The sequence below is a fragment of the Micromonospora marina genome, from assembly GCF_900091565.1.
GTDB classification, from domain to species: domain Bacteria; phylum Actinomycetota; class Actinomycetes; order Mycobacteriales; family Micromonosporaceae; genus Micromonospora; species Micromonospora marina.
Map to the genome: position 1 here is coordinate 57,672 of NZ_FMCV01000016.1, position 86,108 is coordinate 143,779.

An 86,108-nucleotide genomic window follows, 5' to 3' on the forward strand; every position below is an offset into this window, starting at 1 on the left:
GGACTGGTCCGCCCTCTACGCCGGTACCGGCGCCCAGCGGGTCGAGCTGCCCACCTACGCGTTCGACCGGCAGCGCTACTGGCCGGAGCCGCCGCCCTGGGCCGCCCTCGTGGCCGCCGACGAGGCCACCGAGGTCGAGCGCCGCTTCTGGGCCGCGGTCGAGGCCGAGGACCTGGAGTCGCTGGCCCGCGACCTCGACGTGCACCGCGACCAGCCGTTCGGCACCGTGCTGCCCGCCCTGTCGGCGTGGCGCCGGCGCGGCCGGGAGCAGGCCCTGGTCGATGGCACCCGATATCGGGCGGTCTGGGAGCCCGTCGCGGAGACCTCGCAGGAGCAGGACCCCGGCCGGTGGCTGGTGCTGCTACCCGCCGACCGGGCGGACGACCCCGACCTGCAATCCTGCACCTGGGCCCTGGGTGCCGAGGTGAGCATCGTGCCCGTGGACACCGCCGCCGACTCCGAGGAGCTGTGCGGCGGGTTCGCCGACGTGCTCACCGAGGCGTTCGGCGCGGGCGACGGGCCGCTGTCGATCCTGTCCTTCCTCGGCCTGGACGACGCCCCGCACGCCGAGCACCCGGCGCTGCCGCGCGGCCTCGCCGCGACCGTGCACCTGATCCAGCAGCTCGTCGACCTCGACACCTCGGTCCGGCTCTGGTGCGTCACCCAGGGCGCGGTCGGCCTCGGCGACGGCGACGCCCCGGCCAACCCGCGGCAGGCGATGCTGTGGGGCCTGGGCCGGGTGGCCGCGCTGGAGCAGCCCGCCCGCTGGGCCGGGCTGGTCGACCTGCCCACTGACCTGGAGCCGTGGACGGCGATGCGTCTCGGCGGCATCCTCACCGGCGGCGGCGTGGAGGACCAGATCGCCGTCCGCGAGTCCGGGGTGCTGGTGCGGCGGCTCGTACCGGCCACCACCACCGACTGGGAGCCCACGCCGTGGCAGCCCCGGGACACGGTGCTGATCACCGGAGGCGCCGGTGCGCTCGGTGGGCACGTGGCCCGCTGGGTGGCCGCCGAGGGCGCGCAACGGGTGGTGCTGACCAGCCGGCGGGGGACCGGCACCCCGGGCGCCGCCGAGCTGATCTCCGAGCTGGCCGGGCTCGGCGTGGACTGCCGGGTGGTCCGCTGTGACGCCGCCGACCGCGCCGCCGTGACCGACCTCCTGGCCGATCTCCGGCGGGAGGGGCCGCCGCTGCGCGCGGTGGTGCACGCCGCGGGGGTCAGCGAGGTGGTGCCGCTGGCCGACACCACCCTGGAGGACCTGGCGTACGTCATCGCCCCGAAGGTCTGCGGCGCCGAACACCTCGACGAGCTGCTCGGCGACGCCGAACTGGACGCGTTCGTGCTCTTCTCGTCCATCTCGGCGGTGTGGGGCAGCGGCGGACAGGGCGCGTACGCGGCCGGTAACGCCTACCTGGACGCGCTCGCCGAGCGGCGACGCGGCCGGGGCCGGGCGGCCACCTCCATCGCCTGGGGACCGTGGACCGAATCGGGCATGTACACCGAGGGTGCGGCGGAGCAACTGCGTCGCCGCGGCCTCCGGGTGATGCCGCCCGGCGTGGCGATGGCCGGGCTGCGGCACGCCCTGGCGGTCGGCGACAGCTGTGTCACCGTCGCCGACGTCGACTGGGCCACCTTCCAGCCGCTGTTCACCTCGCTGCGGCCCAGTCCGCTGCTGGCCGACCTGCCGGCCGTACGCGGGCTGGCCGCCGCCCCCGCCGAGGCGCCGGAGGCGGTCGCGCCCGGTGCCCGGGACCTGCTCGCCGGGCTGCGGGCGCTGCCGGACGACGAGCGGCGGGCCGCACTGCTGGAGATGGTGCGGGTCGACGCGGCGAAGGTGCTCGGCCACACCTCCGCTGACGCGATCGAGACCGACCGGGGTTTCCTGGACCTCGGCTTCGACTCGCTCACTGCCGTGGAGCTGCGCAACCTGCTCGCCGCGGCGACCGGGCACGACCTGCCCACCACAGTCGTCTTCGACTACCCGACCCCGGACGGCCTGGCCGGCCACCTGTACGAGCAGCTCTTCGCGGACGGTGCGGGGGACGGCGACGGCGACGAGGAGTCCGTGCGCCGGGCCCTCGCCGCGATCCCGCTCGACGAGCTGCGGCAGGCGGGCCTGCTCGACCCGCTGCTCGAGCTGGCCCGCACGAGTGCCGGCGCGCCGGCCGTGGCGTCCGCCGTCCCGGTCACGTCGCCCGCATCCGAGAACCAGATCCGCGAACTCGACGTCGCCGGCCTGGTCCGGATGGCCCTGGAAGGCTCCGACTCGTGACCCGGCCGGCCCTGAGGAGCGCCCGATGAATGTTTCCCTGGACGAGGTCGTCGGCGCGCTGCGTGCGTCCCTGCTCGACAACCAGAAGCTCAAGCAGCAGAACCAGCAGCTCACCGCCGCGCTCGGTGAACCGGTAGCGATCATCGGCATGAGCTGCCGGTTCCCCGGCGGTGTCGGGTCACCCGAGCAACTGTGGGACCTGGTGGCCGCCGGCGGCGACGCGATGTCGGCGTTCCCGGACGACCGGGGCTGGAACCTGGGCGCGCTCTACGATCCGGACCCCGACCCCGGCAGCCGGGGCACGTCGTACGTGCGCGAGGGTGGGTTCCTCTACTCCGCCGGGGACTTCGACCCGGCGTTCTTCGGCATCAGCCCCCGCGAGGCCCTCGCCATGGACCCGCAGCAGCGGCTGCTGCTGGAGACCGCCTGGGAGGCGTTCGAGCGGGCCGGCATCGACGCCACCCGGCTGCGCGGCACGCCCACCGGCGTCTACGCGGCCACCAGCAGCCAGGGTGACTACGCGGCCCTGCTCACCGGGGTCACCGGCGGCGTCGAGGGCTACCTCGGCACCGGCAGCGCCGCAGCCGTGGCGAGCGGCCGGATCTCGTACGCTCTCGGGCTGGAGGGCCCGGCGGTCACCGTGGACACCGCGTGCAGCTCGTCGCTGGTCGCGCTGCACCTCGCCTGCCAGGCGCTGCGGCTGGGCGAGTGCACGATGGCGCTGGTCGGCGGGGTGTCGGTGATGGCCACCCCGACCGTATTCGTGGAGTTCTCCCGGCAGCGGGGCCTGTCCACCGACGGCCGGTGCAAGTCGTTCGCCGCCGCCGCCGACGGCACCGGCTGGTCCGAGGGGGCCGGCATGCTGCTCGTCGAGCGGCTCTCCGACGCCCGCCGCAACGGCCACCCGGTCCTCGCCGTGCTGCGCGGCAGCGCCGTCAACCAGGACGGCGCGAGCAGCGGGCTGACCGCTCCGAACGGCCCGTCGCAGCGCCGGGTGATCCGGCAGGCTCTGGCGAACGCGGGGCTGGGTGCCGACCAGGTGGATGCCGTCGAGGCGCACGGTACGGGCACCACGTTGGGTGATCCGATCGAGGCGCAGGCGCTGATTGCGACGTATGGGCAGGGCCGGTCCGCCGACCGGCCGTTGTGGCTCGGCTCGGTGAAGTCGAACATCGGGCACACGCAGGCGGCGGCGGGTGTGGCCGGGGTGATGAAGATGGTGCTGGCGATGCGGCACGGGGTGCTGCCGCCCACGCTGCACGTGGACGAGCCCACCCCGCACGTCGACTGGTCGGCCGGGGCGGTGTCCCTGCTGACCGGCGCGCAGCCATGGCCGGAGACCGGGCAGCCACGCCGGGCGGGGGTCTCCGCGTTCGGCATCAGCGGCACCAACGCACACGTCGTCATCGAGCAGGCCGCCGCGACGGACACCGGCGACGTGCGGCCGGCCGGCACGCCCGCCCCGCCGGTACCGTGGATCGTCTCGGCCCGCTCCGCACCGGCCCTGGCCGGGCAGGCGCGGCGGCTGCTGGCGCATCTGGCCGATCACCCCGACCTGACCCCCGCCGACGTGGCGTACTCGCTGGTCACCACCCGGGCGGCCCTGCCGTACCGGGCAGCGGTGATCGGCGGTGACCGCGACGCGCTGCGGGCCGGCCTGCACGCGGTCGCCGAGGAGCGCGACACCCCCGGCGTGGTGCGAGGCGTGGCCCGCCCGGCCGGCAAGGTCGCGTTCCTCTTCACCGGGCAGGGCGCCCAGCGCCTCGGCATGGGCGCCGAGCTGTGCCGCCGGTTCCCGGTCTTCGCCGCCGCCTTCGACGAGGTGGCCGGGGAGCTGAACCGGCACCTGAGCCGGCCGCTGCGGGAGGTGGTCTTCGCCGCGGCCGGCTCGCCCGGCGCGGATCTGCTGGACCGTACCGAGTTCACCCAGCCGGCGCTGTTCGCCTACGAGGTCGCCGCATACCGGCTGGTCACCGCCTGGGGGCTACGCCCGCAGTTCCTGCTCGGCCACTCGGTCGGCGAGCTGGCCGCGGCACACGTCGCCGGAGTGTTGTCGCTGGCCGACGCGGCGACCCTGGTGGCCGCCCGGGCCCGGCTCATGCAACAGTTGCCGCCCGGCGGGGCGATGCTGGCGGTGCAGGCGTCCGAGGCGGAGGTGGTCCCGCTACTCGACGAGCGGGTGTCCCTGGCCGCCGTGAACGGCCCCCGGTCGGTGGTGCTCTCCGGCGACGAGGAGGCCGTGCTCGCGGTGGGGCGGCGGCTGTCCGCCGAGGACCGGCGGTCCCGTCGGCTGCGGGTCAGCCACGCCTTCCACTCCGCCCGGATGGACGCCATGCTGGCCGACTTCCGGATCGTCGCGGAGAAGGCCGCGTGGCACCCGCCGAGCCTTCCGATCGTCTCCGACCGCACCGGCGAGCCGCTCACCGCCGCCCAGGCCACGGACCCGGGCTACTGGGTCGACCACGTCCGGGACACCGTCCGTTTCCACGCGGGCGTCGCCACCCTCGCCGCCGGCGGCGTCGGAACCTTCGTGGAACTCGGCCCCGACAGCGCCCTGACCGTGCTGGCCCGGGAGTGCCTGCCCGACATGGAACCGGCGGCCTTCGTGCCGCTCGCCCGCCGGGACCAGCCGGAGGCGACCACGCTGCTCGCCGCGCTGGCCGCGGTCGACCTGCGCGGTGCCGGGGTCGACTGGGCGGCTCCCTTCGGCGGCAGCGACGCCGCGCGCGTCGAACTGCCCACCTACGCCTTCCACCGCGAGCGTTTCTGGCCGGACCAGCCGACAGTGGATCTCGTTCCGCCCGCCGCGACCGGAGCGGACGAGGAGTTCTGGGCGGCCGTGGCGCAGGGACGACCGGCCGAGCTGGCCGCCGCGCTCGACCTGCCCGCCGACCGGCAGGACGCGCTCGCCGACGTGCTGCCCGCCCTCGCCTCCTACCGGGACCGGCGGCGTCGCGGATCGGAGCTGGACGGGCTGCGCTACCGCGCCGACTGGGAACGCGTCGACCTGTCCTCCGCCCGTGCCACGCCGGCCGGCCGATGCCTGCTGGTGGCCGGGGCCGGCACCGACGCCACCGCGGTGCTCACCGTGCTGCGCGCCGAGGGCCTGGACCCGACGCTGGTCACGGTGGGAGACGACCTGGACGCTGTCGCCCGGGCCGCGCTCGCCGACGGCACCTGGTCGGTCGTGGTCTCGCTGCTGGCGGCGGAGGAACCGGCGGCCGGCGCGGGAACCGGCGCGCTCGCCGGGACAGCCGCGCTGGTGCGGGCCCTCGCCGCTGCGGGGAACGGCACGCCGCTGTGGACCGTGACCCGGGGTGCGGTCGCCGTCGACGCGCACGACGCCGCTCCCGGCGTGGCCGGGGCGTACCTCTGGGGCCTGGGCCGGGTGCTGGCGCTGGAGCAGCCGCGCCTGTGGGGCGGGCTGGTCGACCTGCCGGCGGAGCCGGACGACGTCGCGCTCGCCGCGCTCGCCCAGGTCGTCGCGTCCGGCGGCGACGAGGACCAGGTGGCGGTACGCACCGGCGGGGTGTATGCCCGGCGGCTCCGCCGGGCCCCGGCCGGCGGAGCCGATACGGACTGGCGGCCCCGCGGCGCGGTCCTGGTGCACGGGTCCGCGCCGGTGCGTACCCCGCACCTGCTGCGCTGGCTCGCCGAGCGCGGCGCGTCGCACCTCGTCCTCGTGGGGCCGGTGGCGGATGCCGCCCCGCCCGGCCCGGACGTCACAGTCACCGCCGTCGACGACCTGGACGGGCTGCCCGAGGTGCTGGACCGGCTGGCCGCCACCGGCAGCGAGATCCGCACCGTCCTGCACGTCGCCGACTCCGACGGGGCCGGCGACCCGGTGGCGGTGCTGGATCCGCACGGTCTGGTCGACGCCGTGGCCGCCCGTACCGCCGCCGTGGAACTGCTCGGGCGGGCCTGCGCCGGCCTACCGGTCGACGAGTTCGTCGTCTTCACCTCGACGGCCGCCGTCTGGGGCAGCGGGGGAGCGGCGGTCGCCGCCGCCGTGGGCGCCGGGCTGGCGGCGCTGGCCGCCGGCTGGCGTGCCGCCGGCCGCCCGGCCACCGTCGTCGCGTGGGTGCCCTGGGCGGACGAGATCACCGATGCGGCGCAGTTGCGCCGCCGGGGGGTCCGGCCGCTGCCCGCCGACATGGCCCTGTCCGCGCTGGGGCAGGCTCTGGTCCGCGGTGACGACCACCTGGCCGTGGCCGACCTCGACTGGCCCGCGTTCGTGCCGGCCTTCACCGTCGTACGGCCCAGCGCGCTGCTGCGCGGCGTGCCCGAGGCGACGGCCGGCGCGGAGCCGGAGGCCGGCGATGCCGCGACCGATCCCGCCCGCGCGCTGCGCGAGCGGCTGGCCGGCGTTTCGGCCGGCGACCGGCACCGGATCCTGCTGGACCTGGTCCGGGCACGGGTGGCCACCGTCCTCGGGCACGCCTCGCCCAACGCGGTCGAGGCCGACCGGGACTTCCTGGAACTCGGCTTCGACTCGCTGACCGCACTGGAACTACGCGACGCGCTGCGCCAGGAGACCGGGGCGGAGCTGTCGGCGACCCTGCTCTTCGACCACCCCACCCCTACGGCGCTGGCCGTTCACCTGCTCGGCCGGCTCCTCGGCGCGGTGGCGGCCGGGGACGGCGCGGACGACGCCGGCGGACCTGCCGGGGAGAGTGCCGGCGGCGGACTGCTCGGCGGGTTGTTCAACCAGCCGAAGGCGCGCGAGGACCCGGCCGGGTATGCCGAACTGCTGGTCAAGCTCGCCCAGTTCCGCCCCAGCTTCCGCGAGCCGGCGCAGCTCACCCGCCCGGCCGGTATCCTCCGGCTCGCCGAGGGCGGGGCCCGGGCGCAGTTGGTGTGCTGCTGCACGATGTCGCTGCTCTCCGGCGCGCACGAGTACGCCCGGCTGGCCGCCGGCTTCCGGGGCGTACGTGACGTGTGGGCCCTGCCCAACCCCGGGTTCGGCGTGGGCGAGGAGCTTCCCGCCGACCTCGACGCGCTGCTGCGGGTGCACGCCGACACGGTGCTGCGCACCGTCGGCGCCGGCCCGTTCGTGCTGGCCGGTCACTCCGGTGGTGCGATGGTGGCCAACCTGCTCGCCGGGGAGCTGGAACGCCAGGGCCGCCCGCCGGACGCGGTGGTGCTCATGGACACCTACCCGGCCGACAGCGAGGTGCTCGGCGGGTGGGTGCCGCAGCTTCTCGACGGGATGATCGACCGGGACACCGCGTACACGCCGATGGACGACTGGCGGACGACGGCGTGGGCGGGCTACCTGCCGCTGTTCCTGGACTGGCAGCCGACCGAGATGGCGGCGGCGACCCTGCTGGTGCGGGCCACCGAGCCGCTGGGGGAGTGGGACGGCGAACCGGACGGCTGGCGGTCGCGCTGGCCCTACCCGCACGAGGCTGTCGACGCGGCTGGCGACCACTTCAGCATGGTCGCCGACCGGGGGCCGGAGCTCGCCGGCACGGTCCAGCGTTGGCTGGCTGCGCGGGGCCTGTGACCGGTTCCGCCCCTGGCATGCCCCTAGCGCCCCCTATCAGCGCACATACATCTATCGGACCGACGTTCCAGGACGGAGCATGACGACGTGGACGAGGCAGTGGTGGTCACGGAGCTGGTCAAGCGGTACCAGCCCAACATGCCACCGGCGGTGGACGGGCTGAGTTTCTCCGTCGCCGCCGGTGAGGTCTTCGGCCTGCTCGGGCCGAACGGTGCGGGCAAGACGACGACGATCGGGGTGCTGACCACGCGGGTGCGGGCCACCTCGGGCCGGGCCCGCGTGTGCGGGGCAGACGTGATCGGCTCGCCCGCCGCCGCCCGGCAGTTGCTGGCGGTCGTACCGCAGCGGGTGAACCTGGACCGGGCGCTGACCGTCCGGCAGAACCTGCTGTTCCACGCGGCCTACCACCGGGTGCCCCGGGCGCAGCGCATCCGGCGGGCGGACGAGTTGCTGGACCAGATGGGGCTCAAGGACTTCGCGAACCACCGCACGGACTTCCTGTCGGGCGGCCTCGCCCAGCGGACGATGATCGCCCGCGCGCTGATGCACTCGCCCCGGGTGCTCTTCCTCGACGAGCCGTCTGCGGGCCTCGACCCGCAGTCCCGGCTCTTCGTGCACGACCGGATCGCCGAGCTGAAACAGGACGGCGTGACAGTGGTGGTCACCACACACGACATGGACGAGGCGGAGAAGCTCTGCGACCGGGTCGGCATCGTCGACCACGGCAAGCTGCTCACCATGGACACGCCGTCCGCGCTGACCCGTACGCTGCCGGGCAGCAGCACCCTGACCCTCGTGGTGACCCCCGGCGCCTCCGCCGAGGAGGTGCGGGCCGCGCTCGATGCGATCCCCGACGTGGAGCAGGTGGAACACTTCAAGATGACCGCCAAGGTGCCCGTCGCCGCGCCGGCGTTTCCCGGCATGCCGCCGATGCCGATGCCCGCTCCGGTCCCGGATGCCCCCGCCGACTCGGACGCCCCCCTGTCCTTCCGGGTCTACACCAGCGGTCAGCCGGCCAATGCCATCCCGATGGCGATGAAGATCCTCGCCGACCTGGGTTGCGAGGTTCGTGACCTCAACATCGGCCAGCCCAGCCTGGAAGATGTCTTCATCCACCTGACCGGAAGGGAACTTCGGTGAGTGTCACCGCCCCCGCCCCCCCGTCCGCGCCGTCACCGGCTGCGGCGCCGCCGCCGGTGCGCGCGCTGGACCAGCTTGCCACCTTCCGCGCGGTGCTCTCGCGGGACCTGTTCGTCACCGGCCGGGAGCTGGTCGGCTTCCTGCTCCAGGTCTTCATCCAGCCGCTGTTCATGCTGCTGATCTTCGGCAAGGTGCTCAGCGACCTGGGCTACGCCAGCGACGACTTCTCCAACGTGCTGCTGCCCGGCGTCATCGCGCTGAACGCCTTCCTGATCGGCCTGGAGAACACCGCGCTGCCGATGATGATGGACTTCTCCTTCACCCGGGAGATCGAGGACCGCCTCCTGGCGCCCATGGCGACCCCGCTGGTGGCGCTGGAGAAGATCATCTTCGGGGGTATCCGTGGCCTGATCGCCGGTGTGGTGCTGATCCCGGTCGGCATGCTCATGCTCGGCGTCACCTGGCCCTGGGCGGTGGTGCTCAAGGTGGTCGGGGTGTTGGCGATCGGCGCGCTGGTCGGTGCGGCGGTCGGTCTCGCCTTCGGCACCCTGGTGCCCACGCAGCACATCCAGATCATGTTCACCGTGGTGATGACGCCGATCATGTTCACCGGTGCCACCCAGTTCCCGCTGCTCGGCCTGGACTCGCTGCGCTGGTATCAGGTGATCTGTTCGCTGAACCCGCTGACCTACATCAGCGAGGCGACCCGGTCGCTCGTCGGCCCGCCGGGGGTCGAGTCGCTGCCGCTCTGGCTGTGCATGTGCGTCCTCACCGGGGTCTTCGTGGTGTTCTCGGCGATCGGCATGCGTGGCTTCATGCGTCGCGCCATGGACTGACCACTGACCGCCCGGGATACGGTCCGCCGAGGGCCCGAATCGCTCCTGCGGTTCGGGCCCTCGTGTGTCGCAAGGGGCCGGCCCCTGGGGACGGCCGTCAGGACGTGGCGCTCTGTGTCTCGTCGGCCACCGTCTCGGCGTACACGGCGAGCCGGGACGGCAGGTCGGTCCGGCGCTTCACGTCGAGCTTGCGGTAGACCCGGGTCAGGTGCTGCTCGACAGTGCTCACCGTGATGAAGAGCTTGCTGGAGATCTGGCGGTTGGTGTGGCCCTGTGCGGCCAGCGCGGCAACACGCCGCTCGGCGTCGCTCAGCCCGTCGTCCGGTTCCTGGAGTTCGGCGGCGGCCGGGTACGCCGGCAGCCCACTGCCCGGCTCCCGGCGGATCAGCCGCTGAGCCAGCACCGACGCCCCGCAGTCCTGCGCGAGCTGGTAGGCGCGGCGGACGAGCAGCCGGGCGCGGGCGGAGTCTCCGGCGCGCTGGAGCGTCTGACCGGTGTCGCCGAGGGCGCGGACGAGCTCCAACCGGTCGCCGCTGGACTGGAGCAGGTTGACCGCCTCGCAGAGCAGCTTGCGCCGGTGGTCCTGGGCGGCGGTGGTGGCGAGCAGGCGCAGCGTACGGCCCCGGGTCCGGTCGTCGACCCCGTGCGGCACCCGCAGTTGCTCCTGCAGGAGCTGCATGGCCTGCGTCTTGTTGCCGACGCTGAGCTGCACCCGGGCCAGCTCCAGCCGCCACGGCACCAGTCCGGCCGCGTCTATCCCCCACGTGCGCATCAGCTCGCCGCAGCGCCGCAGGTCGGTGGTGGCGGCGTGCGGCCGGCGTACGGCCAGGTGGTGCCGGCCGCGTGCGGCCAGGTAGTGCACGCCCAACGGGGTGCGGAGCATGCCGGGCGGGGTCGGGTGGGCCAGCCACCGGTCGGCCTCGGCGAACCGGCCCGACTCCGTCGCGGATGCGATCAGGGTGGACAGCGGTCCGGCGATCGCCACTCCCCAGGCGGGGGCGGGCATGTCCGCAAGGGCCGCGCGGGCGTGGTGCTCGGCACCGGGCAGATCGCCGACGCGCAGGGCCGCCTCCGCCCGGATCGCCCGGATCACCGCACGCCAGCCCGGCGCGTGCTGAACCACCGGCCGGTCGAGCAGCATGTCGCCCCAGACCGCGGCCCGGTCCGACCGGCCGGCCCAGAGCAGCGCCAGCAGGGGCGCGGTCAGCAGGCCGAGGGCGCCGTCGTCCGTGTGGTGGCGCTGCAGGATCTGCTCGGCGGTCGGCACCGTGTCGTTGTCGGCGGTCGGCGTCAGCGCGGTGCCGAGCACCGTGACCGCCTGCAGGAGCGGGCTGACGGTGGTCGGGGCGCTGGCCGCGCGGCTCCAGGCGGCCGGGTTCTGCCGTACGCTCGCCAGGTGGTCCGGGTGGGAGAGGGAGACCAGAAGCTGCATGATCCGCAGGCGGCCGGGCGGGGCGTCCGGAGCCTGCTCCTCGTCCGCCGAGAAGCCGCTGACGGCCTCGGCAGCCTCGTCGGCACGGCCCTGCCAGAGCAGGTACGGCACGGCGGAGAGGCTCGCATCGGTGGACCAGCCGGCGGCCCGCGCCGTCTGCACCAGCTCCGTCAGCTGCCCGTTCACCGTCAACGGGTTGAGCTGCCAGCGGGCATTCACCAGCATCTCGGTGGTGGCGGTGCGTTGCCGCTCGTCCACCGGCGCGCCGGCGAGCAGCCGCAGGCAGGCAGCCGCCACGTCGGGCCGGCCGGACGAGAGCGCGTCGCCGGCGGCGTCCTGGAGCACCGGCACCCGCCAGCCGGCCACCGTCGCACCGGCGGCCACGAGGTGCTCGGCGACCACGCTCGCCTCGGCGCCGCGGTCGTGCAACACCTCGGCGGCCCGCTGGTGCAGGCCGCGCCGCTCGTCGGCCGACATGTCAGCGAGGATCGGGTGCAGGATGCGCGAGTGGCGTAGCTGGTCGCACTCCATCAGACCCGAGGTACGCAACACCCGCACCGCCGGGACCGTGGTCGCGGGCATCACGTCGAGGAGGTGGCCGAGCAGTTCGGTCGACGCGGGCCGGTCGAGCACGGCGAGCGCCTGGGCCACCCGGCGCACCCCGGGCTCGTGGCGGTAGAGGCACCCGAGCACGGCCTGGTCGAACGCGTCACCGACGGACGGAACGTCGTGGTCGCTGCCCTCGCCGCCGGCCCGTTCGTCGAGCAGCGCCCGGGTGAGCAGGGGATTGCCCCCGGTCATCCGTACGTAGTGTTCCGCCGTCCTGCGGGCGTCGGCGTCCTCGACGGCGTCCTCGATCAGCCGGGCGACAGCGTCGACGGTCAGTGGTGGCAGGCCGATCCGGGAGAAGTGCGGCTGGCTGAGCAGCTCGGCACGGAACAGCGGGTGCGGCGGGCGCAGCGTCGACGCCTCCGCGAGCACGACCATGATCCGGGCGTGGCGCAGCCGCCGGGTCACGTAGAGCAGGCAGTGCAGCGAGGCCGGGTCCGCGTGGTGCACGTCGTCGACGAGGAGGATCAGGGGACCCTTGGCCGTCAGGTCGACCAGGGTGGTGAAGAGGCCGTGCAGCAGGGGTGCCCAGGCCCGGTCTCCGGCGGACGCCTCGCCGCCGACTTCGGGCAGCGGCACCGTGGAGGTGGCGTCGCGCAGCAGCTTCTCGACGTGGGCGGCGGTCTCCGGGGCGAGCCGTGCACTGTGGAAGAGCTGCCCGACCACTCCCAGGTGGAGACCGCGCTCCGCTCGTGAGCCGGTCGCGCTCATCACCTGCCCGCGGGAGCCGGCCGTCCACTCGCCGAACGACTCCAGCAGGCTGGTCTTGCCGCTGCCCACGGCACCGGTGACCAGCGCGACGTGTCCGCGCTGCTGTTCCTCACAGGCGTGGAACACGCGCCGCAGACGGGTGATCTGTTCCTCTTGCTGAACCAGCACCTGCGCGTCAGCCCTCCTTGTACGCGGCGCGGGCCTGGTAACGCCGGTACGGCCCGACACCGCCACCCCTGCCGGAGACAGCCGCCCCTTTCGCCCGCGTCTCGCCGGGTAGGGGTGGAGCGCGCCGGGCGGCCACGCCGGGTGGACCTGAACTCCTTCGTCGGACCGGTCTTCTAGCCGTACGGTCCGCGTGATGAGGCGAGTCTGGCACCGGCATGATGGTGCGACAATGGGCGTGAGACCCCACCGTTTCGCACACAAACCTGCGGCCCCGAAAGGCGTTTAGGGGTTGCGCGATCCGGGGTGGGGGTGTCGGAGCCCACCGGTCAGGGGGGAGGCCACACGTCAGTGAACGGCCGGTGGCGGGCGTACAGCTTGATGGTGTCACACCGCGACTCCCGGCGGTGCCCACGGTGATGGGTGGCGGACTCTGGGTGACGGAGGCGGTCGCGTGACGCCCGACGGCTCTTCCGTGCGGAACCCCGACCGGGATCAGCGTGGCCGCCGGGCGGACGGACGGCCGCCCGGCGGGTCGGTGCCCCGCGTCAGCGGATCCAGCACCGTCGTACCGGGGCGGTCGAACCGCAGCCGTCCGGCGAGTTCGCTGCGCGAGTTGACGTCCAGCTTGCGGTAGATGCGCGTCATCCGCTGCTCGATCGCGCTGACCGTCAGGAAGAGCTTCTCGGCGATCTCACGATTGGTGTGACCCTGGGCGGCCAGGATGGCCATCCTGGATTCGGTGTCCGTCAGGCCCTGGACCACGACCGCCGCACCCGCCGCCCGGCTGCCGGTGGCACCGCCCCTGGCGGACAGGGCGCTGGGCCACAATGTCGGGATGCCGCACTCCTCCGCGAGCGACCGGGCCGACCGGATCGCGGCGCGCGCCTGCCGCCGGTCGCCGGCCTGCTCGTAGGCGTGACCGAGGTCGGCGAGGTTGTGCGCCAGCTCCATCCGGTCGCCGCACTGCCGCAGCAGCCGTACGGCGCTGCGCAGGTGCGGGATCCGTTCCGGTCCCTCCTCGGTCGCGGCCAGAACCCGCAGGGCCGCGGCCCGGTACCGGACGTGGAGGGGCCGCAGCCGGGTCAACTCGTCGCGCACCAGCTTGCGCGCCTGCTGGCGGCGGCCCATCCGGAGCAGTGCCCGAGCCGATTCGGTGCGCCACGGCACGAGACCCGAGAAGTCCAACTGCCACCGTTGCATGAGTTGCCCGCAGAGCTGGAAGTCGGCCAGCGCGGCCTCGGGGCTTCCCGCGGCGAGGGCGTGCGTCCCGCGGGCGTGCAGATAGTGCAGCCCGAGCGGGGTCTCGAAGGTCGCCGGCGGCACCGGCACCTGGAGGCAGGCGGCCGCCGTGTCGAGCTGGTCCATAAGGGTCAAGGCCCGTATCCGGACGGCGAGAGGTATCCCGATCACCACCCCCCAGCCCTTCGGCGAGAGCTGCCCCAGTGCCTCGTCGGCCAGCTTGCCGGCGCGGGGAAGGTCGCCGAGCCGGCCGGCGACGGCGGCCCGCAGGGCGGTGAGCGTGGCCGAGGGGGTGGGGTGGTGCGGGGTGGCGAGGTGGCGGCCCAGCCGGTCGCACCAGTCGTCGGCCAGGTCGAGCTGATCGGCGTAGATCATGGCGATGAGGGCGCAGATGACCCTGAACATGTGCGGTTCGTCATCCGGCCCGGTGGTCGACAGCGTCCGCTCGGCCTCCTCGACCACGCCGGCATCACCCCGGGCCAGTACGCCGGACAGCAGGAGGGCCCCGTTGAGCCCGTGCTTGACCCGGGCCAGCGTGAGCGGATCCCGCGCGGCCACGGCGGGGGCGGGCCGGTTGACCACGACCCCGGGATAGAGCGTCGAGATCCAGCCGGTGATGATGAGCAGCTCGGCCATGGACTGCGGATCGGCGGCATCCGCCCGCTCGCTCAGGTGCCTGACCAGGTCGACAGCCTTGTCGATCTCACCGTGCCAGAGGAGGTACTGGATGGGACCGGCGGCCTGTTGGCTGCCGAGGTGCCCGGCCCGGATGGCGGTGGCGACGCTGACCAGGTGCGGGATCGTGGCCTGCGGGTCGAGCCGCCACTCGGCGCGCGCCAGCGCGGAGCGGATCCGCGCCCGCAGGCACTCACCGACACCACTGCGGTGCGCCCGGCGCAGGTACCGCAGGGCGGTCTCCACCTCGCCGTCGAGAAGCGCCTGCTCGCCGGCGTCCAGCAGGGTCGGCGCCATCCAGGGCTCGGCCAGCTCGCCGATGCCCACCAGGTGCGGCGCGATCCGCGCCGGGGGTGCGCCGTCGTCGTGCAGCAGGCGGGCCGCTCCCAGATGCAGCCGTACGCGTTCCTCGGCGGTCATCCCGTCGATCACGGCCTGGGTCACCGCCGGATGGCGCAACCCCTGTTCGTCGATCAGCCCCGCGCTGGTCGACTTGTCGACAGCGCCCAGCGCGGGGTGTGACCGGGCGTCGAGGAGGTGCGGCAGCAGGCTGCCGTGCAGCGGCTCGCCGGTGACGGCGAGCACCCGGGCGGCGTTGAGCACCAGGTGGTCGCAGCGGTAGAGGCAGCTCAGCACGGCCTCCCGGAACGACTCGCCGACCGCCGGGGCGTCGGCGGACCGTGGCGCGGCCGCCTGGTCGTCGGCGAGCGCGTGCACCAGGAGCGGATTCCCGCCGCTGATCCGGTGGCTCGCCTCGGCGATGCTGCGGGCGAGCGGGATGTCGAGCCGTTGGGCGAGGAGCTGGAACGTCCCCTCGGCGGTGAGCAGCGGCAGGCGGATGCGGTGCAGCCTCGCGGGTTGCAGCATCTCGGCGCGCACGTCCGCCCGCCACGGCCGGGTGCGTGGCGCCTCCGTCAGGACGATCAGTACGGGTAGGCCGGTGAGCCGCCGGGCCACGTAATCGAGGCAGCGCAGCGACGGCGCGTCCGCGTGATGGATGTCGTCCACCACGATGACCAGCGGCCCCCGGGAGGCCAGTTCGAGCAGGGCGCGCCCGATGGCGGCGGTGAGCCGCGCGTTCTCCGCGTCCGCCGGATCGGCGTCGTTCCATGCGAGGGCGCCCGCGTCCAGCAGACTGGCGAGGCGGGTTCGGATGTCGGGGGCGTCCGCGGCACACAACGGCACCGCGCGGACGAGCTGCCGGACGACCTCCAGCGGTACGCTGCGCTCCGCGCGGGAGGCGCTCGCGCCGACGACCCGTGCTCCGGCGTCGCAGGCGCGCCGGGCGAAGGTCTGTGCGAGCGCGGTCTTGCCGGAACCGACCGGGCCGGTCAGCACGGTCACCGGCCGGTCGGTCGGCGCGGCGCCGCCGCGGAGCAGGTCTGCGAGTCGGCGCTCCAGCAGGGCGAGCTGGCTTGAACGCTCGGTCAGCTCCATCACCACCCCCTCCGGGGGAGGGCCGCTTGCCCTGTGCGGCCCGACAGCTCGACCAATCTGGAGACCGGCAATTCTTGACCCACTCCACTATCGGCAAGTATCGACGGGCGTCGAGCTTCGTCAGTGAGCCATCGACCGACGTGACCGGTTGGCCGCTGCGAGCCGTGTTCCCGTATGTGTCGGCGATAATTCCCCAGCTCCTTCGGGTCGACACTTCCTATCGACCTCTGTGGTGGTGGGAGTATGGCAGTTGGGCAAATGGGCGGCAAGCCGAGCTGTGTAAAGGATGAGCAAACATGGGTTTCTCGCCTCGGTGGCCCGGCCGGGGGTGGCGACGGAAAGTCGCCGGCTGGCCCCGTACCGTGACAGAGTGCTTCCATGGGCCGATGGTTCCGCTTATCCGGCCCGCCTGCTGATTGGCGTGTGGGCTTTTTCGTGCTAACCGGGTGTCCGGGTGTCGCCGGTCGCTCTTGCCGAGGGTCGACGCCGCCCGCGGTTGCGTCGTGCGGAGACGCCGAACTGAGTGTCATCGTGGTTGAACTCGGCATTCGTGACTCCGCCCGGGCCGATCCGGCGCGGGCGGAGTGGTGCCCGAAGCTGGCGTGGACGTGTCGTCCCGGCCTCCGGCGTGGGGCCGTGGGGTCTGGACGGCTGTCTCGGCAATTGCCGGAGGCGCTCGGTTGTTGCGGGGTGAGGCGTCGATGCCGGAACTGCGACCGATGTCTGTCCGATACTGCTGGCGGTCGTTGCTTGATGTGCGTCGTCGAGCCACGATTCGGACGTTTGGGAGATTCTGCGATTATGTTGTTAAAGACAGAATTATGCATCCGAGTGCCTGTTGGTCACGGAGGTCGCCGAATTTCATTCGGCCCGGCGGCTGATCTAATGCGGAACACGTCAAGGCGATAAATTCTCAATGCGAGCTGCCGCGCATCAATAGAGACACTTCCGGTCGATGTTCGATCGCCGAGGACGAATGCGGTTGCCGCATTGTTCGCCGAGCCGGCGTGAGCGCTCGGGCCGACCGCTGGATCAGGACGGACGGGATCCGGTCCTAGCTGGCCAGTAGGCTCCGGCAGGGGATCCGGACTCGGTGGCTAGGGGTTGTGCCCGACGATAGCCCGGCCCTAATTTCGGGGCACCCGGTCTTTACCGTCGGGACAGCCGGACATAGGGCCGTACAGGCCCGAGACCTGGAAGGTTCTGTGGTCGTCGTGATGTCCCAGCTGCCGCCGCGACTCGTTGCGGCCCCGCGCAGGGGATAGCGGAGATGACACTGCTGCCGGTGCTGCGGGGATCCGGTGCGGATCGGGCCGACGCGGTCACGGTGGCCGGAGAAGCCCTCTCCAGCGAGGCCCTGCTGGGCTGCGTCACCGCGGTCGCCGATCGGATCAGGGGCGCGACGGCGGTCGCGGTCGACGGCACACCGACGCTGGAAGCGGTGGTCGGAATGCTCGGCGCCGTCCTCGCGGGGGCGCCGCTCGTACCGCTGCCTCCCGGCGCCGACGAACGCGAACGCAGCCGCATCCTGCGGCAGTCCGGGGCGACGGTGATCCTCGGCCGTGCCCTGTCCGGGGCCGACGGTCTGCCCACGATCCCGGTCGACCTGCGAGAACACGCCTCGACGCGGCATCCCGAGCCCGCCCCGGGCAGCGACGCCGTCATCCTCTACACCGGTGGCGTATCAGGGCCGCCGCGAGGGGTACGCATCTCGCGCCGCGCCATCGCCGCCGACCTCGACCTACTGGCCCGTGCGTGGCACTGGAGCGAGGAGGACGTGGTCGTCCAGGGCACCCCGCTGTTCCGGGCGTACGGTCTGGTCGTCGGCCTGCTCGGCGCACTGCGGGCCGGTAGCCGTTTCGTCCACCTCGACCACACCGGCACCGGGCCGGTCGGCTCCATGCACCTGGCCTCGCCCGACCAGTGGGCGAGGATGGCGCTGGACGGCCATCGGGCCCGGCCGCTGTCCGCGGCGCGGATGCTCGTCTCCGCGGACGGCCCGCTGGCCCGCGCCGTGGCCGAGCGGCTCCGGCTGCTCACCTCGCACCGGCCGGTGCAGGCCTACGGCACCACCGAGACGCTCGTCGCGCTGACCGGGCTGGGCGGCGACCCTACGGTTCCGGGCGCTGTCGGCACCCCTCTGCCCGGCGTCGAGACGCGCGTGCTGGACCGCGAGGACCGGCCGGTGCCGGCCGACGGCGAGTCGGTGGGGGAGCTGAGCGTCTGCGGGCCGACGCTGTTCAGCGGGTACGTCGGCGGGCGGAGCCTCGCCGCCGGTCGCTGGCACGCCACCGGGGACCTGGTCAGCGTGACCCCCGACGGCACGTACCGGATCATCGGGCGGTGCGGGTTCGACGTGGTGCACAGCCGGGGCCGGCGGATGCCCGCCAGGCAGATCGAGGAGGTGTTGCTGAGCCACCCCGGCGTTCGCGACGCCTCCGTCGTCGGCACACCACACCACGCGCTCGGCGAGCAGGTCACCGCCTACGTCGTCGCCGAGGGGGTGACCGCGCAGGTGCTCATCGACCACGTCGGCCGGTACCTCTCGGCGGGCCAGCGCCCCCGGCGGGTGCACTTCGTCGACGAGCTGCCGCGCAGCGCCCTCGGACGGATCAGGAAGTCCCTGCTGATCGCCGGCGGCTGAGCCGACCGGGCGGCGGGCGGCGGTGACCCGCCACCACCACGGTCAGCCCTCCACCCAGCCGTGCCGCCGGGCCAGCTCCAGCATCCTCGTACGTACCGCCACGACCTGCGCTCCGGTCAGGTCCGGCACGGAGGTCAAGAGCGCCTCGGTCGCCTCCACAGAGAAGGCCCGCTCGGAGAGGACGTCGCACAGGCCCTCGTCGTCCTCCGCGCTGCCCGTGACCTGCCCGCTGTCCCTGCTGCGCCCGCCGCCGACCGTGACGCCGGCCCGGGCGGACAGCCCGGCACCGGCCGTCGGGGCGCGATCCGCACCGGGGGCGACACCGACCACCCGCACCAGCACGGCCTTGGGCCCGCGCTCGGTCTCCACCGCGTCGTACTCGACCGGGACGCCGGGCGTCAGTGCCCACTTGTCGCCGTCGAGCATGTTCGCGTGCACGAACACGTCGTCGCTGCCGTCGTCCGGGGCGATGAACCCGTAGCCCCGCACCTCGTCGAACCGCACCACTTTGCCAGTAAGCATCGCCATTCCCGCGTCCATCCGCTCCCGCGTCCATCCGCCCAAGACCAGGTGTGCCCGCCCGCAGGACCGGGCCGGCGCCCAGAGTGGCACCTGTCCCGGGCGGGCCGGCACCCGTACCCGACCCCTATGGTGCACCTATCGCCGAGGCCGCTGCGGCACCGGGTGCCGCAGCGCCTACCATCGGCCAACGTGATCGAGCAGATCCTGCCCTCCACCGTGGCGGTGGCCGAGTCCTTCACCGATCCCGCCGGCGTAACCCTGTTCCCCGAGGAAGAGGCGCTGGTGGCACGGTCGGTGGAGAAACGCCGCCAGGAGTTCGCCACCGTGCGGCACTGCGCCCGGCTGGCCCTCGGCGAATTGGGCCTCGCCCCGGCGCCGATCGTCTCCGGCGCGCGCGGTGCCCCGCTCTGGCCGGCCGGCGTGGTCGGCAGCATGACGCACTGCGATGGCTACCGGGCGGCGGTGGTCGGCCGCACGACAGGGTTCGCCAGCCTCGGGGTGGACGCCGAGCCGCACGCCCCGCTGCCCGACGGGGTGCTGGGCGCCATCGCCCTGTCGGCCGAACGGTCGCGCACCGCCACGCTTGGCGCGGTCCGCCCCGCCGTCTGCTGGGACCGACTGCTGTTCAGCGCCAAGGAGGCGGTGTACAAGGCGTGGTTCCCGCTCACCGGCCGGTGGCTGGACTTCTCCGAGGCGGACATCGTGTTCGACCCGGCCGGCACGTTCGAGGCCCGGCTGCTGGTGCCCGGTCCGGTGCTCGGCGGGGCCGAGGTGCGGGCGTTCGCGGGCAGGTTCCTGGTCGAGCGGGGGCTGGTGGTCACCGCGATCAGCATCCCGGCAGTGGCGTCCTAACCGGCCGCGCTCAGCCGCGTCTTCTGCACCTTGCCCAGGGCGTTGCGGGGCAGGGCGTCGACCAGGCGCACCTCGCGGGGTCGCTTGTGCGCCGAGAGGTGCCGGGCCACGAAGTCGATGAGTTCGGCCCCGTCCACCCCGTCGCCCACCACGTACGCGGTGACCTGCTGGCCGAGGTCGGGGTGCGGGGTTCCCACCACGGCCGCCTCACGGACCCCCGGGTGCGTCAGCAGGGCGTCCTCCACCTCCCCGGCGCCGATCCGGTAGCCACCGCTCTTGATCAGGTCGGTTGACGCCCGGCCGACGATCCGGTGCCAGCCGTCCGGGTCGACGGTGGCGACGTCCCCGGTGCGGAACCAACCGTCCGGGGTGCGGCTCGCCGCGTCGGCGTCCGGGTGGTTGAGGTAGCCGTCGAACAGCGTGGGGCCGGTGACCTGAAGCTCGCCCATCGTCGCCCCGTCGGCCGGGAGCGGGGCGCCGTCGTCGTCGACCAGCCGCGTCCGGACCTCGGGCAGCGCCAGCCCGACGGTGCCGGGCCGGCGTGGGCGGTCCGTCCGGGCGCTCACGGTGATCAGGGTCTCGGTCATCCCGTACCGCTCGACGATCCGGTGACCGGTGAGGGTGGCGAGGTCGGCGAAGACCGCTGCCGGCAGCGCCGCGCTGCCCGAGACCAGCAGCCGCGCCGGACGCAGCGCCCGGGCCGCGTCCGGGTCGGCGGCGATTCTGGACCACACGGTCGGCACCCCGAAGTACATCGTGCCGTTCGCGGCGGCGTACCGGTCGGGGCGGGGACGGCCCACGTGGTGCAGCCGGCTGCCCAGCCGCAGTGGTCCGAGCACGCCGAGCACCAGCCCGTGCACGTGGAACAGCGGCAGGCCGTGCACCAGCAGGTCGTCCGGTGTCCATGCCCAGGCGTCGGCCAGCCCGTCGAGGCAGGCGGCGATCGCGCGGCGGGAGATCACGGCGCCCTTCGGGGCGCCGGTGGTGCCGCTGGTGTAGAGGATCAACGCGGTGCGGGCCGGATCCGGCTCGGGGTGGACGGTGTCCGACCGCCGGGTCAGGTCGACGGGCACGACGGGCCGGCGGTCGTCACCGACGGTGGGTTCCGCGCCGGCCGGGGCCAGCAGCGCCGTCGCGCCCGAGTCGCGCAGGATGTGCTCGCGCTCCATCGGCCCGGCGTCCGGCGGGATCGGCACGACCGCCGTCCCGGCCGTCAGCGCGCCCACCACGCCGACCACCGTCTCCAGGGTGGCGGTGGCCTCGATCGCCACCCGGTCGACGCCGCGCAGCTCGTCGGCCAGCGCCGTGGCCAGGCGGCGAAGCTCCACCCAGGACGCCGCCCGGCCGTCGACCCGGATCGCGTCCGGGTGCTCGTCGGTGCTCTTCGTCAGCCAGCCCAGCAGCGGCATGGTGCGATCCTCTCAGCGGCCCGGTCCGAGCCCTGCCGGGGGCCGCGACGCCGGTAGGGTGGCGGGATGCCGCCGGATCCGGGTGGGCGAGTGCGTCGCGCCGGTGGGCCGGGAGAACGGTCCTGACCGTAGTCGGGGGTTTCCGCAACCGGCCACCCCTACCGGCCGGGGCGGGTCGTGCGGACGGGAGGTGACATCGGTGGTCGCGAGGGCGGCGGCACCCGACGGTGTCCGCGCGGTGGTGTTCGACCTCGACGGGGTGCTGGTCGACAGTCTCGCCGTGGCCAGAGAGGCGTTCGCCCTCGCCTACGCCGAGGTGGTCGGCGACGGCATGGCCCCGGTCGAGGAGTACTGCCGTCACCCGGGCCGGTACCTGCCGGAGGTGCTGGAGCTGATGGGCCTGCCGGCGGCGCTCGCCGAGCCGTTCGTGCGGCAGAGCAACCGCCTCGCACACCGGGTCAGCCCGGTCGACGGCGCGGCGGAACTGCTGCGCACCCTGCGTCGGCGGGGGATCGGGCTCGCCGTGGCCACCGGCCGCAGCGGCGTACGCGCCCGGGAACTGCTCGGCCGGCTCGACCTGTTGCCGCTCGTCGACCACGTGGTGGGCTCGGACGAGGTGCCCCGTCCGAAGCCCGCGCCCGACATCGTGCGGCGGGCACTGCACCTGCTCGGGGCCCACCCGGCGGAGGCGTTGATGGTCGGCGACGCGCCCAGTGACCTGGCCAGTGCGCGGGCGGCCGGGGTGACGGCGGTGGCCGCGCTGTGGGGCGAGTCCGAGGAAGAGACGCTGCGCACGGCCGGGCCGGACGTCGTCCTGACCCGGCTCGACGAGTTGCTGCCGCTGTGCCCGGCCCGGCGGTGACGAGCCACACCGGATCCGTGGGCGGGAAGCCGCCCGGAGCCGCCGCCCGGCCGGACGGACGCCCGGACACTCAGCGTGACCGGGCGACACCCCTGTCGCGGGGCGGCACCCCTGTGGAGGGCCGTTCCCCGCATCGACACCCCCGATTCATCACCTGATCAGTTGATCCGCGCATCGGTTGCGCGGATGATGTCGGGCGTCGGTCGGCCCGGGTCCGGCCCGTTCCCGCGGACCGACGCCGCGATCAGCCGAGGGGTCCGCCCTTCCCGGCGGCAAACCGCACGTGAAGGAGGACCATCCCGGATGCCGGTCATCGAGGTCGATCATCTGCAGAAGCGGTACGGCGAGAAGGTCGCGGTCGACGACGTCTCCTTCACTGTCGAGCAGGGCGAGGTCTTCGGCGTCCTCGGCCCGAACGGAGCCGGCAAGACGACCACTGTCGAGTGCGTGCAGGGGTTGCGCCGCCCCGACGGCGGCAGCGTCCGGGTGTTCGGGCTGGACCCGGTGCGCGACCGCACCGAGGTGCGCCAGCGCGTCGGCGCCCAGCTCCAGGAGAGCCAGTTGCCGGACAAGGTGCGGGTGCGGGAGGCGCTGGACCTGTACCGGTCCTTCTACCGCAACCGGGCCGACATCGACGAGCTGCTGACCGACCTCGGCCTGGCCGAGCAGCGCAACACGTACTTCCAGAAGCTCTCCGGCGGGCAGAAGCAGCGACTGTCGGTGGCCCTGGCACTGGTGGGCAGGCCGGAGGTCGCGATCCTCGACGAGCTGACCACGGGCCTCGACCCGCAGGGCCGCCGGGACACCTGGGATCTCGTCGAGCGGATTCGCGACCGCGGCGTCACCGTCGTGCTGGTCACCCACTTCATGGAAGAGGCGCAACGACTCTGTGACCGGATCGCGATCATCGACCAGGGGCGGATGGTGGCCATCGACAGCCCCGCTGGCCTGCTCGCCCGGGTCGGCAGCGAGCACCGGGTGCACTTCCGCCCGGCAGAGCCGGTCGAGGACGCCCTCCTGCTCGCCGCGCCCGACGTGACCGGGGTCAGCCGCTACGGGGCGGAGGTGACGGTGACCGGCACGAAGGACGTGCTCCAGTCGGTCCTGGCAGTGCTCAACGGGCGCGGGACGACCTACACGGACCTGCGGGTCGAGCAGCCCACCCTCGACGACGCCTTCGTCGCCCTGACCGGCCGCGGCGGCCGGGCCGCCGCGCAGTCCCCGACCGACGGGAGGTCGTCGTGAGCGCCCTGTCCAAGCTGATCGCCGTCGAGACGAAGCTGTTCCTCCGGGAACCCGTGTCGTTGTTCTTCGTCTTCGCCCTGCCGATCGGCCTGATGCTCGTCTTCGGCCTGCCGCAGCGTGCCGGTACCGCCGCCGACACCGGCCAGCACGCCGAGCAGACGTTCCTGCCGTCGCTCGCGCTGGCTCTCACCATCGGCATGCTCGCGCTCTTCACCCTGCCGATGGCACTGGGCATCTACCGGGAGCGCCGGATCCTGCGTCGTCTGGCGACCACCCCGGTGCGGCCCGCGCTGCTGCTGGTCGCCCAGGTCGTGGTCAACCTCGTGATGGGCGTGCTCGGCGCGGTGGTCACCTCGATCGCCGTGCGGTTCCTGCTGGACCAGCCGGCACCGGCCAACCTGCCCGGGTTCGTGCTGGCCTTCCTCCTCGGGGTCGCGTGCCTGTTCGCCGTCGGCCTGCTGATCGCGGCGCTGGCGCCGTCGGCCAGGGCGGCTCAGTCGATCGGCCCCGCGCTGTTCTTTCCGCTGCTCTTCCTGGCCGGCGCCTGGCTGCCCCGCGACCGGATGCCGAGTGCCCTGGCGGCCGTGGCCGACTACTCGCCGCTCGGCGCGACTGTCGACACCATCGGCGCGGCGTGGGCGGGGGCCGACCCCGAGCTGCCGCAGCTGATCGCCCTGGCCGTCACGGCCGCCGTCGCCGCCCTGGGGGCGACGCGGTTCTTCCGCTGGGAGTAAGCCCGCCTCCCGACCGGGTGGTCCGGGCATCGTCGCTGCCCAGGACCGATTCTAGGGGTGCGCTAAGGGTGCTCACGAAATGTGATCTGCACTACTTTCGGCGCTGAACGGGTGGCCGCTCACCGGACAAGGACGTTCGACCGCGGAGCGTCCGTCCACCCGGCAACGGGTGTCGTTGGGCCTGTGTGGACACAGCCGCCGTCGCCCCTGCGGCGGCTCGTGACGTGTGCGGAATGCGACGGAGGTCGTGCCATGAAGGACGTTTCGCAAGCTGATCCGGTCGCCCGGGACGCCGCTGGCGTCATCGATGTCGTCCTGGAGGGTGGCCCGGTCGGTCTGCCGGCCGATCTGCGCAGCCGTCGGGTGCCCAGGGCAGAGAAGAAGATCAAGATTCTGTACTACGGCGGGTACGAGCACTTCGAGCGGGGCGCCGCCGTCACGACGGTCGAGCCGGTGGTCTTCCGCTGGACCGGCCGGACCCGGATCGCCGAGTAGCGAAGGGACGCAGCAGTCTCATGCGGGCACACGACCAGCGGACGGCACCGCACCTGACGGTCAGCGACACGAGCGAGGCGATCGCCTTCTACACGGACGTCTTCGACGCCGTGGCCATCCAACGGGAGTGCCTGCTCGACGGGCATGTCGTGCACGCCGAACTGGCCGTCGGCGGTCATCGCCTGATCGTGAGCGAGTGGTGGGAGGCGGGCGACCTGTCGGTGGCCGCGAACCGTGACGAGGTGCTGACCATCGAGCGGACGGACCCCGAGTCGGTGCTGCGGCGGGCGGTGGCCGCGGGCGCCCACGTCGAGCCGCCGGCCGGCCCGTCGCACCAGGTCACGTTGCGCGACCCGGCCGGCCTCTGCTGGAGCGTCGTCGGCCCGCAGCGGACGGGGTAGGGCGAGTCCCGGCGGACCCGGGACAGCTCGCGGGCGCCCGCGCGTACGGTGCGGGTTCCCGCCCGTCCGGCGTTTCCCCAGCGCCTCCGCCACCAGCGTACGGAGCCGTCCGGCATCCGGAACCCAACCGGCGGCCGGCACCAGGTAGGCGTGCACCAGGCTGGCGTGCACGACGTCCCTGAGCGCGATCACCAGGAACTGCCGGTTGCGATTGCCGAGGTGCCGTCGCCGGTGGCCCAGGCCGTTGCCCGGCCCCGCCCGAACCCCGGGAGCGGCACCCGAGCCGCGCCGAGGTCGAGAAGGGCGGTCAGCCGAACGATGCCGACGGCCCGCGCGGTGGCCGCGGCATCGGTGCGTGGGGGACAGGACCGCAGTGTATCGAATCACCGTGACGCCTTCTGTGGTCGCCGAGGTTGAGCCGCTCGAGTACCACACGCCTGATGATGAAACATAAACCTCCGCGCTTCCGTTAGTGTATCGATGTACCACACGCACCCCTCAAGTTCAGGAGCTGCCATGAACCCACGAAGTACCAGTCTGAGAGGCCCCCGGCTCAGCGAGCAGGTTGTCGCCGGCGCCGCAGGTGGCGTAGCGCAGGCGCTGGGGCTTCACGCATGAGGCTGATGCGTGTCGGTCCGAGAGGTGGTGAACGGCCGGTCCTGCTCGCCGAGGACGGCCGTCACCTTGATCTGGCCGGGCTGACCGGGGACATCGATGGCGCGTTCCTGGCCGGTGACGGCATCCAGCGGGCACGGGCCGCGCTGGACGCCGGCGGGCTACCGGAGATCGACGTCTCCGGCATGCGGGTCGGTGCGCCGATCGCCCGGCCGGGCACGGTGGCGTGCATCGGGCTGAACTACGCCCGGCACGCCGCCGAGTCCGGTGTGGAGCCACCCGCCGAGCCGGTCGTCTTCCTCAAGGCGACAAATACCGTGGTCGGCCCGTACGACGACATCGTGCTTCCGAGGAGGGCGACGAGGACGGACTGGGAGGTCGAACTCGCGGTCGTCATCGGTCGCAGCGCCCACTACCTCGATTCACCCGCCGACGCCGCTGACGTCATCGCCGGGTACACCGTCTCCAACGACCTGTCGGAGCGGGAGTTCCAGATGAGTGACAGCGGCGGGCAGTGGGCCAAGGGCAAGAGCTGTGAGTCGTTCAACCCGTTGGGGCCGTGGCTGGTTACCGCGGACGAGGTGGACGACCCGCAGAACCTCGCGCTGAGCAGCCGGGTCAACGGCGAGCAACGGCAGGCGTCCAGCACCTCGGACATGGTTTTCGACGTGTATTACCTGGTCTGGTACCTGAGTCAGTACCTGGCGCTGGAGCCGGGCGACGTGGTGAACACCGGTACACCCGAGGGCGTTGCGATGTCCGGCAGATTCCCCTACCTGACCGAGGGGGACGTGATGAGTGCGCGGATCGAAGGGCTGGGCGAGCAGCGGCAGACCTGCCGCGCCGCGCGGCCCTGACCGGACCACGACGGTGACCGGCCGCCACACCCGCGGGTGTGGCGGCCGGTCTTCCGCAGGTCGGTCAGGGGGCGCCGACGCCGACGTCGGCCGGCAGCAACGGCTTGTTCGTCACCGGAGCGGTCGACCGCTCGTCGGCACCGACGTCGGCGCTGCCGCTTCGGGGCTGCCGGTCCATGTCCTCGGTGACGAAGGCGTAGCCGCCGACGGCCGCGTCGACAGCCGGGCTTCCCGCGCCGATCCGGGTCACCTCGCCCTGCGCCACCAGCAGCGGGTTGGCGATGGTGGCGCTGCCGGGCACGCCGACGACGGCAGCACCCGTCGGCCACGCGATGTTGCCGGTGTAGGTCATGTTGTTCGGTGTCTTGAGTTCGTTGATGAGCTTGCCCGTGGAGCCGACCACGATGTTGTCGGCCACCACGCTGTCCACCGGGGCGAGACTGTAGTTCGCCCCGATCTCGATGTTCGAGACGTTGTTGACGAAGGTGTTGTTGACAGCCATCGCCCGGTACACCCGCCAGTGCGAGGAGAGCGCACCGGACGTGTCCACGTCACCGCCGTCGAGCTGGAGCGCCGCGTCGTACCCGGTCCCGGTCAGGCCCTCGAAGTAGTTGTTGTAGATCTTGTGGTCCTGTCCGTAGACCCGGACCCCGCCGGTGCCGGCCTTGCCGCCGCCCAGGAAGAAGTTCCCGTACACCTGGCTGCGGTTGCCGTGGCGCAGCGACAGCGTCCCCTGCGACGTACGGAAGGTGTTGTACCGCACCGTGTTGTCGTTGCTCTTCACGGAGACGATCTCCGGGTCGCCGTCGCAGTTCTCGAACAGGTTGTGCTCGATGGTGGTGAACCCGTTCGACTGGGAGATCGCGCTCCAGCCGACCCGGATCGCCTCCATCTCGTTCGTGGCCCGCGGCCCGATGTTGCGGAAGTGGTTGTGGTCGATGAGGTCGTACTGGGACTGCTGGCTGGACGATCCGTCGATGGTGATGAAGTTGCCGAGCTGGTGCTTCTCCTCGAACAGGTTGTGGTCGATCCGGTTGTGATGGCTGCCGGCCCCCTGGATGATGATCCACTTCAGCGAACTCGACTCGGTCAGTCGGAAGTGGCTGCGGGTCAGCCGGATGTGGTGTGAGCTGGTGACCTTGAGCGTGTTGGCGTTCGTCCACTTCAGCCCGGAGAACGTCACGTACGACGAGTTGAGCACCTCGAGCTGGCCGCCCGTGATGACGGCCCGGCCCTGATTGGCTGCCGTGATCGTGATGGGTGCGGCAGCGGTGCCGTTCCTCGCGTTGAGTTTGCCGATCGAGTAGTTGCCGTCGGCGAGCACGATCGTGTGTCCTGCGGCGGCGTTCGCCATCGCGGTGGTGAGCTGCGCGGTCGAGGAGACGTTCACGACGGTGCCGCCGGGAGGCGGCGTGGTGGGGCTCGGGGCCGGAGACGTGGTGGGGCTCGGGGCCGGGGACGTGGTGGGGGTCGTCGTCGGGCTCGTGGTGGGGCTGGCGCCCGCTGCGCGAACGGCGGTCTCCGTGATCGAGGTCCAACCGTTGGCGCTGTTGCCGTACCCCAGAATTCTCAGGTACCGGGCGGCGACGGCTGTGGTGTCGTAGGTCTCCGGTTGCAGCGTCGATCCCGAGCTCTTCCGGGTGGGCACCACTGTCGTCCAGGTCGAGCCGTTGGTCGAGGTCTGGACCGAGAAAGTCGTCTGGCGCTGGTCGCCCCGGTACCAGGCGATGTTCACGGCGCCGACGGTGACTGTCGAGCACAGGTCGTAGCGGATCCAGGAGGCGGTGCCCTCGGCGGACCACCGGGTGCCGAGGTCGCCGTCGATGGTGTTCGCCGGCACGTTACCGTCGTGGCTGCTGGCGCTGGCTGCGCAGATGGGCAACGGACCGGCAACCGCCGCCTGCAGGCCGGACCGGGGGATGTCGGCCGATGAAACACGGTGGCTGGTGGCGGCGAGAGCGGGCAGCGCCACGAGGGCGCTACCGGTGAGCGTCGCGATCAGGACGGTGCCGCGCATGCTGACTCTTGTACTGCTCATGTGGCTCTCCAAGCGGGGGAAGCGGAGACTCCGCCCGGGGGTCGGACCCCCGGGCGGAGAATGCCTCAGGAGTGGGTGACGGTGAGGCCGTAGATCTTGACCTCGCCGTAGTTGGAGCTGGAGCAGGGCGACGAGTTCGAGCAGTTGGCCTGGGTGTAGCCGCCGGCCTTGAAGTAGCCGCCGGAGAAGCTCTTCGTGATGGTGGTCTGCAGGACGCCGTTGTAGTACGCCTTGATCTGGCCGCCACTGACCACGAACTTGGCCTCGAAGCGGGTGCCGAGCTGGTAGTTGCTGGTCACCAGCTTGTAGTGCGTGTCGTTGTCGTTGGTGATGTAGAGGCTGGTGCCCTCGAGCCGGAACACGGTGACGTCATCGTCGGCGTCGTGGATCTGGGCCCCGACCACGTGCGGCTTGGTGGAGGGCAGCGCGGTGAACATCTCGTCCACGATCAGCGTGTGGGTGCCGGAGGTCGACGACCAGCTCGCGTTGCTCGTGCCGTTGTTGGCCATCTCCCGCAGCTCGGAACGGGGGTAGCTCGACCCGCTGGTGGTGACGCCGTTGACCGGGGCGCGGAACTGGACCGCCTTGCACGAGTCCGTGGTCACGAAGTAGGGGGACACCTGGTAGCTGTCCAGGGCCGGCTGCTTGATCTCGGTCGGGCTGCCGGACGAGCCGGTCGGCAGCGTGACCTTCCAGTTGGTCAGGTTGAGCACGTCGGCCGGCACGGCGCAGGTCGGGCTGCTACCGCCGTCGGCTCCGTAGACCTTGACTTCGGTGATGCTGTTCCACGTGTTGACGGTGTTGCCGTAGCCGAGCACCCGTACGTAGCGCGCGGATCGGTCGGTGAAGTCGTACGTCTCGAGCTGAAGGGTGCTGCCGCTGCTCTGGCGCTGGCTGACGGCAGTGGTCCACGTGCTGGCGTTGGTCGACGTCTGCACGGCGAAGCTACTCGCGCGCTGGTTGCCCTGGTACCAGGCGATCGCCACCGAACCCACCTGGACGCTCGACCCGAGGTCGAAACGGATCCAGGACCCGTCACCCTGGGCGGACCACCGGGTGCCGAGGTTGTTGTCGATGGTGTTCGCCGGCACGTTTCCGTCGTTCGAGCTGGCGGTCACCGCCGTGACCGGCAGTGCCGTGGCGGCTTGGGCCGGGGTGGCGAGCAGGCCGGCGCTGACACCGGCGAGTAGGACGGGTAGGGCGAGGATTCCGATTCGTCGCATTACTTGATCCTTCTGGTGGTAGTTCGCATATGTGAACTATGCGGCACTAGTGCCGCGTGACCATAGAAGGTTGTGACTGGAACGTCAACGGGAGATTTCGAATCGGTTACCGGTCGGCGCTCTGCCGGTCAGTGCTGCGGTGATCGCCGAGTTGATGGCTACCGCGATCCGGTTCGCCTGTCCCTCGGTCAGCCGGCTACCCGCCACGCACACGCCGATGGCGTCGTACGGGCCGAGTTTCGGTGGGGCCGCCACCGCGACGCAGGAGCAGGCCGGCGCTCCGTCCGGGTGCCAGTCGACGGCGTAACCGCGCTTCGCGGTACGGACGAGGTCGTCGAGGTGGTGGCTGTTCCCCGGGGCGTTCGTGGGACGGGAGGGGGTGGGGACGGTGAGTCGGGCCAGCACCGCGCGGCCCAGCGCGGTGGTGTGGGCCGGTGCGTGCCGGCCCGCCGCGATCGCCGGTGGTGCGCCGGGCCTCTCCCTGCTGACCAGGCAGACCACTTGACCTCCGGTGACCCGGCCGAGCTGCACGGTGGCGTCGAGCTCGCGATGCAGCCGGTCCACCACCGGGGTCAGGCGTCGGATCGACCGGTCGGTGCGCAGGTAGGCGGATCCGGTCCGAAGAGCCTGCACGCCGAGGCCGTATCGCAGGCCGGCGGAGTCGGTCTCCACCCAGCCGCGCTGCACGAGGGTGCGAAGCAGCCCGTGCATGCTGCTCTTCGGGATGCCGAGATCCCGGGCCAGGTCCACGAGCGTGCGTCGATCGGGCGATGCGGCAAGCAGTTCCAGCAGTTCCACTGTCCGGTCCGCCGACTTGACCCGCGCGACGCCGCCGCCTGTCGTCATGGTCGTTCCTCACTCCAGGGGGTCGGGCGCGGGCCCGGTGGAAGCGCGGACGACCAGTTCCGGGCGCAGCAGCAGGGACTGGCTCGGTCCGCCGTCCGGGTCCTCGATGCGCGCGAGGAGGTGCCGGAACGCCGCCGTCGCCATGTCCGCGATGGGCTGACGGACGGTTGTCAGCGGCGGCGCGGCGAGGTCGGCGAGCACGATGTCGTCGAAGCCGACGACCGAGACGTCCCGACCGACCCGCAGGCCGGCGTCGCGGACCCCGGCGCTGACCCCGAGCGCGCACATGTCGTTTATCGCCACGATGGCGGTCGGCCGGTCCGGTCCGTGCAGCAGGTCGCGGGCCGCGGACCGGCCGAGGCCGGCGGCGTCGAGGTCGCCGTACGGCTCGTCTTCGGCGTTGCCCGACCAGATGATCGCCTCAGCCGGATCGAGGCCGGCCTGCTCGAAGGCGTTCGTGAACCCGCGGAAGCGTTCCCGACGGTTGATGCTGCGCAGCGAGCCGGACACGAAGGCGATCCGTCGGTGCCCGAGTTGTAGTAGGTGGGCCGTGGCGAGGTGGGCGCCGACCACGTTGTCGACGCTGATGTTCACCAGCGCCGGGGGATCGCCGGCCTGGGCGGTGCGGTCGAACGCGACCAGGCCGAGGCCGCGCTCGACCAGGGGCAGGACATGCTCCAGCGAGGGCAGCGAGGAGCAGAGCACGACTCCGCGGATGCCGTCGCCCCACAGTTCTTCGAGGTAACGCAGCTCCCGGTCGGGCTCCCGCTCGCTGTTGCAGAGCAGGACGTGGTAGCCGTCGGCCAGGGCTGCCCGCTCCAGGTAGCGGGCGAAGTTGCCCCAGAAGGGGTTGGCCACCGACGGGACCACCAGACCGATCACCTGGATCCGGCCGGTACGGAGCTGGCGGGCGGCCCGGTTCGGCCGGTATCCCAACTGGTCGATGGCCGCCTCCACCCGTGCGCGGGTTTGTGGGAGCATGCGTCCGGGGCGTCCGTTGAGGAAGTTCGACACGGTGCTGGGGGACACCCCAGCCTCCCTTGCGACCTGGTAGATCGTCACACCAGCCATACCGGGGCTCTCCTGTGCTACGCGGGGGAAACGGAACGCAAGGAGTGTATGGGTTTACCGTCTCATGGCGGATATTGACCCGCTCAGTTAACCCCGTGTTGCTGGCCTGTGTCCAGCCATTGACATACCTGCGCCTCGCTCCTAGCCTTGCTGCATCGTTCCACCAGTAAATCGATGCATTGAGCGGTAGCCAAGTTCGTGACGTAGCGGTGACCCAGGGCGGCGGCGCTTCCGCCGCGGAAGGGACGAGATGATGACAGAGACGAGGCGGAGCCGACTGCGCCCGCTGGCGGCGGTGCTGACGGCGGCACTGCTCACCACCGGATGCGGCGGACCGGCCCCCAGCGGGGACGGCGACGACGGCAAGGTCAGCGGCACCGTTCGCCTGCTGACGCCGATCTTCGAGGGCGCCGACGGAAAGACCGTGCTGGAGAAGCAGCTCGCCGACTTCAAGAGCAAGCACCCCGACGTCGCGGTCGAGGTCGACTACACCACGTACGCCAAGCTCAACGAGAAGCTCACCACCTCCATCGCCGGCGGCCGGCCGTACGACGTGATGCTGATGGGAGTCGGGTGGATCCCGCCGTTCGCGGCCAAGGGCGCCCTGGCCGAGCTGGACGAGAACAAGCAGGACCTGACCAAGCGGTACAACGAGCGGGTGGTCCAGCCGGGTATCTACCAGGACAAGGTCTACGGCCTGCCGATCATGTTGGACACCCGCTTCGGGATATATCGCAAGGACATCTTCGCCCAGGCGGGCATCACCGCGCCGCCGAGCAACTTCACCGAGTTGCGGGAGATGGCCCGCAAGCTGACCGTACGTGACGGTAGCGGCAAGCTCACCCGTGCCGGAGTGGACATCCTCTCCAACGACCTGCGGCAGACGTTCCTCCCGCTGATGTGGGCCAACGGTGGTGAGCTGTTCACCCCCGACGGGAAGCCGGCCTTCAACAGCCCGCAGGCGGTGGGCGCGTTGCAGTTGATGACCGACATCATCCGTACCGACAAGTCCGAGGACTTCGGCTTCACCCAGCCCGGTGCCACCAGTCTCCCGCTGGCCCAGGGCCGGGCGGCGATGATGGTGGGGCACAACAACCACCTGCTGGCGATCGAGGAGCAGGCGCCGGAGCTGGTCAAGGAAGACAAGATCGGCTTCTTCATGATCAATAACGAGCGGCCGGCGATGTTCCAGGGTGGCACCCTCGCCACCGTCTCCGCCAAGTCCCAGCATCCGGCCGCGGCCAAGGCGCTGGTCCGCTTCCTCACCGACGAGCAGGCCTCGCTCGCCGCCAACGAGCAGCGGGGCAACGTCCCGGCGCTAAACGGCCTCGCCGACTCCGACTACGTGAAGAGCAACAAGGCCGCGCAGTTCGCGATGGAGAACCTCGACGCCGCGTTCTCCGAGGGCGGCGTACCGGCCTGGCTGGAGATCCGGGGTGACTTCAAGGCGGCCATCGAGGCCGCGCTGCTGGGCCAGAAGACCCCGCAGCAGGCGCTCGACGAGCTGGCGGCCAAGGCGCAGGCAGCGATCGCCAAGGGCTGACATGACCACCACCCTTGAATCCGTGAGCGTGGCGTCCGCGAACCGGGCGCCACGCCCGCCCCGCCGTCGACGGCTGGGCGCCGACCGCCGCCGCGCGGCCTATCTGATGCTGGCCCCATCGGTGATCCACCTGGTCTGGTGGATCGGCCTGCCCGTGGTGGCTACCTTTGGCCTGGCATTCACCCACTACGACGTGATCGCCGGCACCATCCAGTGGGCCGGCCTGGACAACTTCCGGGAGATCTTCGCCGACGACATCTGGAACCGGTCGATCTGGCACACGATCATCTTCACCTTCTTCACGGTGCCGGTGGCGATGGCGATCGCGGTGTTCATCGCGGTGCTGCTGAACCAACAGATCCGGGCGCGGGCCTGGTACCGCGCGGCGTTCTTCATGCCGCACATCACCGCCACCGTCGCGATCGCGCTGGTCTGGATGTGGATGTTCGAGCCCACCCTCGGGTTGTTCAACCTGCTGTTGGACCGCGTCGGGGTGAACGGGCCGGCCTGGTTGTCCGACCCCGACTGGGCGATGCCGGCCGTGATCCTGGTCAGCATCTGGAAGGGCATCGGCCTCAAGATGCTGATCTACCTGGCGGCCCTGCAGAACATCCCGCACGACCTCTACGAGGCGGCGGACCTCGACGGTGCCTCGGGCCTCCGCCGGTTCTTCGCGATCACCCTGCCCCTGCTGAAGCCCGCAACGTTCTTCGTCTTCATCGTCTCGATGATCGACGCGTTCCAGGTCTTCGACCAGGTGTACGTGCTGACCCCCGACGGCGGTCCGGCGAACTCGACAACCGTGATGACGTACGAGATCTACCGGACCGCATTCAGCGAGTTCAACATCTCGGTCGCCTGTGCGCAGAGCCTGGTGCTCTTCGCCTTCCTGCTCGTCCTGACGGTGATCGGCCGCCGGCTGACCGGGAAGGACGCCGATGAAGCCTAGACTCGCTCCCCGCCTGGCACTGCACCTCATGCTCGGCGGGGGTGCCCTGGTCATGGTCGTGCCATTCTTCTGGATGATCCTGACGTCGCTCAAGAGCCGTGCCGACATCGCCGCCTACCCGCCCAACCTGCTGCCCGACGAGTGGGTGTGGAGCAACTACCAGGCCGCGCTGGACTACGCACCGTTCGGGACGTACTTCCGCAACAGCCTGTTCATCGCCATCGGGCACACGGTGATCAACCTGATGCTGGCGACGATGGCCGGGTACGCCCTCGCCCGGGTGCCGTTCCGGGGCCGGACCGTCGTCTTCATGGCCGTACTGGCGATGATGATGATCCCGACCTACACGAAGATCGTCCCGCAGTATCTGATCGCCAAGGGCATGCCGTTCTTCGGCGGTAACGACTACCTCGGGCGGGGCGGCTACGGCTGGCTCGACTCGTGGTGGGTCCTGATCGTTCCGGGGGCGCTGACCCCGTTCGCGATCTTCCTGTTCCGGCAGTTCTACCTCTCGCTGCCGCGAGAGCTGGAGGAGGCGGCACGCATCGACGGGATGGGCGAGTTCGGGATCTTCGCCCGGGTGATGACTCCGCTGGTGAAACCCGCGATCGCCACCGTCGCCCTGGTCACCTTCGAGGGCAGCTGGAACAACTTCCTCTGGCCGCTGCTGGTCACCACCCGCGACGATCTTCGGGTGATCCAGGTTGGCCTGGCCGCCTTCCAGTTGGCCGAGCGGACCGAGTGGTCCTACCTGATGGCCGGCTCGACGCTGGCCACCGTGCCGATGATCGTGCTGTTCCTGTTCGCCCAGCGTTACTTCGTGCAGGGCTTCGCCACTGCCGGAATCAAGTAAGAAGGAGCACCTTGATGACTTTCGACCTGACCGGACGCCGGGCTCTCGTCACCGGCGCCGGCCACGGGATCGGCGCGGCCATCGCCGTGGGGCTGGCCAAGGCCGGGGCGGACGTCGCCGTACACCACGGGCACTCGGCCGGCCCGGCCGGTGAGGTGGCGTCCGCCATCGAGTCCCTGGGCCGCAAGACCGTCGTCCGGCAGGCCGACCTCACCAGAACCGGCGAGGTCGGTGACCTCGTCGACGAGGTCACCAGCTTCCTCGGCGGCCTGGAGATCCTGGTCTGCAACGCCGGTGGCATGGTCGGCCGCAGCCCGGTGGCGGAGATGACCGACGAACACTACGCCGAGGTCGTCGACCTCAACCTGGGCAGCACGTTCCGCACCGTCCGGGCGGCGATCCCGCACCTGCGGTCGGCCGGCGCCCGGGGACGGGTGATCACCATGTCCTCGCTGGCGGCGCAAAACGGTGGGGGCGCCGGCTCGGCCGTCTACGCGGCGGCGAAGGCGGGAGTGCGGGGACTGACCAAGGGCCTGGCCAAGGAGCTGGCCACCAGCGGAGCGACCGTCAACGCGGTTGCCCCGGGCTTCATCGGTGGCACCAACTTCCACGACACCTTCACCGCCCCGGCCACTCAGGAGGCGATCATCAGCGGGGTGCCGCTCGGGCGGGGCGGCACCCCGGACGACGTGGCCGGCGCGATCGTCTGGCTCGCCTCCGACGCCGCCTCCTACGTCACCGGTGCCACCATCGACATCGACGGTGGCGCGTGGTTCCGGTGACCGACACCACCGTTGCACCGTCCACCAGCCGCCCCGCGCCGCCAGCGGCGCGGGGCGGCTGGTGGCACGCCTACGTCTGCCCGGCGCACGGGGTGGAACTCGAACACGAGGGGCTGCTCTCCGGCGCCTTCCCCGACGGCGGTGCCCGCTGCCGGCACGGCTGCCGGGTCGACGAACCCGCGGTACGGGGGGCCTGGACCGTGCTGGCCCACCAGGCGTGCGCCCGGCAGATCCGGGCGCTCGCCCGGTCCCCGCACGCCGCCGACCGCTACACCGCCGTCGACCTGCTGACCGGGTACGCCCGGCAGTACGCGGCGCTCGGCGCGGCCCCGCACGAGGGAGCCGCCGACTGGATGCTGCGTGGCCGACTGTTCCACCAGGCGCTCACCGAGGCCATCTGGGCGGTGACCGTCGGGCAGGCCGCTCGTGCGCTGCGCGAGGCCGGCCACCCACTGCCCGCCGAGGTGACGGAGTTGCTGCGTGCGCTCGCCACGGCGGCCGGGCAGGCACGCGACGCACTGATCGGTGCCGGCCGGTTCGACTCGAACTACACCGCCTGGCTCATCGCCGCCGGGGCGGTCTGCTCCGGCCGGCCGGAGTGGCTGACCGGACCGCACGGCCTGTGCGCCCACGTCCCGGCAGCGGTTCGGCCGGACGGATGGGAGTGGGAGGGGTCGACCTACTACCACGGCTTCGTGCTGCGCGCGTACCTGCTGGCGCTGCACGCGATGCCCCACGTCGACGTGCCCGGCGAGGTGCGGGACCGACTCACCGCGATGGTCGGGGTGCTGGAATCCCTCACCACCTCCGGCGGTCTGCTGCCCGCCCTGCACGACGGCCCGTACGACCGTCCGCCGGCGGCGTACGAGCTGGCCGAGCTGAGGGAACTGCTACCACTGCTCGGTGTGCCGCCGACCCCGACGGAGCCGGTCACGCTGCATTCGAGCGCCGGCTACGCGGTGCTGCGCGGAGCGGGGCTGCACGCCGTGGTGGACTTCGGCCCGCACGGCGGCTCGCACGGACACCTGGACAAGCTGGCCCTCTATCTCTACGGCGCGGACACCCCCTGGCAGCCGGACCCCGGCCAGGTACCGTACGCGCACCGGGGATGGCGTCGCCACTACGCCTCGACCGCCGCGCACCCGACGTTCAGCGTCGACGGGTCGGACCAGGCCGAGTGCGCCGGATACCTGATCGGGCACGACAACCGGTCGGTCGCTGTTGGCTGCGACACGGCCTACCCGGGGGTGACGGCCCGCCGGGAGCTGGCCCTTCGGGACGGCGCGCTCGTCGATGAACTGACCGTCGAGACGGACCGGCCCCGCCTGGTCGTCGCCCACCTGCGTCCGGACGTCGACCTCACCGTCTGGCCCGGCGCCGGTGGCGCGCTGGAGACGGCCTGGGCCGGCCGGCAGAAGCTGCGCGGGTCGCACACCGCATCCGTACCGGCCGACGTGCTCTGCCGGCCGGGTCCCGGCCCCGCCGACGACCCGCAGCGCGTCCGGACCTGGGTCGACTGGACCGTGCCGGACGCCACCGCTGTGACCTTCCGCTCCGTCTACCGGATGGGAACCTGATGCAACCCCTGCTGATCGGTGATCGGCTCGACGAGCTGCGGGCCGCGCTCACCACCACCCACACCGCCCAGTGGCGGCGACTGTACGAGCAGTGCGAGTGGTACCGCGGGCAGAGCCCGCCCACCGAGCACCCGACCGCCAGCATCACCTACTTCGGTCCGGCCGCGATGAACCTCGCCCTGGCCTACCGCCTCACCGGGCAGCCCGGCTACCTGGCCGAGGCCCGACGGTGGATCAGCATCGCCGTGTCCTTCCCGCACTGGGGCAAGGCGAAGCTGCCCGACCACGACCTCGACGCCGGCTGGCTGCTGCACGGGCTGTCCCTGGCGTACTCCTGGCTCCGCGACGACCTGCCCGGCGACGAGGCCGACGCGCTGCGCGCCAAGCTGCTGCTCCAGGGCGAGCGGATGTACGACTTCGCGGTGCAGACCGAGGGAACCTGGTGGTCGTCGAGCTACTGGCAGAACCACAACTGGATCTGCTACACGGGGCTGGCCGCCGCCGGCTACGTCCTCGACCAGCCGCAGTGGAGTGACCGGGCCCGCGACAACCTCGGCACCGTGCTGGACCTGATGCCCGCGGACGGGTCGGACTCCGAGGGCGTCGTCTACTGGCGGTACGGTGTGCCGTGGCTGGCCATCCACCTCGACCTGCTCCAGCACGCCGAGGGCATCGACTGGTGGGAGCGTGGCGGCTTCCTGCGCCACACCTTCGAATGGCGGCTGCACCAGTGCGCTCCCGGGTTCGAGGAGAACGTCGACCACGGTGACTGCCACGACCGCCGATCCGGGCACAGCGTGGCGCTCTACCACAAGCTCGCCGCCGCCTACCGGGACGGCCGGGCCCGCTGGCTCGCCGACCACGTCGCCGAACGGCACTACTGGCGGGAGGCATACGCCTCCGGAGTGCGGCCGGGGGTGATGCCCGAGGCCGGCTACGAACTGCTCTGGTACGACCCGCAGGTACCCGTCGTCGACCCGGCGGACACGGTGCCGACCACCGCACACTTCCCCGACCTAGGCCAGGTGACCGCCCGTACCGGTTGGCACGACGGCGCGGCCTTCGTCAGCTTCAAGTCGGCACCCGGCGGCGGGCACACCGCATGGGAGACCGCCGACCGGTTCCGCCGCGACAAGGGCTGGGAAACCCTCAACGCCGGGCACCACCACCCCGACGCCGGATCGTTCGTGTTCGGTGTCCACGGCGCGTTCCTCGCCGTGGACGACGGCTACTGCAACCGTAAGCGGGCCGCCCACCACAACCTCGTCCTCGTCGACGGGCAGGGCTGGGCCGGCGAGGACCGCTACCACGTCTACAAGGACCTGCCGTACGAGCGGCAGGCCCGGCTGCGCGACGTGCTCGCCGACGGTGGCCTGGTGCACGCGACAGCCGAGTCGGGCGCGATGTTCGATCCGGCCCTCGGCGTCCGGCGCGTCGACCGGACACTGGTCTTCACCCCGTCCGGCCGGCTGGTGATCCTCGACGACCTCGCCGCCGAGCAGCCGCGGGAGTGGACGTTCCTGCTGCACTCGGACTGGCCGGCCGAGTTCGTCGACGGCGACGTCGTGTTGCGCTCCGGCCCGGCGCAGGCCCAGGTGCGCCGGTTCGCCCCGGACGACGCCACGGTCAGCCAGGGCACGACCGAGATCGAGGCCAACCCCACCGCCAGCACCCCGAGCCTGCGGATCGTCCGTACGCTGCACACCGTCCGCGTCCGGGTCGCACCCACGCCGCGCAGCCAGATCCTGACCACCATCGAGCCGACCTCCGCGCTGGCCCCGACACCGGCCACCGCCGAGACCGCCGACTGCGCCGCGGGGACCGGGATCCGGTTCGGTGGCGGTGAGACGGTCCTGCTCGCCCCGACGACACGACGGATCGAGGGCGAGGGCGTACGGGCCGACGCCGCTGCCGTGATCCTGGTGCCGGCGACCGACGATCACCCCGCGCGGGTGGGCGTGGTCGGTGCCACCCACGTCGAACTGGCCGGCCGGGTCCTGCTGGACGGCGCGGAGCCGGTGACCCGGGTGCTGCCGTGGCCAGCCTGACCGCCGGAACGCGCATCAGCCGGTCCGCCCCGGACCGGCGTCATCCGGTCGGAGAACGGCAGACCGGCTGGGAGGGCGCCGCCCTGCGGATGCTGGAGTTCGTCGCGTACCCGGCGCTGGCCGGCTGCGCCCTTCTCCTGCTCTGCCTGGGCGTGGTGACCTGGCTGCCGGCGCTGGCCGCCGCCGCGTACGCCCTGCGACAGTGGCGCGACGACGGGCGGCCCCGGCCCTTCCTCGACACGCTGGAAGCCTTCGGACGCTACTGGCGGCGGCTGTGGCGACACGCGCTGCTGTCGACCGTCGCCGGACTTGTGCTGGTGGCCAACGTCGTCTTCCTCACCACCCGCCCCGGCGTCGCCGCCCTCGCCCTGCTGGCCCTCCAGATCGGGCTCGTGCTGGCGTCGGTGCCGTACCACCTGGCGCTGGCGGTGACCGCCGCCCGCGACCCGGGCGGCGACGTGCGGCGCTGGTGCCGGGGCGCTCTGCTGTTCGCCTTCGCCGCGCCCCGCCGGGGCCTGGCGCTGCTCGCCGTGGCGATCGCAGCGCCGGTGCTGACCGCCCCGCTGGCGGTCGGCCCGCTGCTCCTCGGCGGCACCCTCCCACTGCTGGTCGGCCTGTGGCTCGCCGACCGTCCACACCCCTGCACCCCGCCCGACCGGAAGAGGAAGCCATGACGACACCACCTACCAGCACCGCCCTCGCGCCGGCCGCTTCGTGCGGGAGCAGGTGATGGCGGGGCCCGTGACCGCGGCGGCGGGCACCACCGTCCTGGACGTCGTCGCCGGAGACCGTCTCCTGCCGGTGGTCGTGCTCGACGACGTCGAGGCCGCACCGCCGCTCGGCGCGGCCCTGAAGGCGGGCGGCCTCCGCACGGTCGAGGTGACCCTGCGCACCCGGACGGCCGTCGCCGCGATCCGAGCGCTGGCCGACCACACCGACCTGGTGGTCGGCGCGGGTACGGTCACCACCGTCGACCAGGTCGAGCAGGTGATCGACGCCGGCGCCCGGTTCGTCGTCTGCCCCGGCTTCTCCGCAGCCGTGGTGCGGCGATGTCAGGAACACGGCGTGCCGGTCATTCCCGGCGTCGCCACCCCCACCGAGATCCAGACGGCCCTCGACGCCGGACTCTCGGTGCTAAAGTTCTTCCCCGCCGAGCAACTCGGCGGCCTTCCGATGCTCAAGGCGCTGGCCGCACCGTACCCCGGCCTGCGTTTCGTCCCCACCGGCGGAATCACCACCGCCAACCTCCGCGGCTACCTCGACCATCCCTCGGTGCTCGCTGTCGGGGGCACCTGGATGGTCGCCGCCGGGCTGCTCGCCGCCGGCCGGTGGGACGACGTGACGACGCTGACCGCCGCGGCCCTGGCCGCCGCCCGAGAAGGTGACCGATGAAGCTGAACGTCCGCCCCGCCGCAGAGTGCCGCTACGACCTGGTGTCCCTCGGTGAGGTGATGCTGCGCCTCGACCCCGGGGAGGGCCGGGTACGCACCGCCCGTACCTTCCGGGTCTGGGAGGGCGGCGGCGAGTACAACGTCGCGCGCGGGTTGCGCCGCTGCTTCGGCCTGCGCACCGCTGTCGTCACCGCCCTGGCCGACAACGAGGTCGGCCGGCTCGTCGAGGACCTGATGCTCCAGGGCGGAGTGGACACGTCCCTGGTGCGGTGGACGCCCTACGACGGGATCGGTCGCACCACCCGAAACGGGCTCAACTTCACCGAACGCGGCCACGGGGTACGCGGGGCGGTCGGCACGTCCGACCGGGGGCACACCGCCGCCAGCCAGCTCAGCCCGGACGCTGTCGACTGGGAGCACCTGTTCGGCACCCTCGGCGTGCGTTGGCTGCACACCGGCGGCATCTACGCCGGCCTGTCCGAGGTGGCCGCGGAGACCGCCGCGGTGGCGATGGCCGCCGCCCGCCGGCACGGAACGGTGATCTCGTACGACCTCAACTACCGGCCGAGCCTGTGGCGTGATGTCGGTGGGCAGGAGCGCGCACGACACGTCAACCAGCGGCTGGCCCGGATGGTCGACGTCATGATCGGCAATGAGGAGGACTTCACCGCCGCCCTCGGCTTCGAGGTGCCGGACACCGACGCGGACCTGTCCCACCTGGAGGTGGACAACTTCCAAAAGATGATCGACCAGGTCACCCGGGCGTACCCCAACTTCGCGGTGGTGGCGACCACGCTGCGCACCGTGCGGACCGCCACGGTCAACGACTGGGGAGCCATCGGCTGGTCCGCCGACACCGGCTTCGTGACCGCCCGGCACCGGCCGGGTCTGGAGATCCTCGACCGGGTCGGCGGCGGCGACAGCTTCGCCTCCGGCCTCATCTACGGGCTCATGGCACGCGGTGACCTGCGGGTGGGCGTCGAGTTCGGTGCCGCACACGGCGCGCTGGCGATGACCACACCGGGGGACACGTCGATGGCCAGTCTGCCGGAGGTCGAAGCACTGGCGGCCGGCTCCGGCGCCCGGGTACGCCGCTGAGCGTGACCCGCCGCACCGGCACCGACCCCCGGCGTGCGGAGCCGACTCCCGCGCCGGGGGATGGCCGGCGTACGTGGTGGTCACCCGGTCTGCGGATCATGGTGGCCGACACCTTCCTCATGGGCCTCGGCTTCTACGCCCTGGTGCCGCTGCTGGCATACCACCTCCTGCACGACCTCGGCCTCAGCATCGCACTCACCGGGCTGCTCGCCGGCGTACGGTCGGCCAGCCAGCAGGGCATGATGCTCTGGTCCGGCATGCTCGCCGACCGGTTCGGTCACCGGCGCGCGATCTGCCTGGGCGTGCTTCTGCGCGCCGCCGGGTTCGCCGCGTTCGGCGTCGTCGACGCCGTGCCCGGGCTCGTGGTGGCCTCGGTCCTGGCCGGCCTCGGCGGCTCACTGTTCCACCCGGCCAGCTACGCCCTGTACGCCGAACTGACACCCGCGCCACACCGCACCCGCGCCTACGCCGTGCGGGAGATGGCCAGCAACGCCGCCTTCGTTCTCGGACCGGCCCTCGGCGGCGTCCTGGCCGCCACAAACTTTCCCGCCCTGTGCTTCGTCGCGGCCGGCCTGTTCGTGCTCGCCGGGGCGATCACCTGGCTGGGGCTGCGCCCGGACCGCGCCAACGCCGGCACCTCGGACCGGATGTCGTCCCTGCACCGGCTGCGTACGGTCGCCCGGGACCGCCAGTTCCGCCGGTTCGTCCTGGTCAGCGCCGCCGCGTGGGCGCTGTTCAGCCAGCTCTACCTGGCGGTGCCGGTCCGCGTGGGGCAGGTCCTACCGGGAACGACGTCACTGGGACTCGTCTACAGCGTCGCGGCGATCGTCATGGTCGTGGCGACCGTTCCGCTGACCCGGCTCGCCGAACGGTATCTCCGTACCGGTCAGACGCTCGCCGCGGGCACGGGCGCGCTCGCCGTCGGCCTGTGGCTGCTGGGCGTGCTGCCGGGGCCGGCCGGGGTGGTCACCGGTGTCGTCGTGTTCACCCTGGGACAGGTCCTGCTACTGCCCACCCTGAACGGCACCGTCTCGCGACTTGCCCCGGCGGGTGCGGTGGCGTCGTACTTCGGTGCCAACGGTCTGGTGCTGTCGCTCGGTGGGCTGGTCGGCAACCTCGGCGGCGGGTGGCTGCTCGACCTCGGCGGCGGTCTCGCGCAGTGGGTGCCGTGGACTGTCTTCGCCGCGTGGGGCCTGGCAACCGCAGGCGTGTACCTGCTCGTGCTGCGCGCGCCCGAACCCGTCGAGGCAGCCGCGTCGCCGGTCGGACGCACCGCTGAGGCGGCTTCAGACCAACGCGGGTGACAGTCTGCTCGTCGGGTTCGGGCCGCGGGCGGTGCCCCGCCGCCCCGGCCTGTCGATCAGTCTGAGGCGAGGATCGCGTACAGGTCCGAGTCACGCCAACCGTCGCGAACGAACGCGGTGCCGCGCATCCGTCCCTCGTAGCGCATGCCGATCTTGAGGAGCACGGCGGCCGAGGCCACGTTGCGTGGATCGCAGGTGGCGAAGACGCGGTGGCGCCCGTGGTCCTCGAAGCCCATCCGCACCAGCTCCCGCGCCGCGGCGGTAGCTATTCCCTGCCCCCACCGTCGTGGATGCACCACGTACGCGATCTCACCGGTGCTGCGGCCGCGCAGCCTGAGTTCGGCGCTGCCCACCAGTTCACCGTCGACGAGCACCCCGAAGACCAGCCGCTCGGGCCGCGCCGCCACCGCTTCCCGCACGTATGCCTGCGTCTGCTCGTACGTGTTGGGACCCCACACCTGGTAGCGGCACGCCTCCGGCAGACACGCCCAGCGGTGCACGGCGGCGGTGTCGTCGAGCGTGAGCGGGCGAAGGGCGAGCGTCACGGCACCATGATAGACCCGGACGGTGTTCATGATCTCGTGGTCGGGACGCCGAGGACCGTCTGGCGTCGTACTGTGTGCGGATGGCAGGGCAGACGCCTCTGGTGGGCCGCCGGTCGGAACTGCGGAAACTGCTCGACCTCGTGCGGGCGGCTCCGGCGGTGGTGCGCGTCGAGGGAGAAGCCGGGGTGGGGAAGACGCGGCTGTTGCAGGAACTGCGTACGCAGCCGGGCTTGCACGGTCGCACCTGGCTCACCGGGTCCGGGCAGCCGCTGCGGGAGCCGCTTCCGCTGGCACCGGTGATCGATGCCGTCCTGTCCGGCGACGGTGCGCCGTGGAGCACCGATCCGGTGCTCGGGGCGCTGGTCCCGATGCTGCCCGAACTGGGGGCGCGGTTGCCGCCCGCGCTGCCGCCACTCGGTGACCTGCGGGCTGAACGCCACCGGGTGTACCGGGCGTTGCGCCATGCGTTGGCCGCCGCGGGTTCCGTCGTGCTGGTGCTGGACGACCTGCACTGGGTGGACGACGTGACCGCCGACTTTCTGCGCTTCCTCGCCGGGCATCTGCCCGCCGGGCTGTCGGTGGTGCTCGCCCGCCGGCCGGCGGCGGCCGATCTGCCGGGGGGCCGGCTCCGGCTCGAGCCGCTGGATCTCGACGAGACGGTCGAGATGGTCCGCGCGATGGTCCGTGACCGGCCGCCCGCACGCGCCGCGGCGACGCTGCTGCGCCGCACCGGGGGAGTGCCGTTCGCGATCGAGGAGGTCGTCCGGGCGGCGGTGGAGCACGGCGCGTTGTGGGAAGGGCTCGACGGCGGACTGGTGCCGGACGGGTACGCCGAGGCGATCGCCCGGCGGTTGGAGCGCCTCGACGAGGTCTCCCGGCAGGTCATGTTCGCCGCCTGTGTGCTGGGTGCCCCGGTAGGCGGGGTCGACCTGCTCACCGTCGCCGGAGTGCCGCTCACCGACGGTGAGGGCGCGTTGGACAGGTTGATCGCTGCGGAGCTGCTGCGCGAGAGCGGTGGGAGGTACCACTGCCGCCACGAACTGGCAGAGCGGGCGGTGCTGCGGGCGATGGGCCCGGCCCGGGCTCAGCGGCTGCACCGGCGCGCGGCGGAGGTACTGCTCACAGCGGCCACGCCGCCGCACCGCCGGGTGGCCGACCATCTGCGCGCGGCCGGCGACACGACGGGCTGGCGGAAGTACGCGGAACTGGCGGCGGACCGGGCCGTCGAGGTCGGTGACACGGGCGGCGCGGTCGACCTGCTGAGCGATCTTCTCGCCGCCGCCGACGACCCGCGGGAACGGCACCGCCTCGCGGTGAAGCTGGGCCGGGTCGCGCTCGACGGCGTGGACGTGACCGCGACCGTGGCCCTGCTGCGTGACCTGCTCACCATCGCCGATCTGCCCCAGTCGATCCGCGGTGAACTGCGGTCGGAGCTGGGTCTGCTCCTGCTCAACCAGACGGGCAGTCCGACCGAGGGTTACCTCGAGCTCGCGCGGGCCGCGGCGGAGCTGCGCGGACCGCGGCCCGACCTGGCCGCGCGGGTGATGTCGTCACTGGCCAACGTGCACGCCGGGCAACAGCACATCGACGTCCACCTGCGATGGTTGGCCGAGGCGGAGGGGCTGTCCGGCGCGATCACCGACGAACGGGCGCGGGTGGCCTTCCAGGTCAACCGGGTGACCACCCTGATGACCCGCGGCGAACCGGACGCCTGGCAGCAGGCCGCGTGGATCTTCGACGAGCCCGCCGACGCGGAGATCGGCAGACACTGCACCCGTGGATGTCTCAACCTGGCCGACGCCGCCGGATGGCTCGGTCACTACGACCGGGCCGCCCGCTTGCTGGAGCACGGGCGCGGACTGGACTCGACCTCCAGCTACGTGGTGGAGTTGCTCCAGGTCGCGTCGGTGCTGCTGGACTGGCTCGGGGGGCGGTGGACGGGGTTACGACCGCGCGCGGGGGAGATGGCCGTCCGCTACGCCTCGCTACCGCGTATCGCCGCGGAGTGTCGTCTGATCGCGGGGGCGTTGGCCGCCGAGCAGGGCGACGTCGCCGACGCGTTCCCCCTGCTGCGGATGGCGGTGGCGGACGGGCCGCCACCGGTGGTGGCGACCGCGTACGCGCTGATCGCCGAACTGCGACACCGCAGGCAGGTCCGGTCCGGAGTGGTGAGCGGCATCGAAAGCGCGTTACGGGTCGTCCGGTCGACCGGCATGTGGGTGTGGGCGGCCGAGGTGACGCCGGTCGCGGTCGAGTTGTTGTGCGCGGTGGACCGGTACGCCGCCGCACGCGAGGCGATCGAGGAGCATCGGGCCGGGGTGCGCGGACTGGACTGCCCGGCCGCAGCCGGCGCGCTGGCGTTGTCCGAGGCGATGCTGGCGCACGAGCGCGGCGAGTGGGACGCCGCCGAGGTGGGCTACCGGGAGGCCGCCCTGCTCGTCGGGGACCGGCCGCAGTGGCTGGCGCGGACCCTCCAACGGAGGGCGGAGGCCATGTTCGCCGTCGGGCACGACGGTGTCGAGCCGTTGCGCGACGCGGAGCGGTTGTTCACCGGGATGGGCGCGACGGTTCGTGCTCAACGGTGCCGAGACGCGCTGCGCGAGCGCCACGCGCTACCGGCGCCGAGGCGGGGGAGGCCGGGGTACGGGGAGAAGTTGTCTCCGCGTGAGCGGGAGGCCGCGCGGCTGGCGGCCCAGGGGCGGACCAACCGGCAGATCGCGTCCAGTCTCGGGGTGTCGGTACGCACGGTGGAGCAGCACGTCGCTCGTGCCCTGCACAAGCTTCGAGTGGGGTCGCGGACGGAACTGGCGGCGGTGCTCGGGCCGTCCGAGGTGGATGGACCGAGCACCGCCGCGCCCTGAGCCGCTACAAGGTGATGGACCAGCGGTCGAGGTACCCGGTGTCGCCGTACCCGCTGTCGCGGATCCAGAGGTTCCAGGTGCCCCCGGCCTGCTCACCGGAGACCGGCACGGTGTAGGTCGCCGTGCCGGGGAACGGGTGGCAGACGTAACCGCCGTACTGGTGCAGGGCGTACCACCGGCCCGACGGCGAGAGCAGATAGATGTCGAGGTCCTCGACACAGGTGTGTTGTGCCGTGACCTCGACCCGTACCGAACTGGTGGTGGCACCGGTCGCGGTGGAGCTGACCGGGCTGTACAGGGACTGGTAGTCCTGGATCGGGAAGTTGGTGTCGTTGGCGAAGGTCCGCGCGCCACCGGTGCCGTCCGCGGTGCGGACGGTGAGCGATCCGCTCGCCGCCGACACGTTCCCGGCGGCATCGCGGGCCCGGACGGTGATCTGGTAGCTGGTCGCCGGGGTCAGGCCGGTGAGCGTCGCGGTGGTGCCGGCGGTGCTCGTGGCGAGGGTGGCGCCGCGGTACACGTCGTACCCGGTGACCCCGACATTGTCGGTCGACGCGTTCCAGGCCAGCGACACGCTCGTCGAGGTGACGCCGGTGGTCCGCAGGTTTCCTGGCACGCTGGGCGCCTGGGTGTCACCGCCACCGCCACCGCCACCGGTGTACAGGGTGAGGTTCCACTTGCGCAGCGCCTCGTTGACCGGCTGGAACAGCGACTGGTCCGGCAGGTTGCCCGGCGAGCAGCTGGAGTAGCCACCGGAGTGCAGTCCGACCGCCCTGGTCCCGGCCAGCCACGCGCCACCGGAGTCACCCGGCAGCGAGCAGGCGGTGGTGAACGACACCCCGTCGATCGGCCCGCTGGCGTAGTTGATCGTCTGGTTCACGGAGGTGACCCGGCCGCACTGCCAGCCCGTCGTCACACCCGAGTGGCACACGATCTGGTTCACCAGTGGCTCGGTGCTGCCGGTCACCGTGACCGGGGCGCTGCCGTAGGTGTTGACGGACGCGGACAACGCCCAAGCCGGCTCGGTCACCGCGACGACACCCATGTCCCCCTCGCGGGAGAACACGCTCCGGGTGCCGCCGGTGTTCGACGTCCCGATCCGGTTCTGCTGGCCGGCGGCGCCGTACGCGGGCTGGTTCGGCTGAGTGGTGCAGTGCCCGGCGGTGAGGAAGTGCTTGCCGCCGGAGCCGTCGACCGCGGGGAAGCCGACCGAGCAGTTGCCCAGGGTTCCGGGGAACCACGGGTTGCCCGGCCGGATCTCGCCCCCTTGCGGGCTCGGCGAACCGGCCGACTCACGTACCCGGACGCCCAGGGCCTTGGCGCGGACCAGGAACGCGTGGGTGGCGGCGGTGGTCCTGGTGGTGTCGACGCGCACGAGCACGTCGTTGCCCTCGGGGTCGACACCCCAGCCGATGACGCCGGGGACGTTGTCGGCGAGGTCACCGATCTTGCCGACGAGCCGGTCGAGGTCCGCCCGGCTCCGGCTTACCATCCGCGGTTCGGCGCCGGCAGCGCGGATCCGGGTGGCCGCAGCCGGGTCGGTGACCGCTACGACCACGGCACCGCTCTTCGCGTCCAGCCAGACTCCCGCGCCCCGCTCGGGCAACCGCTCGACGGTCCGCTGGGCGGCATCCTGCTTGGCCAGCGCGGTCCGGGCCTCGGCACGGGACATCTTCAGGTCGCGGCTGATCGAGGCGATCAGGTCGTCGTCGGCCGCGGCGGCCGCGGGAGCGCTCAGGCCGGCGATGCCCAGGGCGAGAACCGCGATCACCGGTACGCTTCGGCGCCTCATCGGGTCGCCGCCTGGTGGGTGACGCGGACATCGTCCACGCCCGCTTCGACGAGGCTGCCACCGGAGACATCCCCGGCCTCGACGAGGATCCGTACCGAGTTCCCCGTCCACGGGGTGAGGTCGACCGTGGCAGCCGTCCAGACCGCGGAGGTGTTCGACGAACTGGTCTTCTTCTCGAACACCGTCGTCGAGCCGGTCCCGGAGACCACCCGGACCCGCAGGAAGTCCGCGCCGGCCGAGTTGTACAGCCACCCGAGATACCAGGACAGTGTCAGTTTCGCGGTGCCTCCGGCCGGGATCTGGATGGGCGGCGAACTCGCCGACGTGATCCCGCCGTCGATGTCGCCGTCACCCGCCGAGGCTCCCGGCGCGGCGCCGCTGACCAGGGCACGTATCCCGCTCACCGTGTTTCCCGGCTGCAACGTGTAGCCGTTCCAGGAGGTGGCGCCCGGGTCGCCCACCTCGAATCGACCGCTCGTGGCGGTGTCGGTCCCGGCGGGGTTCAGCGTCCAGGTCCCGCTCTCGAAATCGGTGGCGTAGACGGTGGTGCCGGGACCGGGGCCGGGGTCGCTGCCGGAGACCGCACGCAGGGCGTTGGCGATCCCCTCACCGAAGTGCGAGTTCCGCGTGAGCGTTCCGGTGCAGCGACTGTCCCCGGACGGGCAGGGCGTGTCGATGGCCTGGGAGAGCAGCATCGAGCGCAGTTGGTCGGGGCTGGCACTCGGGTTCGCCGAGGCCAGCAGCGCCACCACGCCCGCCGCGTGCGGCGACGAGGCGGACGTACCGCTGAACGTCGTGTACCCGTTGTTCAGGTCGGTGGTGTTGATCATCCCGTTCCCGTCGCCACCCGGCGCCGTCAGTTCGACGGTGTTGAGCCCGTAGTTCGAGTAGTAGGCCAACTCCTTGCGGGTGGTCGTCGCCGTCACCGAGATCGCGTTCGGCAGGTCGCCGGGCAGGAACAGCCCCTGCTCGGTGTCGAGGTTGGTCGAGAAGTTGCCGGCCGCGGCGACGGTGACCGTACCGCGGCCGTGGGCGTAGTCGACCGCGCGCCGTACCGCCTCGATCACCGCGTCCTGGTCGAGGTTCGTCGGGTGGTTGAACGTGTAGGGGTCGACGTAGTAGCTGTTGTTCGTCACCGTGAAGCCACGCGCCGCGGACCACATCAGCCCGCAGATGACGTTCTCCGGGTACATGTAGCCGGTCGGCTCCATCACCTTGACGGCGGCGATCCGCACGTTCGGCGCGACACCGACGACGCCGCGCCCGTTCCGGGCCGCCGCGATGATGCCGGCGACCGACGTCCCGTGTCCGGCGGCGGGCGCGTACGCGTCCGGCTCCCAGGCGCCCGGTGTGGTGTTCGTCTTTCCGTACAGGCAGGACACCGAATTGGCGGCGTCGAAGTTGGCGCGCAGGTCGTCGTGCGTCCCCTGCACACCGGTGTCCAGTACACCGACGGTGACGGACCGGCTGCCCGGGTTGATGTCCCAGGCCCGGTCGGCGCCCATCATCGACATGTTCCAGTCGACCGGTTCCAGGGGCGCCGCGATGGACGATCCCATCTGCGGTTCCAGGTACCGCCGAGCGGTCGAACCCTGGGCGGGGACGTCGGTGTCCCGTGACTGCCCCACCTTCTGCACCCCGCTCACCGCGCGCATCCGGGTAGCGAAGTCCGTGGCTGTGGAGTGCGCCACGATGACGCCGATCTCGGCGTGCCTGTTCTGGACCGTGCCGCCCTGGGCGACCACCGCCTGCGCGACGGTGCTGGTGGAAGCGGGTGTCGTGAGCACCAGGTAGGCGCGGACGCCCTGCGGTTGGGCGATGGCCGGGGCGATGCCGGAGACGCCGGCTATACCCGCACCGAGCGCGAGCACGCACAGCGCTCGGAAGGGCCCGATCCGGGCCCGATTTCGTGTCATGGCAGGGACCTCTCCTCGATGAAACACTCGTTCATCTGCCTGCGATGGTTGCTATTCGTTCATGTCGATTTCAATCCGCGTTAACACGCAAGAAATTCACGCCCCACGGAGAAAAGGCGGGCCGGTGGGCGCGTGATCCCGCGAAGCGGTGGTGGCGGGACTGCGTACTCGCCGCGGCGCCGTGGTGGGCGGTGGCTCCTCTGGTGGATCTGCGGGCGTAACCAGAGATCGGTGGGACGCGTTGGTGGTGGTGACCGTGAAGGGAGGTGAGGCAAAGGATGGGCGGCATGCGAGGAGAGCTTCGGTGAAGAGCGTGTCCCTCACGGACGACGGGAGCACATCCTCCGCGGAGGGCGGGCCCGGAGCGGGGACGGCGACCCGCCCGAGTCGACTCACCTCATGGATCGCCTCGGCCCTCGTCGGACGAGTGGTCAGTGCGCTGGTGCCGCTACTGCTCGTGCCCGTCGTCCTCTCGAACATCGGAGTCGATCTCTACGGGCTGTGGATGGCGGTGGTGGCCGTCACCGGCATGGCGGCCTTCGCCGATCTCGGGCTCGGCAACGGTCTCCTCACCCGGCTGGCGCCCTGCTACGCCAGCGGTGACACGACTCAGGCCCGGCGGTACGTGTCCAGTGCGTACGCGATGGTGTCGGCGATCGCGCTGACCGGGTGCGCCCTGCTCTGGCTCGTCTCGGACGCCGTGCCCTGGCGGGCGCTGTTCAACGTCTCGCAGTCGGCCCCGCTCGACGACGTGCGGGCCATCAGCCTGGTCGGTCTGACGGCGTTCCTGCTGAACGTGCCGCTCTCCCTGATCGGCCGGGTGCAGTACGCCTGGCAGATGGGGGTGCGGAGCAACATCTGGCAGGCCGTCGGGTCGGCCGTGTCGCTGCCGCTGACGATCGGGGCGGTGCAGGCCGGTCTCAGCGCCCCGTGGGTCGTCGCGGCCGCGGTGTCCGGCCCGGTACTGGGCAACGTCGTCAACACCTGCTGGGCCTTCGCCCGGGAGCTGCGACCCCTTCGCCCCGGCCTGACCGCTCTCGACCCCGATGCCGTACGGGAACTGCTGCGCATCGGGGGCCTCTTCGGCGTCGTCACGATCCTGATGACCCTCGCGGACAACGCCGACAACCTGATCATCGCGCACACGCGCGGCCTGGCCGACGTGACTGCCTACGCCGTGCCGGCCAAGCTCTTCACCCAACTCGGGATGATCGTCGTGTTGATCAATCAGCCGTTCTGGCCGGCGCACGGCACGGCCCTGGCACTGGGGCGGGTCACCTGGGTCCGCCGGACGGCACGCCGCATGACCCTGATCTCCGTCGCGGTGGTCCTGATACCGGCCACGGCACTGGTCGCGTGCGGGGAGCGGCTCTTCGTCGCCTGGCTGTCCGCGCCGTACGGCGACCGCTGGCTGCTGCTGGGCCTGGCGGCGTGGTGGTTGACGATGGCGGCCGTGTCGCCCGTGTTCATGGTGCAGAACGCGGCCGGAGTGATCGGCCCGCAGTTGGTCGGTTACGTCGCGTACCTCGTGCTGTCGGTGATCGGCAAGTGGTGCGCCGCCCGGTGGCTCGGCATCGCCGCGGTGCCGTACGTCGCCACCATCTGTTTCCTGCTGACAGCCGCTCCCGCGGCGATCCACGGTTACCGACGGACGCTGGCCCGAGCGGCTCGCGCCGGAGAGACACGAGAGGTGAGACGAGTTGGCGTCCCGTCCTGATGCCGTGCCACGAGTCCTGGTGGTGGGCCACATGCCCTTCGACCGGACCACCGGTACGACGATCACGCTGTCCAACCTGTTCCACGGCTGGCCGAAGGACCGCCTGGCGCAGGTCTACACGGCCTCGGCCGAACCGTCGGACGAGGTGTGCGATCGCTACCTGCACTTTCCGCCCCGGGAGCACTACCTCCCGCCGCAGTACTACACGCTGCGCATGCTGGGATGGAACGGCAGCAGCCCGCTACAGGGCATCCGGGCGGTCACGGCGGTACGCAACGCCGCCGACCGGCGCCCACTCGTCGCCACCGCGTACGCCCACCTGGTCGCGCTGGCCGACCTCAGCCCGTTGCACCTGCCGCCGAAGGTGGTGCGCTGGATGCAGGAGTTCCGGCCCGACGTGGTCTACTCCATGCTCGGCAGCGTTCGGCTGGCCCGGCTCACGGTCCGGGCGGCCCGAGCGTGCGCGGTGCCCGTCGTGCCCCACTTCACCGACGACTGGCCCGCGACCCTGTACCCCCACGGCGAACTGGGCGGCATCGCCGACCGTGCGGTGCGTTCGGCGGTCCGGCAGGTGATCGGACGCGCTCCGGCCGGCATGACCATCAGCGACTCGATGGCCGACGAGTACCAGCGTCGGTACGGCATCCCCTTCGACGTCTTCACGAACTCGGTGGATCCGGAGTTCTTCGCCGCGCCGATGTCGCCACGACCCGCCGACTCGGGCCAGTCGGCGACCAACCTCGTCTACGTGGGTGCCCTGCACCTGGGCCGCTGGCGCTCACTGCGGAACCTTGCGGACAGCGTCCAGGCGATCAGCGCGTCTGCCTCGCCGGTGCGACTCACCCTGCACTGCCCGGCTGCCGATGTCGAGCGCTACCGGTCCGCCTTCGTGGCCCACCCCGCCGTGCACTTCGGGCGGTCACTGGACAGTCACGAGGTGCCGGGTGTGCTCGCGGGGGCGGACATCCTGGTGCACGTCGAGAGCTTCGCCGAGGACACCCGGCGGTACACGCGATACTCGGTCTCGACGAAGATCCCGCAGTATCTGGCCGCCGGGCGCCCGATCCTCGGCCACGGGCCGGCCGAACTCGCCTCGATGGCGTACATCCGTGCGGCGGGCGCCGGAGTCGTCGTAGGCCAGCAGGATCCGGACGTGCTGACCGAACAGTTGTGGAAGCTCTGCCTCGACACCTCGTCGTGGCACCAGTACGGGGCGAACGGACGAGCGCACGCCGAGCGCCACCACCGCCGGGAACGGGTGGCGGCGCGGTTCGCCGAGGCGCTCGGCGCCGCCGCGCGGGCCGGACGGCAGCAGGGGCGATCGTGAGCCGCCGCGATGACTGGGTGGCGTGCGTCGGCCCGATCGCGTTCCCGTGGGGGGAACCGGGATCACGGCGTGTCTTCGGGCTCGTCGCCTCCCTGGCAGCCGCCGGCCGGAACGTCGTGGTCGCCAGCGGTGACCCCGGCCCGCGGCTACCGGTGCCCCTGCATGTCGACGGCGCCGGTTCGGTGTGCCACGTCGGCCTGGGCGAGGCCCCGCCGTCCGGGGCCGGTCCGCTGCGCGCCTCCGCCCGGATGTTCCTCACCTGGGGACGACGCACCGTTCGCTGGCTCGACGAGCAGCCGACGAAACCGTCCCACGTGCTCCTCCACGGAGGACAGGCCCAGTACGCCCATCGACTGTTGCGCTGGTGTCACCGCAACGGGGTGCCGCTGGTCGCGGATGTGGTCGACTGGTACAACGGACGATACGTCCGGGGCGGCGTGCTGGGGCCGTTGAACATCAGCATGCAGACGGCCCTGCGGCACCACTATCCGCGCTGTGACGCCGTCATCGCGATCAGCAGCCTGCTGGAACGGCACTACCTCTCCCGGGTGGGCGCCGTGATTCGCATCCCGCCGACCACCGACGTTCAGCACACGCCGGTGGGCCCGCCGCGCACCTGCCGGGGGCCCGCGCTGACGCTCGTCTACGCCGGCAGCCCCGGCCGCAACAACAAGGACCTGCTGGCGACCGTGATGACCGCCGTCGGCAAGGCGAACAGCGCGGACGTGCGCGTCGAACTGCGGATCATCGGCCCCTCGGCGGACGAGGTGCGGTCGATGGCGGGCGGGCCGGTGCCGGAAGGCGTGCGGGTCATGGGCCGGATGGCGCAGCGGCAGGTACCGGCGGCGCTGCGCGAGGCCGACTTCACCGTGTTGCTGCGTCGCCCCGAACGCGCCTCCGACGCGGGTTTCTCGACGAAGTTCTGCGAGAGCCTCGCCAACGGGGTGCCCGTGCTCGCCAACCTGACCAGCGACATGGGCAGCTACCTCCGTGACGGGGTGGAAGGGCTGGTCTGCCCCGACTACTCGGTGACGGGGCTGATGCGCACGGTCCAGCGGGCGGCCCGGCTGACCGACCGGGATTTGACCATGATGCGGTTGGCAGCCCGCGAGCAGGCGCTGAAGTCGTTCGACTACCGCATGTACGCCGACAGCCTCGACGCCTTCTTCGACGCGGTACGTCGCTGAACTCCCGCGTAGCTCAGTGCGGGTTCTCTGCCAGCCACTGTTCCACGGCACCCTCGCGGAGCGCCCGGTAGAGACTCGCGGCCCTGGGCCGGTCGGGCAGGACGACGCTCTGGTCCCCGATCATGTCGACGCCCGCGGAGGGGCTGGTGAGCATGACGATCCGGTCGGCGGTGACGCCGCGCAGCCGCCAGACGAGGTCGGTGACCCGGAGTCCCGCGTCGACCCGCACGGCCCCGCTGACGGCGTCGAGGAAGCCGTCGAGCCGGGCCGGATCAGCCAGCAGCCCCTTGCGGGTGGCCGCCTGCAGGATCGCCATGATGATCGCCTGCTGGTGCTGGATGCGGGTGAAGTCACCGGCGGCGAACTGGTGACGCTCACGCGCGTACTCGAGTGCCATGGCGCTGTTCATCCGGCGTGTGCCCGGCGGGACCGTGATCCCGCCGGCGGCGTACGACAGGTAGGGTTTGTCGACCTCGACGTCCACGCCGCCGAGGCTGTCGATGACGCGGCCGAAGCCGGCGAAGTCCACGACGGCGGCGTGGTCGATCCGGACTCCGGTGAACCCCTCGACCGTCCGCACCAGCAGCGGTGTGCCGCCCCAGGCGTACGCCGCGTTGATCTTCGCAAGCCTGGTGTCGTCGCTGTCCACCCTGGTCGGGACCGCGGTCCACGTGTCGCGGGGGATGGACACCATGTGCACCCGGTCTCCGTCGGCCGAGACTCGGACCAGGATGATGGTGTCGGTCCGCTGCGACCCACCGGACGGCCCCGCCTGATCCGTGCCCGCGACCAGGATGTGGAGGGCCTTGCCGGTGGCCTTGGCGGGTCGCTCCTCGGCCGGAATCGGGCTGAACGCGTCCACCCTGGTGATTGTGGTTTCGAAATGCCGCAGGTAGAGCCAGCCGGCGCCGCCGAGCAGGCTCAGCAGTGTCGAAAGGGCGGCGACCAGCGCCACGGCCCGGGCCCAACGGCGACCGAGCGGCATCATCCGCAGTCTGCGGGCACCGGGCCCGAAAAGTCTCACCGGATCCTCCCTTCGCCGACGCGGTGGGTCAGCATCGGATGCCGGCCCAGTCGTGGTGGCGGCGGACCGTGGAGAGCAGGTAGTCGACGACACGGCGGGACGTGTCCGGCACGGCGTAGTCGGCCGGACACGGCACGCCGCCTTCGGCACACTGATCCACCGCCACCCGAACCGCCTCCAGCACGCCTGCCGGGTCGAGCCCGGTCATGATGATGCCGCCGGCGTCCAGTGCCTCCGGACGCTCGATCGACTCCCGGAGAGTGACGGCTGGGAAGTTGAGGATGGCGCACTCCTCGCTGATCGTGCCGCTGTCCGACAGCGTGCAGCGGGCGTGTCTCTGCAACTGGACGTACTCGAAGAAGCCGAAGGGATCGTGGAAGGTGATTCCCTCCAGCGTGGTCCCGTCGACCGCGAGAGCCTCCAGCCGTTTGCGGGTACGGGGGTGGGTCGACACCAGCACCGGCAGCCGCCATTCGTCGCGGACCGCACGGAGGCAGTCGAGCAGCCGTTCGAGGCGGGCCGGTCGGTCGACGTTCTCCTCGCGGTGGGCGCTGACGACGAAGTAGCCGTTCGGGGTCAGCCCGAGCTGGTCGAGGATCGGCGACTGGCGGATGTCCTCGTGGTAGTGGTCGAGCACCTCCCGCATCGGTGAGCCGGTGTGCAGGATCCGCCGCGGGTGCAGTCCCTCGGCGAGCAGGTTGCGCCGGGCGTGTTCGGTGTAGACGAGGTTGAAGTCGGCGACGTGGTCCACCAGCCTCCGATTGGTCTCCTCGGGGACGTTGAGGTCGAAACAGCGGTTGCCCGCCTCCATGTGGTAGACCGGCACCCTCATCCGCCTGGCCATCAGAGCGGCGATGCAGCTGTTCGTGTCACCGAGGACGAGCAGGGCATCGGGGTGCAGTTCCGTGATCGCCTGCTCGACGCCGGTCAGCACCCCGGCGAACACCCGGGCCAGTGAGCCGGTGTCGACCCGGAGGAAGCGGTCGGGCCGCCGGATCCGGAGATCGGTGAAGAACACCTCGGACAGCGAGTGGTCCCAGTTCTGGCCGGTGTGGACGAGTACGTGATCGACCGTTCGATCCAGTCTGCTCATCACCCGCGAGAGGCGGATGATCTCCGGCCGGGTGCCGACCACTGTCATGACCCGGGTCATCGGCGTGCTCCCTCGTGTGTCATCTTCATCAACATGTCCTCGATCTGATCGACTCCGACCTGAAGCGCCATCCGCTCCCGGTACAGCCGCAGTGCGCGGGCGCTGAGGTCGGCCCGCTGCTCACGGGACCAGCCCGCGACCTGCGAGAACCGATCGGCCAGTGCCTGCCAGTCCTCGGGCGGGCAGGTGAGCCCGACGCCCGCCGTCTCCACGAGACGGGCGGCGTCACCGGCCACGGCGGCGACAACGGGCGAACCACAGCAGAGCGCCGCCTGCAGCTTGGACGGTATGGTCGCCCGCAGCGCGGGCAGGTCGCGCAGACAGACCAACTGGTAGTCGGCGGCGGCGTAGAGTTCGGCCATCTGCTCGGGCGGGCGTCGCGCCAGAAACCGTACGTTGGAGGCACCGAGAGTGCCGGCGAGGCGGATGACCTGCTCCTGATCGACGCCGGACCCCACCAGGACCAGGTCCATGTGGTCGCGCACGGCGGCGGCGGCACGTACTGCCGTTTCCAGGTGCTGGAACCGACCCATGTTGCCCGCGAACATGACGGTGCAGCGGCCTCGGTGCCCGATCGCTGCGCGGGCCTGTGCCGTCACGGGCACCGGCCGGAAGATCGACTCGTCGGTCCAGTTGAGCACCGTCCGCACGCGTTCCGGCGCCGCGCCCCGCTCCACGACGAGCTGCTGCATCGAGGGAGCGGTGACCGCGATCGCCGAGGCGCCCTGGTAGAGCCGCCGCATGACCGAGGTCAGTCCGGCGGCGAGGAATCTCCCCGTCACACCTGCCGGGGCCAGCCCGGAGGCGGTCACCGCTTCCGGCCACACGTCCTGGACGTGCAGCAGCGTGGGGGTCCGGCGAAGACGGCGTAGCGCTGCCGCCGCGGCGAATGTGGTGGCCGGCGGATGGTAGACGTAGAGCGCGTCGACATGTGCGAGGTAGCGGAGAGCGGCCAGGGTGCTCGTCGCGGCGAACGACAGATAGCTGACCATCCTGCCGGCGGCCGAGCGGCCGTGACTCGCTCGTTGCGGCACCCGGCGCACGGTGAGCGCTCCGGTCGTCGTCGTGTCCTGCCAGCGTTGTCGCCAGCCGGGATAGATGTGGCCCCCGGGGTAACTCGGGAAACTGGTCAACACGCGTACCTCGTGCCCCCGCGCGACGAGTTCGTCCGCGAGACTGCCGGGGACGAAGACCGGCTCCGGTGGGTACCACTGACTCACCACGCCGATCTTCATGCCGGTGCCGTCGCGGTCGGGAACACCGGCTCGGCGTAGGTGTCCGGACTGGTCGGATCGAAGATCTCGTTCGCCCAGAAGAGGGTCAGCAACTCCGCCGAGCCGGTGTTCGTGATCTTGTGCGCCCACATCGTCGGCATGTCCACCACCACCGGGGTGTCCCCGCCGACCGGAAAGGTCACGACCTCCTGGTGTCCGATCCGGCGGAGGGCGATCTCAGCGCTGCCCCGGAGGACGACGAACCTCTCGATCTTGGCTAGATGGAAGTGGTCGCCTCGACTGATCCCCGGACGGGTGGTGGAGGCGAACGTCTGTCCCCCTCCACCGTGCACCCGCACCGCCTCGAACAGATTCCCGCGGGCGTCGCTGCGGCACGTCAGCGGTATCGGGAAGAGCTGCGGGAAACAGTGTGATCGATACGTGTTGAACAGCCGCACCGCATGTCGCTCGTCCAGCGCCGGGATCTCTCCGGAGCGGTAGGTGGCCGCGAAGTAGGACAGGCGCTCGGCGAGTCGCGACACGCTGATCCGGAGTGCCGGCATGGCGGCGTCCCAGGCGTGGCCGGGAGGGGCACCGATCAGGCGAGCTGCGGCGTCCTGCGCGTGGACCAGATCGAGCTCCCGATCTCCGGTCACCTCCGGAGCGCCGCCGTCGGCGAGTTGCCGGCAGAACGTGGCCACGACCGAGTTGTAGAACGGGCGGCCGTGTTCTCCGTACAGGTTCGGCAACCTGACATCGTCGAACTCATAACCCAGGTGAGCGGCGGCAGCCAATGTCTCTGCCGCCTCGGCCTTGGCGTCTCCGTAGGGGGTGCCGTTGCCGGCCTGCGTCGAGTTCGCATACACGACCCGCTTCGGTGGCACCGGGCACTGCCGCAGGCCGCGGACGAGCGCGCTCGCGGCACCGGCGTTGCCCTGGACCAGGTCGGACTCGGCGCCACGGTTGACGCCACCGAGGTGCACCAGCAGGTCCGCCCCGTTGGCCCGGCTCGCCACCCGGGCCGGGTCGTTCAGTTCGATGCTCGGCAGGGTCACCGCCTGCGGCCACCCGATCGCCTGGAGCAGCACTCGGGTGTGCCATCCGAGGAATCCACCGGCCCCGGTGAGAACGACCCTCACGGGACCAGTACCGGTTCACGCAGGGACAGTTCGGCCCGGATCTCGGGGAGCCCGAGCAGCAGCTCCCGGACGGCCGGGACATCGAGTCGCGGTGCGTTAGCCGAGGTGAGATCCGTGACACCGGACGGATCCTGCGCCTCCACGGGGCGCTGAAGCGCGTAGTGCAGGCCCCGGGCGTCCAGCGGCACGCGGATGAAGTCGCCGAAGTCGTCGGCGCGGGCGACCTCGTCCGCGTTGGCGAGGCACTCGTGCTGCTTCTCCGCGTGGCGGCTGCCAATGATGTCGATCTTGTCCGGCACGTCGAAGAGGTGGCACAGGGCGGTGGCGAGATCAGCCACGGTGCATGCCTGCGCCCTGTGGATGAAGACGTCGCCGGAGCGGGCGTGCCGGAAGGCGTGTTCCACCAACCGCACCGAGTCGTCGAGCGACATCAGGAAACGGGTCATGTCGGGGTCCGTCACCGTCGGCGTGCGGCCGGCCTTGATCTGGCTGACGAACAGCGGAATGACCGATCCTCGTGAGTACATGACGTTGCCGTACCGCACACAGGACACGGTGGTCGCGCTGTCGGGACGGTTGCGGGCGTGGGCCTGGGTCAGCTTCTCCATCAACGCCTTGGTCATCCCCATCGCGTTCACCGGTTGCACGGCCTTGTCCGTGCTGAGCATGACGACCGAGTGGACCCCGGCCCGTTCGGCCGCCTCGATGACGTTGGCGCTGCCGAGCACGTTCGTGCGGATCGCCTCGGTGGGGAAGAACTCGCAGACCGGAACCTGCTTCAGTGCGGCGGCGTGGAAGACGTAGTCCACGTCCCACATGGCCTTGACCAGCGAATCGAGGTCACGCACATCGCCGAGGTGGTACCGCACCCGATCGTCGTCGATCGCGTGGCGCATGGCGTCCTGCTTGGCCTCGTCGCGGCTGAACACGCGAATTTCCGAAACGACCCCGGTGAGGAGTCGGCGAACCATGGCACGGCCGAACGAGCCGGTGCCGCCGGTGACGAGCACCTTGGCCTCGGGATCCAGGAGGGTCATCGATTTCCTTCCGGTAGATCACAGCCGACCCTTCTCGACGGGGTTGGCCCTGCCTAGGTAGGTCTACTAGATAAAACCCCCACAAGGCACACAAAGGCGGAAATGGGACTACCCTGATCTCGTCGCGACGTTCGGATGGTGCCGGCGATCGTCGGGATGGACCCGGTCAACTCGGAGGTGTTCAGGTGGCTCCCGTTCAGGCGCGGCACGCGACGGCGCCGCTGCAGGGCCTGTCGTGGGACGACGGCGCCGAACGGCGAGATTGGCCGACCGGCCGAGAGAGCCGCGGGCGAAGGCGGGCCGGCGAGTGGGCGCCGCTGGCCGTCGCGCTGTTCTGGATGCTGGCCACGTTCGGCGCCTTCTGGCTGAGCGATCTCAGCGACCGGGTGCCGAACCCGGAAATGTTGTGCGCCTTCGTGCTCGGCGCCGTGGGCCTGTTCGCCCTCGGCTACTCCGCCCAGATACTCCTCAATCGCCCCGGCCGTACCACGACGACGCCACCAGCGCAGACGACCTGGGTACGTCGACTGGTGTTCCTGGGCGCGGGATACACCGTGGCGCTGAGTCTGCTACGACTGTCCGCGCTCGGAGCCACCGGACCGCAGGACATCCTCAACGGCCTGCGCGATCCCGCGGCGGGCTACCTGCACAAGCTCGACGCGTACGAGCAGGGGATCGGCCAAGGCGATGCTCTGGTGTCGCTACTGACGTTCCTGGGCGTCCTCGGCACGGTACTGGCCCCCCTCCTGGTCGTGTACTGGCGCCAGTTGTCTGCCGCGGCACGGGTCGCGGGAATCGTCGGACTCTCCTTCGACGCGGCCTACTACCTCTACACCGGCACATTGAAGGGCCTCGGCGACACCGCGATCCTGAGCGCCGCAGGTCTGCTCGTTGTCATCACCGCGCCTCGGCACTCGCTGACGCGCCGCCGCGCGGCAGTCGTCATCGGGGGTGTCATCGCTGCGGTCTTCGTGGGATACCTCGCTTTCAACCAGGCCGCGCGCGCCGAGTCGTTCGGCACCAGCGACCTCACCCGGCCGAGTCCGGCGCTGGTAGACCTGGTCGGTCCACGGGCCGCCGACGGCCTGACCGCCACCGCCTTCTATCCCACGCACGGCTACCTCGGCCTCGCCTACAACCTGCAGGAGCCGTTCGTCTGGTCGCAGGGACTGGGCGGTGCCCCCGCGATAAGGCTCTTCCTCCAGGAGACGTTCGGGGTCGACACCTCGGCTCACCCCAGCTACCCCGAGCGGACGGAGTACGCCACCGGATGGCCGTCGGACCAGTACTGGTCAACCATCTATCCGTGGTTGGCCTCCGATCTGACGTTCCCCGGGGCGGCACTGTTCATGGCGGTGGTGGGCTGGTTCTTCGCCCGGGTCTGGCTGGACGTGACCAGGACTCGCCGGATCCTGCCCCTGCTGATCTTCGCGCAGCTCTGGATCCTCATCCTCTACCTTCCGGCCAACAACCAGCTCGGCATGTCGCCGGAGTCGGTGTTCGGGCTGATCACGCTGCTGATTCTCTACCGGGCGTCCGCATCGAGGCTGGTGCGGGTCTGACGGGGATGCGAGTCGCGGCCGGGTAGTCGGTACCGGGCCAGACCGGACGGCCACCGGGCCGAGACCGCCGCTCAGTAGCGTGTCGCGCCTCGACGTCACCCTGCTCCGGGATCGACGGCGTGGACTGCCCGGCGAGGCGGTGCCCGGGGGCGGGGACGCCGTACACGTCTTGACAAACTTACACAGTAAGGCTGTACCTTACGTCGTAAGTCTTTGGATGGCGTGTCGGGGAGGGGTCATGGAGCCTGTCGCGATGGACGGAACCAGGAAGCCGGGCGCGGGAAAGAAGGTGTGCGTCATCGGCGCGTCCGGGAAGCTCGGGCGCTACCTGGTGCAGCATGCGTTGGACCGGGGCTACGAGGTGGTGGGCGTCTGTAGAGAGCAGAGTGTCCACAAACTCGCCGACCTCGCGGGAGAGATCACGGTGGTCCCCGGCGCGACCGACGATCGTGCCGTCGTCGCGCGGGCGGTGAACGGCTGCGACGCGGTGCTCACGGTGCTGGTGCCCTGGGGGGTTGAGCACTATGCCTCCGGCACCGCCCAGGCGGTGCTCGACCACGCGCGTCCGGGTGCCCGCCTGGTGTTCTCCTGCGGATGGCACATCACCCGCGACGGGAAGGACGTCTACACCCGGAGGTTCAAGGTGTACGCGGCCGTGTTCGGCCGGCTGGCGAAGCTCGCCCGCGTGGTGGACGTGGACGACCAGGTGGAGGCCTGCCGGAGGATCTTCGCCAGTGACACCAGTTGGACGGTGGTGCGGGGCAGCGACCTGGAAGAGGGGGGCAGCCAGGGTCTGCCGGTGTGGAGCCGACACGTGGGCGACCCGATCCTGGCCAGCAACCTCACCCGCCGCGTTGACTACGCCCGTTTCATGGTCGAGGCGGTGGAGAACGACGCTCTCGTCCATGAGGCCCCGGCCATCGTCGGCCGGCTGACCCCCTCCGCCCTGGCGCACGCCGCCGGACCGGCGTGAGCCCTCGGCTCGTCCGCCCGTGCCCGGCGAGCCCTGAGCGTGGCGGTCGCTGACGTGAGCGGCGTGTGACAGTGCGTCTCCCTTCACCTTGCTGTCGTCTGGGCCTGGTATATAGGTGCGGATCCGCAGCGAGGGGAGAACGCACCACAGTGGACACCGCCTACCGGGTGAGCCCGCTTCGGGCCGCCGACCCCGCCTTCCTCGGGGAGTACCAGATGGTCGGCCGGATCGGTGCCGGCGGCATGGGGATGGTCTATCTTGCCGAGGACGCGGACGGCAGCTATGTGGCGGTCAAGCTGATCCACGCCGACCTCATCGCCGATCCCGAGTTCCGCGCCCGGTTCCGGGACGAAGTGGAGCGGTCCCGGCAGGTTCCATCGTTCTGCACGGCGGAGTTCATCGCCGCCGACATCGACCACGACCCGCCCTATCTGGTAGTGGAGTACGTCGACGGGCCGAGCCTGGAGGAGGTCGTCACCGAGCGCGGCCCGCTGCGCGGCGGCACGCTGCACTCACTCGCGGTCGGGGTCGCCACCGCACTCACCGGCATCCACCGGGCGGGCATCATCCACCGGGACCTGAAGCCGGAGAATGTGCTGCTCCCGCCCGGCAGTCCCAAGGTGATCGACTTCGGGATCGCCAGGTCGTTCGGCGTCACAAGCAGACACACCCGCACCGATGACATGGTGGGCACGATCGCCTACATGGCGCCGGAACGGTTCGCCGACAACCGGGGCGATCCGGTCAGCGCGGCTGCCGACGTCTTCGCCTGGGGCTGCGTCATCACCTACGCCGGAACCGGGCGGACGCCGTTCGGCGGTGACTCACCCTCGGCGACCGCAGGACGCATCCTCACCCAACCGCCGCATCTCGACGGGCTGCCCGAGCCGTTGCGTGAGCCCGTGCGCCTCGCCCTGGCGAAAGACCCGGCGGACCGGCCGAGCGCCCCGGACCTGCTCGCCATGCTGCTCGGCGAGAAGCGCGACGCGGCGCCGGTGCCCACGCGGCGGCACCCCCGGTGGCCCCGGTGGCGGTTGCCGGTCGTGGTCACCGTGGTGCTTCTCCTGGTCGGGGCGACCGCCGGCGTCCTGTCGGTCGGAACCGGCCCGCCGTCGGGTTCCCCGACGCCGTCCAGCCCGGGCGCCGCGTCCGCGCCGGCAGCCGCCGGCACCCCGTCGGCCGCCGTCCCGTCGTCGCCACCGTCGCCAGAGCGATCGAGTCCTCCGGCGACCCCGTCCACCACACCGGATCGGACGGTCACCTCGCCCGCCCCGTCCGCCCCGCCCGCCCCGCCCGCCACCGGCCCCTCGTCGGCGGAGCTCCCGGCCTCGGACAACCCGACCGGCCGCAACCTCGCCCTGACCGGAACCGCCACCGCCGCCGCGGCGGAAGGGCCGAACTGGAGCGCCGGCAAGGCTGTCGACGGTGATCCGGCGAGCCGGTGGAGCAGCGCATTCACCGACCCGCAGTGGCTGGCCGTGGACCTTGGCAAGCGGTGGCGGATCAGCGAGGTGGTGCTGCACTGGGAAAGGGCGTACGCGGTCGCGTACCGGGTGGAGATCTCGGCGGACGGCGCCGCGTGGACGCCGGTCTACTCGACCGCGACGGGAACCGGCGGTGTGGTACGGATACCCGTCGCCGAACTGCCCGGCAGGTACGTCCGCATGTACGGCACCCGACGCTCCGGCGACTACGGCTACTCGCTGTACGAGATCGAGGTGCGCTGACCGCCTCAGGCGCCGACCGCCGCCGGCTGCCGCCAGTCCGACCAGGTGCGCCGCGTGAGATCGCAGCCGGCGTGGGCCAGGTACTCGGCGAGCGGGCGTACCCGCCCGAGGCCGTACCGGCCGAAGTTCGGACGCCGTAGCAGGACACCCACCCGGCGGCGGCTCGCCCGGTCGAGGGTCCACCAACCCGGCGTTCCCGCGGTGCTAGTGTGGTCCGTCCAGTGCCGGGGGCTGCCCTCCCGCAGATAGTGGTGCCAGGCCAGCGCCTCGGTCGGGTGGAACAGGTCGTAGCCCCAGGTGAAGGCGCGCACCGACATGGTCAGTTCCTCGCCGAGGAAGTAGATGCGCGGGTCGTACGGCACCTCGCGGACGAGGCTGCCCGGGGCGAAGAGGAAACCACCCGCCACGAACCGGGCGGGTACCGTCGGCCGGGACCGGTCCGTCATCGGGCGCTGGCCCAGGACCGGCAAGCCGTCGCCGGTCCAGCCCCGGACGATCGTCTCGGCCGGAAGGCCGTCGCCGGGCAGGTCGTCCGCCGGCTCGTACCGGGGCGGATAGCCGGTGATGACCGGCTTCCCGGCACCGGTGCCGGCCGCGAGCGTCAGCAGCCGGGCGTCCCAGTCCGGTGCGAACCGGGTGTGGCTGTCCACCTGGAGGAACCAGTCCTCGCCGGCGTAGTGGCCCATCACCTGCGCCCGAGCCCAGCATGCGCCCCGGCTGGCGCGAGCGTCGACGTCGAGCAGTTCCACCCGGGGGTCGGCGGCGATCGCGGAGACGTCCTCGTCCCCCCGGTGCTGCCAGCACACCACGATCCGTACCCGGTCGGGGCGGGCGGCCTTGGCCAGACAGTCCCGTACCGTCGGGACCAGCTCGGCGTCCCGGTAGGAAGCCACGGAAACGAAGATGCTCATCATCTGATCCGGGTCAGCCCAACGCGGCCGGGCTCGCCGCGGCCGGCCGGAACAGCGCCGCCAGCACCCGGTGTTCGGCGATCTCGTCGGTGTCGGCCGGCAGCGCTCCGGTGCTGCGAGCCCGGTACAGCAGTCCCGGGTCCGGCGCGAGGCCGTGCTCACGCAGGTAGTAGGAGACGGTGTCGGTCCACACCCAACTGCCGTCGGTACGGTAGGACATCGGCACCACCGCCCCTCGACCCGGATCCACCAGGTCCGCCATCCGCTGAGTGGTCGTCAGCACCGGCCGGCCGGCGTCCAGGAACGCCAACACGTGGTCCCGGTCGGGGCCGCCCAGGCGCGGATGGTCGTCGTCGAACCAGGGTCCGGTGACGGCGTCCACCCCGTCGAAGACCCGGGCCACGGTGATCGGCCGAGGCTCGGTGGCGGTCCACAGCAGCGCGGCGGCGCCCCGGGCCTGCATCTGGTATGCCGGTAGAGCCTCACCCTGGACGTACACCTCGATGGTCGTCCCCGTGGTACCGAGCTGCGTCTGCAACCGCGCGGTGACCACCGGCAGGTCAGCCGTCGCGACCGCCGTGGACAGGACGAAGACCCGCGTCGCCGGTGCGTCCGGGCCGGCGGGGACCGTGAACCGCCAGGACCGCCACAGTGCCGTCGCGCCGGGTACCCGTTCCACCGCGGCGACCGCGGCCCGGTCGACGTCGTCGGTGACCGTGCCGACGAACGCAGCCGGTGCGTCGGTCAGGTCCAGCATCGGTGGTGGGGCTTCGGGGGCGAACACCGCCGGGTCCGCCAACGCGGGCTGGAACTCCACCGGGGGAAGCGGCCACTGGTCGGGCCGGGTGTCGGACAGTGCCGCGACGGCGTCCGGATCGACGGCGGCGACCAGTGCGAACTCCTCGTCGGTCAGGGCGAGCCCGGCGTTCACGGTGATCGAGGCCACCGCGGCGGCGACATCGGCGATGCGGCCCTGCGCCAGCGCATACCGCGCGTCGGCGAGGACGTCGTCCGGCGCGTGACCGGCCACCCGTAGCAGCAGGCGGTGGAACTGCGGCGCGTGCTCGGTCCGGCGGAACTCAGGCATGGTGCCATCCGACCACGACCGGCGGCGACCGATCGAGGGTGGCGCGGTGGGTCTGCCCTTACGTTCCCGTCACGTCGCCCGCGGACGCGGTCGCCGCCTCGTGGACCTCCGGTGGCCCGGCGTTCTCGTCGACGTCGACCAGTTGCGCCTCGGTACCGTCGGGTCGTACCGGTTTCCGGAGGATGACGTTCCATCCCAGACGGTCGTCGAGATCGCCCAGGTCGCCGCTGATCCAGTAGAAGTCGGCGGCGGTGATCGGATGGTCGGTGACCGGCGTGAGGTGGACGTCGATCGTCGGACCGGGGGGTGGACTGATCCGGTGGCGGGCCTGGTCGGCGAGGAGCGCCAGCGGTACCGCCATGGGGTCGGTGTCGGTGGTCGGTGGGTGGCCGGGGGGCGAGGGTTCGAGGGCGGGGCCGGCGAGGTAGGCGAGCACGATCGCGCCGTCGACGGGGGCGAGGGGAATCTGCGGGTCGACCCCGGAGGTCACCCAGACACCGGCGTCGCGATGCCGGAGCGCGTCGAGGGCGAGCCGGATGCGCTCGTCGTCTCGTTGCTCAGCGATGTTGAGGTCCCCGAGTCCGACACCTGGGGTGCGGGTGCGGTCGAGGATCCGCATGAGCCGGACGGGAAGGTCGGGGGCGTTCTGGTCGATGTTCATTCCGGCCACCCAGGCGACGAGGTCGGCGGCGGCGCCGGGACCGGCGGTGAGGTCGCCTGTGGGTTCGAGCAGCCGCAGGGCCCGGTGTGCGGCGGCGAGCCGGCTCGGGCCGAAGGTGCCGATGCCGTAGGCGCGGGCGGCGAGGAAGCCGGCGGCGAGCAGGTTGCGCAGGGCGGTCGGGCCGGTGTGGCCCAGTTGCCCGGCCAGCTCGGTCAGCGCGGCCGTGGCGCTGGCGGGGTCGCGCTCGGTCACCGGGGGCGCGGCGACGTCGAGCAGGGCGTCGATGAGGTGGTAGGGGGTGAAGGTGAGATCGTGACCGGGTACGACGTCCAGCGGCGGGAAGGGGTGGGGGTGGGAGTACCCGTAGGCGGCCATCGGGTCGGGCAGGCCGGTGACGGTACGGGCGAGCTGGACGTCCTGCGGGGACACGGCGTGTACCAGGTCCCCGGTGAGCTGCAGTTGGGGCGGCTGCAACTCGGGACGATGGACCCGGGTGATGCCGGTGTCGACAGCGCCCTCCTGTGTGGCGAGGGTCCGGGAGACCCACATCCCGAACTGCCAGGCGGACCAGGGAGTGTCCTGGGTGGGGACACCGATGACCACCCGGGGGTCGTCGTCGGCGATGACCGGGGTTGCGCCCGGCGGCCCGATCCATACCCGGTGGCCGATCGAGACGAGTTCCCAACCCTGGTACACGTCCCACCGTCCGTTGCCCAGGTACGGCATGTCGTGCACGGGGGTCAGCAGGGTCGGAGCCTGCGGCGTCGGGTGGATCGTGAGGTAGTGGGCGAAGGCCGGCGCAGTGGCGGTGTGCAGCCGGCTGTGCGGTACGAGATGGTCGACGTGGCCGCCCTCGGTGTCGGTCACCAGCGCGGGTGCGGCGGCGAGTACCTGGTCCGGTCCGAGCAGCCCGGCCAGGTGCACCCCCTGTCCTGCGGTGATCGGTGAGGCGAGCACCAGCTCCACCAGAACCCGCGGTGGAAGCTCGGCCCTGAGGTGCTGGAGGATGCGCTGGGCTTCGGATCGGTCGGCGATCGAGATCACGAGCATCGGTCGGTCCGGGTGCGGCAGCCGGTCGGGGCGGGTGCCGGGCGCGCCGGCCGGCCGCAGGTGGATGCCGGCCGGGCCGAGACCGTCGAGCTGGTAGCCGGGCGGAGGCACCAGCCGGGTGACCGGTGTACCGCTCCAGTCCATCACGGAGCCCAGCGACTCGTACCGCAGCTGGGTCAGGTACGCCTGCATCTCCATCGGCAGCGCGGTGTACTTCGGGTGGGTCATCTCGAAGCGCGCATCCAGCAGCGCCTGGTTGCTGCGGGACAGTCGCTGCATGACCCGGGCGGAGAACTGGTACATCCCTCGGGCGGCCGAGACCCGGGCGTCGGCGCTGTTGCGCAGAACGCGGAGACTCTGGTCCTCGCTCACCTGCATGTCGTTCGCCGCGACGCTGTTCCATATCCGCCGCATAGCGGGATACCGTGGGTCGTCTGGCGACCGCGATTCCCACAGTTCGGTCTGAACCTCGGGACGGGGGGTGACCTGGCCCGCCGCCGCGGCGTCACCGGCCGTGGTGGCGAGCAGTTGAGCGATCACCGTCATCTGTTCGAGGTGGGTCAGTTCATGCACGAGCGAGGTCATGACCTGGTCCACCGGAAGGTCGGCCCGGAGGAACACCTCCCACGACTGCCGGTCGAAGGCGCCCCGGCGTTGTGGGTCGTTGTTCATCCGGCGGACGGGCGGGGCGCCGATCGCCGTGGTCATGGCATCGGCGATCTCCCGGTACGCCTCGAGCGGTAGCCGACTCCGATCGTCGACGCGCGCGGCGACCAGCCGGCGTACCCGGGCGTGCAGGGCGGCAAGGTGGTCCGGATCGGCGGACCGCAGGAGCTGGTAGTCCGGCTCGGGGACGTGGGCGGGATCCTGCGGTGGCGGGCCGCTCGTCCGGGGGCCCGTCCCGGTCGACGGGGCGGTGGGGGCGAACGGGGCGGGGAAGGCGACGGTGCCCTCGGGCACCAGGGGCTGGTCGGTGGTGTCAGGGGACGGAAGCTCGTGGTGATGGACGGGCTCGCTGGCGGGTGGGTGATCGGTGTGCCGGTGCCAGGTGCCGGGTCGCGTGAGGTCGGGGCGGGGATGTCCGTCCGGGCTGTGCGTGGGCGACGCCGTGAAGATCCGGCCGGTCGGTGTGACGAACGCGGTCGCGGCCGGTGCGAGGACCGAGGCGACGCCGTCCTGGGCGGCGAGTTCCGCGGCGGGGCCGGTGATGTCGCCGCCGGTGTCGCACGAGATCAGGACGATCTCCTTGCCCTGGGCCCGTGGATCGGCGGCGATGACGGCGGCGAGCTGGGACGCGGTGATCGGCTCGCCGCGGACCCGGAGGCCGTCCCGGCCCCCGTGGGCGAAGACCAGGAACTGCCCGGGCCGGGCCGGCACCCTCGCCGCCGCTTCCCGGTGGTGCGTCTCCGTCTCGTCGAGCAGGGTCAGACCGGCGGGGACCGGCCCGGCCGTCGGTGGTGGAGGTGCCGGAGCCGGATCGGTACGCGCGGGTTCGGTCTGCGCCTGCGGGGGTGGTGGTTCGGCGTGCTTGTAGGGGGTGGGTGTCACGGGTTCGTCCGTCTGGGCGGAGATCCGTCCGGCGACGTTCTCCAGCCAGCGTTGGACGTCGGTGGGGTTGATGTCCTTGCGTACCTTGCCGGACATGTAGCGGCCCGACTTGTCGTTGACCGTCCAGGCTCCGGTCGTCGGGTCCCGGTGGAGTTCCCCGCTGATCCGGGCCGGGCCGGCGAGTGTTCTTCCGTCGGTGGTGAACCGCGCGCCGATCGTGGGGTGGCCCTGCTCGTTGATGAGGTCGCGTAGTTGTCGGAGGGTGAGTTCGGGGTCCTTCTCCCGCATCGCTCGGTGCAGGTCGTCGAGTTGCCGGTCGGAGACGGCGGTGAGGAGTTCTTCGCTGCCGATCCATATCTGGCCGTCCTCGGCGACGACGTAGTGCCAGTGCGCGTCCGGCCGGCCGGCCCAGATGAACTCGGTGAAGTCGGCCAGCGGCATGAGGGCCGGGTTGAGTCGGACCTGTTGGGTGCGGAGGTCGTCGCCCTTGACGCCCTTCTGGTCACGGTCGCGTGGTGGGTCGAGTTCGAACGGTTTGACTTTCTTCGGTAGGACGGCGGGACCGTAGTCGTGGTCCAGGTCCGCCGGGGCTGTCGTCGTGGCGTCGACGTCGGTCGGCCGGACGTCGACCGGTGCCGGACGACTGGTGTCGACCTCCCCTCCGACGTCCTGGACGGTGACCGCCTGGTAGTGGTCGCCCTGCCGCTGGACATCGATCAGGGGAGCGTCGTCGCGGCCGAGCGTGTGGACATGACCGGGCGCGTGAATCCGGATCCGGGCATCGAGAGCGGCGGCCAGCAGCCCGACGAATGATTCGCCGATGTCGTTGCGCCAGCGCTTCTCCCAGTTGCGTACCGCATCGGTGAGCGCGGCGAACTCCACGACGGTGACCGGCCGGGCCGGGTCGATCAGATGGTCCGCGAGTTGGTCGCGCAGGACCGCGTCTTGCAGGGACTCCACCGGGATGGTGACCCCGTGGGCGGTCAGGTAGTCGAACATCGCGCGCATCGACAGCGAGTCGTCGTGCAGGTCGCGCGGTGGACCGTCCGCCGACGGCTTGAGCGGCACCTCCTGCTCCGCGTGCGTGCGGGCGGAGTCGGCGTCCTGCCCCGACGCGACCAGATCGGCGGTGCGCTGCTCGACGTACCGGTCACGAAGGGTCGTGGCCGGGACGAGGTCGGGATTGCGGAGCGAGGTGACACCGGCCGACCTGAGCCGGTCGAGCAACGCCTTCCGGTTCAACGTGTCCACCTCGGCGCGGACCCGCAGGTTCCGGTTGAACCGGTACGCCTGGATGGCCGTCCCCGGGATGCCGTCCCGGCCGACCGACTGCACGTACCGCTCGACCAGTTGCCGCAGTCGTTCCGCGGCCTGCCCCAACTCGGCGCTCTGCGGCACCAGGCCGTCGGGGTCGCGGGGCGCGTCCGGACCGGTCAGGCCATCGAGCTGGGCGCGGACGGCATCCGGGTTCGCCAGCCAGGACCGCAGCACCGGTGTGTCGAGTCCGGCGGCGACGAGCCGGGAGCCGACCAGCTGTGGAGCGCTTCCGACGATCGAGTAGAGCTGGCAGCGTCCGTCCCCCGGCGTCGAGACGGTCTGGAGGCCCGGCCTCGGACCGGCCGGTGTGCGGAGCACGTCCCGGGACGGCGGGTCCACCTCGGGGGATCCGGCCGGTGGGGTCGGTGCGGTGGCGTCCTTCGTGGTGCTGGCTGCGGTGTTGTCGGTGTGGTGGGACGGTTCCGCCTCGGGTGGCTGCGGTGGTGTGGGTGGCTGCGGTGCCGGCTGCTGTTCGGTGACGGGTTCGGTCGGCTCGGCCGATGTGGTGGGTGGGGTGTCGGTGGGTGCGGTGGGTGGGGTGTCGTCGGCGGGATCGTCCGCGCTGTCCGGCACGTCTTCGATCCGGCTGTCGTCGAGGTGGTGGACGTGGTCGGCGAGCCGCTGCGCTCCTTCGGTGTCGACGGCCGGTGCCACCCCGAGAAACCGGCTGCTGAAGTCGTCCACCAGCTGGTAGTGCCGCTGGGCCAGATGCCACCAGTCCTGCCCCGCCTGGTCCCAGGCGTCGCCGAGTCCGGGCAGCACCGCCTCGTAGGTGGCCCGTGCGGTGCTGCCCTCCGGCGCCGCATAGGCATCGAAGCGGGCCTGGTCGAGCCGATCCGCGGCCGACACGAAGGCATCCGCCGCTTTGGCCAGCTCCGCCTCCCGCGCCGCGAGCTCCGCGAAGGCGGCCACCCGCTCGGCGGCCTCCGGCCGGGGCGTGCCGTCCGCCGGGATGTCGAGTGCGGTACGGGCGTCGTGCAGCCCCATCCGCAACGACACGGTGAGCAGCTCGGTCGGCTGCCCAACGCTGGTCACCGTGCTCGACGGAAAGGCCGAGTACGACAGGGCCACGTCGACCTCGACCCGGCTCAGGTAGTCGACCAGGGCCGACCGGCTCTCCGGTTTGACGTTGCCGAACCCGCCCGTGGTGCTGCTGCCGCTCTCGGTGGCGGCCTGCGAGTCGCCCGCGACGGCACCCGTACCGCCGCTCTCCAACGGCTGGTACGGGTCGTCGACGTTGCCGCGCCCCAGCAGCGGCACCCGAGGCCCCCGGAGGTCCTGGACCAGCGCACTCGTGCCGCTGCTGTACTCGCCGGCGTCCTGTACCGCGTGCTCGCGGTAGACCTTGGAGCTGACCCCCCGCAGGGACGCCGCCTCGGGCACCAGCCTGACGACGATCTGGGCCCGCTGGCCGAAGATCTGGGCGCTGGTCACCGGAGGTAGCTCGAAGCCGTCCGGGGTCAGCATCGCCGACACGGCAGGCAGCAGGATCTCCGGGGTGAGGCTCTGGTGTACCTGGTGGGCGCCGGCATAGCCCGGCAGCCTCAGTCGCCTGGCCGTGCCGGACAGCAGTCGCTCGACGGTGTCCTGCAACTGGGCGACCCGACCGAGGTCCTCGGCGCTGAACCGGGGCGGCAGCGGTAGCCCGTTCAACGTCCGCCAGCCGGGCGCCGGCGTGCCGGGGGCGTGGATCCGGTAGGTGGTCGGTCGCGCCGCGGGTGCGGTCCGTGGCAGGCGGACATCGTCGGCCCACCGGTCCTGGACGATCCGGTCCTCGACGGTCAGCAGGTCGCTCGCCACCTGACTGCCCCGGTCGAAGACCACCAGGGAGAACCTGACCGGCAGTGCCATCCGTACCTTGACCCCGCGAGCCGAACTCAGGTCGGACTGGACCGTGCTGGTGCTGATGCTCCGGGCGTTCTGCTCCTGGATGGCCCGTCCGACGGTGTCACCGGCTCCCGTCGCGATGTTCTCTCCGTGGTGGTTCGAGACTCCGGTACCGGCCACCCCGGCGGTGAAGAGATGCCCGTGCCGTCGGTGGCGTGTCTCCGCGGACCCGTGGGCGTACGTGGTCTTGATGTCCAGGTCGTTGTGGTCCGCGACGAACCCCATGAACACGGGGGTGCCGGTGGTCTCGGCGACCAGGCGGACCTCGCGCGGGTGCTGGCTCGTCCGCGCCGCCTTGACGTGCATGACGGACAGGCCGCCATCCACGAGCGCCGGCCAGTGCTGCCGTACGCCGTCGCGGCTGAACAGGTCGACCAGGCGGCGACGGTTCAACATGGTGTCGTCGATGCCGGGATCCGAGATCGAAGCGGAGATCTTGGCGGCGGCGGAGTCGCTGCCCCTGCTGCGGATCGCGTCGAGTATCTTCCGGGCGGTGCTCCGGCCGTCGTCGGTCCTCGCCGCCTCGGCCTCCAGCGCGGCGGTCAGCCGTCCGGTCAGGTTCGGGGCCTGGTGGATGGTGTACAGACCGAGGCCGGGACCATGGCCGGGAAGTAGGCGCAGCTCCGGCGGCGACTGCGGCATCCACGGTGCGCCCATGGTGCCGACGTCCCCGGCGAGTGGTCGCAACAGACCCAGGCCGACCACCGCCGGGGCGGAGAGGCGCAGGGCAACCGCGTTGGTGATGGTGCCGTGTCGCTGGACCGACTTGTGATGGTGCAGCCAACCGCCGCTGCGCAGCGCTCGCGGAACGATCCGGTAGCGCGCCGGGTCGGTCGTGACCTCCACGGAGGCCGATGCCCGCAGGTCGAAGGAGACGACGAAGGTCCGGTTCCTGCCGGCGCGGTTGTTGACGTTGCGTTCGATCGCCCCGCTGACGCTTTCGCTGTTCTGCTTACCCCCGGCGTACAGCAGTTTCTCGTGGCCGGCGGTGCCGAGCACGCCGCCGCTGCTGGTGCCGCCGGTGTCGGCGCCGAGCCGGCGGAGAGTGGCCGAGAAGAGGCTCCGGAACGCGAACTGGTCCTCCACCCGGCTGGACGCCCCCACCTCGGCCGACCCTGTCGAGGCGGTCTCGCTGAAGACGGGAACGTGTGCCGTCGGCACCAGTCGGGCTTTGGTCAGGGCCGCGGCGATGGCGATGTCGGTCGCCGCACCGTCGTCGGCGTTGGTGAGCCGGTCGACCAGCCACACGCCGTTCAACATCGACGACAGACCGTGGCCCTGCCGGAACTGGCCGATCCGGTCGAGCAGTGTCGCCCATACCGGCATGCCCTCGATCAGGCCGTCGATGCCGCGTACCCCCCGTAGGTGGGTCCGGGACGGGGCACTGCCGTACTGCTGTGCCGCGCCGAGTGCGTGGGCGGCCAGCTTGGCGACGAAGGTACTGCCGGGCAGCCCTTCGATGGCCAACCAGTCGTCGACGTCCACCGTCGGCTCGGCGTCGACCCACTCCCGTAGTGCGGACTGTTCCAACCGGGTCCGTCGGGCGACGCCGAGCGGGTCCGGGGCCGGGGTGAGCGTCACCGGCAGGGAGAGTGGCGTGGCGACGACCGAGGCCGCGTCGAGCTGCACGGTCACCGGCCGGGCCTGCGTCAGGCGGAACCGGGTGAACTGTCTGCCGCCGGCGGCGGTCACCTGCTCCCGGGTCGTCCGGACCACGCTGGTCGCGTCGGTCTCCCCGGCCACCGGGCGGGGCAGCCGCGGTCGCAGGACGCGGGCGAACCCGATCCGGGACCGGGAGTCGAAGCCGGGACGGTGTGCGTAGGCGTAGACCGTCGCGGTGATCTCCAGGTCGGTGCCGAACGCCTCGGAGTCAGGAGTACCGCCGATCAGTCGGCTCTCGTTCCCGGCGAGCTGGGTGCTGCTCTGCCTGCCCACCCGGTGCCGATACTCGAACGCGCCGGCGGGGACGAGCGCGGTGCCTCCCACGCTGCCGACCAGCCGGAAGATGCCGCCACCCTCCACGGCCACAGCGGTACGCCACTGGCCGTCGGCGGAGAGCTTCTGTTCGGAACTGTCGATGTCTGTCGTTCGTACCGCGTCGTTCCTGCTGGTGCCCTTGTGGTCGAGGGGGCTGGTGTAGCGGCCGGTGACGTGCACCACGAGACGGGGGGTGCCGAACGGCTTGGTCCGGCTCAGTTGGGCCACCAGCCCGCCGCCCAGCAGACTCTTCCTGCCCTGGCGGAGGCCGGGCACCGTCAGCACGCGGTCCAACTCGTTCTGGTTGGTCTGCCGCTCGGTAGCGGCCCGGCTGGATCCCATCCAGGAGACCTTGTCGGTCTCGCCGTAACGGGGGAGGAACCCGCCCGGGAAGCGGCGGACCAGGCCGGTCACGTCCAGGTAGAGCTGGTTGAAGGCGCTGAGACCGTAGGTGACGGCACGCGCATCGGTCAGCGCGTACGGCGGCGCGTGCCACTGGGTCGGCGACGGGGCGAAAGGACTCGCGTCATGCAGCAGCTGGGCCAGCCGGCTGGCGGGCAGCCGGCCGAGAACCACCATGTCCAGCCTTATCGGTTCGACTGTTCCGCGCTCCCCGAACGGCAGCCGCTGCAGTGGCACCTCGCGTACCCCGGCGTCGATGGTGACCCGGACCCGGGCCTCCACCAGGACGTTGGGGATGTCCTTGAACTCGGTCCCGATCCGGGACGCACCGCCACGGGAGACGGAGGTGATCATCGACCGTAGGAAGCCACCGAACAGGCGCCCCTGGACGTACGCCGGGCCGAAACTCCAGCGGGCGGGAATGGCCGACACTCCGAGACCGACCCGGCTCATCTGGGCCAGCTTCGTCGACCCGACCTCTCCCGGTTGCCAGCGGAACGAGGACTTGGCGATGTCCGCGGTCACCGACAGTTCCGTCACCGCCGCTGTGATCTTGACCGACAGCGCGTGGTTGCCGTGCTGGCTGGTGATCGTCGACGGGTGCCCGGCGGACTCAAGCGCCGGGATCAGGTTGCCCACCATCGAGGTCTCCTCGAGCATGCGGCGGCCCTGATCCGCGCCGACGCTGCCCGGCGGCACGGTCTTGGTGGGCTGTAGCCGGACCAGGGCGTCCTCGGCGACGTCGTTCCAGGAGTCGGTGGGTGGCACCCCCGACGGCAGGTCGATCCCGGCGCTCAGGATACGTGCCGGCGTGAAGTTCTCGACCAGCACCGACGTGTGCCGGGCCGGGTCGACGGGGACGGTGACCTGCCGGGGTTGTGCGTTCGCGATGTCGTCGACGCCGCGCAGGGTCAGACCCACCCGCACCGGATCACCCATGGTGCGGGTGGCCGGACGCGGACCGGTGAGCGACTCGTAGGGGTCGGTGACGACCACCTCGAAGTCAGCAGGCACCGACACCAGGTGAGAGCCGGAGCCGCTCCGTACGTTGTGCGAGTCGGTGAGCTTGACGCTGTCCTGGAAGGTCTCGCTCGGGCGCGACAGGGAGACGTCGACCGAGAAACCGCCCCCGAGTCCGACCCGCTGCGGGATCATGGTGCCGGCGCTGATCGCCCCGGAGCTGCCGACGGAGGACGCCTGCTTCGAACCGTCGGACCAGTCGCTGCGGGTGTCGAACTTGGCCTTGTCCTCGGACTGGTCGATCACCTGCGCGTCCGCCGGGTTCCAGCGTGGCCGGACGGTAACCCGGTGCCAGCGGTGCAGGCCGTCGCGGAGGAAGAAGCTCCGGCCACCGGTGGTGAAGAACGACCGGAGCTCGTCGCGCAGCGCCCGCTGGACGGGCTTGGTGTCGACCGAAAGGTGCGACAGCATCGCCGCGATCCACGAACTCTCGGCCGCGCGCCGCCTCACCGCGTGGTGGATGCTCTGGTCGAGGCCGCTGACCAGGCTGTCCAGGTCGTCGACTGAGTCGGGTTCGTTGAGCAGGTCCGGCCGGTCCCGGTAGAGACCGCGCAGCGGGTTGTCCCCGGTGCGCGCCGTGGGCGGCACCGTGGCGACGACGACGGCGGAGGTGCTGTCGATCTGATCGGTGTCGGCTGGTGGGTTCTGGTGGTTGTCGTCGGGGTGGGGTTCTGTGGTGGTGCCGGCTGGTGGGTTGTGGTCGTTCTCCTCGACGTTGACGACTGTGGCGGTGTCGGCGGCGGACGCCGGAGCGGTCGCGACAGGGTCTGCGGCCGGCGGTAGCTCGTCGAGTTCGATCTCTTCCACCTCGGGGATGGTCGGCAGGGCCGGCTCCCGACGCAGGGTCCACGCGACGTACCCGCCCGGGCTGCTGTGTCCCGGCACCTCCCCGACGGTCTGGTGCTGGCGTGGCGCGGGTGGGCTGCTGGTGGCGCTGCCGGTCAGCGGGTCCGGCGTCGGCAGGACAGGGTTGCGGGTGATGCGGCTGGCGGGTGGGTGCTTCCCGGAGTGTCGCCAGGTGCCGGGCCGGGTCAGGTCCGGGCGGGGGTGCCCGGCCGGGGTGTGCGAGATCGCAGCGGACAGGATGCGGCCGTCCGGGGTGGTCCAGGCAGTGAGTTCGGGGGCGCTGACCGCGGTGATCCCGGGCTGATCGCTCAGTCGGAGGTCGTAGTCGCCGGTCGCGATGTCGCAGACGGCGAGGACGATGTGCTTGCCGTGGGAGCGTGGGTCGCCGGTGATGAGGGCGGCGAGCTGCTCGGGGGTGACGAGCTTGCCGTCGACCACGACACCGTCGGGCGTGCCGTGGGCGAAGACCACGTAGTGGTCCGCGCGTGTGGGGTGGTCGTGCGCGGCGGTCCAGTTGTCGGTCTGATCGGGGTCGAGGAGCACGAGTCCGGCTGGCACCCGGGTACCCGCGGGGGGTGCGATGTGGGTGCCGCGGACCGGGTCGGCCGGCCCACGGGTCCCGGCGCCGGCGACCCCGGTGTCCGCGACAGTCGTGGCCGCCGCGCCGGACGGCGCGGATGGAGGCCGATGTCCCGGCTGGTCGAGTTCGGCTGTGACCCGCGTCTCTGCCTCGACGTTCACCGCATCGGTGCTCAGCTCGGCGGCGGAAACGACGGCTGCGGTGGGGGCCGCCACGGTCGTCGGGGAGGAGCCCACAGGGGAACCGGGCTCGTGCCGGAGCCGGTCCTCACCGTGGGTGGCGGGCTCGCGGGGTCCGATCGGAGCCGCGCCAACCGGCGCTCTGGCCGGTTCCGGGGCGCTCTGCGCCGGTGTTGGACCGGCGGCCGGGCGGTCCGCCGGAGCGACTCCGTCGGAATCGTCGTCCCAGGTGGCGTCGGTCTCCCTGCCCGGATCGTCGTCCCAGATCGAGCCGGTCTCGGAATCTGCATCCGCGTCACTGTCCCAGATCGGGTCACGGGTCCACGTGTCTTCTGCGTCAACCCCGGCCCCGGGATCCGAGGTCGAGGTCGGGCCGCCCGTCCAGCCCGGCGGCTCGGCAGGGGCGGTGACGGATTGGTCGGCCCGGGGTTGGCTCGGGACGGCGGCGGGTGCGGTCGGGCCCTCGATAGGTGACAAGCCGTCGACGGAGACCGCCGTCGGTGGCGCCGGTCGCGGGGCTTCCGCCGGACGCGCGGGATCACCGGACTGCGTAGGGGTGGTTGGGCTGGCGGTGTTGTTGGTTGGCGGGGTGGTTGGGCTGGCGGTGTTGTTGGTTGGAGGGGTGGTTGGGCTGGCGGTGTTGTTGGTTGGCGGGGTGGTTGGGCTGGCGGTGTTGTTGGTTGGCGGGGTGGTTGGGCTGGCGGTGTTGTTGGTTGGCGTGTTGCCGTTGATGCCGGTTGCGGGTGTTGCGGATGCGGGTGGCACCGGGGCGGGCACCTGGGCGTTCGCGGCGGGGGAGGGAGGGGCCAGGCCGGGCAGGCCACCGGCCGCCGGTGGGTGGAGGACGGCCGGAGCCGTTCCTGTCCCCGGGGCCGGCCGGACGGGGGACACACCCGTGTTGTCCGGTCCGTCAGTCGAATCGGGCGTCCCCGCGGCCACGGGCGGTGTGATCGGAGGCGTACCAGATGAGGAAGGCGTGGCCGTCGTCCCCTCAGCCGGTCGGGTCGTGCCGTCGGCGGGAGGCCCTGCGGTGGTGTCCGGCGGTGCGGCCGTCGGAGGGGAGTTCGGAGCCGTACCGGACATTGGAGGTGGAGCCGCCGGTACGCCGGCCGGCGTATCCACCGGGTTCGTCGGGGCTGGTGCACCGGGAGAAGCCGTCTGGGCTGCGTCGCCGCCCGATGCGCTGGCACCGGTCGCGGCCGGCGGGGTGACCACACCGCCGGTTGGAGCGGGTGAACCGGCACCGACCGGGACACCGCCAGGGGCGTCCGGGACTCCTGTCTCAGCGGGGCCGGCCGGTGCCGTCGGCGGGGTGGACGTCCCGGGGAGTGCGGGCGTACCAGAACCGGTCTGACCGGGGTCGGCCGTCGCGTCGACGCCGCTGGCGGCCGGGGGTGCCTGCGGCGTGGCGCCGGGTAGCCCGGCGGTGCCGGGGGTGGGCGTGGCGGTGCCGGGGGTGGCGGTGCCGGGGGTGGGCGTGGCGGTGTCGGCCGGTGGGGATCCGGCAGGGGTGATCGGTGTTCCGGGCGGGGTGCCGGCGACGGGGACTGGTGATGGCGGTGCGTCGCTCGGCGTGGCTACGGCGTCGGTCGCCGGCGGGTCCGATGCCGCGGGCCGGGGTGCTGTCGCGTCGGCTGGGACCGGCCCGGTGGTGGCCGGCATCGGGTTGCCCGCCACGACGCCCGGGGCCGGCGCGGGGCCGTCGGCCCCGGCGGGAGCCTCGGTGGACGCTGGTCCGCCGGGATCCGGTGCGGTGGGAACCGGCGCGACGGGTGGTGGGGCGGGTGGTGGTGTGGGGGCGACCGGCGGTGGGGCGATCGGTGTGGGGGAGGGGGTGTCGGAGTTCTGCGGGTTCGGGCCTTTCTCGTCCACGGGTACCGGAGGGCCCTGGGCCGGCGGCTGCGGGGAGGCGTTCGGGTCGCGGTCGTGGGAGTCTAGCGTCGGAGGTGGGCGGAGGTCGTTCGGACCGACTTTCGGACCGAACTGTTTACCGAACACCTCCGCGTAGTGGTGCGCCATGCCGCCGATGATCGACGAGGTGAACGTGGCGAAGGGGTTGAAGCCTCCACCGCCCACCATCATGGTGAAGAGTCCCTCGAAGAGGGTCTCGGAGAACGCGGAGAGCGTCTCCCGGCTGTACACGTCCTTGTTGATTTTCGGGTACGCCTTGCCCGCGATCCAGTGCGTGCCACTCACGCCGAGACCGATGAAGAAGCCTCCGGCGAAGGCCATCAGCAGGTTCTGGTAGTTGATCTCCTTCCGGTTGCCCTCGGCGATCTGCATGAGGTCCGCGGCCGCGGACTGCCACACCTCCTCAAGGCCCTCCTGGACGCCCTCCCAGACGAGGTGCAGCAACTGGTTCTGGAGCCGGAGGCGCAGGAAATTGATCAGTGTGCGTACGATCTCCTGGCCGATCTTGACCAGGGCGGGTACGGCGGCGGCGCCGAATCCGCTGGCCAGAGCGATGGCGATCTCGACGACCTGGGTGAAGGCCGCGATGACGATGTTGTACTGGGTGTTCTCCGAGTCGAGGGCGAACTGGTATGCGGCGTGGCCCAGTTGGAGGGCCACCTGTGCGCCGTCCGGGACACTCCTGGTGATGTCTCCCTGGAACCCGGAGAACGCGTCGGCGGCCGGTCCGTTCAGGTGGCTGCCCAACGAGTTGCCCAGGTTGGCGGTCCCTCCCAAGCCGTTCAACAGGTGGCTGGAGAATTTGTACAGATCCTCGCCCATCGCCCGCAGCGCGGTCGGGTCGGCCTTGGGGAACTCCTCACCGACGCCGAAGAGGATGAGGTCGTAGGCCCACTGCCATTCGGGGTCGTTGGGGATGTGGAAGTCGGGCATGCCGGGTACCGGTCAGCTGGCGGCACTCGGTGGGAGCAGGCCACCGTCCGGCCCGTAGGTCAGCACGAGCGGCCGGTATCCGGGCGCTGCCGGGTCGACGGGGGGAGCGTCCCTGACAAGGAAGAACAGCCGTCCCGTCGGGTCGACCGGCTGGCCGTCGGGCTGGGTGACCGACGTGCCGGCGACGGGCACCACGGCGTCGTACAGGTTGCCGTCGATCCGGACCATCCCGTCCGCGGTCGGGTTGAACGCCACCAGGTGCTGCCCGGAAGGTACCGGCCCGCCGTTCACGTGGGCGGCCGGGAAACTGAGCGACGTGGACGTGGCCGGGATAGCCGGCTCCGACGGCAACGCTCTCTCGCTGCGCTGGAACGTCGTGAGCTCGGACGACACGGCCTCGGACGGCGCGGCCTCCGCGGGTACGCCGGCCGGCGTGGCCTCCGCGGGTACGCCGGCCGGCGCGGCCTCTGCGGGTACGCCGACCGGCGCGGCCTCCAGGAGGATGCTGCTGCGGGTCGGCTCCAGCCTGCGGAGGGTGTCCGACGGCGGCGGCCCGGTGCCGTCGTCCGGCTCGGCGTGCACCGCCAGGGCCCGTGTCGGCTGTAGCGGGGTCCTGGCCTGATCCAGGGGAGGCTCGGCCGGCGCGCCGAAGTCGGCGAGCATCCGGTGGCTCACGTCAGCGGCGTCTTCGTCTGCCACCTGGTAGGCGTGACCGAACTGGACGAGCCCTTCCGAGGTGTACGCCAGCCGACCCCGCACCCCGCCGACCAGCCCGTCCAGATGATCCATGCCCGCCAGGAACCTGGTCGAGAAGGCCGAGCCCATCTCGTCGTCGCCCCAGGCGTCGGCGTACCGAAGGCGCAGGTCCTCCGTCTCGGTCAGGTGACCGTCGTAGATGTGGACGTGCTCGCCGTAGTTCCTGCCGGTCGAGACGACGCCCTCGGGGTCGACGTAGAGCCGGCCGCGGTGGGTCATCGCGGGGCCTGGCGCATACCCAGGATCTCGCGGACGCTGGTGGCGATGCGCGGCTCGGCCGGCAGGTAGGCGTCGGTGCCGGCGGTCCCGTCGACCAGTGCGCGAGCGTCCATTCCGGCCGGAAGCATCGGGGCGAGCACCTCGGCGGCCTGCGCCAGCACGGATTCCTTCGCGTCGGTGTAGGTGGCCAGGATGACCTCGCTCAGGTCCGAGGGGGTCATCCGCTTGTACGCCGAGGTCGGGAACCGGATGTCGGTCAGTACCCCGCTCTGCCCGACGCTGACCGTCACCTCGCGCCGGGGTGACGTGGCGGTACCCGAGAGCGCCCGCATCCGCTGCTGCATCTCGGTCAGGCTGTTGCGCTGCCGCTGGTACTCCTCGAACAGGCTCTCGATACGCGCATTGGCGTCCACTGTCTGCCTCCCTCCGTATCGGCCTCCCAGTGAAGGGGCCGATGCCGGGCCGGCGGAAGTCCGACCCCGCTGATGGGGCAGGAACGGGCAGCAGGTCTTCCCGGGTATCTGCGCGGCGACCGTTGCGGGAGAGCGAGTGAGTGCAGTCCTGTCCGACTTTCGTGCATCACCACGGTTCGTCGCTGTCGCCGGCGCTCCCGGTCGGGAAAGACTCCTGTCGGCCCGGGATGGGCCAGCCGCCCGCGAGGCGACGTGACCGGCGGTACCGGACGTGAGGAGTTCCACCATGACGATGCCCCAGGTGCAGACGACCGAGGAGGGCATGCGGCGTGCTGCCCAGGAGTTCTCGGACAAGGCGACCGAGTTCACCGGTTCGCTGCAGGCGGTGAACGGCCAGATGGGGGTCCTGCAGGCCTCCTGGACCGGCCAGGCCTCGGCGAACTTCAACCAGGCGATGGACAGCTGGGAGGCCGCCTTCGGCAAGGTGATCAACGAATTGATCGCGATGCTCGACGTCATGGGTGTCACCACGACGGGCTACCGGGACGCCGAGGACACGGCGGCCAGCACCGCCTCGTCCTTCGGCTCCGCACTGCCCGGCGTCTGAGCGGCGACCAGCGCCCTGAGAAAGGACCGACATGTCGAACTACTCGTTCAACTTCCAGCAGGCTGACGCCGTCCTCCACGACATGAACCAGATCAATGTGCGCATCAAGTCCGCTCTCGCGCAGATGGAGCAGACGGTCGAGGCGAGCCTCGCCGAATGGACCGGTGCCGCGCAGCAGCAGTACTACGCGTCAAAGGCGGTATGGAACCAGTCGGCGGATCAGATGACGGTGCATCTGGACCGCGCACGGGCCACGCTGTACCAGATCTCCGACAACTACGGAACGACCGAACATCGCCACGCGATGATCTGGAACGACGTCCGCGGCGGATGAGTCGGCGTACCTCGGCTGCCGTGTCGCGTGTCGGCGCGGCAGCCGCTTTCCTTCCTTGAGTGCGGGGCCCCGACAACGGAGACGATCTGATGGGCATCGACTACAGCCACCCGAACATCGAAGCGCTGGATGCGCTCGGGATCCTGTCGGAGTACGACCAGGAACACGGACAAGAGGTCGGCTGGGCGCGGTCGGTCATCCAGCAGTACTGGTGGGTCGACTTCACGCCGGTCTCGGGGACCGGCGGACAGCTTCCGGTCACGGTCCCCATGTGGGACGAGGAGGAGCGGGCGCTCATCGACTGGTTCGAGGCCGAGGTCGTCGACCAGTGGGACACCATCGTCCCGAACACTCTGGACGATCAGGTCGGTGTCGACGGTTACAACGAGGACGACCCGAAATACGAACTCGAAACGACCGTCGACCACCCTGAGGACAGCGAATACTCGGGTGGGGACAATCCCAACCACGAACTGTCGGTCAGCACCGAGGCCCTGCGTCACATGGCCAACCAGGTCGACCGGGTCGTCGGGCTCACGGACGGTACGAACATCCTCCTGACGGTGCGGAACCAGTTGGCCGAGCTGAACATGCTGCCCGGTGGCTTCGCCAAGGCGGAGGTGCTGCGCCAACGGATCGAGGGTGTCAGCGCGGACGACGCGGGTCTGCGTGGTGACGTCATGGGGGTGCTGCTGGCCACCCATGGGGCGCTGGTCGCGGTCAAGGAGGGCCTTCTCCAGATCGCGGACGGTTACGACAACGCCGAGGAATTCAACGACATGACCGCCAGTTCCCTGCGGGAGCAGATGGGGTCCGCGTGGGGCAAGATCGAAGGTCTTTCCGAGTACGGGGCCAGTAGCAGCACCAATACCGGCGGAGACCAGTAGTACCCGCGAGCTGCCCGATTGTTGGTTGATCGTGAGTAGGACGGAATAGAGGCGGGCGTGGGGGACAACGAGAAAGAAGAGAACGACCCCTGGAGGAGGGGGGTGGAGGAGGAGGCGACCTTCCGGCCCGCGGTCATCGACACCTCGAACCTCCTCGACTACCAGCAGTGGGCTGAGGAGGAGCGCGGCTGGCGCAAGCTGCTCGCATCGGTGGACGGTGGTGCGGCCCTGGAGACCGAGGAGGGCCGGGCCGAAGCCGCGAGGCTGGTCAGCGCGCAGTCGGTGATGGACGCCTCGACGGCGTTCTACAACGCCCAGGAGACGTTGATCTGGCTGGAGGACTTCATCCGCCGCCAGGCCGAGGCCATCGCCGGCCCGGAGCGCGCCTGGCAGGGGGCCGCCGCCGACGCGTTCCTGGCCAAGATGCAGTACTTCGCTGACTGGCTGGGCAGCCAGGCGGAGCGCATCGCCGGTGTGGCCGGCACCAACCACATCAACTCGGTGCCTCACCAACTGCTCAACAGCGCCAACTACCTGGCCTGGGCCCAGTACGCGATCAAGAAGCTCGACTACGACTGGGCGACCATCGCGAGGGAGAGCGGGGTCGGCACCAGCGGAAAGCTGGTGCCGATCAGCGGTACCGCGTTCGAGAAGCCGATGGCCCGGCAGATGGCGCAGGTCGTCGGCACCCTGGCCGACCAGTACAACTTCACGTACGACGCGGTGGCTCCACCGGGCGGGACCGGCGAGCCGGACATCCCGGAGCCGACGATGCCGACCACACCGCAGTTGACGACGCCGCCTCCCCTGACCACGCCGCCGCCCCTGACGACGCCGCCGCCCCCGACGATCCCGCCGCCGGATGTGACGCCGCCACCAACGAACGGGCCTCCGGAGGTGACGCCTCCGCCGACGATTCCGCCGCCGGATGTCACGCCGCCACCAACGAACGGGCCTCCGGAGGTGACGCCTCCGCCGACGATTCCGCCGCCGGATGTCACGCCGCCATCGGCAGGCGGGCCTCCCGAGGTGACGCCTCCCCCGACGATTCCGCCGCCGGATGTCACGCCGCCTCCCCAGGTGGCGCCGCCGGGTGTGGTGCCGCCCCCGGCGGTGGCGCCCCCGGGCACTCCGCCGCCTGCGCAGGGTCCGCCCGACCCGGACGGGGGGCTCCCGCCCCCGCAGGTGGTGCCACCGCCGAACTCCCACAACTCCACGGTGCCGGTACCACCAGACCTCGCTCCCGCGCCGCCCATCGTCACTCCCGCCCCGGTCGGCGGCCTGCCGGGCTTCGACAGTCCACCCACCGACGGGTCCGGCGTCGACCAGCCCTCCGGTGGTGTCGTTCCGCCACCGGTCACACCCCCACCGGTCGTTCCGCCGCCGGTCGCAGCGCCACCCGTCGTTCCCCCGGTCGTTGCCCCGCCTCCTGCGAACGGCGGGACCAGCCAGCCGCCGGAAACGGATTCACCGGATTCCGGCGGTGCTGTCCAGCCCCCGGTGATTCCTGATGCGCCGGCCTCGCCGGACCTGCCGGACGTCCCTGCGCCGCCGCTGGCACCGGAAGTGCCGGCGGTTCCCGAAGCTCCGGGTTCGTCGGGACCGGGTGCGCCGGACGCGCCGGCTGTTCCGGAGCTGCCGGTGGTGCCGGAGGTCCCTGGTGTGCCAGACGTGCCGGAGGTTCCTGGTGTGCCGGATGTGCCGGTGGTGCCGGGTGTTCCGCCGATGGTTCCGCCGATGATGCCGCCGGGTGCTGGTGGTCCGGGTGTTGGTGGGCAGTTGCCTGAGGTGCCGGATTCGGGTGGTCTGGTGGAGGGGGATCCGGGGGATTGGCAGCCGGTGGTTCCGGGGGCTCCGGTGCCGGATGCGCCGTCGGGTGTGGGTTCTGGTGGTGCTGGTCTGGGTCCGGATGTGCCGGCTGCGCCGGGTGCGCCGGCTGTTCCGGGTGCGCCGGCTGTTCCGGGTGCGCCGGTGGTGCCGGAGGTTCCTGGTGCGCCGGATGTGCCGGCGGTGCCGGATGTGCCG

The 86,108-nt window shown here is 71.6% G+C and carries 52 protein-coding genes and 2 pseudogenes (1 of these 54 only partly in view); 33 read left to right on the plus strand and 21 right to left on the minus strand.

The genetic code is table 11. The features are described from left to right. The 4 genes and pseudogenes from GA0070215_RS18575 to GA0070215_RS18590 form a co-directional block, all read left to right on the plus strand. A protein-coding gene (locus GA0070215_RS18575; RefSeq protein WP_091047939.1) for a type I polyketide synthase crosses the window boundary here: on the plus strand, positions 1–2,272 show its final stretch. The gene continues 7,217 nt to the left of window position 1, outside the view; 2,272 of the gene's 9,489 nt are visible here — the last part of the coding sequence; its start codon lies off the left edge, out of view; its stop codon occupies positions 2,270–2,272. A gap of 25 nt (positions 2,273–2,297) precedes the next feature. Beyond that, positions 2,298–7,778 (plus strand): annotated as a pseudogene (locus GA0070215_RS18580) (type I polyketide synthase); the annotation flags it as partial. Between the two features lie 87 nt (positions 7,779–7,865). Beyond that, complete coding sequence (locus GA0070215_RS18585) at positions 7,866–8,918, plus strand: ABC transporter ATP-binding protein (protein WP_018787730.1); 1,053 nt, start codon at positions 7,866–7,868, stop codon at positions 8,916–8,918. Continuing rightward, positions 8,915–9,754 carry an ABC transporter permease gene (locus GA0070215_RS18590; protein ID WP_018787731.1) on the plus strand — a complete coding sequence of 280 codons (840 nt, stop codon included), beginning with the start codon at positions 8,915–8,917 and terminating at the stop codon, positions 9,752–9,754. Before GA0070215_RS18585 ends, GA0070215_RS18590 begins: the two co-directional genes overlap by 4 nt. Before the next feature lie 97 nt (positions 9,755–9,851). Here GA0070215_RS18590 and GA0070215_RS29570 read toward each other — a convergent pair whose 3' ends face one another. After that, complete coding sequence (locus GA0070215_RS29570) at positions 9,852–12,674, minus strand: helix-turn-helix transcriptional regulator (protein WP_091047947.1); 2,823 nt, start codon at positions 12,672–12,674, stop codon at positions 9,852–9,854. A gap of 492 nt (positions 12,675–13,166) precedes the next feature. Beyond that, positions 13,167–16,025: an AAA family ATPase gene (locus GA0070215_RS18600; protein WP_091048028.1), complete on the minus strand. Its 2,859-nt coding sequence runs from the start codon at positions 16,023–16,025 to the stop codon at positions 13,167–13,169. 1,270 nt (positions 16,026–17,295) lie between these two features. Here GA0070215_RS18600 and GA0070215_RS18605 point away from each other — a divergent pair. Then, positions 17,296–18,669 carry an AMP-binding protein gene (locus GA0070215_RS18605; RefSeq protein WP_018787734.1) on the plus strand — a complete coding sequence of 458 codons (1,374 nt, stop codon included), beginning with the start codon at positions 17,296–17,298 and terminating at the stop codon, positions 18,667–18,669. 42 nt (positions 18,670–18,711) lie between these two features. Here the strand turns inward: GA0070215_RS18605 and GA0070215_RS18610 are convergent, their stop codons facing one another. Then, positions 18,712–19,209, minus strand: coding sequence for a cold-shock protein (locus GA0070215_RS18610; RefSeq protein WP_091047951.1), 498 nt, complete (start codon positions 19,207–19,209; stop codon positions 18,712–18,714). Between the two features lie 171 nt (positions 19,210–19,380). On the opposite strand from GA0070215_RS18610, the gene GA0070215_RS18615 reads away from it, so the two are divergent. Next, the gene (locus GA0070215_RS18615) at positions 19,381–20,043 is read left to right on the plus strand and encodes a 4'-phosphopantetheinyl transferase family protein (RefSeq protein ID WP_026268443.1); all 663 of its coding nucleotides are present in this window, start codon (positions 19,381–19,383) and stop codon (positions 20,041–20,043) included. Here GA0070215_RS18615 and GA0070215_RS18620 read toward each other — a convergent pair. Further along, positions 20,040–21,452 (minus strand): acyl-CoA synthetase, encoded by a 1,413-nt coding sequence (locus tag GA0070215_RS18620; RefSeq protein ID WP_091047954.1) that lies wholly within the window; start codon positions 21,450–21,452, stop codon positions 20,040–20,042. The genes GA0070215_RS18615 and GA0070215_RS18620 overlap by 4 nt on opposite strands. Before the next feature lie 199 nt (positions 21,453–21,651). Between GA0070215_RS18620 and GA0070215_RS18625 the strand changes: the two genes are divergently transcribed. The 6 genes from GA0070215_RS18625 (at position 21,652) to GA0070215_RS18650 (ending at position 26,661) form a co-directional block, all read left to right on the plus strand. Continuing rightward, on the plus strand, positions 21,652–22,314 hold the full coding sequence (locus GA0070215_RS18625) for an HAD-IA family hydrolase (RefSeq protein ID WP_091048033.1): 663 nt from the start codon (positions 21,652–21,654) through the stop codon (positions 22,312–22,314). A gap of 303 nt (positions 22,315–22,617) precedes the next feature. Next, positions 22,618–23,559, plus strand: coding sequence for an ABC transporter ATP-binding protein (locus GA0070215_RS18630; protein WP_018787739.1), 942 nt, complete (start codon positions 22,618–22,620; stop codon positions 23,557–23,559). Then, on the plus strand, positions 23,556–24,293 hold the full coding sequence (locus tag GA0070215_RS18635; protein ID WP_018787740.1) for an ABC transporter permease: 738 nt from the start codon (positions 23,556–23,558) through the stop codon (positions 24,291–24,293). Before GA0070215_RS18630 ends, GA0070215_RS18635 begins: the two co-directional genes overlap by 4 nt. A gap of 252 nt (positions 24,294–24,545) precedes the next feature. After that, positions 24,546–24,788, plus strand: coding sequence for a DUF5988 family protein (locus GA0070215_RS18640; RefSeq protein WP_018787741.1), 243 nt, complete (start codon positions 24,546–24,548; stop codon positions 24,786–24,788). A gap of 20 nt (positions 24,789–24,808) precedes the next feature. Next, positions 24,809–25,189 (plus strand): VOC family protein, encoded by a 381-nt coding sequence (locus GA0070215_RS18645; protein ID WP_018787742.1) that lies wholly within the window; start codon positions 24,809–24,811, stop codon positions 25,187–25,189. Between the two features lie 614 nt (positions 25,190–25,803). Further along, positions 25,804–26,661, plus strand: coding sequence for a fumarylacetoacetate hydrolase family protein (locus GA0070215_RS18650; RefSeq protein WP_091047958.1), 858 nt, complete (start codon positions 25,804–25,806; stop codon positions 26,659–26,661). Positions 26,662–26,725: 64 nt separating this feature from the next. On the opposite strand, the gene GA0070215_RS18655 is transcribed toward GA0070215_RS18650, so the two are convergent. From GA0070215_RS18655 to GA0070215_RS18675, 4 genes are all read right to left on the minus strand, one after another. Continuing rightward, positions 26,726–28,699, minus strand: a complete 1,974-nt coding sequence (locus tag GA0070215_RS18655; protein WP_208600377.1) for a chondroitinase-B domain-containing protein — start codon at positions 28,697–28,699, stop codon at positions 26,726–26,728. 65 nt (positions 28,700–28,764) lie between these two features. Further along, on the minus strand, positions 28,765–29,922 hold the full coding sequence (locus tag GA0070215_RS18665; protein WP_018787745.1) for a polysaccharide lyase family 7 protein: 1,158 nt from the start codon (positions 29,920–29,922) through the stop codon (positions 28,765–28,767). Between the two features lie 84 nt (positions 29,923–30,006). Further along, on the minus strand, positions 30,007–30,768 hold the full coding sequence (locus GA0070215_RS18670) for an IclR family transcriptional regulator (RefSeq protein WP_018787746.1): 762 nt from the start codon (positions 30,766–30,768) through the stop codon (positions 30,007–30,009). Positions 30,769–30,777: 9 nt separating this feature from the next. Further along, the gene (locus GA0070215_RS18675) at positions 30,778–31,839 is read right to left on the minus strand and encodes a LacI family DNA-binding transcriptional regulator (RefSeq protein WP_036346448.1); all 1,062 of its coding nucleotides are present in this window, start codon (positions 31,837–31,839) and stop codon (positions 30,778–30,780) included. A gap of 253 nt (positions 31,840–32,092) precedes the next feature. On the opposite strand from GA0070215_RS18675, the gene GA0070215_RS18680 reads away from it, so the two are divergent. The 10 genes from GA0070215_RS18680 to GA0070215_RS18725 are packed head-to-tail and all read left to right on the plus strand — an operon-like array spanning position 32,093 to position 43,384. After that, positions 32,093–33,382 carry an ABC transporter substrate-binding protein gene (locus tag GA0070215_RS18680; protein WP_196806752.1) on the plus strand — a complete coding sequence of 430 codons (1,290 nt, stop codon included), beginning with the start codon at positions 32,093–32,095 and terminating at the stop codon, positions 33,380–33,382. A gap of 22 nt (positions 33,383–33,404) precedes the next feature. Beyond that, positions 33,405–34,331, plus strand: a complete 927-nt coding sequence (locus tag GA0070215_RS18685) for a carbohydrate ABC transporter permease (RefSeq protein ID WP_091048037.1) — start codon at positions 33,405–33,407, stop codon at positions 34,329–34,331. Next, positions 34,321–35,184 carry a carbohydrate ABC transporter permease gene (locus GA0070215_RS18690; protein WP_167361529.1) on the plus strand — a complete coding sequence of 288 codons (864 nt, stop codon included), beginning with the start codon at positions 34,321–34,323 and terminating at the stop codon, positions 35,182–35,184. The genes GA0070215_RS18685 and GA0070215_RS18690 overlap by 11 nt, the downstream gene beginning before the upstream one ends. A gap of 14 nt (positions 35,185–35,198) precedes the next feature. Continuing rightward, positions 35,199–35,966, plus strand: a complete 768-nt coding sequence (locus tag GA0070215_RS18695; protein WP_018787751.1) for an SDR family NAD(P)-dependent oxidoreductase — start codon at positions 35,199–35,201, stop codon at positions 35,964–35,966. After that, positions 35,963–37,543 carry a heparinase II/III domain-containing protein gene (locus GA0070215_RS18700; RefSeq protein WP_141708216.1) on the plus strand — a complete coding sequence of 527 codons (1,581 nt, stop codon included), beginning with the start codon at positions 35,963–35,965 and terminating at the stop codon, positions 37,541–37,543. Before GA0070215_RS18695 ends, GA0070215_RS18700 begins: the two co-directional genes overlap by 4 nt. Continuing rightward, positions 37,543–39,591 carry a heparinase II/III family protein gene (locus tag GA0070215_RS18705; RefSeq protein ID WP_018787753.1) on the plus strand — a complete coding sequence of 683 codons (2,049 nt, stop codon included), beginning with the start codon at positions 37,543–37,545 and terminating at the stop codon, positions 39,589–39,591. The genes GA0070215_RS18700 and GA0070215_RS18705 overlap by 1 nt, the downstream gene beginning before the upstream one ends. Next, positions 39,579–40,265, plus strand: coding sequence for a DUF624 domain-containing protein (locus GA0070215_RS18710; protein WP_208600378.1), 687 nt, complete (start codon positions 39,579–39,581; stop codon positions 40,263–40,265). Before GA0070215_RS18705 ends, GA0070215_RS18710 begins: the two co-directional genes overlap by 13 nt. Positions 40,266–40,320: 55 nt before the next feature. Continuing rightward, the gene (gene eda, locus GA0070215_RS18715; RefSeq protein ID WP_167361530.1) at positions 40,321–40,983 is read left to right on the plus strand and encodes a bifunctional 4-hydroxy-2-oxoglutarate aldolase/2-dehydro-3-deoxy-phosphogluconate aldolase; all 663 of its coding nucleotides are present in this window, start codon (positions 40,321–40,323) and stop codon (positions 40,981–40,983) included. Next, entirely contained in the window at positions 40,980–42,080 is a 1,101-nt protein-coding gene (locus GA0070215_RS18720) for a sugar kinase (protein ID WP_018787756.1), read from the plus strand. Before eda ends, GA0070215_RS18720 begins: the two co-directional genes overlap by 4 nt. Before the next feature lie 2 nt (positions 42,081–42,082). Next, on the plus strand, positions 42,083–43,384 hold the full coding sequence (locus GA0070215_RS18725) for an MDR family MFS transporter (protein ID WP_141708217.1): 1,302 nt from the start codon (positions 42,083–42,085) through the stop codon (positions 43,382–43,384). Between the two features lie 56 nt (positions 43,385–43,440). Here the strand turns inward: GA0070215_RS18725 and GA0070215_RS18730 are convergent, their stop codons facing one another. Continuing rightward, on the minus strand, positions 43,441–43,929 hold the full coding sequence (locus tag GA0070215_RS18730) for a GNAT family N-acetyltransferase (RefSeq protein ID WP_091048042.1): 489 nt from the start codon (positions 43,927–43,929) through the stop codon (positions 43,441–43,443). An 80-nt stretch (positions 43,930–44,009) separates the two neighbouring features. Here GA0070215_RS18730 and GA0070215_RS18735 point away from each other — a divergent pair, with 80 nt between their 5' ends. After that, positions 44,010–46,790, plus strand: a complete 2,781-nt coding sequence (locus GA0070215_RS18735) for an ATP-binding protein (protein ID WP_091047972.1) — start codon at positions 44,010–44,012, stop codon at positions 46,788–46,790. 4 nt (positions 46,791–46,794) lie between these two features. Here GA0070215_RS18735 and GA0070215_RS18740 read toward each other — a convergent pair whose 3' ends face one another. Then, positions 46,795–48,582: a proprotein convertase P-domain-containing protein gene (locus GA0070215_RS18740; protein ID WP_244167047.1), complete on the minus strand. Its 1,788-nt coding sequence runs from the start codon at positions 48,580–48,582 to the stop codon at positions 46,795–46,797. Continuing rightward, positions 48,579–50,498, minus strand: a complete 1,920-nt coding sequence (locus GA0070215_RS18745; RefSeq protein ID WP_091047979.1) for a S8 family peptidase — start codon at positions 50,496–50,498, stop codon at positions 48,579–48,581. The genes GA0070215_RS18740 and GA0070215_RS18745 overlap by 4 nt, the downstream gene beginning before the upstream one ends. A 313-nt stretch (positions 50,499–50,811) precedes the next feature. Here GA0070215_RS18745 and GA0070215_RS18750 point away from each other — a divergent pair, with 313 nt between their 5' ends. Genes GA0070215_RS18750 through GA0070215_RS18760 form a run of 3 tightly spaced genes read left to right on the plus strand, consistent with a single transcriptional unit; the run spans position 50,812 to position 54,729 of the window. After that, positions 50,812–52,215: an oligosaccharide flippase family protein gene (locus GA0070215_RS18750; protein WP_255327285.1), complete on the plus strand. Its 1,404-nt coding sequence runs from the start codon at positions 50,812–50,814 to the stop codon at positions 52,213–52,215. 31 nt (positions 52,216–52,246) lie between these two features. Further along, the gene (locus GA0070215_RS18755; protein WP_141708219.1) at positions 52,247–53,542 is read left to right on the plus strand and encodes a glycosyltransferase; all 1,296 of its coding nucleotides are present in this window, start codon (positions 52,247–52,249) and stop codon (positions 53,540–53,542) included. Then, positions 53,539–54,729, plus strand: a complete 1,191-nt coding sequence (locus GA0070215_RS18760) for a glycosyltransferase (protein ID WP_091047983.1) — start codon at positions 53,539–53,541, stop codon at positions 54,727–54,729. Before GA0070215_RS18755 ends, GA0070215_RS18760 begins: the two co-directional genes overlap by 4 nt. Positions 54,730–54,742: 13 nt before the next feature. On the opposite strand, the gene GA0070215_RS18765 is transcribed toward GA0070215_RS18760, so the two are convergent. Genes GA0070215_RS18765 through GA0070215_RS18785 form a run of 5 tightly spaced genes read right to left on the minus strand, consistent with a single transcriptional unit; the run spans position 54,743 to position 60,296 of the window. Further along, positions 54,743–55,753 carry an LCP family protein gene (locus GA0070215_RS18765; RefSeq protein ID WP_141708220.1) on the minus strand — a complete coding sequence of 337 codons (1,011 nt, stop codon included), beginning with the start codon at positions 55,751–55,753 and terminating at the stop codon, positions 54,743–54,745. 28 nt (positions 55,754–55,781) lie between these two features. Then, entirely contained in the window at positions 55,782–56,906 is a 1,125-nt protein-coding gene (gene wecB, locus GA0070215_RS18770) for a non-hydrolyzing UDP-N-acetylglucosamine 2-epimerase (protein WP_018787766.1), read from the minus strand. After that, entirely contained in the window at positions 56,903–58,141 is a 1,239-nt protein-coding gene (locus GA0070215_RS18775) for a glycosyltransferase family 4 protein (RefSeq protein WP_018787767.1), read from the minus strand. The genes wecB and GA0070215_RS18775 overlap by 4 nt, the downstream gene beginning before the upstream one ends. Next, on the minus strand, positions 58,138–59,259 hold the full coding sequence (locus tag GA0070215_RS18780; RefSeq protein ID WP_244167048.1) for a polysaccharide biosynthesis C-terminal domain-containing protein: 1,122 nt from the start codon (positions 59,257–59,259) through the stop codon (positions 58,138–58,140). Before GA0070215_RS18780 ends, GA0070215_RS18775 begins: the two co-directional genes overlap by 4 nt. Then, positions 59,256–60,296 carry a polysaccharide biosynthesis protein gene (locus tag GA0070215_RS18785; RefSeq protein WP_091047994.1) on the minus strand — a complete coding sequence of 347 codons (1,041 nt, stop codon included), beginning with the start codon at positions 60,294–60,296 and terminating at the stop codon, positions 59,256–59,258. Before GA0070215_RS18785 ends, GA0070215_RS18780 begins: the two co-directional genes overlap by 4 nt. A 185-nt stretch (positions 60,297–60,481) precedes the next feature. Between GA0070215_RS18785 and GA0070215_RS18790 the strand changes: the two genes are divergently transcribed. From GA0070215_RS18790 to GA0070215_RS18800, 3 genes are all read left to right on the plus strand, one after another. Continuing rightward, on the plus strand, positions 60,482–61,858 hold the full coding sequence (locus GA0070215_RS18790; protein ID WP_091047997.1) for a hypothetical protein: 1,377 nt from the start codon (positions 60,482–60,484) through the stop codon (positions 61,856–61,858). 253 nt (positions 61,859–62,111) lie between these two features. Next, positions 62,112–62,831 (plus strand): NAD(P)-dependent oxidoreductase, encoded by a 720-nt coding sequence (locus GA0070215_RS18795; RefSeq protein ID WP_018787771.1) that lies wholly within the window; start codon positions 62,112–62,114, stop codon positions 62,829–62,831. A gap of 167 nt (positions 62,832–62,998) precedes the next feature. Next, positions 62,999–64,558 carry a protein kinase domain-containing protein gene (locus GA0070215_RS18800; RefSeq protein ID WP_167361532.1) on the plus strand — a complete coding sequence of 520 codons (1,560 nt, stop codon included), beginning with the start codon at positions 62,999–63,001 and terminating at the stop codon, positions 64,556–64,558. A 5-nt stretch (positions 64,559–64,563) separates the two neighbouring features. Here the strand turns inward: GA0070215_RS18800 and GA0070215_RS18805 are convergent, their stop codons facing one another. The 5 genes from GA0070215_RS18805 to GA0070215_RS18845 are packed head-to-tail and all read right to left on the minus strand — an operon-like array spanning position 64,564 to position 82,255. Further along, on the minus strand, positions 64,564–65,469 hold the full coding sequence (locus GA0070215_RS18805) for a GlcNAc-transferase family protein (RefSeq protein ID WP_091048006.1): 906 nt from the start codon (positions 65,467–65,469) through the stop codon (positions 64,564–64,566). Positions 65,470–65,482: 13 nt separating this feature from the next. After that, a complete protein-coding gene (locus tag GA0070215_RS18810; RefSeq protein ID WP_091048010.1) occupies positions 65,483–66,556 on the minus strand; it encodes a hypothetical protein in 1,074 nt (357 codons plus the stop codon). Positions 66,557–66,614: 58 nt separating this feature from the next. Continuing rightward, positions 66,615–80,867, minus strand: a complete 14,253-nt coding sequence (locus GA0070215_RS18815; RefSeq protein WP_167361533.1) for a hypothetical protein — start codon at positions 80,865–80,867, stop codon at positions 66,615–66,617. 12 nt (positions 80,868–80,879) lie between these two features. Beyond that, positions 80,880–81,842, minus strand: coding sequence for a hypothetical protein (locus GA0070215_RS18840; protein ID WP_091048017.1), 963 nt, complete (start codon positions 81,840–81,842; stop codon positions 80,880–80,882). After that, the gene (locus GA0070215_RS18845; RefSeq protein ID WP_091048021.1) at positions 81,839–82,255 is read right to left on the minus strand and encodes a YbaB/EbfC family nucleoid-associated protein; all 417 of its coding nucleotides are present in this window, start codon (positions 82,253–82,255) and stop codon (positions 81,839–81,841) included. The genes GA0070215_RS18840 and GA0070215_RS18845 overlap by 4 nt, the downstream gene beginning before the upstream one ends. 286 nt (positions 82,256–82,541) lie before the next feature. Between GA0070215_RS18845 and GA0070215_RS18850 the strand changes: the two genes are divergently transcribed. From GA0070215_RS18850 to GA0070215_RS28075, 4 genes and pseudogenes are all read left to right on the plus strand, one after another. Beyond that, positions 82,542–82,862: a WXG100 family type VII secretion target gene (locus GA0070215_RS18850; protein ID WP_018789242.1), complete on the plus strand. Its 321-nt coding sequence runs from the start codon at positions 82,542–82,544 to the stop codon at positions 82,860–82,862. A 31-nt stretch (positions 82,863–82,893) separates the two neighbouring features. Further along, a complete protein-coding gene (locus GA0070215_RS18855) occupies positions 82,894–83,196 on the plus strand; it encodes a WXG100 family type VII secretion target (protein ID WP_018789243.1) in 303 nt (100 codons plus the stop codon). Positions 83,197–83,285: 89 nt separating this feature from the next. Next, positions 83,286–84,083, plus strand: coding sequence for a hypothetical protein (locus GA0070215_RS18860; RefSeq protein WP_018789244.1), 798 nt, complete (start codon positions 83,286–83,288; stop codon positions 84,081–84,083). A 102-nt stretch (positions 84,084–84,185) separates the two neighbouring features. Then, a pseudogene (locus GA0070215_RS28075) lies at positions 84,186–86,108 on the plus strand (hypothetical protein); the annotation flags it as partial.

Coding starts and splice junctions, on each gene's coding strand:
- GA0070215_RS18775 (WP_018787767.1), bottom strand. CDS start 58,141: ATGAAGATCGGCGTGGTGAGTCAGTGGTACCCACCGGAGCCGGTCTTC.
- GA0070215_RS18665 (WP_018787745.1), bottom strand. CDS start 29,922: ATGCGACGAATCGGAATCCTCGCCCTACCCGTCCTACTCGCCGGTGTC.
- GA0070215_RS18650 (WP_091047958.1), top strand. CDS start 25,804: ATGAGGCTGATGCGTGTCGGTCCGAGAGGTGGTGAACGGCCGGTCCTG.
- GA0070215_RS18630 (WP_018787739.1), top strand. CDS start 22,618: ATGCCGGTCATCGAGGTCGATCATCTGCAGAAGCGGTACGGCGAGAAG.
- GA0070215_RS18755 (WP_141708219.1), top strand. CDS start 52,247: ATGCCCTTCGACCGGACCACCGGTACGACGATCACGCTGTCCAACCTG.
- GA0070215_RS18855 (WP_018789243.1), top strand. CDS start 82,894: ATGTCGAACTACTCGTTCAACTTCCAGCAGGCTGACGCCGTCCTCCAC.
- GA0070215_RS18860 (WP_018789244.1), top strand. CDS start 83,286: ATGGGCATCGACTACAGCCACCCGAACATCGAAGCGCTGGATGCGCTC.
- wecB (WP_018787766.1), bottom strand. CDS start 56,906: ATGACCCGGGTCATGACAGTGGTCGGCACCCGGCCGGAGATCATCCGC.
- GA0070215_RS18610 (WP_091047951.1), bottom strand. CDS start 19,209: ATGGACGCGGGAATGGCGATGCTTACTGGCAAAGTGGTGCGGTTCGAC.
- GA0070215_RS18690 (WP_167361529.1), top strand. CDS start 34,321: ATGAAGCCTAGACTCGCTCCCCGCCTGGCACTGCACCTCATGCTCGGC.
- GA0070215_RS18695 (WP_018787751.1), top strand. CDS start 35,199: ATGACTTTCGACCTGACCGGACGCCGGGCTCTCGTCACCGGCGCCGGC.
- GA0070215_RS18815 (WP_167361533.1), bottom strand. CDS start 80,867: ATGCCCGACTTCCACATCCCCAACGACCCCGAATGGCAGTGGGCCTAC.
- GA0070215_RS18670 (WP_018787746.1), bottom strand. CDS start 30,768: ATGACGACAGGCGGCGGCGTCGCGCGGGTCAAGTCGGCGGACCGGACA.
- GA0070215_RS18705 (WP_018787753.1), top strand. CDS start 37,543: ATGCAACCCCTGCTGATCGGTGATCGGCTCGACGAGCTGCGGGCCGCG.
- GA0070215_RS18680 (WP_196806752.1), top strand. CDS start 32,093: ATGACAGAGACGAGGCGGAGCCGACTGCGCCCGCTGGCGGCGGTGCTG.
- GA0070215_RS18840 (WP_091048017.1), bottom strand. CDS start 81,842: ATGACCCACCGCGGCCGGCTCTACGTCGACCCCGAGGGCGTCGTCTCG.
- GA0070215_RS18740 (WP_244167047.1), bottom strand. CDS start 48,582: ATGAGGCGCCGAAGCGTACCGGTGATCGCGGTTCTCGCCCTGGGCATC.
- GA0070215_RS18810 (WP_091048010.1), bottom strand. CDS start 66,556: ATGCCTGAGTTCCGCCGGACCGAGCACGCGCCGCAGTTCCACCGCCTG.
- GA0070215_RS18785 (WP_091047994.1), bottom strand. CDS start 60,296: ATGACCCTCCTGGATCCCGAGGCCAAGGTGCTCGTCACCGGCGGCACC.
- eda (WP_167361530.1), top strand. CDS start 40,321: ATGGCGGGGCCCGTGACCGCGGCGGCGGGCACCACCGTCCTGGACGTC.
- GA0070215_RS18620 (WP_091047954.1), bottom strand. CDS start 21,452: ATGCCGCTGCTGGGCTGGCTGACGAAGAGCACCGACGAGCACCCGGAC.
- GA0070215_RS18640 (WP_018787741.1), top strand. CDS start 24,546: ATGAAGGACGTTTCGCAAGCTGATCCGGTCGCCCGGGACGCCGCTGGC.
- GA0070215_RS18645 (WP_018787742.1), top strand. CDS start 24,809: ATGCGGGCACACGACCAGCGGACGGCACCGCACCTGACGGTCAGCGAC.
- GA0070215_RS18655 (WP_208600377.1), bottom strand. CDS start 28,699: ATGAGCAGTACAAGAGTCAGCATGCGCGGCACCGTCCTGATCGCGACG.
- GA0070215_RS18745 (WP_091047979.1), bottom strand. CDS start 50,498: ATGACACGAAATCGGGCCCGGATCGGGCCCTTCCGAGCGCTGTGCGTG.
- GA0070215_RS18605 (WP_018787734.1), top strand. CDS start 17,296: ATGACACTGCTGCCGGTGCTGCGGGGATCCGGTGCGGATCGGGCCGAC.
- GA0070215_RS18795 (WP_018787771.1), top strand. CDS start 62,112: ATGGACGGAACCAGGAAGCCGGGCGCGGGAAAGAAGGTGTGCGTCATC.
- GA0070215_RS18805 (WP_091048006.1), bottom strand. CDS start 65,469: ATGAGCATCTTCGTTTCCGTGGCTTCCTACCGGGACGCCGAGCTGGTC.
- GA0070215_RS18600 (WP_091048028.1), bottom strand. CDS start 16,025: ATGGAGCTGACCGAGCGTTCAAGCCAGCTCGCCCTGCTGGAGCGCCGA.
- GA0070215_RS18850 (WP_018789242.1), top strand. CDS start 82,542: ATGACGATGCCCCAGGTGCAGACGACCGAGGAGGGCATGCGGCGTGCT.
- GA0070215_RS18675 (WP_036346448.1), bottom strand. CDS start 31,839: ATGGCTGGTGTGACGATCTACCAGGTCGCAAGGGAGGCTGGGGTGTCC.
- GA0070215_RS18720 (WP_018787756.1), top strand. CDS start 40,980: ATGAAGCTGAACGTCCGCCCCGCCGCAGAGTGCCGCTACGACCTGGTG.
- GA0070215_RS18735 (WP_091047972.1), top strand. CDS start 44,010: ATGGCAGGGCAGACGCCTCTGGTGGGCCGCCGGTCGGAACTGCGGAAA.